Here is a 114505-nt window from a genome sequence, read left to right as displayed (position 1 = left end):
TGCCGGACATCGAGGGGGCTCCTTAGGGAAGGGGGCGTGCGGTCTCCGGGGAGAACGCCCGCCGTGCATCGGTCATTCCGCGGCCGCCCGGCGCGAGAGCGACCTCGTACGCCCGGCCGCGCAGCGATCATCCTGCGATCACACCGCACCTGTGGACAACTTTGCCCGGGTTGTCGCACCGGGCTGAGAAGATGGAACGCATGCAGGAAGACCTCTTGAGCGGCAGCCCGTTCGACAGCTACCAGGCGGGCCACCCGGCCGCGTCGGGCCCCGACGCGGTGCTCGCCGGGCTCGACCCCGAGCAGCGGGCCGTCGCCACCGCCCTGCAGGGGCCCGTCTGCGTCCTCGCCGGCGCCGGCACGGGCAAGACGCGCGCCATCACCCACCGGATCGCCTACGGCGTGCGCAGCGGCGTCTACCAGCCCGCCCAGGTCCTCGCCGTCACCTTCACCGCCCGCGCCGCCGGCGAGATGCGCGGCCGGCTGCGCGAGCTCGGTGCCGAGGGCGTCCAGGCCCGCACCTTCCACTCCGCGGCCCTGCGCCAGCTCCAGTACTTCTGGCCGCGCGCCGTCGGCGGGCCGGTGCCGCAGCTGGTGGAGCGCAAGGTCCAGCTGGTCGCCGAGTCCGCCGGCCGCTGCGGCCTGCGGGTCCAGCGCACCGAGTTGCGCGACCTCACCGCCGAGATCGAGTGGGCCAAGGTCACCCAGATCGGCCCCGACGACTACCCCGCCGCGGTTCAGAAGTCCGGCCGCGAGGCCCCGCGGGACCCTGCCGAGACCGCCCAGGTCTACCGCGTCTACGAGGAGACCAAGAGCCGCCGCGGCGTCATCGACTTCGAGGACGTCCTGCTGCTGACCGCCGCCATCCTGGAGGACCGGCCGGACATCGCCGACCAGGTCCGCGCCCAGTACCGGCACTTCACCGTGGACGAGTACCAGGACGTCTCGCCGCTCCAGCAGCGGCTGCTCGACCGGTGGACCGGCCCCGGCGGCGGCGCCAGCCTCTGTGTGGTCGGCGACGCCAGCCAGACGATCTACTCGTTCACCGGCGCCACCCCCGACTACCTGCTGAACTTCCGCAGCCGCCACCCCGAGGCGACGGTCGTCAAGCTGGTCCGTGACTACCGCTCCACCCCGCAGGTCGTCCACCTCGCCAACGGGCTGCTCGCCCAGGCCCGCGGCGAGGCCGCCCGGCACCGGCTCGAACTGATCTCCCAGCGCGAGGCCGGCCCCGAGCCGGTCTACGCCGAGTACGAGGACGAGCCGACCGAGGCCGAGACCACCGCCCGCCGGATCCAGGAGCTGCTCGCGGCCGGCGTGCGGGCCAGCGCGGTCGCCGTGCTGTTCCGCACCAACGGCCAGTCCGAGGTCTACGAGCAGGCGCTCGCCGACGTCGGCGTCTCCTACCAGCTCAAGGGCGCCGAGCGGTTCTTCGAGCGGCCCGAGGTGCGCGACGCCGGTGTGCTCCTTCGGGGCGCCGCCCGGGCCGGCTCCGACCCGCTCACCGACGGCGCCCCCGGCCTGGCCGCGCAGGTCCGCGCGGTGCTCGCCACCCGGGGCTTCACCCCCGAGCCGCCGGCCGGCTCCGGCGCGGTGCGCGAGCGCTGGGAGTCGCTGGCCGCGCTGGTCCGGCTCGCCGAGGAGTTCGAGCGCACCCGGACCGCGGCCGGGGAGAGCGCCGACCTCGCCGCGTACGTCGCCGAGCTGGACGCCCGCGCCGCCGCCCAGCACGCCCCCGCCGTCGAGGGCGTCACGCTGGCCTCGCTGCACGCGGCCAAGGGCCTGGAGTGGGACGCCGTCTTCCTGGTCGGCCTCACCGAGGGCACCATGCCGATCATCTACGCCAAGACCGACGAGCAGGTCGAGGAGGAGCGCAGGCTGCTGTACGTCGGCGTCACCCGCGCCCGCAAGCACCTCTCGCTTTCCTGGGCGCTCTCCCGCTCCCCGGGCGGTCGGGCCAGCCGCAAGCCCACCCGCTTCCTGGACGGCCTGCGGCCGGGCTCCGGCGCGCCGGGGGCACGCGCCGGGAGCCGGGGCGGGCGCGGCGGCGTCGAGCCGGGCGAGCGCTCCGCCGGGCGGCGGGTCCGCGGGCCGGTCAAGTGCCGGGTCTGCGAGCGGGTGCTCACCGAGGCGGTCGAGCGCAAGCTGCGGCGCTGCGAGAGCTGCCCGTCCTCGATGGACGAGGCGCTGTACGAGCGGTTGCGCGAGTGGCGGGCCGGGCAGGCGAAGAAACAGGGCGCGCCGGCCTACGTCGTCTTCACCGACGCGACGCTGATGGCGATCGCCGAGGACGTCCCCTCGACCCGGCAGGAGCTGGCGGTGATCTCGGGGGTCGGCGCCATGAAGCTGGACAAGTACGGGGCCGCCGTGCTGTCGTTGTGTGCGGGGGAGGAGCCCGAGGAGGATCCGGTCGACGTCGAGGACGGCGATCCGGGCGAACCGGCCTGAGCCGGTCCGGGGCGTTGGGAGCAGGCGCTTCGAGGCGCTTCGGAACTCGTCGGGGAACTCGCCGGAAAAATAGTTTGCGCGCTGTACCGGGAGCGCAATAGCCTGCCGGAGCGGTCAAGGGGACGCGATCGCACGGGGTGACGCCTGTGCCGTGTTCTCCTGCGCCCAACAGCGTGCACCGCACCAATCAGCTTCATCTGCACCACGCTTCACCTGCACCACCGAGACAGACATCCGAACAGTTCGGAGCCCGGGAGACCAGGCTCCGCGAGACGCCGAGAGGAGGCGAAGACAGTGGAAACCACCATGATCACCAAACTGACTGGCCAGACCGTTGTCGCTGCCTCCCTGCGTGCCGCCCGCCTGCGGGCCCTCGCCGAACTGGGCGGAACCGGTCTGGGTCTCGACGCCACCGGTGTCTCCGTCGTCCCCGCTTCCCTCGGCTCCGCTGTCAGTGGTCCTGGACACACTGATCTCTGCAGCACGGGCCTCAGGGGCGGTATCGACGGCACCTCTGTCGAGACCGGTCTGTCCCGTGACTGGGCGTCGGTCGGCACGTCGCGCTCCCTGCGTGATGAGCGACCGACCCAGGCACCGAAGACGGCAGTAGCCGCCGCCATTCATGGCGGCTATGCGCAGGTCATCGGTGCCGGAAACGCCCAGGAGCAGAACGAGCAGCAGATCAACAAGCAGGTCATGGCCGCCTTTACCGGCGCCACGGCCATCCGGATGCGGGCCTTCCGCGGGCCTGAACCCTGGAGAGAACGAACCTGAGTCAGCCTCAGGTCGGCACCTCCAGGGCCGCGGAACCCGTCACACCGGGATCCGCGGCCCTTCTGTTTTGTCCGGTACGCAAGACCACCCAGGCCCCCCCCGGGGGCCTCCGGCCCAGCCCCACCAGTCAGCTGAGCCGGACCCACTGAGAAGACGAGGAAGACGCCCACAGTGTCCACGGTCATCACGCCGCCCATCCCGTCCGTACCGCCGACAGACCAGACCACCAAGGCCGACCAGGCCGACCCCCCGGAGGTATCCCTGATGCAGCTCACCTCGATCGACCAGGCCGAGGCGCTCGGTCTTCCCATCCCGTGCCGCGCCTTCGACCCGGAGGTCTTCTTCGCCGAGACGCCCGCCGACGTCGAGTACGCGAAGTCCCTCTGCGGCACCTGCCCGGTCAAGGAGGCCTGCCTGACCGGCGCGCTGGAGCGGCGCGAGCCGTGGGGCGTCTGGGGTGGCGAGCTCTTCGTCCAGGGCGTCGTCGTGGCCCGCAAGCGGCCGCGTGGCCGTCCGCGCAAGACCGAGGTCGCGGCGTGAACCCCGCGCTCGGAGCCAAGGCCGTCCGCCGGGGAGAGCAGCCCCCGCTGGACAGCGTCCTTCGCCGCTCCGTGCGAACCGCCGCCGCCAAGGCTGACGCAGCCCGCACCGTCCACTTCCCCACGTCGCACCACGAGCAGGACCACCACATGACCGCCGCCGCCATCGACCCGACCGTCCGCGCTGAGCAGACCAACGAACTTCAGATCCAGAACAGGACCCTCGAAATGCAACTTCTCCACGAATCCCTGGCCCGGGCGCATATGCAAGAGCGCCTCCAGGAGGCCGAGCACGAACGGCTCGTCTCCCGGGTCGCCAAGGCCCAGCGGCTCAGGCAGAAGGCCGAGCGGGCCTCGCTGCGGGCCCGCAAGGCCATCGCCGTCGCGCTGATGTAGGCGCCGGCGCAGTACCGCTTCACCCCCGTCGTGCCGCAGGCCGCCCCCCATCCGGGGAGCGGCCTGCGGCCGTTGGGCCCCGGCTCAGCCCTTCTTCGCCGGCTCGCTCTTCCTGGTCGTGCCGCGCTTCTTCGGCGACGCGGGCTGCGCCTGCCCGGCGGGCTGCTCCGCGAACTCCGGGAGCCACCGCAGCATCTCCGCCCGGAAGGGTGCGTTGGCGCCCAGCTGGCAGAGCACCCCGATGGTGCTCAGGGTGACCCGATGGATCAGCAGGTACGCCGGGGGCAGGTTGAGCTGCTTGCCCAGGTTGTAGGCGGGCGAGCGCGGATCGGCGATCCGGGCCGCCTGGGCCCGCATCCACGTCCGGGTGAAGTGGAAGGTGTCCACCGCGGCCGGCTCGATGATCGGCACCAGGTAGTCCAGCACCGCGTCCGGGTCCAGCTCGATAGAGGGCTTGACGAAGCCCTCCTCGCGCAGCATCTCCAGCACTCCCGCCGCGTCACCGGCCAGCGCCATCCGCAGTGAGGCCCCGATCGGCGCGGGCAGCCCGCCCGGCAGCCGGTCGACGGTGCCGAAGTCCAGCACGCCGAGCCGCCAGCCGGATGCCGGTCCGTCGTCCTTCAGCAGGCGGAAGTTGCCCGGGTGCGGGTCGGCGTGGAGCAGGCCGGTCCGCGACGGGCCCGCGAAGAGGAAGCGGGCCAGCAGCTGCCCGGCCCGGTCGCGCTCCTCCTGGGTGCCGTCCGCGATCACCTCGGCCAGCGGGGTGCCGTCCATCCACTCGGTGACCAGCACCTGGTCGGCCTGCGCCACCACGCCGGGCACCGCGATGTCCGGATCGCCCGCGAACTCCTCGGCGTGCCGGCGCTGGGCCTGCGCCTCCAGCTCGTAGTCCAGCTCCTCCGAGACGCGCTCGCGCAGCTCGATGATCAGCGGCTTGATGTCCAGACCGGGGATGAGCGGGCCGAGCAGCCAGGCCACCCGGCTCAGCTGGGAGAGGTCCGCCAGCAGCGCGTCGCCCGCGCCCGGGTACTGGACCTTGACCGCCACCTCGCGGCCGTCGTGCCAGATCGCCCGGTGCACCTGGCCGATCGACGCGGCGGCGGCCGGCCGGTCGTCGAACTCCCGGAACAGCTCGCGCCAGTTCTCGCCCAGCCGCTGGGCGAGCGCCGTGTGCACCTTGGCCGCGGGCATCGGGGGAGCGGCGTCCTGCAGCTTGGTCAGCGCGGCCCGGTACGGCCCGGCGACCTCCTCCGGGAGTGCGGCCTCGAAGACGGACAGCACCTGCCCGAACTTCATCGCCCCGCCCTTGAGCTCGCCCAGGACCTTGAACAGCTGGTCCGCGGTGGCCTGCTGGAGCTCGGCCGTCACCACGTCCGCCGAGCGCCCCCCGATCCGCCTGCCCAGCCCGAGCGTGGCCCGGCCGGCGATCCCCAGCGGCAGGGCGGCGAGTCGTGCCGTGCGGGTCACTGCCTTGCGCGGAAGATCGCTCACCCGGGTCTCCAATTCACACGCCGTCGGCACCCCGCCGTCGGGGGCCGACCGTCACTACGCCATTGTGCCCGTTCGTCACGCCGGTCCCGGCCGCGTTTCCTGACCCGTTCGGCGCGGCCCGCCGGCCCGGGCGGCCCGGCGTCGGTGCCCGTCATCGGCCGGGGCCGGCCTCCTCCCGGCCGAGCCCGGTCGGGGCCGCGCCCCACGCCGCCGTGAGCGCCCCGCCGTCGAAGGCGTCGCCTACGGCCCCGGTGGCAGTCCGGTGCACCCCGTCCCGGGTGGCCGGCGCAGCCCCGACCAGGCCGTCGCGCGGGCGGTCCGCCCAACGGCCCGCCATGTGATCCAGGTCACCGGAAAGAAGTCCTGCGGGAGCGATGATTTCCGGGCGGCGCGACGGTCTTCATTGTCGTAAGTCCGAAACGAGAGAGAAGCGAGCCCCCCATGCGCATCGTGATCAGCGAGTTCATCAGCCTCGACGGCGTCGTGCAGGCGCCCGGCGGCCCGCAGGAGGACACCGACGGCGGTTTCGCCCACGGCGGTTGGACCCACCAGTTCTTCGACCCGGAGGTGATGGGCGGTGCCATCGGCGAGGCGATGGCCAGCACCGAGGCCCTGCTGTTCGGCCGCCGCACCTGGCAGACCATGGCCGGCGCCTGGCCCGAGCGGGCCGGCGACCCGTTCGCCGACCAGATGAACGCCATCCGCAAGTACGTGGTGACCGGAACGCTCGCCGACTCCGAGCTGAGCTGGAGCAACACCACCCGCATCGCCGGCGACGAGGCCGTCGAGCGGATCCGCGAGCTGCGTGCGACCGCCGGCGGTGACCTGTCGGTCATGGGCAGCCCCACCCTCGTGCGCACCCTGCTGAGCGAGGGCCTGTTCGACGAGCTGCGCCTCATGATCATGCCGGTCGTCCTCGGCGGCGGAAAGACGATCTTCCCGGCCGACGGCACGCTCCGCACCCTCGAACTGGTCTCCACCATCACCAGCAAGACCGGCGTCAACATCTGCACCTACCGGCCGGTGGCGAACTCCTAGGTTCTGGCCGGGGGCCGGGGGGCGTGGCCCCCGGCGTGCCGGAGTCGCCCGCACGGTTGACCGGGCAACACCAAGGGGCGCCCGCCCGCCGGTTGAGGGGTCGGGCCGCTCCTCCCCGTCGGGGCCCTCACCCCTGACGCGCGAGCGGGGCCGGGCGGCCGGTGGTCGTGCTCTCCGACGCCGTGTCGATCACTTCGTCCAGGACGTCGCGGGAGCGCCCAGATCGGTGATCATGCGGTTGATGCGGTCGCGCTCCGCGGTGAGCTCGTCGACCAGCTCCGGAGTGGCGATCTCGTTCGGCCGGCCGTCCGCATCCCTCATGCAGGGCAGCAGTTGGGCGATCCTCCTGCTGTTCAGGCCTGCGGCATAGAGCGTCTGGATGCGTACGACGCGGTCGACCGCCCAGTCGCCGTAGTCCCGGTGGCCGCCGGTGAACAACGCGGGCTTCCTCACCTACGGCCCGCTCGCCGAGGTGTCCGCCGCGGAACTGGACCGGGTGCTCGCCGTGGACGTCCGGTCCGTGTTCCTGGCGGCCCAGTCCGCCGCCCGGCACATGGGCGACGGCGGGCGGATCATCAGCATCGGCTCGTGCTTCAACGGGCGTGTCCCCGGCTCGAACTTCGTCCTGCAGGCGATGGCCAAATCCGCGCTCGCCGGGCTGACCAGGGGACTTGCCCGGGAGCGGGGGCCGCTCGGGATCACCGCCACCATCGTGGACCCGGGCCCGATCGACACCGACATGAACCCGGCCGACGGCGCGAGCGCCGGCTTCCAGCGCTCCCTCACCGCCCTGGGGCGGTACGGCGAGGCCGAGGACGTCGCCGCCGCGGTGGCCTACCCGGCGGGGCACGGCGGCCGCTACGTCACCGGCACCGCCCTCGCGGTGGAGGGCGGGTACACCATCTGACGGCAAGGCTCCCAGCCGATCCACGCGGTCGGCCGGTTGGCTCCGCCTCACCCCGGTGGCAGCGGCTGCCAGAGGCAGCCGCAGTCGGGGTGCCCCTTAAGCCGCAGACGGCGGCTCATCCCGTCCGCGGCCGAGACCTCGCACCAGCCGTCCACGCTCGGGGGCCGGATGCCGTCGAGGTGGAGCTGGACGTGGAGGGCGGCGAGGCCGGCGACGGTGGTGGCGAGGGCGGTGTCGCCGGCCGGGGTGCGGGCCCGGCCGGGGCCGTCGTCCGCGAGCTGGGCGAGCACCCGGGGCCAGGCGGCGTCCTCGTCCTCCCGCGCCAGCACCAGGCAGTGGCCGCAGGCCGAGGCGCCGGGGAGCACCAGCGGGCCGACCACACCGATCTCCTCCACCACCCCGACGTACAGGTGCGGGATCCCGGAGCGCAGCAGCTCCTTGGCCGCGTACGTGCCGCCGGCGAAGGCGCCGCTGCCGTCCCGGGGTGCCAGCACCACGAGGTCGGGCGGCCGCCGCTCCCGGCAGCGGCGCGCGTTCGGCACGAGCCGACGGCCGGAGGCCCGGTGGACGGCCTCACCGGCGGCGGTGGTGCGCAGCCGCCCGACGTCGGAGGGCGGGAGCCCGGCGGGGGAGCAGTCGCCGGGGCTGACCCGGCCGCTGTCCGTGACCCTGACCGTGCCCGTGCCGCCCGCCGCGAGGACGGCGGCGATCGCGGCACCGACCCGGCCGGCGCCGCGGACCTCGATCCGCCGGTCGGCCCGCCGGGCGAGGACGGCGGGCCCGGCACCGGGCCCGGAGTGGACCAGGGAGAGCGAGGCGAGGTCGGGCCCGAGCAGCTCGCGCAGTGGCTGGGGGAAGCGGGCCAGTGCGGCGCCGGTGGCGTCGGCGTCGTCGAGCAGCCCGGTCTGTTCCAGCGTGTCGAGCAGCGTCTCGGCGGGCTCGCGCCCGAGGCCGACCCGTTCGCCGGCCTCCAGCAGCGAGGGCCGGTCGTGCGTCCCGTCGAGCAGCCCGAGGAAGTCGCAGAGGGTCTTGTCGGCGTGTTCGAGCACCCCGGCGAAGCGCTGGACGGTACCGAACTGCAAGGTCTCGGAGTCCCGCCAGCTGCGGGAGAGGGCGGGCTTCAGCAGAAGGCGCACGGCAGTTTCCCTTCCGATCGTTTCCGGACGGCCGACGGCAGCATGCCCGATCGGCCGGACATCGTGCGGTGCGTTGTCCACAGGCGCAGCCCCATGATCGGATGATCTGTTCGCACCCCCTGTGGATAACTTTCCGTCCGGGCCTGAGTCGGATTCCGGACACCTTCTGTCGGCCTTTCGTTCCCGATCACTCCACGAAAGATTTCGGCCATGGCAGCGGACTTCTGTCAGTGCTACCGGGTAACGTCGTGTGCCATGGCAGCCGAACGGGACTCCCATCCCCCGGCGTCGCGTCGGCGTGCCCGTGCAGCGTCCGGGTCGCAGGTGGCGGCGCCGAGCACGCGCGGGCGCCCGGACCAGCGGCCGACGTCCTCGGAACCACCGCAGGCCCCTTCGCGGGTGGAGGGGGCTGCGGAGAGCCGTGGCGAGAAGCCGCACCTCGACCGCTCGCGGGTCGAGGTCCGCCGCAGCGCCCGCCGCAGCCGGACGGTCTCCGCGTACCGCGAGGGCGACCGCACGATCGTGCTGATCCCGGCCCGGATGTCGCATGCGGAGGAGCAGCGCTGGGTCGCCCAGATGCTGGAGAAGCTGGCCGCCCAGGAGAGCCGGCGGGTGCTGGGCGACGACGCGCTGGCGGCGCGGGCGCGCGAGCTGTCCGCCGCCTATCTCGGCAACCGGGCCAGGCCCGTCCAGGTCCGCTGGGTCACCAACCAGAACTCGCGCTGGGGCTCCTGCACCCCCAGTGAGCGGACGATCCGGCTCTCGCACCGCCTCCAGGGCATGCCCGAGTACGTCGTCGACTACGTGCTGCTGCACGAGCTGGCCCATCTGCTGGTGCCGGACCACGGCCCGTCGTTCTGGGCGCTGCTGGAGGCCTATCCGCGGACGGAGCGGGCCCGCGGCTATCTGGAGGGCGTGGTCTCGGCGGCCCGGCTGCCGCACATCCCCGGGGCCCGGCACGCGGGCGGCCCGCAGGAGCCCGACCCGGCCGGCTCCTGCGGCTGAACGCCCACAGCAACGAGAAGGGGGCGCGGACCTGACGGTCCGCGCCCCCTCGTCATGCCTTCACACCAATCTCAGGCGGTCAGCTTCCGCGCTCGCGCGACCAGGTCGCGCACCGAGTGATCGGTCAGCTCGGGCAGGCGGTCGTAGTCGAACCAGCGCAGGTCCAGCGACTCCTCGCTGATCAGCTCCTGTGCTCCCGGGGGGGCCACCGCGATGTACTGGACGTCCAGGTGGGTGTTCTCCGGGCGGTCCTTGCCGGTGCAGCGGACCTGGTGCCGGTCGAGCTTGGCCGGCACCGGCAGACCGTCGACGGTCAGCAGGACGAGGTCCGGGATGCCGGACTCCTCGGTGGCCTCGCGCAGCGCGGCCGCGGCGAGGTCCCGGTCGCCGGGCTCGCAGTGGCCGCCCATCTGCAGCCACATGCCGACCTTGGGGTGCAGGGTCAGCAGTACCCGCCCGGCGGCCGGGTCGACCACGGCCGCGCTGGCGGTGATGTGGGCGGGCAGGCAGGACCGGAACAGACCTTCGGGCTGTTCGGCCAGGTGGTTCAGGTAGTCGCGGCGCAGCTGCTCCTGGTCCGGGTCGGCGGGCTGCCAGTGGCTCAGGGTGCGGACGGCGTCCGCGTGCAGGGCGGACGCGCCCGTCTCGGTGAGCGTCATGCGGTGGGCTCGCCCTTCCCGTTCTCGTCGTCGTTCTTCTGCTCCGGGCCGGGCTTCGCGAGGTCCGGCTTCGAGCCGCCGGCGCCACCGGCGGCGCCGCCCGCGGCCGCCTCGCCGAGCAGCTTGTCGATCGCGTCGAAGTCGATGCCGCCCTCCAGGTCGCCGGCCGTGTCCCGGTGCACGAAGGCGTCCGGGTCGTCCAGGTCGGCGGCGGTGGGGAGCATGTCGGGGTGCTGCCAGAGGTCGTCGCGGCCCTCGACGCCGCGGGCGTCGGCGAGCAGCGCCCAGAGCCGGGCGGCGTCGCGCAGCCGGCGCGGGCGCAGCTCCAGGCCGACCAGGGTGGCGAAGGTCTGCTCGGCGGGCCCGCCGGCCGCGCGGCGGCGGCGGACGGTCTCGCGCAGCGCGCCGGCCTGCGGCAGGTGCGGCTCGGCGGCGGCGTGCACGACGGCGTCGACCCAGCCCTCGACCAGCGCGAGCGCCGTCTCCAGGCGGGCGAGCGCGGCCTTCTGCTCGGGAGTGTCCTCGGGCTGGAGCAGGCCGCTGGCCAGCGCCTCCTGGAGAGCCTCGGGGTTGCTCGGGTCGAGCTGGCCGGCCAGCTCCTCCATCCGGGAGGTGTCGACCTTGATGCCGCGCGCATAGGCCTCGACGGCGCCGAACAGGTGGGCGCGTAGCCACGGCACGTGGGCGAAGAGGCGCTGGTGGGCGGCCTCGCGCAGGGCCAGGTAGAGCCGGACCTCGTCGGCGGGCACGTTCAGGCCCTCGCCGAACTCGGCGATGTTCTGGGGCAGCAGCGCGGCCTTGCCGGCCGGGGCGAGCGGCAGGCCGATGTCGGTGGAGCCGACCACCTCGGCGGCGAGCGCGCCGAGCGCCTGGCCGATCTGGGTGCCGAACATGGCGCCGCCCATCGAGCGCATCATGCCCATCAGCGGGCCGGCCATGGACTGCATCTCCTCGGGCAGCACGCCGCCCATGGCGTTGCCGACCCTCTCGGCGACCGGGTCGACCAGGTCCTTCCAGACCGGGAGGGTGGCCTCGATCCACTCGGCCCGGCTCCAGGCGACGGCGGTGCCGGCGCCGGAGGGGAACTCGGTGGCGCCGTCCAGCCAGAGGTCGGCGAGCCGGACGGCCTCGGCGACGGCCGAGCGCTCGGCGGCGCCGACCGACCGGTCCTTGGACTTGCCCTCGGCGGGTTCGGCGACGACGGTCTGGCGGGCGATGTCCTTGGCGAGGTCCCAGTTCACCGGGCCGCCCTCGAAGGAGAGCATCTGCCCGAGCTGCTGGAAGGCGGCGCCGAGGTCGTTGGGGTTGAGCCCGCCGAACATCGCGGCGAACGGGTTGTCGGCGCCACCGGGCGCGCCGGGGAGACCGGGGCCGCCGGGCATTCCCATGCCGAACAGCGCGCCGAACGGGTTTCCGGCGAAGCCGAAGGACTGCGGGCCACCCTGCTCCCCGCCCTGGTCCTTCTTCGCCGGCTCCTCGCCGGGCTTGCCCTTGGCGTCCTCGGGCTTGGCCTTGCCGTCCTCGGGCTCCTCTGGCGGAACGCCGAATCCGAAGGGAAGGTCGCTCACGGGGTCCTCGATCCGGTCGGCCGTCGTGCGGGTGGTGGCGGGAAAGTCTGCACGCCCGGGGCGGTCCGCGGAGTGGGGGACTCCCGGCCGGTGGGCGGCTCCCGCGAGGCTGGTCCGCGCCGGGTGCACCGCCGGGCCTTCGCCTCGGGCAGGATGGACGTACGTGACACACGTACGTACGCACATAAGCTAACCGTGGAGGATGGCCGGTGAGTTCCCCGCCTTCGGACGTTCGCTCTGGGCTGACCGGAGGAGAGGACGCCCCGGACATCACGGCGTCGCCGCCTCCAGCCTACGGCGGCAAGCCGCTGACCGTGGCAGTGACGGGCGCCGCCGGCGTCCTGGGTGAGCGGGTCGCGGCCCGCCTGGTGGCCTCGCCGGGGGTGAAGAAGGTCCTCGCGGTCGACGACCGCCGGGGCGAGGTGCCGGGCGTGCAGTGGCGCGTCCTGGACGTCCGCGACCCGGCGGTGGCCGAGCGGCTCGCCGGGGTGGACGTGGTCGTCCACCTGGCGATGGACCTCGGCATGGAGTCCGACCCGCGCGCCCGCAGCGCCTACAACGTGCGCGGCGCGCAGACCGTGCTGACCGCGGCCGCGGCGGCCGGCGTGCACCGGGTGGTGCTCTGCACCTCGGCGATGGTCTACGGCGCGCTGGCCGACAACGAGGTGCCGCTGGCCGAGGACTCGGAGCTGCGGGCCACCGAGGAGGCCTCGCTGGTCGGGGACCTGCTGGAGATCGAGCGCCTGGCCCGGCGGGCCCCGCGCGCACACCCGGGGCTCCAGGTGACGGTGCTGCGCCCTGCCGTGGTGGTCGGGCCGGGCGTCGACACCGTGCTGACCCGGCACTTCGAGGCGCCGCGGCTGCTGGTGGTGGCCGGCTCCCGGCCGTGCTGGCAGTTCTGCCACGTGGACGACCTGGCGGCGGCGCTGGAGTACGCGGCGCTGGGCCTGGTCGAGGGCGAGGTGACGGTCGGCTGCGACGGCTGGCTGGAGCAGGAGGACGTGGAGCGGTTGTCGGGAATCCGGCGGATGGAGCTGCCGGCCTCGCTGGCGCTGGGCACCGCGGCCCGGCTGCACCGCCTCGGCCTGACCCCGGCCCCGGCGGGGGACCTCGCGTACACCATGTACCCGTGGGTGGTCTCCGGCAGCCGGTTGCACGAGGCGGGCTGGCGGCCGGCCTACACCAACGAGCAGGTGCTGGCCGAGCTGCTGGCGCAGGTCTCCGGCAAGCACGCGGTGGCCGGGCGGCGGCTGGGCGGCAAGGAGGCCGCCACCAGCCTGGGCGCGGCCGGGGCGACGGTGGCGCTGGTCGGTACGGCCGCGCTGGTCCGCCGGGCGCGCAAGCGGCGCCGCTTCTGAGAGCGCCGGGGCGGCGGGAATCCCGGGAGCGTGGCGTCCGGGCCTGCCCGCACACCTCTGGCCCCCGGAGCCAGGGGCTGACCAACGCCGCTTTCTCACGATGCGAAATTTCGCAATCGTGATACGGAAGCCCCTTGCCCGAAACCACTCGGGATGGGGAATCATGGGGTCATGTCCGAGAACCACGACCCCATCCGCCTGCTCGCCATCCGCGACACCCCGCTCTCGCTCGACGAGGTGTACGAGGCGGTCGGCGACGACGCGGCCGGCGGTACGACCGTCTTCGTCGGGACGGTCCGTGACCACGACGGCGGCAAGTCGGTCGCCGCGCTGGAGTACAGCTGCCACCCCACGGCCGAGGCGGAGATGCGCCGGATCGCCGAGAAGATCGTCGCGGACTTCCCGGTCCGGGCGCTCGCCGCGGTCCACCGGATCGGCCGGCTGGAGATCACCGACAAGGCCGTGATCGTGGCCGTCTCCTGTGCCCACCGCGGTGAGGCGTTCACCGCCGCCCGCCGGCTGATCGACGACCTCAAGCACGAGGTGCCGATCTGGAAGCACCAGGTCTTCGCCGACGGCGAGGAGGAGTGGGTCGGCGCGGGCAACTGCTGACCTGCTACAACACTGCTGACACGCAGGCGCGCCGTGCCCTCACTCGAACGGGTGTGGTCCGGTACGCCGAATACTCCCTGGCAGTGAGCCGATCGGCTGTCCCGTAACCCGGATGGCGCCGCCCGCGTTGTCCGCCGGGGTGGCTAATCTGCTCATAGGCACGACGAGCTGGGAGTACTGACATGGCTGCGCTCGCCTGGTTGATCATTCCGGTTGTCGCCGCCCTGCTCGCCACGGTGTGGGCGGGCTGGGCCCAGCGGGCCCCGAGGGCCACCGGGGACCCCGCCTCACTCGCCGAGCACCGGCGCTTCATGGCCGCGATGGAACGCAGCACCGCCGGTGCCGGCCAGGGCGAGGGCTCCGGCCGGTAGCCCGGCGGGCGCCGCGTCAGCGGCGTCCCGTACTGTCGATGCATGCCACGCCGCTCTGCGACGATGCTCGCCGCCACCCTGCTGCTCATAGCGCTGCTCTGCGCCTCGGTGCTGATGAAGGTGCCGTACACGGAGATGAGCCCGGGCCCGACGTACAACACGCTCGGCGCGCAGGAGAAGACGGGCACGCCGGTGATCACCATCACCGGCCACGAGTCGTACCCGGTCAGCGGGCACCTCAACATGACGACCGTCCAGGTCACCGGGGCCCGGTACGAGCCGAGCCTGGTCAACGCGGTGGTCGGCTGGCTCCGGGACGACGTCCTGGTGGTGCCGCACGACAACGTCTACCCCCAGGGGCAGAGCGACGCGGAGGCCAAGAAGCAGAACGCCGAGGAGTTCGCCCTCTCCGAGGACCACGCGCGGACGGCGGCGCTCACCCAGCTCGGCATCCCGATCGGCAGCGAGCTGATCGTCCAGTCGGTCTCCGCCGGCGCCCCGGCGGAGGGCAGGCTGCACGCCGGCGACCGGATCATCGCGGTCGACGGCACCCCGGTCAGCGACGCGGACGGCGTCGCCAAGGCGGTCACCAAGCACCAGCCGGGCGAGTCGGTGGTCTTCACCGTGGTGCCGATGGTCAAGGACGGCGGCAAGGCCGACCCGGCGGCGGCCCGGACCGACATCACCGTGCCGACCGTGAAGTCCCCGGACACCGGCGGCGCGATGGTCGGCATCCGCCCCGGGATCCGGCACACCTACCCGTTCCAGATCGACATCGGCCTGCAGGACGTCGGCGGGCCGAGCGCCGGGCTGATGTTCTCGCTCGGCATCATCGACAAGCTGACGCCCGAGGACCTCACCGGCGGCAAGTTCGTCGCGGGCACCGGCACCATCGACGACAGCGGCAAGGTCGGCCCGATCGGGGGGATCTCGATGAAGCTGATCGCCGCCCGCGACGCCGGCGCCGAGTACTTCTTCACCCCGGCCGCCAACTGTGCGGAGGCGGGCAAGAACACCCCGTCCGGGCTGACCCTGGTCAAGGCCGACACGCTGGACGGCGCGATGAAGTCGCTGGAGCAGATCCGCTCCGGGCAGACCTCCGCGCTGCCGTCCTGCGCCAAGTAGCGGCCGCCCCGCACCGAGCGGGGCGGCGCGCTAGGAGAAGGTCGCCAGCAGGGCCTCGGTCAGGCCCGGGACCAGGTCGGGGCCGGTCAGCACCTCGCGGGCGACGTCCTTGGACCGCAGTCGCAGCGCGATCTCCCTCTTGCCGTTGCGCAGCACGGCGGCGGTGATCCGCACCTCCTCGCGCTTCGGGTGGTTGGCCACCCACTCGGCGAGCTGGGCGTCGGAGGCGTTGCGCGGGCGGGACTGCTCGGAGCCCGGCGGCAGCATCAGCCGCTCGACCACCAGGGCGCAGCCGGCCACGGCGTCGGGCCAGGCGATGGTGCCGAGGAACTTGTCCAGCTCCATGCCGGCCGGCAGTTCGTCCTGCTCGACCGGGGTGAGACCGGGCTCCTCGCTGTCGCCGAGGCCGAGCTGTTCGGCGATCCGCGGGTCGGCCTTGCGCAGCGCGGCGCTGTCCACCAGGGCGAACAGCCGGGCCGGGAGGTCCCAGCCGAGGGTGGCGGCGTACTCGTCGATCTCCAGGGCGGCCCGGGTCAGCGGGGTCGCGGCCGGGAGCTTGGAGACGTCGTCGGGGGAATTGGTGGCATCGGACATGTCCCAATCCTCACATGCCGGGCGCCCCGGGCGGTGCCACCGGCGGCTCGGGGTGGTGGTGACGCCGTCGCGGTGGCCGCGCCGGGGACGCCCGCCTAACGCTGTCGTAACCGTCTGCTAACGGCGGGAACTCGGCTAAAGCCTGGTTAAGTTGCACTGACGACCGACCGATTCCAGACGACACAGCTGAGGTGCCCCGTGGTATTCCAGATGCCGGAACGCTCAGGGCCGGGATTCCGGCGCAGGGTAGGCCCGCCCTCCCGGCGCGCGCGGGTGCTCCTGCTGACCCTGGGCGTACTCGCGGTGCTCTTCCTGCTGTTCGTCATGTTCGCCGGATTCTGGACGGACTGGCTCTGGTTCAGGTCGGTCCACTACTCCTCGGTGTTCACCACCCAGCTGTGGACGAAGATCGGCCTGTTCGCCGTCTTCGGCCTGCTGATGGCGGTGATCGTCGGCTTCAACGTCTGGCTGGCGCACCGGCTGCGGCCGCCGCTGTCGGCGATGTCGGTGGAGCAGCAGAGCCTGGACCGTTACCGATCCGGGCTGGCGCCGTTCAAGCGCTGGGCGCTCATCGGGGTTTCGCTGGTGATCGGCCTGGTGGCGGGCGCCGCGGCGTCCGGCCAGTGGCGGACGTGGCTGCTCTGGACCAACGAGACGTCCTTCGGCGTCAAGGACGCCCAGTTCGGCATGGACGTCTCGTTCTACGCCTTCGAGCTGCCGTTCTACGAGTTCCTGCTGGGCTTCGCGTTCAGTGCGGTGATCGTCTCGCTGCTGGCCTCGGTGCTGGTGCACTACCTGTACGGGGGCCTGCGGCTGCAGGGACCGGGCCGCCGGGCCAGTGCCGGCGCGCAGGGCCACCTGGCGGTGCTGCTCGGCGTGTTCGTGCTGCTGAAGGCGGTCGCGTACTGGCTGGACCGGTACGCGCTGGCGGTGAAGACCGGCTCGTACAAGGGCGTCACCGGCTGGACCGGCCTGCGCTACGTGGACGCCAACGCGTTCCTGCCGGCCAAGACCATCCTGTTCTTCGTCGCGATCATCTGCGCGGTGCTGTTCTTCCTGACCCCGGTCCGCCGCACCTGGGCCCCGGCCCTGATCGGCCTCGGGCTGATGGTGCTCTCGGCGGTGCTGATCGGCGGCGTGTACCCGGCGATCGTGCAGCAGTTCCAGGTCAAGCCGAACGAGCAGGCCAAGGAGACGCCGTACATCCAGAAGAACATCGACGCGACGCGGAAGGCGTACGGGATCGCGGACAGCGAGGTCACCACGTACGAGCCGGGGAACGCGACCAACGCGGACGCGTTGAAGCCGGACGCCCAGACCATCGCGGACATCCGGCTGCTGGACCCGAACGTGGTCGGCCCGACCTTCCAGCAGAACCAGGCGCTGCGGAAGTACTACGCCTTCCCCAAGTCGCTGGACGTCGACCGGTACGGCGCCCAGGACACCGTGCTCGGCGTGCGTGAGCTGGACCTCAACGGAATCCAGCGGAACTGGATCAACGACCACTTCAACTACACCCACGGCTACGGCCTCATCGCCGCCAAGGGCAACCAGGTCGACGCCAACGGCAACCCGGTCTACACCGAGTCCGCGCTGCCGACCAAGGGCGCGTTCGGCCCGTACGAGCAGCGCGTCTACTACGGCGAGAAGACGTCGACGTACTCGATCGTCGGCGGCGGGTACCAGGACATCGACTACACCGCGGAGGACGGCACCCCGGTGCACTTCTCCTACGACGGTGGCAGCGGTGTCTCGCTGGCCAACCCGCTCACCCGGGCCGCGTACGCGGTGAAGTTCGCCGAGCCGCAGATCCTCTACTCGGACGCGATCAAGGGCGGCGCCAAGGTCATCTACGACCGCACCCCCAAGGAGCGGGTGGAGAAGGTCGCCCCCTGGCTGTCGATCGACGCCGACCCCTACCCGGTGGTGCAGGACAACAGGCTGGTCTGGGTGCTGGACGGCTACACCACCTCGGACGGCTACCCCTTCTCGTCCAAGACGACCCTGGGCGACGCCACCAAGGACTCGCTGACCAACCAGCGCGGTGAGCTGCTGACCGCCTCCAACAAGGTCAACTACATCCGCAACTCGGTCAAGGCCACCGTGGACGCGTACACCGGCGAGGTGACGCTCTACCAGTGGGACGAGAGCGACCCGGTGCTGAAGACCTGGATGAAGGCGTTCCCGGACACCGTCAAGGCGAAGGCCGACATCCCGGCCACGCTGATGCCGCACCTGCGGTACCCGCAGGACATGTTCAAGGTGCAGCGCGACCTGCTCGCCGAGTACCACATGACCGACGCCGGCGGCTTCTTCAACGGCACCGACATCTGGCAGGTGCCGGCGGACCCGACCACCAACACCAACGAGGTCCAGCCGCCGTACTACCTGACGGTCCGGATGCCCGCGGCGCAGGCGGCGACCTTCTCGCTCACCACCAGCTTCGCGCCGAGCGGGCGGGACAACCTGGCCGCCTTCATGTCGGTCAGCGCCGACCCCGGCCCGGACTACGGGAAGATCCGGATCGCCAAGATGCCGACCGGCTCCGGGGCGCTCGGGCCGAAGCAGGTCCAGGCGAAGTTCAACTCGGATCCGACCGTCGCCAACCAGCTCACGCTGCTGAAGACCGGCACCGACTCCGACGTCGAGTACGGCAACCTGCTGACCCTGCCGGTCGGCGGCGGCCTGCTCAACGTCGAGCCGGTGTACCTGATCGGCCGCAGCGCCAAGGTGCCGGTGCTGAAGAAGGTGCTGGCGACGTACGGGAACGAGAACGCCGTCGTGGCCGTGGAGGACAACCTGGAGAAGGCGCTGGCCAAGGTCCTCGGCGGCGCGGTGACCGGTGCGCCGGTCACGCCCACCGCCCCCGGCACCACGCCGGCCAACCCGACGACGCCCACCACGCCGACCAACCCGACGACGCCGACCACCCCGGCGCCGGGGGCCACCGTCACGCCCGAGTTGCAGAAGGCGATCGCGGACGTGGTGAAGGCGCAGAACGACGTCGACAACGCCCTCAAGGCCGGTGACCTGGTGGCCCTCGGTCAGGCGCAGAAGGCGGCGAGCGACGCGGCCAAGGCGCTGGCCGTGGCCCAGCAGAAGGCCGGACTCTCCCCGGCGGCCACGCCGTCGGCGACAGCGACCGGCTCGCCGAGTGCCACGCCGACCACCGGCCCCTGAGCCGCCCGAGCCTGTGAGCTGCGAGGGCTGATTTCTGTCCCATCCCGCGACCGTGCTACAGTTCAACTACCGACGCGGGGTGGAGCAGCTCGGTAGCTCGCTGGGCTCATAACCCAGAGGTCGCAGGTTCAAATCCTGTCCCCGCTACTCAGTAGCAGCAGAGGCCCGGAGGATCATCCTCCGGGCCTCTGGCGTTTTCCCCGGGGGTGTGTGGGTCCGCTCCGGTAGTATCGACCGTCGCCAACGACGCCGGCATCGGGGTTTGTGGGGCCGAAGTGTCGGGAAATCGACAAAGCGTCGAAGCAATTTCGTCGGCTTTGGTTCCGCCTCGCCGAAATCGGCCGGGGCAGGTGTACGCGGGTTGCGGGTGATGCGACGATGGGACACGTGGGGGACGGTGCACGGCTGCTGATCGGCCGTCGGATCCGGCGCGTCCCCTGGGGGTCCCCCCGGCCGAAGGCCGGGGGCAAATGCCGCGGCACTCTGGGGGAGCGGGAGTCGGCATGAGGCTGATCGGCAGGAACGGACCAGGAGCCAAGCCCGCTGCGGCCACCGAGGCGGACACCGACGCCTGGGCGGAGAGCCCCGAGAACCACCCTGGCGCACTGCCCGCCCAGCGCACCAGTGGCCTGACCGAGCGCCGGCCCTCCGGCGGCTACGGCCCCGACAGCCTGGTGCACGTCTCCGCCCGTCAGTTCGCCGCCGCCATCGGCCCGTACGGCGCCATGACCGAAGCCGCCGACGGGGAGGACGGCCGCGACCCGGCCGCCCCCGACGCGGCGGGATTCGACTCCGCCAGCTTCGAGACCGCGCTGGCCGCCCGCGAGCAGGCCGCCCTGGAGTCCCGGCACCGTCAGGCCGCCGACGACGGCGACCCGGACGCCGCCGGCCGCCTCGGCACCCTGCTGCTGCGCCGCGGCGACCTGGAGGACGCCGAACCGTACCTGCGCAGCGCCGCCGCCGCCGGGCTGCGCGCCGCCGCCAACAACCTCGGCGTGCTGCTGCACCAGCAGGGCCACCGGGCCGAGGCCGCCCAGTGGTGGCGGCAGGCCGCGGTCGCCGGCAGCGCGCCCGCCGCGCACGCCCTCGGCCTCCAGCTGCGCGACCAGGGCGAGGAGGAGGCCGCCGAATACTGGCTGCACTTCGCCGCCGACCACGGCCACCCGCTCGGGGCCTACGCGCTGGGCGACCTGATGGAGCACCGGCGCGACGTGCGCGCCGAGCGCTGGTTCAAGGTCTCCGCCGACGCCGGGCACCGGGAGGCCGCCTACCGGCTGGCCCGGATGCGCGAGGCCGCCGGGGACAAGGAGACCGCCGAGACCTGGTACCGCACCGCCGCCGCCCGCAGCCACGCCCGTGCCGCGCTGCGGCTCGGTGTGCTGCTGGAGGAGCGTGCCCGCACCGACCAGTCGCTGCTCGACGAGGCCGCCCGCTGGTACCGGCAGTCGGCGCAGAACGGCGAGCCGCGTGCCGCCTGCGCGCTGGGCTTCCTGCTGCGTGACTCCGGGGACGTCACCGCCGCCGCCGAGTGGTGGCAGGAGGCCGCCGAGGCCGGTGACGGCAACGCCGCCAACGCCCTCGGTGCGCTGCACGCCTCCCGCGGCGAGGCCGCCGAGGCCGAGCGCTGGTACCGCAGCGCGCTGGACGCCGGCGACCAGAACGGCGCCTTCAACCTCGGCCTGCTCTGCGCCGGTGCCGGCCGCGACCAGCAGGCCGAGCAGTGGTACCGCCGCGCCGCGTACGCCGGTCACCGGGAGGCCTGCAACGCGCTGGCCGTGGTGCTGCTCCAGCGTGGCGACGAGTCCGGCGCCGAGCCGTGGTTCTCCAAGGCCGCCGAGGCCGGCAGTGTGGACGGCGCCTTCAACCTGGGCGTCCTGCACGCCGGGCGCGGCGAGCACCGGCAGGCGCAGGAGTGGTACGCGCGCGCCGCCGCCGAGGGGCACGGCGAGGCGGCGCTCCAGCTGGCCGTGGTCCAGGAGCAGCGCGGCAACCTGGCGGGGGCGCTGGAGCGCTACCGGCAGGCGGCGGCGGGCGGTTCGGCGGAGGGCGCGTTCCGGCTGGCCTCGGTGCTGGACCGGCGCGGCGACGCCGACGAGGAGGCCGAGCACTGGTACGCGGTCGCGGCCGACGCCGGCCACCGGCGGGCGCAGGTGCGGATGGGCGTGCGGGCGGCGGAGCGCGGGGCGCTGGAGATCGCGGAGAGCTGGTACCGGCGGGCGGCCGAGGCGGGCAGCCGCAGTGCGGCGTTCAACCTGGGCCTGCTGCTGGCCCGGCAGGACAGCGAGGCCGAGGCGATGCTCTGGTACACGCGGGCCGCGGACGCGGGTCACGGCCGGGCGGCGCTGCGGCTGGCCCTGCTGGCGCTGCGCCGGGGCGAGCCGGTGCAGGCGGAGAACTGGTGCCGGCGGGCCGCGGACTACGGCCCGGCCGAGGTCGCGGAGCGCGCCGGGCGGCTGCTGGGCGCGCTCCACGCGGAGTTGAGCGCGTAACGGGCGCGCGTGACGTGCGGGGCCGGGTGTCGCGACGGACGGTGCGTGACGTGCGGGGCCGGGCGGTGCGTCAGGCCCTGTTCGCACAGTCCGGGCAGAGGCCCCGGTAGGTGATCTCGGCGCCGGAGAGCGTGAAGCCGAACCGCTCGGAGGTGGGCAGGGCGGCCAGCGGGTCGCCCAGCGGGTGGACGTCACGGATCGCGCCGCAGCCGGAGCAGACCAGGTGCTGGTGGGCGTGGTGCGCGTTGGGGTCGTAGCGCTTGGCCCGGCCGTCGGTGGCGACCTCCAGGATCTCGCCGAGGCCGACCAGCTCGCCGAGCGTGTTGTAGACCGTCGCGCGGCTGATCTCGGGCAGGCGCGTCACGGCGCGGGCGTGCACCTCGTCCGCCGTGAGGTGGACGTGCTCCCCGTCGAGGACCTCGGCCACGACCCGGCGCTGCGAGGTCAGCCGCCATCCGCGGCCGCGAAGTCGTTCCAGCAGGTCACTCATGGGGACAGGGTAAGTGACACTCCGAGTCTGGTTCCAGTGTTGACTTAGACAAAGTCCAAGTTAGGATCGAGTCCGTCACGGACCGGACCACGCGGAGGCACCCTCTTATGACGACCCAGGACGAGCTGCGCCCCACCCTCACCACGGAGGCGGGTGCCCCCGTCGCCGACAACCAGAACACCGAGACCGCCGGCATCGGCGGTCCGGCGCTGATCCAGGACCAGCAGCTGTTCGAGAAGCTCGCGCACTTCAACCGCGAGCGCATCCCGGAGCGCGTGGTGCACGCCCGTGGCGCGGCGGCGTACGGCACCTTCACGGTGACCGCCGACGTCACCGCCTACACCCGGGCGGGCTTCCTCTCCGAGGTCGGCAAGCAGACCGAGACCTTCCTGCGGTTCTCCACCGTGGCCGGCAACCTCGGCTCCGCCGACGCCGTCCGCGACCCGCGCGGTTTCGCGCTGAAGTTCTACACCGAGGAGGGCAACTACGACCTCGTCGGCAACAACACCCCGGTGTTCTTCATCAAGGACGCCGTCAAGTTCCCCGACTTCATCCACACCCAGAAGCGGGACCCGTACACCGGCTCGCAGGAGGCGGACAACGTCTGGGACTTCTGGGGCCTCTCGCCCGAGTCGACTCACCAGGTGACCTGGCTCTTTGGTGACCGCGGCATCCCCGCCACCTACCGCCACCTCAACGGCTACGGCTCGCACACCTACCAGTGGCAGAACGAGGCCGGCGAGCACTTCTGGGTCAAGTACCACTTCAAGACCGACCAGGGCATCAGGAACCTGACGGCCGAGGAGGCGGCGAAGCTCGCGGGCGAGGACCCGGACAGCCACCAGCGCGACCTGCGCGAGGCCATCGAGCGCGGCGAGTTCCCGAGCTGGACGGTGCAGGTCCAGATCATGCCGGCGGCGGACGCGGCCCAGTACCGCTTCAACCCGTTCGACCTGACCAAGGTCTGGCCGCACGCGGACTACCCGCCGATCGAGATCGGCAAGCTGGAGCTGAACCGCAACCCCGACAACATCTTCGCCGAGGTCGAGCAGTCGATCTTCTCCCCGGCACACTTCGTGCCCGGCATCGGCCCGTCCCCGGACAAGATGCTCCAGGGCCGCCTGTTCGCCTACGCCGACGCCCACCGCTACCGCGTCGGCATCAACGCCGACCACCTGCCGGTGAACCGCTCGCACGCCACCGAGGCGCGCACCAACAGCCGCGACGGCTACCTGTACGACGGCCGTCACGGCCGTCAGAAGAACTACGAGCCCAACACCTTCGGCGGCCCGGTCCAGACCGGCCGTCCGCTCTGGGCCCCGACCGCCGTCACCGGCGCCACCGGCACCCACGAGGCACCCTCGCACAGTGAGGACAACGACTTCGTGCAGGCCGGCAACCTGTACCGGCTGTTCTCCGAGGACGAGAAGCAGCGCCTGATCACCAACCTGGCCGGCTTCATCGCCAAGGTCTCGGCCGACCGCGACGACATCGTCGAGCGGGCGGTCGAGAACTTCCGCAAGGCCGACGCCGACTACGGCCTGCGGCTGGAGGCCGCGGTGCGGGAGCTGCGCAAGCAGCAGTAGCGGCACCCCGATGAGCAGCGGGCCCGTCCCGGCCGGATGACCGGTCGGAACGGGCCCGCAACCATGTCCGGGGGGCGCCGGGCCGCCCGTTCCGTCCGGGGCCGGGCGGGCGAGGCGCAGTGTCAGACGCTGAGGCGGCGCAGCGCCTCGTCGTGCAGCAGGCCGTTGGAGGCCACCGCGTCGGCGCCGCCCGGGCCCGGGACGCCGTCCAGGCCGGTGAAGCGGCCGCCGGCCTCCTCGACGATGACGCAGTTGGCGGCCATGTCCCACAGGGAGAGCTCGGGCTCGGCGGCGATGTCCACCGCGCCCTCGGCGACCATCATGTACGACCAGAAGTCGCCGTAGGCGCGGGTGCGCCAGCAGGCCCGGGTGAGGTCCAGGAACGGGTCGAGCCGGCCGCGGTCCTCCCAGCCGGAGAGCGAGGAGTAGGAGAACGAGGCGTCCTCGATCCGGGAGACCCCGGAGACGTGGATCCGGCTCGCCTTGGCCAGGCTGCGGCCGGCGAAGGCGCCGAGGTCCTTGGCCGCCCACCAGCGGCGGTTCAGCGCGGGGGCGGAGACGATGCCGACCACCGGGCGCTCGACGCCGTCCGGGCCGTCCTCCAGCAGCGCGATCAGGGTGGCCCAGACCGGCACGCCGCGGATGTAGTTCTTGGTGCCGTCGATCGGGTCGATCACCCAGCGGCGCGGGCCGGAACCCTGCAGGCCGAACTCCTCGCCGAGCACCGCGTCGCGCGGCCGGGCGCGCTGGAGCACCCCGCGCACCAGCTCCTCCGCGGCCTTGTCGGCGTCGCTGACGGGAGTGAGGTCGGGCTTGGTCTCGACCTTCAGGTCGAGGGCGCGGAAGCGCTCCAGGGTGACCGAGTCGGCCGAGTCGGCGAGGACATGGGCGAGTCGGAGATCGTCGTGGTAGTCGGCCATGTCCAAGACCCTAGCGAGCCCGCCCGGATCGGCCCAGTCGGGCTCGCGGAGCGGACGGAAACGTTCCGCCGCGAGTCGAAGGGCCGCCCCGAAGCCGCGCCCCCGAGCGCCGGAAGCCGCCCCGCCCGCTCCCCGAGCCGAAGCCGGCCCGGAGCCGGCCGAGCCCGGTCCGTCGGCGGGCGGGCGGGACTCAGTGCGCCGAGCCGCTGAGCTGCAGTCCGATCACGCCGGCGATCACCAGCGAGATCGACACGAGCTTGAGCACCGACGTGGTCTCGTCCAGGAAGACCATGCCGTAGATCGCGGTGCCGGCCGCACCGATGCCGGTCCAGACCGCGTACGCGGGGCCGACCGGCAGGCTCTTGAGGGAGAGGGTGAGCAGACCGAAGCTGCTGAGGGCGAAGACGCAGAAGCTGATGGTGGGCCAGAGCTTGGTGAAACCGTCACTGAGCTTGAGGTTGATCGCGAAGCCGGTCTCCAGGAGGCCGGCCAGGATCACCAGGGCCCATGCCATCGCTTGCTCTCCCTGTCGATCGACGGGTCGGGCGGTGATCCGGCCCGACTTTCCTATGATCACCAGGCTGGCCCGCTCCGACACCTCGAACGCGCGAAATCGGCCGGGGCCGCCCGCGGTCAGTCGCCCTCGCCCTCCTTGCTCGCGAGCAGGCGGCGCAGCGAGTAGAGCCGGGCGGGATCGGCGTGGCCGTCCGCCACCCAGGCGTCCAGCGCGCAGTCCTGCTCGTCGTGGCTGCACGCGCGGGGGCACTCGGTGGTGCCCGGCTCCAGGTCGGGGAAGGCGTGGATGACCCGGGCCGGGTCGATGTGCGAGAGGCCGAAGGAGCGGAACCCCGGGGTGTCGATCACCCAGCCCGGGTCGAGTGCCTTCTTCGAGCCCGGCTTGGCGCCAGGGGGCGGCGGCAGCCGCAGCGCCAGCGCCGAGACGGTGGTGTGCCGGCCGCGGCCGGTCACCGCGTTGACGCGCCCGGTGCTCCGCTGGTGCAGCGGCACCAGGGCGTTGACCAGCGTGGTCTTGCCCACCCCGGAGTGCCCGATGAAGACCGTCGAGCGTCCGCGCAGGTGCGCGCGGACCGCCTCGGCGCCTTCGGTGGCCAGCTCGTCCCGCCGGGTCACGACGTAGTTGATGCCGAGCGGGGCGTAGGACTCCAGCAGCGGCCCGGCCGGAGCCAGGTCGGACTTGGTGAGTACCAGCAGCGGCTCCATGCCGGCGTCGTACGCGGCCACCAGACAGCGGTCGATCAGCCGGGGCCGGGGCTCCGGGTCGGCCAGCGCGGTGACGATGGCAAGCTGCTCGGCATTGGCGACGACGATCCGCTCGTACGGGTCGTCGTCGTCCGCGGTGCGCCGCAGGACGGAGCTGCGCTCCTCGACCCGGACGATCCGGGCCAGGGTGTCGGCGTCCCCGGATAGGTCGCCGACGATGTTGACGATGTCACCCACGACGACGCCCTTGCGGCCCAGCTCACGGGCCTTCATGGCGACGATCTCGCGCTCCTGCTTCGTCCCGGCGTCCAGCAGGCAGGTCAGCCGGCCGCGGTCGACGGTGAGCACCATCGCCTCGGCCGCGTCCTCGTGCTTGGGGCGGATCCGGGTCCGCGGCCGGGATCCCCGGCGTGCGGGGCGGTTGCGGATGTCGTCCTCGTCGGCGTCCTTGCCGTAGCGGCGCATGTGCCCAGTCTCCCGCTCAGCCGCCCGCCACTGTCCCGGTGAGCAGCTCGTCCCACATCTTCGGGAAGTCCGGCAGGGTCTTGGCCGTGGTGGCCACGTTCTCCACCTGGACGCCCTCGACGGCGAGGCCGATCACCGCGGCTGCGGTGGCCAGGCGGTGGTCCTCGTAGGTGTGGAAGATGCCGCCGTGCAGCTTGCGGGGGCGGATCCGCAGGCCGTCCTCGGTCTCGGTGACGTCGCCGCCGAGGTCGTTGATCTCCTTGGCGAGCGCGGCCAGCCGGTCGGTCTCGTGCAGCCGCAGGTGGGCGATGCCGTAGAGGTGGGACTCGGTGTCGGCGAGGGCCGCGACGGCCGCGATCACCGGGGTCAGCTCGCCGACGTCGTGCAGGTCGGCCTCGATGCCGTGGATCCGGCCGGTGCCGGTGAACTGCAGGCCCTCGTCGGTGAACTCGCAGACGCCGCCCATCTGCGTGTAGATGTCGCGCAGCTGGTCGCCGGGCTGGGTGGTGTGCTTCGGCCAGTCGCGGACGGCGACCCGGCCGCCGGTGACCAGCGCGGCGGCGAAGAACGGCGCAGCGTTGGAGAGGTCCGGCTCGACCACCATGTCGCGGCCGATCAGGGCGCCGGGGGTGACCCGCCAGACGTCCTTCTCGCCGCCGTCCTCGGGGGCGTCGACCTGGGCGCCGGCCAGCCGCAGCATCTCGACCGTCATTCGGATGTGCGGCAGCGAGGGCACCGGGCCGCCGACGTGGCGGACCTCCACACCCTGGTTGTAGCGGGCGCCGGACAGCAGCAGGGCGGAGACGAACTGGGAGGAGGACGAGGCGTCCAGCTCCACCGGGCCGCCGTCCAGCGCGCCGGTGCCGTGCACGGTGAGCGGGAAGGCGCCGCGGCCGCCGTCGTCGATCCGGGCGCCGAGCGCGCGCAGGGCGTTGATCACGCCGTGCTGCGGGCGCTCGTAGCTGCGCGGGTCGCCGTCGAAGTGGACCGGGCCGTCGGCGAGGACGGCCAGCGGGGGCAGGAAGCGCATGACCGTTCCGGCGTTGCCGACGTCCACCGAGGCCGGGCCGCGCAGCGCGGGCGCGGGGATGACCCGCCAGGCCTCGCCGCCGCCGGTGCCGCCGGCGTCGTTGTTGACCTGCTCCTCGATGCCGACACCGAGGGCGCGCAGGCCGTCGGCCATCAGCTGGGAGTCGCGGCTGCGCAGCGGGCGCCGCACCCAGCCGGGCTCGTCGGCGAGCGCCGCCAGCACCAGGGCCCGGTTGGTGACCGACTTGGAGCCGGGGATGGTGACGGTGGCGTCAACAGGGGTGGTCGCGACGGGGGCGGGCCACAGGGTCTCGGTCATGGGGCAAGTTTAGGGGCCGTGCGGGAACTGTCCGCGCGGCGGCCGGATGGCGGGACGGTGACTCGCCCGCTCGCCTCCGGGCGGTCAGCCCGTGGGCAGCAGCCAGCTCGCGCCGAGGGCCAGGCAGGCCAGGGCGGTGACCAGGAAGAGGGTGATCCAGGCGAGGCCGGGGACGCCGGTGAGCCGGGCCAGCTGGTCGGCGTCGGAGTCGCGGGCCTGGCCGCGCCGGCGCTGGTGCTGCAGCTCCAGGACCGGCCGGACCGCGCCGAGCAGCAGGAACCAGGTGCCGAGGTAGGCGAAGCCGGCCTGTACCCCGGCGGTGCCGAACCAGGAGACCAGGAAGAACGCGGCGCCGGCCAGCAGGACGCTGAGGAAGCCGAAGGCGTTGCGGATCCGGACCAGCAGGGCCAGCAGCAGTGCGATGGCCAGCCAGAGCAGCAGGGTGATCCGGTCGGTGGCGAGCAGTGCGGCGCAGCCGAGGCCGAGCAGGGCCGGGGTGGTGTAGCCGGCGGCGGCGGTGAGCACCATGCCCGGGCCGGTGGGGCGGCCGTAGGAGAGGGTGAGGCCGGAGGTGTCGGAGTGCAGCCGGATGCCGGCCAGCTTGCGATTTGTGGCGAGCGCGGCCAGGCCGTGTCCGCCCTCGTGGGCGATGGTCACGGCGTTGCGGGCGATCCGCCAGAGCGGGCGGACGGTGACCAGGAGCAGGGCGGCGGCGCCGGCGGCCAGGGCGAGCCAGCCGGGCGGGCCCGGCTGGGTGCCGGTGACGCGGTCCCACACCTCGCCGATGTTCTGTACGTCCATGTCCCTCTCCGCCTCCGTCCGGCCGTGCCCGGGCCGGCCGCGTCGCGGTCGCCGGGGGTGGCAGCCTCCCATGCGGGGACGGCCGGGCGGGAGGCCGCGGTTCGCTCCGTTGGATGAGGAAGTGGTGAGAACGGGGGCATGGCAAGCTGACGGCATGTGCGGTCGCTTCGCCTCCAGCAGCAAGCCCGAGGACCTTCTGGAGCTCTTCGGCGTCCGGCAGTGGGACCCGGCCGAGACGCTGGCCCCCAGCTGGAACGTCGCTCCCACCGGGAGCGCCTTCGTGGTGCTGGACCGGGTGCCCAAGGGGGAGGCGGCGCCGGTGCGGCAGCTTCGGGTGCTGCGCTGGGGCCTGGTGCCGGCCTGGGCGAAGTCGCCGGAGACGGCGGTGAAGATGATCAACGCCCGCTCGGACACGGTGCACGAGAAGCCCTCGTACCGGCAGGCCTTCGCGTCCCGGCGGTGCATCCTGCCGGTCGACGGCTACTACGAGTGGCAGACGCTGCCCGGCGAGCGCGGCAAGCCGAAGAAGAAGCCCTTCTTCGTCTCCCGGGCGGACGGTGCTCCGCTGGCGCTGGCCGGGCTGTACGAGTTCTGGCGCAACCGGACGGTGCCCGCCGGCCACCCGGAGGCCTGGCTGGTGACCTTCACGATCGTCACCACCGAGGCCGAGGAGCTGCTCGCCCCGATCCACGAGCGGATGCCGCTCTTCCTGGAGCGGGCGTCCTTCGACGACTGGCTGGACCCGGGGCTCAGTGACCCGGACGAGCTGCGCCGGCTGCTGATACCCCCGCGGCCCGGCGCCCTGCTGGCCACCCCGGTCTCACCGGCGGTCGGCAGCATCCGCAACAACGGCCCCGAGCTGACCCGGCCGTGGGACGAGCCCGAGTACGAGACCACGCTGTTCTGAACTCCCCTGGAGCACCTGCACGATGACCACCGAACTCGTCCCGACGCCCGCCGGGGACGCCCGGATCACCTGGCACCGCGCGGCCGCCCCGAGGGCGGTGGTGGCGCTCGGGCACGGCGCCGGCGGGGGGATCGGGGCGCGCGACCTGGTGGCGCTGGCCGCCGCGCTGCCGGCCCGGGGGATCACCGTGGCGCTGGTCGAGCAGCCCTGGCGGGTGGCCGGGAAGCGCCTCGGGCCCGCGCCGAAGACGCTGGACGCGGCCTGGACCCCGGTCGCCGGACTGCTGGCCGGCCACGGGGTGCCGCTGGTGGTCGGCGGGCGCAGCGCCGGGGCCCGGGTGGCCTGCCGGACGGGCGCGGCGACCGGCGCGGCCGGGGTGGTGGCGCTGGCCTTCCCGCTGCATCCGCCGGGCAGGCCGGAGAAGAGCCGGGCGGAGGAGCTGCTGGAGTCCGGGCTGCCGACGCTGGTGGTGCAGGGAGCGGCGGATCCGTTCGGCGGCCCGGACGAGTTCCCGGAGCTGCCGGCGGGGCACACGCTGGTGCCGCTGCCGTACGGGAACCACGGCTTCGACGTGCCGAAGCGGGCGCCGGTGGGGCAGGACGAGGTGCTGGATCTGATCACCGGGGCGGTCGGCGACTGGGTGCTCGGGCTGGTCTAGCCGCACCGCCGGGCAGCGCGGACGGGCCGGTGCCGCGCCCTCACCCGTGCGGGTGAAAAGCCGCCGGAGGGCGGGAATGCGGGCGCTGTCGCCGTGGTTGACACCCCTGTCAGCTTGAGTCCGGGTGGAAGGCAGCACAGATGGGTTCGATCGCGTGCCCCGAGCGGCCGGAGGAGCGCGAGGCCGCCGCGGCCTTCGCCCCTGCGTGGTCCGACTGGATTGTCGCGGGCGAGAAGCCCGTCAGCCCGATATCCTCCATTTCGGGGCGGCCCGCGGTGGGTCGCGCCCGCCATGGCGAGGAGGTGGGTCCGGTCGTCGGGACCGAGCACGAGGCCGAGCCGGGCCGGGGCCCGGAGGAGAGCCTGCCCGCGGGGGAGGCGCTCACCGGTGAGGAGCTGGCCGAGGCGATCGGTGAGGACACCTTCCGGGTGTCGGCGGAGGAGAGCGAGGAGGCCCGGCGGGAGCGCTTCGAGCGCGACGCCCTGGGCTACCTGGATCCGATGTACTCGGCGGCGCTGCGGATGACCCGCAACCCGGCCGATGCGGAGGACCTCCTCCAGGAGGCGTTCGCGAAGGCGTACGCGTCCTTCCACCAGTTCCGTGAGGGCACCAACCTCAAGGCCTGGCTGTACCGCATCCTCACCAACACGTTCATCAACTCGTACCGCAAGAAGCAGCGGGAGCCCCAGCGCACCGCCGCCGAGGAGATCGAGGACTGGCAGCTGGCCCGGGCCGAGTCGCACATGTCGACCGGTCTGCGCTCGGCGGAGACCCAGGCGCTCGACCACCTCCCGGACAGCGACGTGAAGGACGCCCTCCAGGCCATCCCGGAGGAATTCCGCATCGCCGTCTATCTCGCGGACGTAGAGGGCTTTGCGTACAAGGAGATCGCGGACATCATGGGTACTCCCATCGGTACGGTGATGTCCCGACTGCACCGCGGCCGCCGGCAGCTGCGCGGCATGTTGGAGGACTACGCCCGTGAGCGCGGGCTGGTCCCGGCCGGCAGCGGGGCAGGGCAGGAAGCGAAGGGCTCGGGTTCATGAGTTGCGGCGATCCGCACGACACCGAGTGTGGCGAGGTCCTCGACCACCTCTATGAATTCCTCGACAACGAGATGGCCGAGGGTGACTACGCCAAGTTGCGCGTGCACTTCGAGGAGTGCTCGCCGTGCCTGGAGAAGTACGGGCTCGAGCAGGCCATCAAGGCGCTGATCAAGCGCTGCTGCGGGTGCGACGACACCCCGGCCGACCTCCGCGGCAAGGTGCTGGCCAGGATCGACTCGATCCGGGCCGGGCAGCGGTCCGGAGAGGCGGTCGTCGCCGTCGACCCCACGGTCGAGGCGCACGGCGAGGCCGGGCAGGGCCGGAAGGCCCCGGCCGAGGAGACCGCCGAGCCGGCGGCCAGGCCGGGCACCCCGGTCGAGGCGGGCGCTCCGGCGGAGTGAGCGGGCCCGCCCGTCGTACGGCGGACGGTTCACCTGGGGACCAGACGGCCCCCGGAGCACGTGCTCCGGGGGCCGCCCCCTTTCTGCTTGCGTGCGCCGTCACTCGTTCGAGTGAGTTGGCGGTGCGCCAACTGCGGCATTCCGCGATCATGCGTCGCTGCGCCGGAACGGCGGCCTATCCTCCTGACGGACACTCACCGCCGGTTGCCCCGGCGCGCTGAGCGCAGAGCGGGCCAGGACGCGGGGAGGTCGAGATCGCTACCGACAGTGGAGACGCGGACCTGCCCCCGGGCGCGGCGCGCTACCTGGCGGCCGTCCCCCTGGCGGCGGTCTGCTGCCTGTTGCCGCTGCTGGCCGCACCGCTCCCGCCGGGTGTGCCGCGCTGGCTCGGCGCACCCGTCGACTGGCCCAAGGTCGGGCTGCTGGCCTTCCTGCACGGGTGCTGGGAGTCGCTCGCCCAGGGGCTGCCCACGCCCTGCCTGAGGCTGGTCCGCACCCTGCTGCGCCGGCCGCTGCCCGACCGGGCCCCGGCCCGGTCGTGCGCCAACGCCTTCTTCCCGGTGCTGTTCGCCGGGGTGCTGATGCTGCCGCCGGCCGCCGCCGCGCTGGTCGCGGTGATGCCCTCGCTGCTCGGCCCCGTCGAACCGGACGGCCGGCGGCGGCAGTGCTGGAACGGTTCCCAGCTCGCACTCTCCGCCTTCGCCTCCTCGGTGGTCTTCCACCTGCTAGCCGGGCCGCAACTGCTGCTCGGCTCCCGGTTCCCGGCCGCGCTGCTGCCCGGATTCGCCGCGCTCGCCGTGTTCTGCCTGGTCAACGGCGTGCTGGTGGGCGGCATGCTGGTCCTGGCCGAGGGCCGGCAGCCGGCCGTGCTGCTGCGCGGCCCGGCCGCCGCGATCGGACTGCCGGTGCTGGTGCACGCGGCCGGCGGGCTGATGGTCGCGGTGCTCTGGCAGGGCCCCTACGGGGCCTTCGCGGCGCTGCTGGCACTGCTGCCGCTCTCCATCTCGGCCTGGGTGTTCGCCCAGGGCCACCGCGAGCGGGACGCCCACCAGGCCACCGTCCAGGCGCTGGTCCAGGCCGTCGAGATCAAGGACGCCTACACCCGCGGGCACAGCGAACGGGTCGGCAGGGCCGCGGTGCTGATCGCCGATCAGCTCGGCATGGAGCCCGAGCGGCTGCGCACCCTGCGGTTCGCGGGCATCCTGCACGACGTCGGCAAGCTCGGGGTCGCCACCGAACTGTTGCGCAGAAACGGTCCCCTCACCGAGGTCGAGCGGCGGGCCGTCGAGGTGCACCCGGTGCACGGGTACGAGCTGGTCCGCGGGATCGCCTTCCTCGGGGAGGCGCACGCGGGGATCCTGCACCACCACGAGCGGATGGACGGCCGGGGCTACCCGAGCGGGCTGGTGGGCGAGCAGATCCCCGAGTTCGCCCGGATCATCTCCGTCGCCGACGCCTTCGACTCGATGACCTCCACCCGCTCCTACCGCCGCGGCCGGCCGGTCGCCGAGGCGATGGCCGAGCTGGAGCGCTGTTCGGGCAGCCAGTTCGACCCGGTGATGGTCCGGGCGCTGGTCGACGCGCTCTCGGTGCACGACTGGCAGCCGGTGCTGCCGCCGCCCGGCGACTGCATCCGGGCGGTGCCGGACATCCCGCTCGGCGTCCCCGAGCCGGCCCGGGCGGCCCCGCGGCGGGTGCCCGTCCAGGGCGGCACCGTGCCGACGGCCGGTCCGTCGTGATCGCGGCGACCGGCGGCGCGCGGCCGCACCGGCGGGCTCACCGGAGAGAGCCGGGCGGGCCCCGGCTGCTGCGGCCCGGCGGGCCCCGCCCGGGGGCGGGGGCGGTGCACGGGGGCACGCTGGCGGTGTACGGCGGGGCGCTCGCGCTGCTGGCCCTGGCGTTCGCGGCGGTGGCGATGCGCGGGATCGCCGAGCCCGGGGTGGCCGTGGCCTTCACGGTGCTGATCGCGCTCGGCGAGTGCGTCCGGATCACCCTTCCGGGCGACCGCGAGCAGGCGCCGATCGGGGCGGCCGGCGCGCTCGCGTACGCGCTGCTCGGGCCGCTGCGCGGGCTGCCGACCGCGCACGGGGTGCTCCAGGTGGTCGCGGTGACCGGGGTCGGACTGCTGCTCGCGCTGCTGCCGGCCGTCGTCCTGCCGCACGGTGCCCGGCGGCACCGGCACCGGCACGCGCCGTGGCGGGACCGGGCGCGGCGCGACGGCGCCGCCCGGCGGCTGCTCGGCGCGGGCTTCGCGGCCGCGATCTTCCAGCCCCTCTACAACAGCGGACTGGTGGACCGGATCTCGGCGGACGGCCCCGCGTACGGGGTGTTCCTGACCCTGGTGGCCGCGCTGGCCGCGCTCTGGGACGCCACCCTGGCGGCGGTGCTGCGGCGGGACCGGAGTGCGCTGCGGTTCCCGGCGGCGCTGGAGGACGAGCTGCGGTCGCTGTTCGGGATCGGCACCGCGATCACCGCCACCGGGCTGCTGGTCAGCCTGGCCGCGGGCGAGGTCGGGCTCTGGGCACTGCCGCTGTTCTGCACGCCGCTGCTGCTGGCCCAGGTCTCGTTCCGGCGGGCCGCCGCCGTCCGGGCCACCACCGGGCAGACCATCGCCAGCCTGGCCCGGGCCACCGAGGTGGCCGGCTACACCCCGCCCGGCCACGCCCGGCGGGTCGCCGACACGGCGTGCGCCGTCGGGCGCGAGCTGGGGTTGGGCACCCGTGAGCTCGCCCTGCTGGAGTACGCGGCGCTGATGCACGACGTCGGCCAGCTGTCGCTGGTCGAGCCGGTGCCGGACGGGGCGACGGCGCTGTTGCCGGAGGAGGAGCAGCAGCGGATCGCCCGGCTGGGGAGCGAGGTGATCCGGCGGACGGGGGTGCCGCGGCAGGTGGCCGAGCAGGTCGCCCGGCTGGCGGATCCGTGGTGCGGGCGGCCGGAGGGCGGGTCGGACGGAGGTGCGCAGGAGGTGCCGTTGGCGGCGCGGATCATCCGGGTGGCCAACGCGCACGACGACCTGCTGACGGCGGCGCGGGGGCGCGGGCTGGGGGAGGCGGTGGGGCGGCTGGAGGTGCTGGAGGTGCTGCGGCTGGGGCGGGGGCGGGTCTACGACGCCCGGGTGGTCGACGCGTTGGTCCGGGTCCGGGGATAGGGCCCCGGGGCGCCCGCGCACGCGTTGGTCCGGCGCCTCGGGGCGGGGCCCCGGGGCGCCCGCGCGGAGCAGTGTGCGGGGAATGCGCGGGAGAGTGCGGCCCGCTGGGGTTGAGGCGGGGCGGTGGGGCGGGCAGGCTGGGTAGGGGCGGGCCGGTGGCGGGGGCAACCGCGGGCGGTGGGGAGCGCGGGCGGTGGCGGGCGTGGTTGGATGCGGTCGTAGCGTGGAACACCGACCCGGGGCACCGGGCCCGTGACGCGGGAGCGGATGCGGGACTTGAGCGGACGACGACGGCAGGGACGAACGTGAGGATCTTCCACCGGGCACGGCACCGGCCGTCCGCCACCTGGCGGCAGACGACCGACCGGGCTTTCACGCTGATCGGCGACGGCCGGTACGAGGACGCGGGTGCCCTGCTGGTGATGGCGGCCGATCTGGAGCCCTGGCTGTCCGACTCGTGGTTCAACCTGGCGCTGCTGCACAAGTTCCGGCGGGACTGGGAGCAGGCGCGGGCTGCCGGGCTGCGCGCGGTGGCGCTGCTGGACCGTGAGCACGGCGCCCCCGACTGGTGGAACCTGGGGATCACCGCGACGGCGTTGCAGGACTGGGCGCTGGCCCGGCGGGCCTGGCAGGCGTACGGGCTGCGGCTGCCGGGCGGGCCCGGGGCGCAGCCGGACGGTCCGGTGAGCCTTGACCTGGGGACGACCCCGGTGCGGCTGTCGCCGGACGGCGAGTCCGAGGTGGTCTGGGGCCGCCGGCTGGACCCGGCCCGGATCGAGGTGCTGTCGATCCCGCTGCCGTCGTCCGGACGCCGCTGGGGCGAGGTGGTGCTGCACGACGGCGCCCCGCACGGTGAGCGGGTGACCGACGGCGTGGCGTACCCGGTGTTCGACGAGATCGAGCTGTGGGCGCCGTCCCCGGTGCCGACGTACGTGGTGCTGCTGCAGGCCGCCACGGCGGCGGACCGGGACGCGCTGGAGCGGCTGGTCGCGGAGGCGGGGTACGCGGCGGAGGACTGGACGGCCTCGGTGCGGCTGCTCTGCCGGGCCTGTTCGGAGAGCCGGATGGCCTCGGACGACGGGCACACCGCCCACCACGATCCGCACGACGACGGGGACGCGGCCCACCCGGGGCACCTGAGCCATCTGAGTCAGGGCGCGGGCGGCATGTCCTGGCTGGTGGAACGGGAGTGCGGGATCGCGGCCCCGGCCGGTCTGGTGCGGACGCTGCTGGACCGCTGGGTGGCGGCCGCGCCGGGAACGCGGGCGTACCGGGATCTCGAAGAGGTCTGCTGAGCGGGCCCCGTACCCTTGATCGGTACGGCCAGACAGTCCACGGAAGCGGAAGATAAGCAGCGATGGCGGAGCAGCACGACCACGAGCACGAGCACGACCACGAGGCGGAGGCGGCCCAGCCGGTGAAGGTGGTCGGTGAGCAGCCGGACCTCTCGAAGGGCACGGCGCGCCCGATCACCGTGTACGGCAACCCGGTGCTGCACCGGGAGGTCAAGGACGTCACCGCGTTCGACGGTGAGCTCTCGGCGCTGATCGACGACATGTTCCAGTCGATGTACGCGGCCGAGGGCGTGGGCCTGGCCGCGAACCAGATCGGCGTGGACCTCAAGGTGTTCGTCTACGACTGCCCGGACGACGAGGGCGTGCGCCACATCGGCCACGTCATCAACCCGGTACTGGAGGAGCTGCCGGCCGGCAGCAAGCGCGTGCTGGACGACGGCAACGAGGGCTGCCTCTCGGTGCCGACGGCGTACGCCGAGCTGCCCCGGCCGGACTACGCCGCGGTGACCGGCCAGGACAAGGACGGCAACCCGATCCGGGTCGAGGGCACCGGCTTCTTCGCCCGCTGCCTCCAGCACGAGACGGACCACCTGTACGGGTTCCTCTACATCGACAAGCTGTCGAAGCGGGACCGCAAGGACGCGCTGCGGCAGATGGCCGAGGGCACCCCGCGCTACGCGACGGTGCCGAACGCCTGACGGCGTGACGAAAGGGCCGGTGCGCGCGCACCGGCCCTTTCGCGTGGGTGCCTACTGCTGGACGAACAGCCACTCCGGGCCGTAGGTGAAGCGGGGGTCGAGGGGCAGCTTGACGGCGTTGATCTGCTGGGCGGTGTGGCGCATGGAGCCCATCAGCCCGATGGCCGGGAAGATGTCCGCCCCGCCGGGGCCCCAGGCGTCTTCGAGGGCGTGCAGCATGGCGCTGTACTGCTGGTTGAAGGTCCGGAGGAGCTCGGCGGTGGTCGCGTCGGGCTCGTTGCCGGGGGAGTTGGCCCACCCGCCCGCGGGGACCCGGGCGACCGGGGAGGTGTCCGGCAGCGGGACGTCGGCGCCGGTGAAGTCGAACTTCTGCGTCTGCTCGTCGAGGACGAGCTTCTTGCCGACGGCGATCTCCTTGAAGGCGTAGTAGTGGGCGAGTTCGCCCGAGGCGCCGGGGAAGGGGTTGTCCGGGGAGACGTCGGTCCCCTCGCCCTGGGTCTGGATGATGTGGATGGCGTTCAGCACGTCGTCGATGGTGTTCATCGCGACGATGTCGTTGCCGGCGCCGTGGCCCGACCCGAGCGGGAAGGTCACCTGCCGCTGACCGGTCAGCAGGTGGGCGAACGTGGGGAAGACGTTGGCGATCCGCTGGTAGAAGGCGCCGATCGTGTTGCCGTCGACGGCGAAGGCGAGCGGGTGCTCGGGCTTCTCGATCTCGGAGAAGAGGCCGGCCGACTCTCGGGTCAGCCCGCTGAGGAAGACCTCCAGCCCGGGGTTGACGCCGCCGGGCAGCTGACCCGGGTACTTCGGCACGGTGGCGGGGTCGGTGAGGACGACGGTGCCGCCGATGCTGGTGAGCATGTTGCAGACGAGGCCGAAGTGCGACATCTCGTCGAAGACGATCTCGCGGATGGTGTGGCGGACCGGCTTGCTGTTGTCCGGGTCGGTGATCGACCAGAGCGCGGTGGCGTACGGCGGGATCGTGGAGAGCTCCAGCATGATGGCCCGCTGGAGGGCGTCCTTGAGCTCCTGCTCGGTCCAGTCGTCCTCCGCCATGTTCATGAGCTGGACGATGGCGTCGCTCTGGTAGTCGAGGATTCCGGTCGTCACGGTGGGCCCCTTTCGTTCGGCTGTGGCGGACCGTACTCGGGGTCGGATCGTGCACCGACGCATGTCGTCGGTGTGGCCCGGGAGTTCATTCGGACGGGCGCCGTGCGGAGTCGTGGCCGCCCCGCCCGGCGTGAGCGCCGGGCGGGGCACTTCTATGGGCGCGTGGATCGTCAGTTGGGGCCGGAGTTGTCGACCCAGAAGAGGAGGATCCCCAGCAGCGCGCCCGGGGCGCCGGCGCCGAAGCCGAACACCATGGCCTGGCCGATCGCGACATCGGTGGGATCGACGCCCTGGGACCACGTGACCCGGGCGTCCAGGCCGGGGATCGAACGGCCGGGGGAGTACGAGCGCAGGGTGCCGCGTGCGTGGGCGATGAGCACCCCGTTGCGCCGCAACTCGGCCCGACGCAGCGCGGTCGGCCTCAACTCGTAGCTGCGGTCCCCCAGCAGAGCGGTGCGGGTGCGTGACCTGCGCCGGGGATCCCAGCCGCCGCGGCTGTTCCGGTTCGTCGGCACGTGGTGCCCGTTGACGTTCATGCTGCCGTGGTCGCGGTCGGGCACCACGGTGACGGCGGGAATCCCCACCCCGTGCACGCGTGCGACGACGGACGGCCAGCGGTCGTAGTTGATCTGTATCGGCCCGAAGGGGCCGTCGGCCACACGCTGTTGCGACAGGGAAACCTTGCGGGACATGCCTGGGCTACTCCTGGACACCGGGGATCCGACAGCGGAGCTGCCGTGGGGAGGACGCCTCCCTACGGCAGCTCCGCTGCTCACTGAACGATGTTGCTCTAGAAGTCGTCGTCGAAGGCGACCGAGCCCTCGACGGCGACCTGGTACGCCGAGACCCGGCGCTCGAAGAAGTTGGTCAGCTCCTGGACGTTCTGGAGCTCCATGAAGCCGAACGGGTTGGTCGACCCGTAGCGGATCGGCAGGCCGAGGCGGGCGAGGCGCTGGTCGGCCACGGCCTGGAGGTACTCGCGCATCGAGGCCGTGTTCATGCCGGGCAGGCCCTCACCGCACAGGTCCTGGGCGAACTGGAGCTCGGCCTCGACGGCCTCCTCCAGCATCTCGGTGACCTGCTTGGCCATCTCGTCGTCGAAGAGGTCGGGCTCCTCCTCGCGGACGGTGTCCACCACGGAGAACGCGAAGTCCATGTGCATGGACTCGTCGCGGAACACCCAGTTCGTCCCCGTCGCCAGGCCGTGGAGCAGGCCGCGCGAGCGGAACCAGTACACGTACGCGAAGGCGCCGTAGAAGAACAGGCCCTCGACGCAGGCCGCGAAGCAGATCAGGTTCAGGAGGAACGCGCGGCGGTCGTCCTTGGTCTGCAGCGAGTCGATGTGGTCGACCGCGTTCATGTACTTGAAGCAGAACTGGGCCTTCTGGTGGATGGAGGGGATGTTCTCCACCGCGGCGAAGGCCGCGTTGCGGTCCTCCGGGTCCGGAAGGTAGGTGTCCAGCAGCGTCAGGTAGAACTGGACGTGCACGGCCTCCTCGAACAGCTGGCGCGACAGGTACAGCCGCGCCTCCGGGGAGTTGATGTGCTTGTAGAGGCTCAGCACCACGTTGTTCGCGACGATCGAGTCACCGGTGGCGAAGAAGGCGACCAGCCGGCCGATCATGTGCCGCTCGCCCTCGCTCAGCTTGGCGAGGTCGGCGACGTCGGAGTGCAGGTCCACCTCCTCGACGGTCCAGGTGTTCTTGATCGCGTCCCGGTACCGGTCGTAGAACGACGGGTAGCGCATCGGACGCAGGGTCAGCTCGAAGCCGGGGTCGAGCAGCATCTTCTCGCGGTCGGGGGTGCTCACTGGCAGGCCTCGCAGGACTCGGGGTTCTCCAGGGAGCAGGCCAGCGCGGCCTCCTCCTCCGGGGTGAGGGTCGGGGCGCCCACGGTGACCGGGCCGGCCGGCACCGGGGCGGCGGCGCGGGCGGCGCCGGAGGCGGCCTGGGCGATCCGGGTCGCCGGGCGCGAGCGCAGGTAGTAGGTGGTCTTCAGGCCGACCTTCCAGGCGTACGCGTACATCGAGCTGAGCTTGCCGATGGTGGGCGCGGCCATGAAGAGGTTCAGCGACTGGCTCTGGTCGAGGTACGGCATGCGGGCCGCGGCCAGGTCGATCAGCGCGCGCTGGGGCAGCTCCCAGGCCGTCCGGTAGAGCGAACGGACCTCGGCGGGCAGCCAGTTGAGCTCCTGGACGGAGCCGTTGGCGTCGCGCAGCGCGTCCCGGGTCTGCTGGTCCCAGACGCCGAGCTCCTTGAGCTCGCGCACCAGGTACGGGTTGACCTGGAGGAACTCGCCGGAGAGGGTCTCGCGCTTGAAGAGGTTGGAGACCTGCGGCTCGATGCACTCGTAGACGCCGGCGATCGAGGCGATCGTGGCGGTCGGCGCGATGGCGAGCAGCAGCGAGTTGCGCAGGCCGGTCTCGGCGATCCGCACGCGCAGCTCGGCCCAGCGGCCGGCCCACTCGGGCGCGGCGCTCGGGAAGTGGTCGATGTGCAGCTCGCCGCGGGCGGCACGGGTCTCGCCGTACGCCTCGTGGCGGCCCAGCTGCTCGGCCAGGTCGGCGGAGCGCTCGTACGCGGTGAGCATGATGCGCTCGGCGATCAGCGTGGAGAGCTGCTTGGCCTCGGCCGAGTCGAAGTCCAGACGGAGCTGGAAGAAGACGTCCTGCAGGCCCATCACGCCGAGGCCGACCGGGCGCCAGCGGGAGTTGGAGGCACCGGCCTCGGGGGTCGGGTAGAAGTTGATGTCCACCACGCGGTCGAGGAAGGTGACGGCGGTGCGGACGGTCGCGTCCAGCCGGTCCCAGTCCATCGCGTTCAGCAGGTCGGCGGCGGTGGCGCCGGCGGCGACGTGGGCGCCGAGGTTGACCGAGCCGAGGTTGCAGACGGCGGTCTCGGAGTCGTCCGTGACCTCCAGGATCTCGGTGCAGAGGTTGGAGCTGTGCACCGTGCGGCCGGGCAGCGCGGTCTGGTTGGCGGCGCGGTTGGAGGCGTCCTTGAAGGTCATCCAGCCGTTGCCGGTCTGCGCCAGGGTGCGCATCATCCGGGCGTAGAGGGTCTGCGCGGGGATGGTGCGGACGGCCTTGCCGGCCAGCTCGGCCTTGCGGTACGCCTCGTCGAAGTCGGCGCCCCAGAGGTCGACCAGCTCGGGCACGTCGGCCGGGGAGAACAGCGACCAGTCCTCGTTGGCGTTGACCCGGCGCATGAACTCGTCCGGGATCCAGTGCGCCAGGTTGAGGTTGTGGGTGCGCCGCGCCTCCTCGCCGGTGTTGTCGCGAAGCTCCAGGAACTCCTCGATGTCCGCGTGCCAGGTCTCCAGGTAGACGCAGGCCGCGCCCTTGCGGCGGCCGCCCTGGTTGACGGCGGCGACCGAGGAGTCGAGGGTGCGCAGGAACGGGACGATGCCGTTGGACTTGCCGTTGGTGCCCCGGATCAGGCTGCCGCGCGAACGGATCCGCGAGTAGGAGAGGCCGATGCCGCCGGCGTGCTTGGAGAGACGGGCGATCTGCGCGTACCGGGAGTAGATCGAGTCCAGGTTGTCCAGCGGCGAGTCGAGCAGGTAGCAGCTCGACATCTGCGGGTGCCGGGTGCCGGAGTTGAAGAGGGTCGGCGAGGAGGTCAGGTACTCCAGCCGGCTCATCAGGCCGTACAGCTCCGCGACCTCGCGCACCGACTGCTCGTTGTCGCCGACCGCCAGGCCGCAGGCGACGCGGAGCAGGAAGTGCTGCGGGGTCTCGACGACCTTGCGGGTGATCGGGTGGCGCAGCAGGTAGCGGGACTGCACGGTGCGCAGGCCGAAGTACTCGAAGCGGTCGTCGCCCCGGGCGTCGATCAGCGCGTCGAGCGCGGCGGCGTGCTTGGCGACGAAGCCGGCGGTGACGTCGCCGATCAGGCCCTCGGCGTGGCCGACGGCGATCGAGGCGGAGAAGGAGACCGAGCCCTGCGAGACCGCCTCGTCGACGATCTCCAGCGCGAGCAGGCGGGCCGCCAGCTTCGAGTACTGGGGGTCCTCGGCGATCATCGACGCTGCGGCGTCCACGGCCAGCCCGCGCAGCTCGGCGAAGTCCGAGCCGGCGTGGCGGCCGCGCAGCGCCGCGGCGGCGACATGGCCGGGGTCCACCTGGGGAAGGTCGACGCTGCGGTCGGTCAGCAGCCGGAGCAGCGCACCGCCGGGGTCGGAGACCGTCGGGTCGACGGGGGCTGAGCTGGACCCCTGGGCGGGCAGGGTGACTGAGGCAGCGGTGGTCAAGGCGCTCTCTCCTGGCGGCGATCGGCGGCTGTTGATCGGGGGCACCGGGCCGTTGGGGCAGGGGAGCACGGCGCGACGGCCGGACGGCGTCGCGCGACGGTGTCATCCCCGGCCCGCCCGCGAGGCCCGGAAGTACTTCGTGTGCTGGAGGCCTCTGCGGGGAGGCCGGGCGGCACGCCGTCGGCAGGTACTCGGACTCGCGGGCTCTGGTCGGAGCCGCCCGCACACCGCTGCGGGGCAGTCCCGGATTCGCACCGGGTTCCCCTGCGTCGACAGCAGGGATGAGCATACATCTAGTGGCGGTCGAGTATCGCGGCACCATATGTAGTAGCCGGTGTGTCGCGGGGCGTGGCCCGGTGCCCCGGGCTCTCAGTGCAGGAGGAACACTCTGTACGTGCCGGAATCACCGGTCGGGGAGCTGAACTGTGCGATCAGTCGGTAGCGTCCGGCGGCCCTGACAGCCTCGGTGATGGCCCGGTCCGTGGCATTGGGCGCGGTGCTGTCGAGGACGACCACGGTGAACCAGCCGTTGCGGACGGCGGTGACCGTGCCGTCGTCCCCGTGGTGCATCACGCCGGCCGGGTCCCGGTAGTCCGTCCCCTTGCGGGCCGAGACCCACTGCTCGGGTCTGCTGACGCTGCCCAGGTAGTACTCCGGCAGCCCGTCGACCTCGGTGAGGTAGCGGCCCTGCGGGGTGGCGTGCACGCGCAGCACGCCGAGCAGCCGGCCGGAGTCGGGCCCGTCCTGGTACCGCAGCGCCGACTGCTCCAGCCCGAGGGCGAGCAGCACCACCCAGACCAGGATGCCGAGCTGCGGGTTGCGGAAGTGCGCGCCGACCAGCCTGGTGATGCCCACGCCGGCCACTGGCGCGGCGAACAGCATGCCGAAGCCGAGGTGGCGGAACATCACGCCGGAGGTGCCCAGGTACGCGTACCCGGCCGGGATCAGCAGCGCCGACGCACACAGGGTCAGGCTCAGCGCCGTGCGGCGCAGCCGGGAGGCCGTGATGGCGCTGTCCTCGGGCGACTCGTTCAGCCGCTCGCGGAGCGAGTAGGCGATCCCGCCCGCGCAGGCGAGCAGGGTGAACAGGCCGCTCCACTGGAGCGCGGAGGAGAGGACGGAGCCGGCCCCGCGGGCCTGGTGGCCGTGCCCGGGCGACCAGGCCCAGACGTCGTCCAGCAGGCCGAAGGCCAGGAGCGCCCCGAGGGCGCCCGCCGCCAGGAGGAGTGCGCGCCCGGCGGCGGGGCCGCGGCCCCGGTAGGGCCAGGCGGTGATCAGTGCGAGGGCGGCCAGCACGGGCAGCGCGACCACCGCGGCGTACTCCACGGCGGCCGCCAGCGCCGCCACCGGTACGGCCAGCAGCACGGTGGCCACCGGGGCGCGGGCGGTCCGCACGACGATCCAGGTGGCGGCCGCCACCAGGGCCACCGCGAGGGCGTCCGGGGCGGCGTAGAAGCCGACGACCACGGTGGACTGCAGGACGGCGTACGCGGCGGCACTGCAGATGGCCACGCGCTCGTTGAAGAGCCGGCGGGTCAGCGAGTAGAGCAGCGCGGTGGTGGCCAGCGCGAGGACCAGGCTGACCACCCGGGCCCCGAACACCCCGCTCGCGTTGGCGGCGGCGCCGGCCAGCGGGGGGTAGAGCCAGGGAGAGCCGGGGATCTGGCCGATCAGGTCGGTCGTCACCGCCGTGCCGTGGAGCAGGTTGTCCAGCTGCTGGCGGCCGACGATCATGGCGACGGCCTCGTCGGGGTGGGCGGCGCCCAGCAGGCGCAGTGAGAGCGCCGCCTGGACGGCCAGCACGCCGAGGAGCAGGCCGCGGCCGATCCAGCGGCGCCGGGGGCTGGGTGCGGGGTCCCAGCCGGTCGCGGGGACGGCCGGGATCCGGTACGGCGCGAGCTGGACGGCCTGGCCGTCCTCCTCCTCGTCGGCGGGGCGGGGGCGGTCGCGACCGTCGGCCTCGGGGGCGTCGTGGGCGTCGGGGGCGTCGGGGGCGTCGTCCGGGTCATGCACGTCGTCGGGCGCGTACGCCTCGTCCGGCGCGTACGCCTCGTCGGGGGCGTACTCGTCGTTCGGGGGAAGGCCGCCGTCCGGGCCGTTCCCGCCGTGCCGCGGGGCCTCGCCGTCGCCGTCGGTGCCCCGGGGGTGTCCGGTCCGCTCGGGCCCGTCGGCCTTCCCGGCCCGGGCGTTCCCGCCGTGCCCGGTCCAACCGTGCCCGTCCTCCCGGGGGTGGGGGAGGCGGGCCCGGGACCCTTTGCCGTCCGGGGTCCGGGCCGGGGTCTGCGGGGTGAACCAGGAGTCGGTCTCTGAAGGCATCATGGGTTCCGGATGTCGAAGCCGTAGCGAGGGTCGGACGCGCGCTGCTTGTAGTCCGCGAGCGACGGCGGGCTGGCCTCGATGCGCCAGTCCGCCCGCTTGACGATGTTGAACCAGACGAAGCCGACGACGTCGTCGTGCGTCTCGAGCCCGGTGAAGAGCTGGTCGATGTCCGCGCGCTGGCGCTTGCCCTGCTGGGAGGCCGTCTCGCTGATGAAGAACGGCTTCTGGCTGAAGGTGCGGATCTCGGCCATCGTCGGCCCGTAGAGCGCGTCGAAGGTCTTCGGGCCGGTGAGGGTGAAGTAGCCGGTCATGCCGGCCCAGTCCACGTAGGTGTCGCCGGGGTAGTACGGCGCGAGCCGGGTGTTGGGCGCGGGGTCGGTGATGTTGGGGCTCCAGACCCAGATCACGTTGGTCGCGCCGGCCCGGTCGAAGATGTCGTGGACGCGGCGCCAGGCCGCGACGAAGTCGGCAGGGCTGCTGGCCTGCCGGCCCCACGGGTACCAGTCGCCGTTCATCTCGTGCGCGATGCTGATGGCGATGGGCAGGTTGAGCTTGGCGGCGGCCTTGGCCACGCCCTTCACGTAGTCGTCGGTCTCGCCGGCCGCGATCGCCGCCATCGAGGGGGAGTGCGGCTCCCACGCCATGTAGGGCAGCGCCCCGGCGTCGTGGATCCGGCGGACCCCGGCGGTGTCGAAGCCGTCGCCCCAGCCGGCGTAGTACTCCAGGACGTTCGGCTGCTTGCCGATCGCGGTGGTGTAGCCGCTCAGCGCGTCCATCTTCGTGGGGACGTCGGGCAGCGCCGCCCCCAGGTACTTGTGCCCCGGCTTGAGCAGCGGCGTGACGTCGTAGGGGAGGTCGGCGGCCGGGGCCGCGGGCTTGCGGGCCGGGGCCGCGGTGCCGGCAGCGGCGGCCCCGGTGGCGGTGCCGGCCGGCTGCGCGACGGCGGCCTCGGGCACCGCGAAGCCCGGGTCCGCCGGGCCGCAGGCGGTGGCGAGCAGCAGACCGGTGGTCACGAGCGCGAGCACGGCGAGCGGACGGCGCAGACCTGCCCGGCTGCGGTGGGCGGGCACGGCGGACACGGCGGGCACGGGGATCACACAGCTTCCGTGGGACGCGGCTGGACGAGGACTCGGCCCACGATCACGGCGTAGAAGAGGCCGGACGCGAGGACCAGCGCGAAGTTCAGCGGGCCCATCGTGAGCATGCGCCAGATGCCGGCGCCCACCCAGAGGGCGGCGGTCCCGCCACCCCAGACGATCATGCCCGTCCAGAACCGGCGGGTCTTGTTCTTCTTGGCGCCGCTGGATCCGGTCGGCTGCCAGGCCATCCGGTTCTTCCGCAGGATGTCCCAGATGGCGAAGACGTGGGCCCAGCCGTACATCATGCGGGCGGCCCAGGCCTCCAGCCGGTACGGGTTGCGGTGCCACAGCGGGAAGATGAGGGTGGCGTACACCAGGCCCGGTATCACCAGCATCGTGTTCTCCCACCGGATGAGGTCCGGCCGCACGAGCAGCAGCACGATGGGCACGAGCGGGGAGACGATGGTGAACAGTGCGGTGTGGATGTAGTAGAAGAAGCCGGACATGTAGCACATCCGGGTTATCAGCCGGAGCTTGGTGCCCCAGAACTTCCGGCTGCCCAGCAGGCTCATCGAGCCGGTGCACCACCGGTACTGCTGGTTGAAGAACCCGCCCACGTTGTCGGGGCAGACCCCGGCCGCCAGGGCTATCGGCACGTAGTGGAGGTCCCAGCCGAGCCTGCGCAGGTCGAAGCCGGTGTGCACGTCCTCGGAGTGCTCGATCAGCGTGGTGCCGCCGTTCTGCTCCAGCGCGGCCCGCCGGTAGACGGCGCAGCTGCCGACGCAGATCGCGCCGTCGTTGCGCTGCCGGGAGACCTGGACCGTCCGGTAGAAGAGCTCCTGGACGGCGCCGGCGCCGCGCTCGATCCAGTTCTGGGAGTCGAGGATGCGGAAGAACTGCGGGGATTGAACGATCCCGAGCTTCGGGTCGTTCTCCATGTAGGGAAGGAGCTCGTCGAGCAGATCGGAACGCGGGGCGAAGTCGGCGTCGAGGATGAGGATGTAGTCGCTGTCGGAGTTGCGGAACCCGAACTGGAGATTGCCGGCCTTCTTGAACCAGCCGCGGTTGTTGCGGGTGCCGTAGACGAACTCGAAGTCCACGGCCATCTGCGCGAGTTCGGGGCTGTCGCTGTCGTCCAGCACGTAGGGGGTCACTTCACCCGGGTACTGGTCGCGCAGCCTGGCGACGTGCGTCCAGGTGTTGTGCAGCACCTCGATCGGCTCGCCCGCGACGGGCAGGAAGACGTCGACGGTCGGGTACCGCTCGGGGCGCCAGGCGCGCACCAGCGCGCGGTGCCCCTTGAGGTCGAAGGTCTCGTTGAACCCGTGCACCCAACGCGAGATCAGGTAGTAGACCACGGTGAAGGCCAGGAACGGGATGAAGAGCCAGAACCACGGCGTCGCGCTGAGCAGGCCCACCTCGCTGGCCACCATGCAGCCGAAGCTGGCGAGCGAGAAGCAGGTCAGCACCCAGAGGTGACTGCGCGTGTAGGAGTACTTCTCGACGTTGTCGGGCGGCTGCGGGAGCAGGCCGCGCTGTACGCGGGAGCTGGCGTCCTGTCGGGTTTTCCGGCGTGAGGTGGCTGCTCTCCTGCCGCCCGCGAGCTGCGTACTCTCGGTGACAGTCACGTGGCTCTCTCCCCCAGAAACCGTATCGAAGTGGACCAAAGACGACTGCGGCCGCGCTGAGCCCGGCCGCAGGGACGTCAGGATCGTACGGGAAGGGCTCCGGGGAAATCCTGCCCCCCCGTCTGCCGGGCTGCCCGGAACCGGGATTGAGTTCCGATCGTGATGTGGAGGCAGGCGTATACGGTGGGCGCTCGCCGCATCCGCAGGCCGGGCCGGCAGGGCTGCCGGCGGCCGTCGGGCCGGTTCATGGGAGAGGGAGGGTCGTCGTGAAGGGCACTGCCGCACGGTTGGCGCGGGGGGTGCGGGCGCTGGTCGCCCACGGCACCGTGGCCGTGCTGCTCATCGGCTGCACGAGCGAGCCCGGCGCGGCCCCCGCGCGGCCGGACGGGACGTCGTCCGCCGGTCCGGCGGCCGGCGCCTCCGGCAGGCTCTGCTCGACGGCGGAGGTTCCCTTCCCCAAGAAGCCGGTCGACGGTGGCACCAAGATCATCGAGCCGAACCCGTGGAACACCGCCGGCACGGTCTGCCTGGACGCCCCGGGGGACACCGGCTTCACGGTGACGGAGCTGCGCGACTTCGTCGCCAAGACCCCGCTCGCCCCGGGTGCCTACCCCAACATCTCCACGGCCCCCGGCGCGAGCGGACTGCCCGTCCCGGTCAGCGCCCTGGGTGACGCGACCAGCGACTGGGACGCCTCGGCCCGGGCGACCGGCTCCTACAACCTCTCCTACGACCTCTGGTACGGGCCCAGCCCCGACAACTGCGCCCCGGGGGAGAGTGCGGAGGTGATGATCTGGCTGGACGCCACCGACAGCGTCCGGCCGGCCGGGAAGAAGGTGACGGACGCCCAGACCATGGGCGACACCACGTACGACGTCTTCCAGGCGCCCATCACCGGCCCGCACAGCGTGATCAGCTACGTGCGGAAGGCGTCGACCCACAGCGCCCACGGCCTGAACCTGCGGCTGTTCACCGCCGACGCCCTGATGCGCGGTTACGTCCCGCCGGGGTCGTACCTGTGCCGGGTGCAGGCGGGCTTCGAGATCTGGAGCGGCGGGACGGGACTGCAGAGCTGGTCGTTCGCCTTCCACAACCGGGTCGGCCTGCCGGCCGGCGAGGTGCCGGCCGGCGCCCCCGGGATCTGCCTGCGGCACGGCGGCGGCGGCCTCGCCGGGACACCGGTGACGGTCGGCTCCTGCGGCGACCAGGCTGTGTCGACGAGCTGGACGGTGGGCAATGACGGCTCGCTGCGGGGCGGCGCTGCGTGCCTGGCGCTCTCCGCGGACGGCACCACCGTGGCGCTGGCCCGCTGCACCGGAGGGGCCCCGCAGCGCTGGGCCGCCGGAGCCGGCCAGAGCCTGGTGCACCTGGAGTCCGGCCTCTGCCTCGGCACCGCCGGGGGCTCCCTCGCGGACGGCACGGCGGTGAACCTCAAGCCCTGCTCGGGCGGGGCCTCACAGCGGTGGAAGCTCCCGTACAACGGACTGCCGTAGGAGCGGCCCCGGGGGTGGATCCGTCAGCCGAAGCACCCTCCATGGGCGTTGGGCGGACCATGCCTTACCATTCCGACACATGAGCGATCGACCGGTACCGACTGGCGAGCCGGACCAGAACCCGGGGTGGTCCCCGCAGCAGCCGCCGATCGGCGCGTTCGGCCCGCCGCCCGCGGCGCCGGGCCCCGCGCAGCCGCCGGTCTCCGCGCAGCCCCCCGCCGGCCCCGTACCTCCGGGGCAGGTGCCTCCGCCCGGCCCGGTGCCCCCGGTGGCCGGTGTGCCGCAGCAGCAGCCGCCGGTCGGCGCGTTCGGCCCGCCGCCCGCCGCACCGGTTCCACCCACCATGCCCGCCATGCCGACTGCGCCGACCTCGTCCACCGCGTCCACCGTCCCCATGACGCCCGCCGCGCCCCTGGCGTCCACCGTCCCCATGACGCCCGCCCAGCAGTGGCAGCAGGGCGGCGGCTTCCCGGCGCAGGGCTCCGGCACGCCCGACTGGGAGGCGCTGGCGGCCAGGAACGAGGAGCAGGCCAAGAAGAAGCGCCGCCTGCGGCTGATCGGTGCCGCCGTGGCCGTCGTGCTCGTCGGCGCCGCCGTCGCGGGCGTCGTGGTGATGCGTCAGTCCGACAAGACGCCGGTCGCCGACGGCAGCCCGACGGCCGAGGCGCCCAAGACCCCGGGCGCGTCGTCGAGCGGGTCGCCGGCCGGGACGGCCAGTGGGACGCCGAGCGGTCCGCCGAAGGCCATCGCGGGCCCGCCGACCGTCGGCTCGCTGCCGGCGAGCAAGGGAACGGCCGCGCTGGGCCTGGGCTCCGACGCGAAGACGGGCTCGGTGGCCGGCTTCGCCGGACAGGTCCTCAAGCTGCCCAGCGGGCAGAACTCCTTCGCCCAGAGCGCCGAGCCGATCGTCGACACGAACAAGAGCTTCACCGTGTCCGTCCGGGTGTTCGTCGACGTGCCGGCGGGTGTCCGGGCCGCGGTCAGCCAGGGTGACGGCGCCTACTACTCCTACGCGCTCGGGCGGGCGACCAACAACGGCCACAACCTCTGGTACTTCAAGGTCCAGCTCCCCGGCGGCGGTTCCGTGGTGGTCTACTCCAAGGGCGACGCGACGGTCAACCAGTGGGCCCTGCTGACCGGTGTCTACGACTCGGCGAGCAAGCAGATCACGCTCTACGTCAACGGCGCGGCGCAGGCGTCGGCCCAGGCGGCCGGCGTGCAGAGCAGCGGGACCAACGCGTTCCAGCTGGGCCGGCTGAGCTCGAACTCGCAGTGGAGCGACCCCTGGCACGGGGCCGTCGCCGACATCCAGGCCTGGGACCAGGTGCTGCCGGAGGCCGACATCGTGAAGATCGTCGCCGGCCCCAGCTCGCCGCCGGCGATCCCGCCCACGACCGCCTGGCTCACCGGCTGAGCCGGTCCGTACGGGCAGGCCGCCCGTCGTAAGACACCCACGGCGCCGGGGCGCAGCACCGCCCCGGCGCCCTCTGGCGCACCGAGCCCCGGTACCTGCCGTACCGGGCGCGATGTCCCGAAGCTGAGGAGCAGTACCTGATGAGCGCGGACGGCCGTTGGATCCGGCCCGAATCCACCCGGCGGCCCGTACTCAAGCCCGCGGGTGCCGTCCCGCCCGGTGGCGTCGGCACGGCCGGTCCCGGTGAACCCCCGGCGGGCTCCCAGGACGGGCCGCCGGCGCGCGGGCGCCGGAGACGGACGGCGGAGCCGGTGGCCCGGATGCCCCGGCCCGGGCTCCGGACGGACCTGCTGCCGCTGTTCGCCGTCCTGCTGGTCCAGGGTGCGCTCTCGTTCCACCTCCTCCTGAGCAACACGGCCTTCGTGGACGAGGGCACCTACATCTACGCGGGCTACCAGGAGATCGCCAACCTGGCGCACGGCACCCCGGTCGCGACGTACGAGACCTTCTTCTCCGGCTCCCCGCTGATCTACCCGGTGGTCGTGGCGGTGGCCGACATGCTCGGCGGCCTGACCACCGCGCGGCTGCTGAGCATGGCCTTCATGCTCTCCGCCACGGTGGCCGTCCACCTGGCCACCCGGCGGCTGCACGGCTCGCTCGCGGCGTTCTGTGCGGCGGCGGCCTTCGCCGCGCTCGGGCCGACCCAGTTCCTGGGCGGGCTGGCCACCTACGACTCGATGGCGTTGGCGCTGCTCGCCTGGGCCGGCTACCTCGCGGTGCGGCTGACCACCGGCGGCGGCTACCCGAGCATGCTCCTGGCCGCCCTGCTCCTGGCGCTGGCCGGCTGCACCAAGTACGCCGCGCTGCTCTGGGTCCCGGTCGTCTGCGGCGTCGCGGTCTTCGCCGGCTCCGGCGGCGCCCCCGGCGCGTGGGTGCGGTGGAAGCGCGGGCTGCAGCTCCTCCTCGCCTTCGTGGCGGCGGTGGCCGTGGCGGCCCTGGTGGCGGGGAAGCGCTACATCGACGGCTTCAACCACACCACCCTCAAGCGCGCCCCCGGGCACGACGCCTACTCCTACGTGGCCGAGGAGGCCGCCAAGTGGGTGGGCGCCCTGCTGCTGCTGGCCCTGGTGGGCGTGGTGGTGCAGCTGGTGGCGGCGCGCAGGCGCGGCGGGAGCGCGTGGTCCGAGGCCTGCCTCGCCGCCGTGCTGCTGGTCGCCGGGATGCTCGCGCCGGCGAACCAGATTCGCATCCACACCTGGCTCTCCCTGCAGAAGCACGTCGACTTCGGTGCCTGGTTCGCCTGCATCGTGGTGGGCGCCCTGCTGGCCCGGGTCGTCGTCGCGCTGAAGGACCGGGTGCACGTCACGGCCGGGGTGGTGGTCGCCGCCCTGGTGGTCGGCCCGCTCGGCTGGGTGGGGGCGGCCCAGGGCCGGGAGATGTTCGGCGAGTGGTCCGACACCGAGGACTTCGTGGCCGCGCTGAGGCCGTACGTCGTCAAGGGCGACGACCGGTACCTGGTCGAGAACTACAACGTGCCCGCGTACTACCTGCGCGAGTCGAGCAACTGGCAGCAGTGGCACGACCTGGTGGCGGTCTACCGCCGGGACCCGGACACCGGCAAGCAGCAGGTCGGGGTGCCCGCCATCCAGGCCGGCATCGAGGCGCACGAGTGGAAGGTGGTGGTGCTGGACTTCACCCAGACCGGCGCCACCGACAAGGCGATCCAGCCGACGCTCAAGAGCGCCGGGTACCGCGTGGCCACCGTGGTCAAGAGCGGCGAGCACGGCCGGTACACCATCTACGTGGCGCCGGGCTACGACAAGAAGTGACCGGCCCCGGCGGTGATCCGCCGCCGGGGGCCCGCCGTCAGAACGTCATCGCGTAGACCAGCAGCGGGACACCGGGGCGCACCTCCCAGTCGCGCTCCGGCGTCCGCCGGAAGCCCAGCCGTTCGTAGAGCCGGTGGGCGGAGGTCATCGACGGCCGGGTGGAGAACGCCATCCCGTCCAGGCCCAGCTCCCGGCTGCGCGCGATCGAGGCCCGGACCAGCGCCTCGCCCACGCCCCGGCCCCGGGCCGCGCCGCCGACCGCGAGCATCCGGATCTCGCCCTCGTGCGGCCGCGCTATGTCGGCGAAGGCCGTGCCGCCGACCGCGAAGGTCACGCAGCCGAGCAGCTCTCCACCGGCCGGGTCGACCGCGACGAGGAGTTCGGCCTGCTCGAAACGGGGGCGGGCGTCGAGGAGTTGGGCCGCGTAGGGGCCGTCGGCGGGGCTGTGGCCGTCGCCGACGAAGGCCTCGTGGGTGACGGTTCCGACTGCGGTGAGGTCGGCCTCGACGGCCCGGCGGATGACGATGTCCATGCGGTCAGTGTGCCGCAGGCGATGTCGGCGGCCGGGGCGGGGGCCGGGGCCGGTGCGGCCGTGGCCGGGTCGGCGGACGGCCGGAGCGAGGCGGCCGGCATGGTGCCGTTTAGCCGGTCGGGCAGGGCGGGGTCGACGGGGTAGCCGCCGGGCCGGTGCCAGTTGTCGCGGCCGTTGGCGGCACCCCGGGCCACGTCGCGCCCGATCAGGGTGCCGAGCAGTCCGAAGCCGCCGACGGCCCCGGCCAGGGCGAGTGCGCTTGCGAGCGTGTCGGAGTCCATGGCTCCACTCTCGCCGCGCCGCCGGGCGGCCACGAGTGGCAGCAATGCCCGATTGCATCGAAATGCTGCCACCTCGGGCCTTCCCTCCGGGCCGCTCGCGGGGGCATCCTGGTCGGCATGCTCAAGAACGTGGTCGCGGTGGTGCTGGAGGAGGTCCATCCCTTCGAACTCGGGGTGGCATGCGAGGTGTTCGGCCTGGACCGGACCGCCGACGGCCTGCCCGGCTACGACTTCGCCCTCGCCGGTGCCCGCCCCGGCCCGCACCGCACGCACGCCGGCTTCACCGTCGACGTCCCGTACGGCCCGGAGCGCCTCGCCGAGGCCGACCTGGTGCTGGTCACGGCCGTCGGGGTGCACCAGGACTACCCGGCGCCGCTGCTGGACGCGGTGCGGGCGGCCGTGGACGGCGGCGCCCGGGCGCTCTCCATCTGCAGCGGCGCCTTCGTGCTCGGCGCCGCAGGACTGCTGGACGGCCGCCGCTCCACCACGCACTGGCGCTACACCGACGAGCTGGCCGCGCGCTTCCCGCGGACCACCGTCGAGCCGGACGTGCTCTACGTGGACGACGACCCGGTGATCACCTCGGCCGGCACGGCGGCCGGCATCGACGCCTGCCTGCACCTGGTGCGCAAGGTGCAGGGCGTGGAAGCGGCCCGGGGGATCGCCCGCCGGATGGTGGTGGCCCCGCACCGGGAGGGCGGTCAGGCGCAGTTCGTCGCCCGCCCGCTGCCGGAGGGGGACGGCGAGTCGCTCGCCCCGTTGCTGGACTGGATGCGCCACCACTTGGACCAGGAGTCCACCGTCGAGCAGTTGGCGGCCCGGGCCCACATGTCGCCGCGCACCTTCGCCCGCCGGTTCCAGCAGGAGACCGGCACAACGCCGCACCGCTGGCTGGTGGGGCAGCGGCTGCTGCTCGCCCAGCGGCTGCTGGAGTCCACCACCGAGCCGGTGGACGCGATCGCCGCCCGCTGCGGCTTCGGCAACGCGGCGACGCTGCGGCACCACTTCGGCCGCCGGCTGGGGACGACCCCGATGGCCTACCGCCGCTGCTTCGCCGAGCCGCTCGCGAGCTGACGGGCGGCGGGCGCCCGGTCGTCAGCCGGTGGTCAGGTGCCCGGTCTCGTTCCAGTGCGCCGGGCGCAGCCGCCCGCCCTCGGCGCGCCAGAGGCTGGTGGAGCAGTTGCGCACCGGCTCAAGTGCGGTCAGCTGCGCCTCGGTGAGCCGGTCCAGCGCGTACCGGAGCATCAGCACCGTGCAGTCGTGCGCGACCACCAGGACGGGCCGGCCGGCCTCGTCGGCGCAGAGGTCGCGGAGCAGGCTGCGCACCCGCAGCGCCACGTCCGCCCAGGACTCGCCGCCGGGCGGGCGGTAGTACAGCTCGCCCATCTTGCGCCGTCTGGCGGCCTCCTCCGGATGTTTGGCCTCGATTGCGGCCCGGGGCAGCATCTCCAGGACGCCCAGTTCGCGGTCGCGCAGCCGTTCGTCGTACCGGACGGCCAGCGAGACCGGTACGGCGCCGAGTCCGGCGGCCTGGGCGAGCGCGATCCGGGCGGTCTCGGCGGTGCGCACGTACGGCGAGCACCAGACACTGCGCGGCCGGTCGGCGCTGGGCAGGCCGGCCCACCAGCGGCCGAGGGCCTGGGCCTGCTGCTGGCCGTGCATCGAGAGCGGGATGTCGGCGTCCCGGCAGCTGATCGGAACGCTCAGCGCACCGGCCGCCTCGGCCAGCTGGAACTCCACGTTGGCGGTGGACTCGCCGTGCCGGGTGGCGATCAGTACGGACGGCAGCCGGGTGGCCGGCGCGGCGGCGGTGGGCGCCGCGGTCGTGGGCGGTGCGCCGAGCGCCGCGCCGGGCGCGTGGACGGACTGATGCTGGCCGTTGAGTGTGGTGCCGAGTTCTGCCATCGCGACTGCTCCCCGTGGGTCGATCCGTGGGTCGGTCGGTGCCGGCCGGCTGCCGGTCCGGTCCGGTGGTTCCCTGCACGTGCGGCCGTTCATACATATGATCGCGCCGTCTCCTCCAGTGTTCACGGAGGAGACGGCGCGATCACAGGGCGCGCGACGGGGCAATCAGTGCGCTGCCACGGGCTCCGGCGCGTTCTTCAGCTCTTCGTCGCCGGTTTCGGCGCTGTAGTCGCCGGGCCGGGTCTCGTCCGGGCTCTCCGGCGCCTTGATCGCCTTCAGTGCGAGCGTGAGCACCACCGAGACCACCAGGTTGAGCACGAAGGCGGTCAGGCCGATGTAGCCCAGCTCGCCGATGCCCGGGATCTCGGCCGAGTTGCCGCCGAAGTGCTTGGTGGCGGGGCTGGCGATGTCGTACGCCTCCCAGGTGCCGTAGATCATGCCGACCGCCCAGCCGGCGAACAGCGCCCAGTGGTGGAACCAGCGGGTGAACAGGCCGCCGACGATGGAGACGAAGGTCTGCAGGATCCAGAGGCCGCCGAGCAGCTGGAGGTTGATCGCCGCCTGCTTGTCCATGGTGAGCACGAACACCAGTGCCCCGACCTTCACCAGCAGCGAGGCGATCTTGGCGACCCTGGTCTCGTCCGCCGGGGTGGCGGACGGCTTCAGGAACTCCTTGTAGACGTTGCGGGTGAACAGGTTGGCCGCCGCGATCGACATGATGGCGGCGGGCACCAGCGCGCCGATCCCGATCGCCGCGAAGGCCACGCCGGTGAACCAGTCCGGGAACATGTTCTCGAACAGCTGCGGCACCGAGAGCTGGGCGTTGAACTTCTTGTCGCCCTTGCCGATGCCGGCCGCGATCGCCATGAAGCCGAGCAGCGCCAGCAGGCCCAGCATCAGCGAGTACGCGGGCATGATCGCCATGTTGCGGCGTACCGTGTTGCGGGACTTCGAGGCCAGCACGCCGGTCACCGAGTGCGGGTACATGAACAGCGCCATCGCCGAGCCGAGCGCCAGCGTGGCGTACGTCCACTGCTTGTTCTCCGGCACGGTCAGCGAGCCGGCCGCCTTGGGCGCACTGAACTTCTCGCCGACCGCGTCGAAGATGTGCCCGTAGCCGCCGAGCCGCATCGGGATGTAGATCACCGCGACGATGATCACGATGTAGATCAGGGTGTCCTTGACGAACGCGATCAGCGCCGGGGCCCGCAGGCCGGACGAGTACGTGTACGCGGCCAGGACCCCGAAGGCGATGAACAGCGGCAGGTCCTTGACGAACCAGTTGGCGTTCTCGCCGCCGCCGACGCCCAGGACGTCCAGCACCGCCTGGATGCCGACCAGCTGCAGAGCGATGTACGGCATGGTGGCCAGGATGCCGGTCAGAGCGACCACCAGCGCGAGCGGCTTGGAGCCGTACCGCCCGCGCACGAAGTCGGCCGGGGTGACGTACCCGTGCACCCGGGAGACCGACCAGAGCCGGGGCAGGAAGAGGAAGACCAGCGGGTACGCGATGATCGTGTACGGCACCGCGAAGAACCCGGCCGCGCCGGTCGCGTACACGGCGGCCGGGACGGCCACGAAGGTGTACGCCGTGTAGAGGTCGCCGCCGAGCAGGAACCAGGTGATCCAGGTCCCGAAGCTGCGGCCGCCGAGGCCCCACTCGTCCAGGTGCTGGGCGTCGTCGGCCCGGCGCCACCGCGAGGCGAGGAAGCCCATCACGGTGACCAGGACGAAGAAGAGCACGAACACCGCCAGGGCCGGCACGTTGACGCCGTTCATCGCGCACCACCCGCCTTCCGGACGGCCTTGCGAGCCTTCTCGTCCCGGTTGATCAGCAGGTACGCGGCCACCGTGAAGACGGCCGAGACCGGCACCCAGAGCAGCTGGTACCAGTAGAAGAACGGCACCCCGCCGGCCTCGGGGCCGGTCTTGTCGTAGGAGGACACCCAGAGCATCGCGACGATCGGCACGAGCAGGGCGAGCCCGGCCAGCACCCGCTCCGGCGTCACGGCCGGAACGGCCCCGGGATCCGGTGGCTCGGGCATGACAGGTTCGGTGGCGTCGAGGTCTGACGACATGGTTCGGCTCCGCTCCGGAGGAGGGTCACCCGGTCGGCGCCGCAGCCCCACGAGGCCGCACGATCCCCCCGAGGCCCGCCGAGCAGCACCACTGGTGATCGGCAGTCAATACGGCTGCGAAATCTAGAGCATGGCGTGATCTGTGTCACCAGGAACGACCGAACTTCCCGCTATCCGGACGCTTTGCGCGCGCCCGCGTGTACGCCGGAGCGCCGTACACGGCCTGCGCGCCGCCTTGATAGTCCGCGCGCCGGTGCACGCTGCGCCGCCCGCGGCCGCCCAACGCAACGGGCACCGGCGTACGCACGCGCGTACGCCGGTGCCCGGGTGCCGGCAGGGGAGTGGCCGCCCTACTCGGGGCGCTTGAGCCGGGTGATGAACTTGTAGCGGTCGCCGCGGTAGATGGACCGGACCCACTCGACCGGGTTGCCGTCGGCGTCGAAGGAGTGCCGGGCGAGCTGGAGCATCGGCAGCCCGAGGTCGGAGCCCAGCAGGCCGGCCTCGCGCGGGGTCGCGAGGGTGGTCTCGATGGTCTCCTCGGCCTCGGCCACCGTGACGCCGTAGACCTCGCGCAGGGCCGTGTACAGGGAGTTGTGCTTGGCCAGGTTGCGGCGCAGCGCGGGGAAGCGCTTGGCGGAGAGGTGGGCGACCTCGATGGCCATCGGGTCGCCGTTGGCCAGCCGGAGGCGCTCGATCCGCAGCACCCGGCCGCCGGGCTTGATGTCCAGCAGCGGGGCGAGCCGGTCGTCGGCGGTGATGTAGCCGATCTCGATCAGCCGGGAGGTGGGCTCCAGGCCCTGGGCGCGCATGTCCTCGGTGTAGGAGGTCAGCTGGAGCGCCTGGGCGACCTTGGGCTTGGCGACGAAGGTGCCCTTGCCCTGGATGCGCTCCAGCCGCCCCTCGACCACCAGCTCCTGGAGGGCCTGGCGGACGGTGGTGCGCGAGGTGTCGAACTGGGCGGCGAGTGCCCTCTCGGGCGGGACGGGCGTCCCGGCGGGCTGGGTCTCGGTGAGCTGCAGCAGGTGGCGCTTGAGGCCGTAGTACTTGGGCACCCGCGCGGTCGGGTCTGCGCCGGCCTGCGTCGGGAGGTTCTTCACCTGGGGGTCGTTGACCTGGGCCGTGCTGCCCCCGTCGCTGCTCATCGGACCTGTCTCCCGCTTCTCGCGCGGCCCTTGAGGGTCGCGCCACATCGTTAACAGCTCACATCGTTGCATGTATGGCTACGGAACGAATACCTCATCACGCGATGAACGATGTGCGGTGTCGGCTTGATAACGGGTGGTCCCGTTCGCCTGAACAGCCGTTGACAGGCCCATTGGTCTAGGCCAAGCTCCAGGCATCTGGTCTACACCACTAGGCCGGTCACTACGAATCCCCCCACCCGTCCGATGGGGTCCGCGGCACCATTCCTCCCGCTTTACGTGGGTCTGCCGCTGCCACCCGACGGGGGTAACCCAGGCATCCCTCAGGAGGATGGCGTGAAGCGTCAGCTCATCGCGGCGGTCGGCGTCGCAGCAATGGTCGTCGGTGTGGCGGCTTGTGGTTCGGACGCCAAGTCGAGCGACGAGGGCAAGGGCGGTTCGTCCTCGTCCGCCGCCAAGAACTACGGCGGCAAGACCCTGACCGTGTGGCTGATGGACGGCTCCGCCCCGAAGGGCTGGACGGACTCGGTCAAGGCCGACTTCGAGACCGCCTACCCGGGCTCCAAGGTCGACTTCCAGATCCAGAAGTGGAACGGCATCGGCGCGAAGGTCACCACCGCGCTGTCCGAGGGCTCGGTCGACGTCCTCGAGGTCGGCAACACCCAGACCGCGGGCTACGCGGCCACCGGTGGTCTGCTCGACATCACCAAGGACAAGGCCGCCCTGGGCGGTGCCGACTGGGCCGCCAACCAGAACGAGGCCGCGATCCTGGACGGCAAGCAGTACGCCGCCCCGTGGTGGGTCAGCAACCGCGTCGTCGCCTACAACAAGGACCTCTGGGCGAAGGCCGGCCTGAGCGCCGCGCCGAAGACCCTGGACGAGTTCTACGCCGACCTGGACAAGCTGAAGGCGACCGCGGGCGTCACCGACCCGATCTACATGCCCGGCCAGGAGTGGTACGTCTACTTCGGTCTGCTGACCAGCGAGGGCGGCAAGATCGCCAAGAAGGACGGCGACAAGTGGGCCGGCGGCCTGTCCTCCCCCGAGGCGCAGAAGGCCTTCGACACCTACAAGAAGCTGCAGGGCTACTCCGCCACCGGTCCGAAGGACAAGGACGAGGCCACCCCGCAGCAGAAGGACGTCTTCGGCAAGGGTGACGTCGGCACCATGATCGGCCTCGGCTGGGAGCTGCCGGACGAGAAGACCATGGCCAAGGACAAGATCGGCTTCTTCCCGATCCCGGGCAAGACCGCCGACAAGCCGTCCGGCGTCTTCCTCGGCGGTTCCAACCTGGCCATCGCCCAGGCCAGCAAGAACTCCGACATGGCCAAGGACTTCCTGAAGATCGCCCTCAACGACAAGAACGAGGGCCTGGTCGCCGCCGCGGGCAACATCCCGAACAAGGCCTCGCTGAACGGCCAGGTCGCCGGCGACTTCGCCAAGGCCGCCCAGCCGGCCGCCGCCGTCGGCGCGATCACCCCGAACACGCCGACCTGGGCCAACGTGGAGAACGAGCCGAACCCGATCAAGGAGTTCCTGACCGGAGCCCTGACGGGTGACTACGCGGCCGCTGCCAAGAAGGCCGACGACGAGATCGCGAAGCGTCTCAACCAGAAGCAGTAGGCAGTCGAGCGGCGTCGCTCACCGACTCCCGGCGGGGAGCCGGTGGGCGACGCCTGTCCGTCGTCGGTCAGGTTGTCAGGAAGAGAGAACGATGGCTGTGCATTCGGAGCGGGTGCAGACACAGTCCCCGGAGTCAGGGAAGGCCGCCGTGGCCATTACCGAGGAGATCACCGGCCGCGGTGCCGGGAGCGCCCCGAAGAAGAGCGGCAGACCGGCGAAGGCGCTGGACAAGGCCGCCCTCACGCCGTACCTGCTGCTGCTGCCGGCCATCGCGGCGACTCTGGTCCTGCTGGGCTGGCCGTTGCTCAAGACGGTGGTGGTGTCGTTCCAGAACCTCAACAGGCGTCAGCTGATCCAGCACCTGACCGAGTGGAACGGCTTCGAGAACTACACCGACCAGCTCACCAACTCGGAGTTCTGGTCGATCACCGGCCGCACGGTGATCTTCACCGTCGTCAACGTGGTCCTGATCATGGTGTGCGGCACCCTGGTCGGCCTGCTGCTCGACCGTCTCGGCAAGAAGATGCGGCTGGCGCTGTCGATCGCGCTCATCCTGGCCTGGGCGATGCCGGTGGTCGCCGCGACCACGGTCTACCAGTGGCTGTTCGACCAGGACTTCGGTGTCGTCAACTGGTTCCTGGACAAGCTGGGCTGGCACTCGATGGCCCACTTCAACTGGACCAGCGGCCAGTACTCGACCTTCTTCGTGATCATCCTGCTGATCGTCTGGCAGTCGGTCCCGTTCGTGGCCTTCAACATGTACGCGGGCCTGACCACGATTCCCAAGGAGCTCTACGAGGCCGCCCGGATGGACGGCGCCGCGGCCTTCAAGATCTTCGGCTCCGTGACCTTCCCGATCATGAAGCCGTTCTTCCTGGCCACGACCTTCCTCGAGGTCATCTGGGTCTTCAAGGCCTTCACCCAGGTCTACCTGATCAACAAGGGCGGCCCGGACGGACTCACCCGGACCCTCCCGGTCCACGCCTTCCTCGAAGGCTTCGGATCCCAGCGATTCGGCGTCGGCTCCGCCATCGCGGTACTCACCATCCTGATGCTGGGTGCGCTGATGGCGTACTACTTCCGCATCATTCTGAAGCAGGAGGACGAGCTGTGAGGCGCTCGCTCATCGGACGCACCTGGCCGAACGTGATCGCGGTCGTCCTCTTCGTCTTCTTCATCTTCCCCGTCTACTGGATGATCGTCACCGCCTTCAAGCAGAACAACGACATCATCAGCCGGACGCCGGTCTTCCTGCCGCTGAACGCGACCCTCGAACACTTCGACAAGGCCGTCCACGCCCCCAACTTCTGGACGTACGTCGCCAACAGCCTGATCGTGACGGTCGGCGCGGTGCTCGCCTCGCTGGTGATCGCCACCCTGGCCTCCTTCGCGATCGCGCGCATGCGCTTCCGCGGCCGCAAGAGCTTCGTGCTGGTCGTCATGGCCGCGCAGATGGCGCCGTGGGAGGTCATGATCATCTCGGCCTACCTCCTCGTCCGCGACAACGACATGCTGAACAGCCTCGTGCCGCTGACCGCGCTCTACATGATGATGGTGCTGCCCTTCACGATCTGGACGCTGCGCGGTTTCATCGCCGCCGTGCCGAAGGAGCTGGAGGAGTCCGCGATGGTGGACGGCTGCACCCGCACCCAGGCCTTCCTGAAGGTGATCTTCCCGCTGCTCGCGCCCGGCCTGATGTCGACCTCGCTGTTCGGCTTCATCACCGCGTGGAACGAGTTCCCGCTGGTGAACATCCTGAACAAGAAGGAGGAGTTCCAGACCCTCCCGCTCTGGCTCTCCTCCTTCCAGACCAACTTCGGCACCGACTGGGGCGCCACCATGGCCGCGTCCACCCTCTTCGCGGTCCCGATCCTGGTCCTGTTCGTCTTCCTCCAGCGCAAGGCCGTCGGCGGCTTGACCGACGGTGCAGTGAAGGGCTGATCCCACGTGAGCATCCTCATCCCCACTCTGCCCGCCAGTGACCAGCTGCACCGCGACGCGCTGACCGTCCTCCAGCCCGGCTTCGTCGGCACCGAGCCGCCGGAGTGGGTCCGCCGCCACCTGGCGGCCGGGCTCGGCTCGGTCGCGCTGTTCGACCGCAACGTCACCGACCTGGACCAGCTCTCCGCGCTCACCAAGGCGCTGCGCGAGGAGAACCCGGACCTCCTGATCGCGATCGACGAGGAGAGCGGCGACGTCACCCGCCTGGAGGCCGGCTCCGGCTCGTCCTGGCCGGGCAACTTCGCGCTCGGCGCGATCGACGACCCGGAGCTGACCCGCGACGTCGCCCGTGAGCTGGGCCGGGCGCTGGCCGCGGCCGGCGTCAACTACAACTGGGCGCCCACCGCGGACGTCAACTCCAACCCGCGCAACCCGGTGATCGGCGTCCGCTCGTTCGGCGCCGACCCGGAACTCTGCGCCCGGCACACCGCCGCCTGGGTGGAGGGCCTGCAGTCGGCCGGCGTGGCCGCCTGCTCCAAGCACTTCCCCGGGCACGGCGACACGGCCGTCGACTCGCACCACGGCCTGCCGGTGATCGACGTCGACCTGGACGTGCTGCGCGCCCGTGACCTCATCCCGTTCGAGGCCGCGATCGCCGCCGGGACCAAGGCCGTGATGACGGCCCACATCATGATCCCGGCACTCGACCCCAAGCTGCCGGCCACGCTCAGCCCCCGGGTGCTGCGGGACCTGCTGCGCGCCGCTCCGGCCGACGGCGGCCTCGGCTACCAGGGCCTGATCGTCAGCGACGCGATCGAGATGGGCGCCATCGCCGACACCTTCGGCATGGGCGAGGGCACCGTGCTGGCCCTGGCGGCCGGCGCGGACGCGATCTGCGTCGGCGGCGGCCTGGCCGACGAGGAGACCGTGCTGATGCTGCGCGACGCCATCGTGGCGGGCGTGCGGTCCGGCAAGCTGCCCGAGGAGCGGCTGGCCGACGCCGCCGGCCGGGTCCGCGCGCTGGGCAGCTGGGGCAGGATCGCGGCCCAGGGCGAGCGGCTGGAGCCGGACCTCGCGGTCGGCCTGCGGGCCGCCCGCCGCGCGCTGCGGGTGGTCCGCGCGCCGGGCCGCGAGGTGCTGCCGGTGACGGAGCGCCCGTACGTGGCCTCGTTCTCCGACGAGCCCAACATCGCCGTCGGCGACGTCACCCCGTGGGGCGTGGCCGGCATGCTGGCCGACCGCTTCCCCGGCACCCGCACCCGCGAGGTGGGCCCGCAGGACGCCGGCCCGGAGCAGCTGGACGCGATGGTCGCCGGGGTGCTGGCCGACGCCGAGGGCCGCCGGCTGGTGCTGGTGGTCCGGGACGCGCACCGGCACGCGTGGATGGCCGCCGCGCTGTCCCGCCTGGTGGCGGCCCGGCCGGACGCCGCGGTGGTCGAGATGGGCCTGCCGCAGTCCGAGCCGGTCGGCGCGCTGCACATCGCCACCCACGGTGCCGCCCGCGTCTGCGGTCTGGCGGCCGTGGAGGTGCTCACCGGGCAGTCGGGAGCGATCGGCTGACGTTCTGTCGGACCGTGACCCAGGGTGCCGGGAAGGCATCCCCGAGCGGGCCCGTCATGCGCATGTCGCATGACGGGCCCGCTCCGTTTTTCCCGCGTTGACCTGCGGATTCGTCAGGTGTCGGTGTTCCCTCAAATCGGCCTTAAGCCAGCCTTAAGTTCCACTGAGGGTGATGGGGCTGCGACTGATCGCCACGCGGTACAACGGGTCTGCAACGTCCTTTGCGGCCGGGCCATTTGGCGTTGACACCGCCAGTGGTCTAGGCCAGGCTCCACCCATCCGGTTCGAACTTCAACCTCACCGGATGTGGTATCGGCCCTTCCCGAAGCACATCGCCGCCCCTCTCCGGAGACCGCTCTCCGTCGGGTGCCAGCGCTGCCGGCGGGCACTCAGGCTCTAACACCCTCGGAGGATGGCGTGAAGCAGCGTCAGTTCATGGCGACGTTCGGGATCATGGCGTTGGCCGTCGGATTGACGGCCTGTTCTTCGGGCGGCTCGCCGTCGGGGGACGCCAAGAGCGGCACGGCGGACCCGAAGTCGGCGACCGGGACGGTCACGGTCTGGCTGATGGAGGACGCCCAGAAGAACTGGCCGGACCTCGTCCAGCGGGTCAACGACGAGTTCGCCGCCAAGTACCCGAACGTCACCCTGAGGCTCGCCTACCAGGGCTGGGCCGACAAGGTCACCAAGCTGGACAAGGCGATCGCCGAGGGCACCGCCCCGGACGTGGTGGAGCTCGGCAACACCGAGACCATGAAGTACGTGCTGTCCGGCGCGCTCGCCCCGGTGGAGCGGAGCAGCTTCGAGAACTCCGACGCCTGGATCAAGGCGCTCGCCAACACCTGCACCTACCAGGACAAGCTCTGGTGCGTGCCGTACTACGCGGGCGCCCGGGTCGCCATCTACAACTCGGCGGCGTTCCAGACGGCCACCGGCAGCGCGGACTTCCCCAGGACCGAGGACGAGCTGCGGGCGGCGCTGGACAAGCTGGCCGACAGGAACAAGTCCGACCGGACGTACTCGGCGCTCTACCTGCCCGGCCCGTTCTGGTACGCCGCGATGAGCTACGTCTCCGCGTACGGCGGCGCCATCGCCCGCTTCGACAGCAGCGGCAACTGGCACGGCACGCTCAGCGACCCCAAGTCCGTGCAGGGGCTCAACCACTTCGTCGACCTGGTGCGCAAGTACAACAAGGGCGACCTCGCGGTGAACGAGCTGAACCAGTACGAGGCGATGGCCCGCGGGCACGCGGGCGCCTTCTACGGCAACGGCTACGAGGCGGCCAGCGTGACCGCACCGGTCACCGGCGACCCGAACCTCAAGGACACCGTCAAGGTCGCCACCATGCCCGGCCCGGGCGGCAAGCCGCTGCCGACCTTCATCGGCGGCTCGGACCTCGCCGTCACCGCCAAGTCGCAGGTGGCTCCGCCGGCCGCCGACTGGATCCGGATGTTCACCAGCAGCAAGTCCGAGCAGGCGCTGGCCGACAAGGACATCCTGCCGAACAACCTGACCCAGCTGAACCCGCTGAAGGGCAAGCCGGCCACGGCCGCCGCGGCCAACGCGGTGCCGGACGCCTGGTTCACCCCGCTGGCGCCGGGCTGGGGCGCGATCGAGAAGCAGAAGATCCTGCCGGACATGCTCACCGCGATCCTCAAGAACAACAAGCCCGTGGACCAGGCGGCCAAGGAGGCGGACGCCGCGATCGACCAGCTGATCAACAAGCAGGGCTGATCCGGGGCCGGCCGGTCCGCCGGCCGGCGAGGGCCCCTGCCCGCAGCGGCGGGAGGGGCTCTCGAATGTGCTCCACGGGGATGGCCCCGTAGGATTGCCGCAGGAATCACCGCAGCGAGTGTGCGGACTCGCCGCCGTAGAGGTCCCCGCCGGGCATCCCCGCCCGCGTGGGGTCGAACCATCTCATCGGAGGCACATCCAGATGTCCGACACGCAGACTGTCCCCGTCCCCGGCCGGATCATGGCGGCGGAGATGGCCGAGCAGCCGGCCGTCCTCCAGCGCATCCTCGACGAGGGCGCCCCGAAGATCTTCGAGATCGCGGCCGGGATCGCCGCCCGCAACCCGCGTTTCGTCCTGCTCACCGCGCGCGGTACGTCCGACAACGCGGCGCTCTACGCCAAGTACCTGATCGAGATCCTGCTCGGCAAGCCGGCGGGCCTGACCTCGATGTCGACCACCACCGCGTACGGCGCCAGGCCGGACCTCACCGACGTGCTGGTGATCACCGTCAGCCAGTCCGGCGGCTCGCCGGACCTCGTGGCCTCCACCAAGGCCGCCCGCGAAGCCGGTGCCATCACCCTGGCGGTCACCAACAACGCCGCGTCGCCGCTGGCCGAGGTCTCCGAGTTCCACATCGACGTGCTGGCCGGCCCGGAGAAGGCGCTGCCCGCCACCAAGACCTACACCGCCGAGCTGCTGGCGCTCTACCTGCTGGTGGAGGGCCTGCGCGGGGGCGACGGCGCGGCCGCCAAGGAGCTGCCGTCGCTGGCCGCCGGCATCCTGGCCCGCCAGGCCGAGGTGAAGGCCCTGGCCGAGCGTTACCGCTTCGCCCAGCGCCTGGTCATCACCTCGCGCGGCTACGGCTACCCGACCGCCCGCGAGGCGGCGCTGAAGCTCATGGAGACCACCTACATCCCGGCCTCCCCGTTCTCCGGCGCCGACCTCCTGCACGGCCCGCTGGCCATGGTGGACAACGTCTCCCCGGTCATCGCGATCGTCCCGGAGGGCAAGGGCGGCGAGGCCCTGCAGCCGGTGCTGGACCGCCTGCGCGGCCGCGGTGCGGACCTGGTGGTCATCGGCCAGCAGGCGCAGGTGGACGCCGCCTCGGCGGGCTTCGCGCTGCCGGCCGGCGTGCCCGAGGAGGTCCAGACCATTCTGGAGATCCTGCCGCTGCAGCAGCTGGCCTACGAGGTCACCATCGCCCGCGGCCAGGACCCCGACGCCCCGCGCGCCCTGGCGAAGGTCACCGAGACCCACTGACGGCCGCGGTCGGCCCGCCGACGCCGCCCGTACGACGCCGAACCCCCCGTCCACAGGCTGTGGGCGGGGGGTTCGGCGTTGCGAGCGGCGGAGAAGGGTTCCGGTGCACCGGCTTCCGGCGGCGTCCTCTGTCCGGGGCCGGAAAGCACTACGGGCCACGACGCCGACACGGGACCCTCAACCCGCCCTCCTTGCCCGCCGGCGGGCAAGGAGGGGCCCAGGGCACCGCAGCCCGGAGCTGTCGTCGGAACGCTCGTATGGGTCGGCAGTGGAAAGCACTACGGGCCACGGCGCCGACACGGGACCCTCAACCCGCCCTCCTTGCCCGCCGGCGGGCAGGAGGGGCCCAGGGCACCGCAGCCCGGAGCTGTCGTCGGAACGCTCGTATGGGTCGGCAGTGGAAAGCACTACGGGCCACGACGCCGACACGGGACCCTCAACCCGCCCTCCTTGCCCGCCGGCGGGCAAGGAGGGGCCCAGGGCACCGCAGCCCGGAGCTGTCGTCGGAACGCTCGTATGGGTCGGCAGTGGAAAGCACTACGGGCCACGGCGCCGACACGGGACCCTCAACCCATGCGGCACCGCAGCCCGGAGCTGTCGTCGGGCGCCGTGGACGAGCGAGAACTGTGCGGGGTCCTCGCTCGGCGGCGTCCGACCGAGGAGCGGCCTCGCGCGGGTCAGGGCAGTTGCGCGGGGGGCCTCTCCTTGGTGCCCTTTCATTGTGGACTAGACCAATCTGGGTTGTCCAGGGGGCTCCGAAAATTGGTCTGGACAACTTGGGTGGGGAGGTGCGGCCGGCACGCCGGGGCGGCCCGGCCGGCCGGTGCCGGCGGGCGGCCCGGCGGGTGCGGCAGGCCCGGACACCGGGCCTGGAGCTACCCTCGCCATGTGCCCTCGCTGAACGAACTCGTCCGCCGCCACACCACCCTGACCGGTGCCGATGTGGAGTGGCTCCACATGCTGGTCTCGGAGTGGCAGCTGCTCTCCGACCTCTCCTTCGCCGACCTGGTCCTCTGGATTCCCACCTGGGACGGCATCCGGTACGTCTCGGTGGCCCAGATGCGGCCCAACACCGGCCCCACCTCCTACCAGGACGACATGGTCGGCCACCTCGTCCCGCGCGGGCGCCGCCCCCTGCTGGACGCCGCCTTCGACGAGGGCCGGATCGTGCGCGAGGGCGACCCGGAGTGGCGCGAGGAGGTGCCGGTCAGGGTCGAGTCGATCCCGGTGCGCCGCGAGGGCAAGGTGCTCGGCGTGATCGCCCGCAACACCAACCTGCTGACCGTCCGCACCCCCAGCCGGCTCGAACTCACCTACCTGCAGAGCGCCTCCGACCTGGCTCAGATGATCGCCGCCGGCACCTTCCCGTACCCCGGGGTCGAGCAGACCGACATGGACGCCGCCCCCCGGGTCGGCGACGGCCTGATCCGGGTGGACGCCGACGGCATCGTCACCTACGCCAGCCCCAACGCGCTCTCCGCCTACCACCGCCTCGGCCTCACCACCGACCTGGTCGGCAGCCACCTCGGCCGCGCCACCGCCGAGCTCGTCCCGCCCTCGCGCGCGGCCGTGCACGAGGCGCTGGTGAAGCTGGCGAGCGGCTGGGCACCCCGGCAGACCGAGGTCGAGGTGCAGGGCGGGGTGGTGACCCTGCGGGCCATCCCGCTCAAGCCCAAGGGCACGCTGACCGGCTCCCTGGTGCTCTGCCGGGACGTCACCGAGCTGCGCCGGCGCGACCGCGAGCTGATGACCAAGGACGCCACCATCCGGGAGATCCACCACCGGGTGAAGAACAACCTGCAGACGGTGGCCGCGCTGCTGCGGCTGCAGTCCCGCAGGATGGACTCGGACGCCGGCCGTGCCGCGCTGGACGAGGCGGTCCGCAGGGTCGGTTCGATCGCGATCGTGCACGAGACGCTCTCGCAGGCGCTCGACGAGAAGGTCACCTTCGACGAGATCGCCGACCGGGTGCTGGCGATGGTGATGGAGCTGTCCCAGGACGGCCGGGTGGCGACCCGCCGCAGCGGAAGCTTCGGCATCCTCTCCGCGGAGGTGGCCACCCCGCTGGCGATGGTGCTGACCGAGCTGCTGCAGAACGCCCTGGAGCACGCCTTCGGCCCGTCCGCCTCCGGCAACCTGGAGGTCTCCGCGCTGCGCGGCCGGGCGCCGGCCACCGGCATGGGCTGGTCGGACAGCTGGAACGGCGGGGCCAAGCCCGAGGAGTACCTGCTGATCACCGTGCAGGACGACGGGAAGGGCATGCCGGAGGGCTTCGACCCGCAGCAGGCGGGCAACCTCGGGCTGCAGATCGTCCGGACGCTCGCCACCGGCGAGCTGGGCGGCACCTTCGACATGGTGGCGGGACCGGACGGCGGCACCAAGGTGGTCCTGGAGATCCCGGTCCGCTGAGGTGCGTCGAGGTCCGCGGGGGGCGTGCGTCCGGTGGAAGCGCCGGTCCCGCACCCTCGCACGACCGTCATGAACGGGCCGGGAAACAGAAACGAGGCCCTGTCGACCGGGGGGGGTGGGTCGACAGGGCCTCTCAACCCGTTCCGGCCGTCGGGGGGAGTCGGCCGGAACGGGGGCTCTGGGTGGTGCGACACCTCATCGGTGCGTTGCACACGGTGAGCGCCTCAACTCCACAATATTGCTCTCAGTGAACAGTATCAAGTGCCTGGGCGGCTCGGTGTCGCGGGACCGTGTCGAGCAAGGTCCTTTGTACGGAAGGCTTCACCAGGAAGTGCAGGGAAGCCCTTGATCATGTGTTGATCGGTACTGCAGTCACTGCTGGTGTGACGGTCACTGCTGGTACTACGGCGTGTGATCAGGCGGTGCGGGCGCGGTTGCGGGCAGCACGGCGCTTCATCGCGCGACGCTCGTCCTCGCTCATACCGCCCCAGACGCCGGCGTCCTGGCCGGTCTCGAGCGCCCACTGCAGGCACTGCTCCATGACCGGACAGCGGCGGCACACGGCCTTGGCTTCCTCGATCTGCAGCAGAGCAGGACCGGTGTTCCCGATCGGGAAGAACAGCTCCGGGTCCTCTTCGCGGCAGACAGCGCGGTGGCGCCAGTCCATGGTCGTCCAACTCCTCCTGCCGCGGGGGTTGCCCGGTCGGCACAATCGATGGCTTGTGAATGTGAACGCTTTCACGAATCCCGCAACAGCAAAAGAGACCAAAGGCCCGTCGGGCCCGGGTGGTCTGTGCTGGGGAGGGATTCGGCGATTCGAGGGACACTCCGCGGTCGGCGCCCGTCAGGGTCTGAGGTTGCCGTCGCTGCGATGTGTCCCGATCGCCATGTAGAGGTTCGCAAACCTCGGGCCCGGATACAACCCCCTTCAGGGAGGAATTTTTGATTCTTCGGTGTCGCCTAGCTCACAGCCAGTACTTCTATGGAGTGAAGGGGGCTTGTGCGTTCGAGAAGAAGGGCGAACCCCACTTCCGGTCACACAATCACACGCAGTGCCCGCCGTACGCCTGTGAAACTGACGCGACTCCTGTCTCCAAGGTGGTCCCCGTCCACCTGGAATGGGGTCGGTTCCTGTGAAACCAAGGTGAAGTGCCGGGCGTCGTGGTAGGAGACGACGTGCTTTCCGGACGGGCCGACAGGCGTCGCGCCATCGTTCGAAGGGCTGTGCGACCGCAGGATCTGACGGACCGTTCGAGCCGTACCGAACGCCGTCATCCGGGTGATGCCGAAGACATCGAGGTCCGTGTCGAAGGAGGCGAGCGGCGAGGGGTAGACCGGGCGGCTGCCCAGGAACGTCCACGGGGACGTGTTGCTGACTATGGCCATCACCAGGCCCGGCACGGGCTCGTGGCCCGGCAGTTGCAGGGTGACCGGGCCCGATCGGCGCTGCTCACGCTGGGTGATGTAGTGCCGGAGCGCCTGCCCGACGTAGAGCGCGTGCGTGGACCTGCGCCCCGCTCTGCGCTGCTCCTCCACCCGGCCGACGACGCCGGCGTCGAAGCCAAGGCCGGCCGTGAAGGTGAACCAGCGGTCCGGCAGCCCCTCGGTCATCGCCTTGCCCAGGCCGATCGGCCGATCCCGGCGATGCTCCATGGCATCCAGCAGGGCCCCGGTGGCCTCCACGGGGTCGTTCGGCAGGCCCAGTGCGCGGGCGAACACATTGGTCGAGCCGCCGGGCACCACGGCGAGCCGGGGGAGCTTCTCGGCCGGGCCGTGCGCCAGCAGTCCGTTCACGACCTCGTTGACCGTGCCGTCGCCGCCCAGGGCCACCACCAGGTCGACCGTGCCGTCCTCCGCCGCCTCGCGGGCCAGGTCACGCGCATGGCCCCGGTACTCCGTCTGCGCCACCTCCAGCTTGAGGTCGCTGCGCAGGGCGTGGATCAGCACATCCCTGGTGCGGCCACTGGTGGTGGTCGCTTTCGGGTTGACGACCAGGAGAGCGCGCATGTGCTCAGCCTACGGGTCGGTACGGACCAACCGGCGGCTACCCTGCTGGAGTGACCGCAGAATCCTCCGCACCCGTACCCGCGCCCGGCTCCGACCGGCCGGCGGCCCTGACCGTGGGCGCCGTCATCACTGCCCTGGCGGGCGCCGCGCTGGCCGTCGTCGGCGTGTGGGACATGGTGGCCGCGCTGTCCGGCCAGTCCAAGCAGCTCGCCCTGAACGAGTTCGGCGGGCTGGTGATCGTGCTGCTCGGCGTGCTGCCGCTGCTGGCCGCCCGGGCGCTGCTCCGGGGCCGGCGCTGGGGCCGCAGCCCGGCGGTGCTGACCAACTCGATCTGCCTGCCGGTGGCGTACTACATGTGGCAGAGCGGCGGCGCGATGGCCCCTGTGGGGGTCGCCGTCGGCCTGTTCGGCGTGGCCGGCATCGGCGCGCTGCTGAGCCCGAAGTCGACCGCGGCCCTCTACGCTCCGCACGAGGGCTGAGCACAGAGGGCCGCGGGCCGCACCGGCCGCGCCGGGCGGCCGTCGGTTCTACTCCTCCACCAGGAGCTTCTCCCGCAGCTGGGCCAGCGTGCGGGCGAGCAGCCGGGAGACGTGCATCTGCGAGATGCCCACCTCGGCGGCGATCTGCGACTGCGTCATGTTCCGGAAGAACCGCAGCACCAGGATCTTCTGCTCCCGGGGCGGCAGTTGGGCCAGCAGCGGCTTGAGGGACTCGCGGTACTCGACGCCCTCCAGCGCCTCGTCGGTGGCGCCCAGGGTGTCCGCGACGGCCGGCGACTCGTCGTCGCTGTCCGGCACGTCCAGCGACAGCGTGGAGTACGCGTTGGCGGACTCCAGGCCCTCCAGCACGTCCTCCTCGGAGATCCCCAGGTGCTCCGCCAGCTCGTGCACCGTGGGGGAGCGGCCATGCCGCTGGGAGAGCTCGCTGGTCGCCGTGGTCAGCGACAGCCGCAGCTCCTGGAGCCGGCGCGGCACCCGGACCGCCCAGCCCTTGTCGCGGAAGTGCCGCTTGATCTCGCCGACGATGGTCGGCGTCGCGTACGTGGAGAACTCGACCCCGCGCTCGTGGTCGAACCGGTCCACCGACTTGATCAGCCCGATGGTGGCGACCTGGGTCAGGTCGTCGAGCGGCTCGCCGCGGTTGCGGAACCGCCGGGCGAGGTGCTCGACCAGCGGGATGTGCATGCGCACCAGCTGGTTGCGCAGCTCGACGCGCTCCGGGGAGCCCTCGGGCAGCGCGGACAGCCGGACGAACAGTGCCCGGGCCGCCTCCCGGTCCGGCGCACCCGAGCGGTGCGGGGCCTGCTGGGCCGGCACCGCACCGCGCAGCGCCTCGGCCGCCGCCGGGCCCTCGGCGGACGGCGGGGGCGAGGGCGTCTGCGACGGGTCGGACGTCGGCTCGGTCGGCTGGCTCATCCGGTGGGCGTCCTTCGGGTGCGCTTCGTCGTTGGAGGCGAGGCCGGGAACGCTCGCCTGGGTCGGTACGGCAGGGCCCGCCGTTGCGAGGCCGGTACGGTCCAGATCACTCACGGCCATTCCCCCGTTCCGTTCCGGGAGCACCGGGACCGTGGGGCGGTCCCGGATCCGTCATGTCGGTCGTACCGCGTGTAGGGCGGTACCGGGAGCCGCCCGCCGGCCCGGGTGGGGTGCCGGGCGGACGGCCCTTGTTCGGTTGCTGCTGTGGCGGCTCTAATGGGCGGCGGACCCGCCGCGCTTCTTGTGCAGGCTGATCGACACGGTGTTGTCCTCGCTGACGGAGGACTCCACCTCGCCGGCCAGTGCGGAGAGCACCGTCCAGGCGAAGGTGTCCCGCTCCGGGGCCCGGCCGTCCGTGGTCGGGGCGGAGACGATGACCTTCAGCGAGTCGCCCACCAGCCGGAACTCGCAGGAGAGGACCGAGCCGGGCACCGCCTGCTGGAGCAGGATGGCGCAGGCCTCGTCCACCGCGATCCGGAGGTCCTCGATCTCGTCCAGCGTGAAGTCCAGCCGGGCCGCCAGCCCCGCCGTCGCTGTTCGCAGGACCGAGAGGTAGGCCCCCGCCGCGGGCAGCCGGACCTCCACGAAGTCCTGCACTCCGGGCTCGCCGTCGATCTGGGACACCCTCACCTCCTGGGTGACGCGCTGTGCTTCCGGGCCGGTGGCCGCGGCACTGTCTGTTGCTTGGCTCAACTGCTTCGCCCCAACTGTCCAGAGGGGTGGTGCGGTACGTACCGGTCATACCCCTCCGAGGGTGGCCGGACGCCGCGCATCCGCACGAGACGTTACCGCTTTTGTCCCCGGTACGGGAGTCACTCATGGTAAGCCCTCGCGACACAGGGTGTCAGGGGTCGGACGACGCTGCTCGGAATTCGCCGAGGAACTCCCGGGCGGACCCCCGGACGTGCTCCCGGACGGTCAGCGGGCGCCGACGGCGGTGAGCGCCTCGCCGGTGAGGCGGTAGACGCTCCAGCCGTTCATCGGCACCGCGCCGAGCGACTTGTAGAAGTTGATCGAGGGCTCGTTCCAGTCCAGCACCGACCACTCCATCCGCGAGTAGCCGCGCTCGACGGCGATCCGCGCCAGCTCCAGCAGCAGCGCCTTGCCGTGGCCGCCGCCGCGGGCCTGCGGGCGGACGTAGAGGTCCTCCAGGTAGACGCCGTGAGTCCCGCGCCAGGTCGAGAAGTTGAGGAACCAGACCGCGAAGCCGACCGGCTCGCCGGTGGTGTCGTCCTCGGCGATCAGGCCGAACAGCGCTGGGTTGGCGCCGAACAGCGCGTCGCGCAGCTGCTCCTCGGTGGCCACCGCCTCGTGCGGAGCCTTCTCGTACTCCGCGAGTTCGCGGATCATGGAGTGAATGACCGGGACATCGGTGACTACGGCTGTGCGGATCATGCGACGAGCCTACTTGGACCGCTCGTTCTCGTCCCAGGCCTGGATCGAGGTCTGGTCGACGATCCGGCCGTCCCGCAGGCCGGCCACCGAGCTGACCAGCACCCGGACACCGTCGGGGTACTGGCAGGACTCCAGGAAGGCCACGCGGTCGTCCTGGAGCACCACCTGCTCCAGCCGGTGGGTCATCTCCCGGCCGTAGACGTCGTCCAGCATCGCGCCGATCTCGTCCCGGCCGTGCATCACCAGGGGGTGGCTGGGCTGCGTCTTGCGGTCGACCATGCGCAGTTCGGCGTCGTCCGCGTACAGCGCCAGCAGGGCGTCGGCGTCGGCGCGCTCGATGCCCTCGCGCAGCGCCGCGGTGTCGAAGGCGGACGACGCGGCCAAGGTGGTCATGTTCTCGCTCCTCCGGTCGGTTCCGTCGGCTCGTACCTCCGAGCGTACGCCCGCCGCGTCGCCGCCCGGCCGCCTCCTCCGGCTGCCCTCGTGGTCCGGCTCAGCCGGTCGTCACGCTGCGCAGGTACGCCGCCAGGGCGGTGACCGCGGCCGGGTTGCGCGGGCTCTCCACCAGGTCGACGTAGTCCAGGACGAAGATCCGGTCGTTGCGGACGGCGGAGACGCCCGCGAGCGGCGGGAAGGTCTTCAGGAACTTCCGCTTGGCCTCGGCGTCGGGGGAGCCGTAGTTGTTGATGACGATCACCTCGGGGTCGCACCGGACCACGCTCTCCCAGCCGACGGTGGTCCAGGAGTCGGCGACGTCGCCCATCACGTTCCGGCCGCCGGCCTTGGTGATGATCTCCTCCGGCGCCGCGAACTTCCCCGAGGTGTAGGGCTTGTCCTCGCCGCTGTCGTAGAGGAAGACCCGCGGCCGGCGCTCGGGCTGCGGCACGGCGGCGACCTGCGTCCTGAACTCGGCGATCAGCTCGTCGGCCCGGTCGCGGACGTCGAAGATCTCCCCCAGGTTGGCCGGGTCGGTGTAGAGCGCCTCCAGCGGGGACATCACGCCGCGTTCCTGGCCCTTGCCGCTGCGGCAGGACTCGGTGAGCACGTAGGAGCCGATGCCGAGGCCGGCCAGCGCCTGCGGCGTGAAGCCGTCGGCCTCGCTGAAGCCGTAGGGCCAGCCGGCGAAGACCAGGTCGGCCCTGGCCTCCAGCACGATCTCCTTGGTGATCTGCTGCTTGGAGAGCCACGTGGTCCGCTGGTAGCCGTCCTTCCAGGCCACCTTGTCGACCTGGCCCTTGTCGTCGGGCATCACGTAGCCGGCCATCCGGTCGGCGAGGCCGAGGGCCAGCAGCAGCTCGGTGATGCCGACGTCGTTGCTCACCGTCCGGGCGGGCTTCGTCCGGTAGGTGACCTCGGTGCCGCAGTTGTCGACGGTCACCGGGTAGTGGGCGGAGCCGGTGGCGGCGTCACCGGCGGGGGCGATCTCGGCGCCGCAGGCGGTCAGCCCGAGGGTGAGCAGGGCGGCGGAGGCAACGGCCTTGGTGCGCACGGGGATTCCTAGGATCGGGAGAGTCGGTCGAAGAGCAGCTGGACGGCGCCGGTGTCCGGGTGTTCCACCGGGGTCGCGCGGACGCCGAACACCTCGGCCAGCAGGGCCGGCCGCAGCACCTCGGCCGGCGGTCCGGAGGTGACGATCCGGCCGGCCGCGATGACGTAGAGCAGGTCGCAGTGGCCGGCCGCCAGGTTGAGGTCGTGCAGGGCCGTGAGCACCGTCGGCCCGGCCTCCCGGACCAGCGCCAGCACCTCCAGCTGGTGCGCGATGTCGAGGTGGTTGGTGGGCTCGTCCAGCACCAGCACGCGGGGCTCCTGGACCAGCGCGCGGGCGATCAGCACCCGCTGCTTCTCGCCACCGGACAGGCTCAGGAAGCCGCGCCCGGCCAGGTGCCCGGCGCCCACCCGGTGCAGCGCGTCACGGCACCGCTCCTCGTCGCCGTCGGCCGGGCGGGCGAAGCCGCCGCGGTGCGGCAGCCGGCCCATCCCGACCACCTCGGCCACCGTGAAGTCGAACTCGGCGGAGTGCTCCTGCGGCAGCGCCGCCACCCGCCGGGCGGCCTCCCGCGGGGCCAGCGCGTGCAGGTCCGCGCCGTCCAGCCGGACGGCGCCGGCGGCCGGCCGCAGCGCCCGGTAGACGCAGCGCAGCAGGGTGGACTTGCCGCTGCCGTTCGGCCCGACCAGGCCCACCACCTGCCCCGCGGCGGCGCGCAGCGTGATGTCGTGGACCAGCCGGGTGCCGGCCAGCTCGACCGAGACGCCGTCGAGGGCGAGGTCCATCAGCGGCCTCCGAAGGTGTAGCCGCGACGGCGCATCAGCAGCAGGAAGCAGGGCACCCCGAGCACCGCGGTGACCACCCCGACCGGCAGTTCGGCCGGGGCCAGCAGGGTGCGCGAGAGGATGTCCACCCAGACCAGCAGCAGCGCGCCGGCGAGCGGGGCGACCAGCAGCACCCGGCGGTGCCCGGCGCCGACCAGCATCCGGGTCAGGTGCGGCACCATCAGCCCGACGAAGCCGATCGCGCCGCTGACCGCGACCACGGTGCCGGTGACGGCCGCCGTCACCACGAACAGCTCACGGCGCAGCCGGTCGCCGTCCACCCCGAGCGAGGCCGCCGTCTCGTCGCCCATGGCGAGCGCGTCCAGCCGCCCGGCGGCGCAGGCCAGGTACGCCAGGCCGGCCAGCACGGTGGCGGCGGCGATCGGCACCGAGCCCCAGGTGGCCCCGCCGAGGCTGCCGAGCAGCCACATCATCGCGCTGCGGGCCGCCTCGCCGCGGGCGGCGCCGAACACCATCAGCGCCGTCACCGCCGAGAAGCCGTAGGACATCGCGGTGCCGGTGAGCACCAGCCGCAGCGGGGTGAGCCCGAAGGCCGTGCGGGCGGTGGCGTACACCAGCACCATGGCCAGCAGTGCCGAGCCGAACGCGGAGACCGAGATCGCCCAGACCCCGAGCGAGGCGAAGGCGCCGAGCAGCAGCACCGCGTTGGCGCCGACGGCCGCGCCGGAGGAGATGCCGAGGACGAACGGGTCGGCCAGCGCGTTGCGGACCATCGCCTGCACCGCGACCCCGGTGGCCGCGAGCCCGGCGCCGACCACGGCGGCCAGCACGGTGCGCGGCAGCCGGATCTCCCAGACGATCGCGTAGGCGGCGGCCTCGCCGGCCTCCAGCCGACCGCCCGTCAGCCCGGCGCCGAGCAGCCGCAGTACCTGCGACCAGCCGAGGCCGGAGGAGCCCAGGGCAACCCCGCAGACCAGCGAGAGCAGCAGTGCCGCGGCCAGGCCTGCGGCCAGCGGGGCGGCGGGTATTCGACGGGCCGGCGCGGCAGCCGGTGCGGTGCTCACGCGCCCGCCTCACGTCGCACGGCGGGGGCCTTCGCCCACGAGCACCGCTCGATGGTTCGCTGGCTCACGGAGGCACCTTCGCCTCGGGCCGCGGGCGGGCACGGGGGCGGCGCGCCCGGGCCGCAGAGAGTGCCGGGGCGCCATCCCCTCGCAGTCCGCGGCGAGTTGTCGGAAGGTCAGCGCCCCGGGGCGACCGGGCTCGCGGGCACAGGGCTCCGCCCACCGTTGCGGGTCAGCGCCGGATTCGCACCGGCTTCCCCCGCGGGACGCCCTGGCAGCATAACAGGCAGTAAGGCCAGGCAACCCTTACAGGGTGATGGCGGGCCGGCAAACGCGACCGCCCCCGTCCGGTGATCCGGACGGGGGCGGTTCGGCGGCGGCTGACCCCGGGTCAGGCCTGCTTGGTCTCCCAGAAGATCTTGTCGACCTCGGCGATCAGGTCGAGCAGGGCCTGGCCGGTGGCCGGGTCCGTCGACGCCTTGGCGGCCGAGGCGGCCTTCAGGGTGTCGTTGATCAGCTGGTGCAGCTGCGGGTACTTCTCGAAGTGCGGGGCCTTGAAGTAGTCGCTCCACAGCACCGAGATGTGGTGCTTGACGGCCTCGGCACGCTGCTCCTTGATGATCAGGGCGCGGGTGCGGAATGCCGGGTCCTCGTTGGCCTGGTACTTCTCCTGGGTGCCCTTCACCGACTCGGCCTCGATCCGGGCCTGCGCGGGGTCGTACACGCCGCAGGGCAGGTCGCAGTGGGCGTGGGCGGTGGCGCGCGGTGCAAACAGACGAGAGAACATGGGAGTCCTTCCTTAGATCGTCTTCCCGCGGCTGAGATTACCCTTCCGGCCACCGGGTTTCGCGATCGGGCGGTGGGCCTAGGGCAAAAGGTGGAGCCGGAACCGGGCCAATCCGGACATCGGCGGGTGACGGGCCGTACGGCAGACTGGGACCCGGCGGGCCGGGAGGAGGAGTCGTGGCGCGGATGGCGGAACCGGAGGGCGGCACCCCGGGGGGTGGCGCCCCGTTCGGGCTGATCGACGTGGCCGGGCCCTCGATGGTGCCGACCCTGCGCGAGGGCGACCAGCTGCTGGTCCGCTACGGCGCGCGGATCCGGCCGGGGGCGGTGGTGGTCTTCCGCCACCCCTTCCAGCAGGACCTGCTGGTGGTGAAGCGGGCCGCCGAGCGGCGCCCGAAGGGCTGGTGGCTGCTCTCCGACAACCGGCCGGTCGACAGCGACAGCCGCAGCTACGGCGCCGTCCCGGACGAGCTGGTGCTCGGCCGGGTGCTGCTGCGGCTGCGCCCCCGCCCGGCCTGGCTGGCCCCGGGCCGCCGGCTGGAGCGTCTGCTGCTCACCAGCCCGCTGGCGCGGGTGCCGGGGCTGGCACGCCGGCTCGGCGTCTGGGCCGACCCGACCCTCTAGTCCGCTAGCCCTGGCCGGCGAGGGTCGCCGCCTCCTGGGCCTCCTGCCGCTTGCGGGCCCGGTACGCGGCGACGTTGGCGCGGGTGGCGCACCGGTCGGAGCAGTACCGCCGGGAGCGGTTGGTGGAGGTGTCCAGGTAGGCGTTGCGGCAGGGCACGGCCTGGCAGATGCCGAGCCGGTCGGCGCCCAGCTCGGTCAGGTGGACCGCCAGCCCCATGCAGGCGACGGCGCTGAAGTGCGCGGTGGCGGTCGGCGAGTTGTCGGCGAGGTGCAGGTGCCAGCGCGGCCGCCCGGCGTCGTCGAGGTAGTCGTGCCCGGAGACCAGCGGGCTGACGGGGTACTCCATCAGCAGGCTGTTCAGCAGGTCGACGCCGCGGATCTCGTCCCCCTCGGCGGCGGCCTCGAACACCCCGCGCAGCCGGGTCCGGACGGCCCGCAGTCGCGGCAGGTCCGACTCGTCGGCGAGCGCGGCGGCCCGCGACGACTCCGAGAACAGCGCGCGTACCGCGTCCACCGAGGTCAGCGAGTCGGTGCCGCGCTCGGGCTCCTCGGTGTTCACCAGCCGGACGGCCAGATCGGCGTACGAGGCGAGCTCCACGGTGGTCCTTCCAAAGTCGGTAACGGGCTGACAGCTTCCAGCCTATTACCCGGGCGGGGAAAACGTCGGCGCCCGGCAGGACCGGCCTGCCGGGCGCCGCGTGAAGGTGCGCTCAGAGCACCTTGGAGAGGAAAGCGCGGGTGCGCTCGTGCTGCGGGTTGCTGAGGACGTCGCGCGGGTTGCCGGACTCGACCACCACACCGCCGTCCATGAACACCAGCGCGTCGCCGACCTCGCGGGCGAAGCCCATCTCGTGGGTGACCACGATCATCGTCATACCGTCCTCGGCGAGGCCGCGCATGACGTCCAGCACCTCGCCGACCAGCTCCGGGTCGAGCGCCGAGGTGGGCTCGTCGAAGAGCATCAGCTTGGGCTTCATGGCCAGCGCGCGGGCGATCGCCACGCGCTGCTGCTGGCCGCCGGAGAGCTGGGACGGGTAGTTCTTCGCCTTCTCGGCGAGCCCCACCCGCTCCAGCAGGGCCATGCCCCGCTCCCGGGCGGCCGACCGGCTCTCGCCCTTGACCTGCACCGGCGCCTCGATGATGTTCTCTATGGCGGTCATGTGCGGGAACAGGTTGAAGCGCTGGAAGACCATGCCGATGTCGCGGCGCTTGAGGGCGACCTCGCTGTCCTTGAGCTCGTAGAGCTTGTCGCCCTTGCGCCGGTAGCCGACCAGCTCGCCGTCGACGGACAGCAGCCCGCCGTTGATCTTCTCCAGGTGGTTGATGCACCGCAGGAAGGTCGACTTGCCGGAGCCGGAGGGCCCGACGAGGACGAACACCTCGTTCTGCTTGACCTCCAGGTCGATGCCCTTGAGCACCTCGACGAGGCCGTACGACTTGCGAACGCCCTCGGCGCGCACCATCGGGTGCCCGGAGACCGGGGGCTTGCTCAGGTCGGTCATTGGTGGCTGCCTCCCTCGATCCCCGGGACCACGTCGTTCTTGGCCTTGGGGACGGGCTTGCCCGCGAACAGCCGGCGCAGTCGCTCGATCGGAGTCGGCGGCAGCGTCCGGGTGGTACCACGAGCGTAGTGCCGCTCGACGTAGTACTGGCCGATGGTCAGTACGGAGGTCAGGAAGAGGTACCAGAGGCTGACGGTGATCAGCAGCGGGATGGTCTGGAAGGTCCGGGAGTAGATGTTCTGCCCGGCCCGGAAGAGCTCCTCCAGGGCGATGACGCTGACCAGGGAGGTGGTCTTCAGCATCGAGATGGTCTCGTTGCCGGTGGGCGGGATGATCACCCGCATGGCCTGCGGCAGGACGATCCGGCGCATGGTCGCGAAACGGCTCATGCCGAGCGCGTGGGCCGCCTCGGACTGCCCCTCGTCCACCGACTGGATGCCGCCGCGGACGATCTCCGCCATGTAGGCGGCCTCGTTGAGGCCGAGGCCGAGCAGGGCCGCGGTGAAGACGGGGATCAGCTTGTTGGTCGACTCGGACCAGAACTCGGGCCCGAACGGGATGCCGATCGACAACGTCGGCCAGAGCGCGCCCAGGAAGTTCCAGAACACCAGCTGGACCAGCACGGGAGTGCCGCGGAAGACCCAGATGTAGAACCACGCGGTGCCGGACAGCAGCGGGTTCGGCGACAGCCGCATCACCGCGAGGATGATGCCGCCGACCACACCCATCACCATCGAGAGCGCGGTGAGCTCCAGGGTGACGCCGAGGCCGTGCAGGATGCTGGAATCGAAGAGGTAGGTGTTGACGACATCCCACTGGAAGGCGGGATTGAAGATCAGAGCGTGGAGCAGCATCGCCGCGACGACCGCGACGACGACGGCTCCCGCCCACCGGCCGGGGTGGCGGACCGGGACGGCCTTGAAGGACTCGGGCCGTCCCGGTCCCGCCTTCCCCTGATCGGAATGGTTCACAGTGGCCTCAGGGGGGTGGGGAACTGGCGAGGGGTCAGCTGGTGGCGCCGTTGACGACGGACTTGTCGATCGCGCCGGCCTGGACGCCCCACTTCTCCAGGATCTTCTTGTAGGTGCCGTCGTTCATCAGCGACTGGACGGCGCCCTGGACGGCCGGGGTGAGCGTGGCGCCCTTGGCCAGCACGATGCCGTAGGGGGCCTTGCCCTCGACCGAGCCGAGCTGCTCCAGCTGGCCGTTGGTCTGCTTGATCGCGTAGTCGATGACCGGGGAGTCGGCCAGCATGACCTGGTCGCGGCCGGAGACCACGGCCTGGGTCACGTCGGTCTGCAGGTCGAACTTGTCGCCGTCGTTCGGCACCGGGGGCTTGCCGGCCGCGACGCAGGCCGGGTTGATGGTGTCCTTGATGGAGTCGGCCTGGGTGGTGCCGGTCTGGACGGCGATCTTCTTGCCGCACAGGTTATTGATGTCGATCTTGTCCGGGTTGCCCTTCTTGACCGCCGCGCTGGTGCCCGCGAGGAAGTAGGTCACCATGTCGACGGTGGCCTCGCGCTCCTTGGTGTCGGTGAAGGAGCTCATGCCCAGCTGGAACTTGTTGGCCGCGATGCCGGGGATGATCGCGGTGAACGGCGAGTTCTGGACGTCGACGGCCAGACCCAGCTTCTGGCCGATGGCGTTGGCCAGGTCCACGTCCATGCCGATGATCTTGCCCGAGGCGTCCTGGAACTCGTTGGGCGCGTACGAGGCGTCGGCGGCGACGACCAGCTTGCCTGCGGACTTGGCGTCGGCCGGCACCAGGGCGGCGAGCGACGGGTCGGCGGTGGCCGGGGGCACGGAGACGGACGCGGCGCCGCTGCCGGAGGAGCCGGACGAGGACTTGCTGCTGCCGCAGCCGGTCAGGACGAGGGAGACGGACGCGACTACCGCGCCGGCCGCGAGGAGGCGGGTGCGCTGGGTACGGGCGGTCATGAGGGGATCTCCTCCTGAGGGAGAGGTCGGGCGGAGCGCGCCGCGGGGGAGCGGCACACCGGGACAGCGGGCCGTACGGCGCTGTACGGGTGGAGTTTCGCTGTGCGTCGTACGGGCAGAGCCGGTCGTGCATGGCCTGGGCAGGGGGCGCGCAGGGTGGTGCGTGTACTGCTTCCGCCACCCTCCGCCGAGGTGGACGCCGATCGAACCGCCTCGACCAGTGGCCGGCTCGATCCGAGATGGGGGGAATCCTGCCATCTGATGACGGTCGGGTGGCCCTCATTCAGATCAAAATCGGATAACGAGGGGTCACGCTGTCCGCTATTCGGACGAATACCGTGCCCCTGTCACCCTGCGTATAAGTATGCAGATCTCCCTGCACTCTGCCCGGAGGCCCGCCCGAGGACCGGGGCGATTTGGGCCGCCCGCGCGGGCCGCCCGGATCCGACCGGCCCGCGCGGTTGGGCGGGGCTCAGATCCCGCCGTTCACCACGGCGTTCTGGGCCGCGCCCGCGCTCACGTTCCACTTGGCGAGGATCTTGTCGTAGTCGCCGCTGCGGATCAGCTGGTCCACCGCCTTGGACATCGCGTCGCGCAGCTCGGTGTCGGTCTTGCGCAGCGCGATCCCGTACGGGTTGGACTTGGACTGCGCGCCGGTGACCTCGAAGCGGTTGCCGCCGTCGGTGGTCTTCGCCGCGTAGGCCGCCACCGGGAAGTCGTTCAGGCCGGCCGCGGCCGCGCCGGAGGCCACCTCGGCCAGCGCCTTGGCGTCGCTTTCGAACTTGTGCACGGTGAGTGGCTTGCCGGCCCGGGTGCAGGCCGTCACCTGGCGGGCGACGATCTCGTCCTGGGTGGTGCCCTGCTGCACCGAGACGGTACGGCCGCAGAGGTCGTCCAGGGTGTGGATGCCCTTGGGGTTGCCCTTCGGGACGGTGATCGAGGAGCCGGCGATGAAGTAGTCCACGAAGTCGACGCCCGGGTTGGTCTGCTTGCCCCCGTCGTCGACGCCCTCGCGGCGCTGGCGGATGTCGCTGAGCGCGGACATCGCCACGTCGAACTGCTTGGCGTGCAGGTTCGGTATCAGCTTGTCGAACGGGGTGTCGACGATCTCGATCCGCAGGTCGAGGATCTTGCCGAGGGCGTTGGCGATGTCCGGGTCGATGCCGTCCGGCTTGCCGTCGGCGCCCCGGAAGTCCACCGGCGCGTAGTTGAGGTCCGAGCCGACCCGGAGCACACCGGCGGATCGCTGGGCCTTCGGGACCATGCCGCGGACCACCTGCACCGGGTCCTTCGTGGCCTGCTCGTTGTCGCCGCCGCAGCCGGTCAGCAGCAGGGCTCCGGCTGTGGCCAGGGTGAGGGCGGCGATCGCCGGTCGTCGGGGGTGGAGACGGTGGTGCATGAGCGTGCTCCTGTGGGAGGGACGAGGTGGCGCCGCAGTGTCGCGGAGGTGTACGCGAGACGGCGGGCCAGGGGATCCTCCCATCCCTCCCTGCCGGGCCCGGCGGCGGGTGTGTCAGAATCTGCTACCGGGTGACCCCCGACGATCGAACCCAGACCGCCGAGTCGAGACAGGCTCGGGGTGTGCAGGAACGGAAGTCCACGACGCGGACTCCGTATCCGAAGCACCGGCTCCCCTCTGTGTCTGCGTTCACTCCTGCGGGTGTGTGTGCGTACGCGACTGCCGCCACCGGGACCGGGTGCTTCCGACGCCGGGTGCCGTCAAGGGGCGGCACAGCGAATGAAAAAAAGCACATGACGTTGGACGAAACGGCATAGGTGCGATGCCGTCGTCCGACCTACGCTCAGCCTGGAAGCACGACGCAGACAACTGGAAAGAAAAATCCCTCATCCCGAGGGCGCGGCCCCGACGGCAGCGCCCCGACCCCGCTCTCCCCGGGTCCGCTTCGGCGTACCCGGTTTCGAGTTTCCGCCGGGTCGTCCGCCCGTCGGCCTCGTCCTCGCTGATCAATGACGAAGAGGTCATCGTGGCAGCGGAGATCATCCACAGCAGCACTCAGGACACCGACGATCCGGTCGACGCCGTTTTCGCGCTCCACCGCGGCGGCAAGATGGAGATCCGGGCGACCGTTCCGGTGCGCGACGCGGACGACCTGTCCCTCGCCTACACCCCCGGCGTCGCCCGGGTCTGCACGGCCATCGCCGAGCAGCCCGAGCTGGTGAACGACTACACCTGGAAGTCCAACACGGTGGCCGTCGTCACCGACGGCACCGCCGTGCTGGGCCTCGGGGACATCGGCCCGGAGGCCTCGCTGCCCGTGATGGAGGGCAAGGCCATCCTGTTCAAGCAGTTCGGCGGGGTCGACGCCGTCCCGATCGCGCTCGCCTGCACCGAGGTGGACGAGATCGTCGAGACCGTCGTCCGGCTGGCACCCTCCTTCGGCGGCGTCAACCTGGAGGACATCTCCGCCCCGCGCTGCTTCGAGATCGAGCGCCGGCTCCAGGACGCCCTGGACATCCCGATCTTCCACGACGACCAGCACGGCACCGCGATCGTCACCACCGCGGCGCTCTGGAACGCCGCCCGGGTGACCGGGCGCGAGATCGGCACGCTGCGTGCCGTCATCTCCGGCGCCGGCGCGGCCGGCATCGCCATCGCCAAGATGCTGGTGGCCGCCGGCATCGGCGACGTCTCGGTCTGTGACCGTCGCGGCGTGGTCCACGAGGGCCGCGGCGACCTCACCGACGTCAAGGCCGAGATCGCCGCGCAGACCAACCGGACCGGCATCAAGGGCTCGCTGGCCGACGCGCTGGCCGGCGCCGACGTCTTCATCGGCGTCTCCGGCGGCACCGTGGCGGAGGAGGTCGTGGCGACCATGGCCGAGGGCGCGTTCATCTTCGCGATGGCGAACCCGAACCCGGAGATCCACCCGGAGGTCGCGCACAAGTACGCGGCGGTCGTCGCCACCGGGCGCAGCGACTTCCCGAACCAGATCAACAACGTGCTCGCCTTCCCCGGCATCTTCGCCGGCGCCCTGCAGGTCCGGGCCACCCGGATCACCGAGGGCATGAAGCTGGCCGCCGCCAAGGCGCTGGCCGGCGTGGTCGCCGACGAGCTGACGCCGCAGAAGGTGATCCCCTCGCCGTTCGACGAGCGGGTCGCCCCGGCGGTCACCAAGGCCGTCGCCGAGGCCGCCCGCGCCGAGGGCGTGGCGCGCCGCTAGGACCCAGCGGCAGCAGTTCGGACCGCAGATCGCACAGCCGAGCCGGAGCCCGGGACGCGCGTCACACCGACGTGTGGTTCCGGGCTCCGGCTGTCGCGGCTATCGTCCGGACCATGTTTGCTGCCTACGCCGCACGAATCGACGCCGACGACCCGCTGAGCGGGCTGGAGTTGGGCGAACTCCCCGAACCGCAGGCGCGCCCCGGGTGGAGCGTGGTCACGGTCAAGGCCGCCAGCCTCAACCACCACGACCTCTGGTCGCTGCGCGGGGTCGGCCTGCCCGCCGAGAGGCTGCCGATGATCCTCGGCTGCGACGCCGCGGGCATCGACGAGGACGGCAACGAGGTGGTCGTCCACTCGGTGATCGGCCAGACCGGACACGGCGTCGGGCCGGCCGAGCCGCGTTCGATCCTGACCGAGCGTTACCAGGGCACGTTCGCCCAGCGGGTGGCCGTCCCCACCTGGAACCTGCTGCCCAAGCCGGCCGGACTCTCCTTCGAGCAGGCCGCCTGCCTGCCCACCGCCTGGCTGACGGCGTACCGGATGCTGTTCACCAACGCCGGGGTGAAGCCGGGTGACACCGTCCTGGTACAGGGCGCCGGCGGTGGTGTGGCGACGGCGCTGATCGTCCTCGGCAAGGCCGCCGGCCTGCGGGTCTGGGTCACCGGCCGGGACGAGGCCAAGCGCGCCCGGGCCCTCGGACTCGGCGCCGACGCCGCCTTCGAGAGCGGTGCCCGGCTGCCCGAGCGGGTGGACTCGGTCATGGAGACGGTCGGCGCCGCCACCTGGTCGCACTCGGTGAAGTCGCTGCGCCCCGGCGGCACCATCGTCATCTCCGGGGCCACCTCGGGCCCCAGCCCGAAGGCCGCCGAGCTGAACCGGATCTTCTTCCTGGAGCTCAAGGTGGTCGGCTCGACCATGGGCAGCAAGGAGGAGCTGGCGGGGCTGCTCTCGCTCTGCGCCACCACCGGGGTCCGTCCGGTGATCGACTCGGTGCTGCCGCTGGCCGAGGCACGGGAGGGCTTCGCCCGGCTTGCCAAGGGCGACGTCTTCGGGAAGATCGTCCTCACGCCCTGAGGCCGCGGTCCGCGGGTTCCGCGCCGTGCACGCGTAGGGCCCGGCACTCCCTCCCCCCCCGGGAGGAGTGCCGGGCCCGTGGCCACGCGGCGGGCTCAGCCCAGCAGGCGCTTCAGCCGCTCGCCGGCCGTGCCCAGCACCGAGCGGGCCTCGGCCAGCCGGCCGGCCGTCACCCCGCCGTCCCGGGCCGCGTCGCGGACCTGGTCGCGGAAGCGGTCGAGCAGCCGCTCCAGCTCCCGCGCAGGGTCGCCGGCCGCGTCGGTGGCCGTCCACGGCGGCAGGTCGGCCGGGGCTGCGCCGGCCGGCTCGTCCTTGTCCAGGTCGATCCGGGTGACGGTGACCTTCTCGGCGGGCGGCGGGGCGTCCTCCGCCGAGTGGCCCCAGCGGGCCGAGTCGGCCAGCCCGGACAGGCCCCTGGTCAGCTCGGAGAGCCCCTCGGCCAGCCCGGTGGGCCAGTCCCCGCGGGCGGCGTGCTCGCGCACCTGCTGCTCGACCCGGCGCTTGATCCGCAGCGCCTCCTGCTGGGCCGCCGTCCGCGCCGCCCGGGACTGCTCGCGCAGCCGGCGGGCCTCCTCCTCGGCGGCCTTCGCCTTGGCCTTGGCCGCCTTCTCCTGCTCCTTGGCGCGCTTGGCCTGCTCCTTGGCGTGCTTCTTGAACTGGGTGAACTCCTCCTTGGCGCGCTGCCAGGCCTCCTTGTCCCCCCACGGGCCGGCCCAGGGGTCCCCGCTCTCGGCCGTCCCGGGCCGGGGTGCCTGCTTCGCCGCGCCCCAGAGCTCCTCGCGGAGGTCCTTGGCGCTGTCCCGGACGTCCTCGCGGATCGCCCCGGCGAGCTGGGCCACCGAGTCGTGGATCTCCAGTTCCAGCTCGTCCAGCTCGCCCCGGCGGGCCTCCAGCTCGGCGCGGCCGGCGTCGGTGAGCCGGTAGACCTTGCGGCCGCCCTCGGTGCTGTGCGTGACGAGGCCCTCCTGCTCCAGCTTGGCGAGGCGCGGGTAGACGGTGCCGGCCGAGGGCGCGTACAGGCCCTGGAACCGTTCCTCCAGGAGGCGGATGACCTCGTAGCCGTGCCGCGGGGCCTCGTCGAGCAGCTTCAGCAGGTAGAGACGGAGCCGGCCGTGGCCGAAGACGGGGGTCATGTCAGGCCTCCTTGGTGAGGTCGGGGCCGTCGCCCTGGTCCGGCCGCTGTTCCGGGCCCTTGCCGAGGTCCAGGCCGGCCGGGAGCTCCTTGACGACGACCGGGCCGTCGTCCTCGGCGTCGGGGCGGCGCAGCACGGTGACGGCGCCGGAGACGGTGGTCACCGCGAGGCTGCCCTTGCCCTCGCCGAGCTGGCCGGAGAGCCGCTTGGCGCCCCAGGTGCCGCCGACCTTGAGCTGCTCGAAGGTGCTGGAGATGTCGCCGCTGTTGGTGCCGGCCTGGACCTTGGTGTCGGCCAGCGAGGGGATCCGGACGCCGACCGCGCCGCTGACCGTGGTGACCTTGATGTCGGTCGGGGTGGCCACGTCGAGGTCCAGGGTGACCGCGCCGGTGACGGCGTTGGCCTGCACCCTGTCGGCGGTGCCGGCGACCACGGTGAGCCGGCCGGAGACGGTGTTCAGCTTGAGCTGCCCGGCCACCGACTGGGCGTCCACGTCGCCGGTGACGGTGTTGGCGGACGTCCGGCCGGCGAGGCCGACCAGGGTGACGTCGCCGTTGGCCGTCTGCGCCGAGACGTGCTCGGCGAAGCCGGAGATGGTGGTGTCGGCCGAGACGGTGCCGACCTTGACCTCGGTGGCGGCCGGCACGGTCAGGGTGACCGCGGCGACCCGCTTGCGCTTGAACGAGGAGAAGAAGCCCTTCACCGAGTCGACCGACTTGAGCACGTCGCCGAAGTCGCTCCAGCTGCTGAGGTCCTGGTAGGTGACCGTCAGCACGCCGTCGACCAGGGTGACGTGGAGCGGCTCGCCCTTCAGCTCGGTGACCTCCAGGCGGGCCGGGCCCTCGGCGGCGACGACGTTCACCGTGCCGTCGATGATCCGTACCTGGAGCGTCCGGACCTCCTCGTCGATGGTGATCCTGTCGGGCCCCTCGACCGTCCACTGGCTCATCTCTGCCGCCTCCCGTAGTGACTCGCGATGTATCGCGTTCTCTCCTGAAGACGATATATCGCGTGACGGCGAAGTCAAGGGCGTCCTACCCGGAGGCGGACCCGGAGCCGCCCCTGACCCGCCCCCTACGGGGAGCACGCGAAGGGCCCGGGAGGCGGCTGCCTCCCGGGCCCTTCGGTGGTGCGCTACCGCGTCACTCGTCGTCCTCGTCGTCGAGCCGGGCCAGCCAGGTGGCCAGCCGCTCGACGGGGACCTCGAAGTCGGGGTTGAGGTCGACGAACTCGCGCAGGCGCTCGGCCAGCCACTCGAAGGTGACCTCCTCTTCGCCGCGCCGGTTCTGCAGCTCCTCGATGCCGCGGTCGGTGAAGTACACGGTTCGCTCCGGTCCGGTGGGGATTCGACCTGGTCAGGATAGTCCGGGGCGGGGCCCGGTCAGCTGGCGCGCCAGGTGCTCACGGTCAGCTTGACGGCGCCGGTGGTGCCGTCGGCGACCTCGACCACCGCGATGGCGATGTTGCGGGTGATCCGGTCGCGGATGCAGAGCAGGCGCCCGGGCGAGACCCGGTTGAAGGACAGGTCGGTGTCGGGCCGCGAGTCGATGGCGACGGCGCACTGGTCCGGAGTCACGCTCGACTCGGTGATCACCGCGAAGTCAGACTTGTCGTCCCCCGCGGTGACGAAGGAGTTGGCCTTGCTGCTGCTGCCGGTGGCGTTCAGCCCCAGGCCCCACTTGAGGTCGTTGCCGCGCGGCACGACCGTCCCGCCGTCCAGGTCGATCCGGTAGGAGTCGTAGTAGGCCTCGGTGCCGGGGATGGCCAGCGGCTTCTTGTCGAGCAGCGGGGAGTACCCGACGGGGCGGGCCGGCGCGGTCACGCCGTTGCTGGCCGAGGCGGACGGTGCGGCCGTCACCTTCCCGGTGGACTTGCTCGGCGACGGGCTGGGCGTGTCACCGGGCCCGGGGTCCGCGCTCTGGGAGGGCGCGGGCTGGGGCTGGTTGCCCGGGGTCTGCTGGGCGGCGTTGCCGGAGCCGTCCTTCTTGTCGCTCTTGTCCATCTGCTTCACCAGCACCACGCCGCCGGCGGTGCCGCCGACCGCCATCACCAGGGCGACGGTCAGCAGCACCTTCCAGGAGACGCCCTTGCGCTTCGGCTCCGGCGCGGGCGCCGGGGTGTCCGTCACCACCGGGCCGGGCGGCGGGGTGTCGTAGGACGGCGGCTCCTGGCGCAGCTGCACGGTCGGCGGCGAGGGCAGCAGCGGCCCGGTCGGGGCCTCGGTGGCGGGCTGCGGGGCGCCGTACGCGCCGAGCGGCGGCGGGGTGAACCCGGCCGGCGGGCCGGCCGGCGGCGGGGTGTTGTACGAGAGGGCGGTCGCCGGGTGGGTCGGCTGCGGGGGAGCGGTGGCCGCGGTGGGCGGGCCGGCCGGGACCGGGGGAGCGGTGGGCACGGTGGGCGGGGCCGCCGGCAGCGGGGTGGGCGGGGTCTTCGGCAGGTCCGAGCGGCGGGTGATCTCGGTGTTGACCTGCTTGGGCAGCCAGTCCTCGGTGAACCGCAGCTGTCCGCCGACCGACGGGTGGTTGCGGGCGATCTCGATGATCTCGGCGGGCTTGGGCCGGTCCTCGGGGGACTTGGCCAGGCAGCGCAGCACCAGCTCGCGCAGGTCGGCGGGGACGGCGTCCAGCTCGGGCTGCTCGTGCACCACCCGGTACAGGACCGCGGTGTCCGGGCCGTCGCCGAACGGAGCCGTGCCGCCGGCCACGTACGCCGCCAGCGCGCCGAGCGCGAAGACGTCGGTGGCCGGGGTGACCGGGCGGCCCTGCGCCTGCTCGGGGGACATGAAGGCGGGCGAGCCGATCCGGTAGCCGGTGCCGGTCAGCGCGGTGGCGTCGGCGGCCCGGGCGATGCCGAAGTCGATCACGCGCGGGCCGTCGCCGGCCACCAGCACGTTGGCCGGCTTGAGGTCGCGGTGCACCACCTCGACGCTGTGGATCGCCTGGAGCGCCTCGGCGATGCCGCCCATCAGCAGCAGCACGGTGCGGACCGGCAGCGCGCCGTTCTCCCGCACCACCTGCTGGAGGGACGGGCCCGGCACGTACGCGGTGACCAGCCAGGGGGCGTCCGAGTCCAGGCCGCCGGAGTCGATCACCTGCGCGGTGTAGAGCCCGTGGATCCGCTGGGCGTTGCTGACCTCCTGGGCGAACCGGCGGCGGAACTCGCCGTCCTCGGCGAACTCCGGGCGGACGACCTTGAGCGCCACCGGGCGGCCGCCCGGCGTGTACGAGAGGTAGACCCGGCCCATGCCGCCGGCGCCGAGCCGGGCGAACAGCCGGTAGCCGCCGACCTCCCGCGGGTCGTCCGGGTGGAGCGGCTGGAAGACCGGCGGGAGCGGTGCAGCGGTGGCGTCCCGTGGTGCGTCGGCGGTCATGTGGTGATCCCCCTGGGAGAGCGGTGAGGTCATCGGCCGGCCGCGAGTGCGATGACGGGCGCCCGGGCGGCGGTCTGGCGAGGCATAACCTATCGAGCCGTCAGCCGGACGCGCATTTCCGTGCCGGTTTGGTTGCAGAGCTGCGACCTTGGCATGGCGGCATCGTGGAGCTCGTGACGGCAGCGGAACGGCCCCGGCCCCCGCGCGGTGTGCGCGGGGGCCGGGGCCGTGATCAGGACGCGGGGCGTCAGATCGTGAAGATCTCCTCCAGCAGCGCCTGCTGCTCGGCGGCGTGCCGCTTGGCCGAGCCGACCGCCGGGGCCGAGGAGGCCGTGCGGGCGACGCGGCGCAGCCGCGAGCCGTTGGCACTGCGACCGATGACGACCTGCAGGTGGTCGACCAGGTTCATCGCGATGAACGGCCAGGCACCCTGGTTGGCCGGCTCCTCCTGCGCCCAGACGAACTGGACGTTGTCGCCGTACTTGGCCAGCTCCTCCTGGAGCTCGGCCACCGGCAGCGGGTAGAGCCGCTCGACCCGGACGATCGCGGTGTCGGTGACGCCGCGATCGGTGCGGGCCGCCTCCACGTCGTAGTAGAACTTGCCGGCGGTGATGACGACCTTGCGGACGTTCGCCGGGTCGACGGTGGTGTCACCGATGACCGGGCGGAACGAGCCGGACAGGAACTCCTCGGTCGCACTCGCCGCGGCCTTCAGACGCAGCATCGACTTCGGGGTGAAGACGATCAGCGGCTTGTGGTGCGGGTTGTGCGCCTGCCAGCGCAGCAGGTGGAAGTAGTTCGACGGCAGGGTCGGCATCGCGACCGTCATGTTGTCCTGCGCGCACATCTGCAGGAAGCGCTCCGGGCGGGCGGACGAGTGGTCCGGTCCCTGGCCCTCGTAGCCGTGCGGCAGCAGCAGGGTGACGCCGGAGTGCTGGCCCCACTTCTGCTCGGCGGAGGCGATGTACTCGTCCACCATGGTCTGCGCGCCGTTGACGAAGTCGCCGAACTGCGCCTCCCACATGACCAGCGCGTTCGGGCGGGTCAGCGAGTAGCCGTACTCGAAGCCCATCGCCGCGTACTCGGACAGCAGGCTGTCGTACACGGTGTAGCGGGCCTGGTCCTCGGTCAGGTACAGCAGCGGGGTGTAGTCCTCGCCGCTGTTGCGGTCGATCAGCACCGCGTGCCGCTGGCCGAAGGTGCCGCGGCGGCTGTCCTGGCCGGCCAGGCGGACGGGGTGGCCCTCCATCAGCAGCGAGCCGATGGCGAGGGTCTCGCCCATGGCCCAGTCGATGGTGTTGTCCTCGACCGAGGCCGCGCGGCGCTGCAGCTGCGGCAGCAGTCGCGGGTGGACGGTCAGCCAGTCCGGCAGGTTGACCTGCGAGGCGGCGATCCGCTTGACCATCTCCTGGGAGATGCCGGTCTGGATGTTGACCGGGAAGTCGGCCTGCGGCTTGCCGTTGGCGGCCGGGGCCGGGGTCTGGGCGGCGTCGCGGACCTCGGCGAAGACCTTCTCCAGCTGGCCCTGGAAGTCCTGGAGCGCCTGCTCCGCCTCTTCCATGGTGATGTCGCCGCGACCGATCAGGCCCTCGGTGTACAGCTTGCGCACCGAGCGCTTCTTATCGATCAGGTCGTACATCAGCGGCTGGGTGAACGACGGGTTGTCGGCCTCGTTGTGACCGCGGCGGCGGTAGCAGATGAGGTCGATCACGACGTCCTTGTGGAACGCCTGGCGGAACTCGAAGGCGAGCCGCGCGACGCGGACCACGGCCTCCGGGTCGTCGCCATTCACGTGGAAGATCGGGGCCTCGATCATCCGGGCGACGTCGGTGCAGTACATCGAGGAGCGCGAGGACGCCGGGGCGGCGGTGAAGCCGACCTGGTTGTTCACCACGACGTGCACGGTGCCGCCGGTGCGGTAGCCGCGCAGCTGCGACATGTTCAGGGTCTCCGCGACGACGCCCTGGCCGGCGAAGGCCGCGTCACCGTGGATCTGGATCGGCAGCACCGGGAAGGTCGTGCCGCCCTGGTCCAGGATGTCCTGCTTGGCCCGGGCGATGCCCTCGACGACCGGGTCCACGGCCTCCAGGTGGGAGGGGTTCGCGGCGAGCGAGACCTTGATGGTCTCGCCGTCCAGGCCGGTGAAGGTGCCCTCGGAGCCGAGGTGGTACTTCACGTCGCCGGAGCCGTGCATCGACTTCGGGTCGAGGTTGCCCTCGAACTCGCCGAAGATCTTGCCGTACGGCTTGCCGACGATGTTGGCCAGCACGTTGAGGCGGCCGCGGTGGGCCATGCCGATGACGGCCTCGTCCAGGCGGTGCTCGGCCGCCGAGTCGATGGTGGCGTCCAGCAGCGGGATGAGGGACTCGCCGCCCTCCAGCGAGAAGCGCTTCTGCCCGACGTACTTGGTCTGCAGGAAGGTCTCGAAGGCCTCGGCCGAGTTCAGCCGGCGCAGGATGCGCAGCTGCTCCTCGCGCTCCGGCTTGGTGTACGGCTTCTCCAGGCGCTCCTGCAGCCACTTGCGCTGCGTCGGGTCCTGGATGTGCATGTACTCGATGCCGACGGTGCGGCAGTACGTGTTGCGCAGCAGGCCGAGGATGTCGCGGAGCTTCATCATCTTCTGGCCGCCGAAGCCGCCGACCGCGAACTCGCGCTCCAGGTCCCACAGGGTGAGGCCGTGCGTGGTGACGTCCAGGTCGGGGTGCTTGCGCTGCCTGTACTCCAGCGGGTCGGTGTCGGCCATGAGGTGGCCGCGGACCCGGTAGGAGTGGATCAGCTCCATGACGCGCGCGGTCTTGTTGACCTCGTCGTCGTGGGTGGTGGCGACGTCGGTGGCCCAGCGGACCGGCTCGTACGGAATCCGCAGGGACTCGAAGATCTCGTCGTAGAAGCCGTTCTCGCCGAGCAGCAGACGGTGGATCTCGCGCAGGAACTCGCCGGAGGCCGCGCCCTGGATGACGCGGTGGTCGTAGGTCGAGGTCAGCGTCATGATCTTGGAGACGCCCAGGCGGGAGAGGGTCTCCGGGGCGGAGCCCTGGAACTCGGCCGGGTACTCCATGGCGCCGACGCCGACGATGGTGCCCTGGTTCTGCATCAGGCGCGGCACGGAGTGCACGGTGCCGATGCCGCCGGGGTTGGTCAGCGAGACCGTGACGCCGGTGAAGTCGTCCATGGTCAGCTTGTTGGCGCGGGCCCGGCGGACGATGTCCTCGTAGGCCTGCCAGAAGCCGAAGAAGTCGAGCGTCTCGGCCTTCTTGATGGCCGCGACGACGAGCTGGCGGTCGCCGTTGGGCTTCACCAGGTCGATGGCCAGGCCCAGGTTCACGTGCTCGGGCTTGACCAGGTAGGACTTGCCGTCCTTCACCTGGTAGCTGTGGTTCATGCCCGGCGCGGCCTTGATGGCCTGGACCAGGGCGTACCCGATCAGGTGCGTGAAGGAGACCTTGCCACCGCGGGCGCGCTGCAGGTGGTTGTTGATGACAATGCGGTTGTCGATCAGCAGCTTGGCGGGCACCGCGCGGACGGACGTCGCGGTCGGCACCTCCAGCGAGGCGTCCATGTTGGTGGCGACGGCCTTGGCCGGGCCGCGGAGCTGGATCAGCTCGGGGCCGGTCCCGTCGGCGGGCGCGGCAGGCGCCGCGGCGGCCTTGGGCGCCGGGGGCGCGGCGGGGGCTGCGGCGAGCGGCGCGGCTGCCGGGGCCGCGGGGGCCGCTGGCGCGGCCGGTGCGGCGGGGGCGGGCGCGGCCGGAGCGGCAGCGGCGGGCGCGGGGGCGGCAACGGTGGTCGGCGTGGGGCCGACCTGGGTCGCGGCCTGGGTCACTGGGGTCACCTCGGTACCGGGCTTGTAGTCGGCGAAAAAGTCCCACCAGGCTCGGTCGACCGAGTTCGGGTCCTGGAGGTACTGCTGGTAGATCTCGTCGACGAGCCACTCATTGGGGCCGAAGCCAGTGGAGCTTGCCGAGCTGTTGGGGGTTTCTTGGGACTGTGGCGACACGGCGGCAACCGCCCTCTTCCGCTTCCTTTTGGGATGTTTGGACAGCGGGGATTAAGGCTACGCCCCTGACCAGTGATCGCGCAGTCCCCAGGGCTCAGGCGTCGCCCAGATCACAGTCCTGACCTGCAGTTTGGCTGAAAATGTGCGTTAGAAAGCCGGTTCGGATGGGAAGCGATCACGCCCGATCGGCCCCCATTTCGGGGCAAAAGCGGACATAATCGCTTCCCAAGATCCGTATACGTCTGTGTCGCTTCTGTGACATGACGGTCCGGAGCACGCTCAGCGCGGGCCGGGCAGCCGTACCTCGATCCGGCAGCCCCGGGCGGCCTCGGCCACCTCGATCCGCCCGCCGTGCAGATCCACCGCCCAGCGGGCGATGGCCAGCCCCAGGCCGGTGCCGCCGTCGGAGCCGGGCCCCTGGGCGGTGGCGGTGCCGCTGCGGCTGAACCGCTCGAAGACCCGGTTGCGGTCGGCCGGCGGGATGCCGGGACCTTCGTCCTCGACCTCCAGCAGGAGCCCGCCGGGCCCCTCCCCGGGCCGGGCGCGGACCGTGACGGTGCCGCCGGGCGGGGAGTGCTTGCAGGCGTTGTCGACCAGGTTGGCGACCACCTGGTGGAGCCGTTCGGGGTCCGCCACGCCGGTCAGGCCGGCCGGGCTGACCTCCAGCGCCAGGCGGACGTCCCCGCGCCGGGAGAACGCCCCGCCGGCCGTCGCGCCGTCCACGGTGACCCCGCGCAGCACGCCGTCCAGGAACTCGCGCACCTCGAAGGGCCGGGCGTCCAGGTCGACCACGCCGTCGTCGATCTTGGAGAGGTCGAGCAGGTGGGTGACCAGCCGGCCGAGCCGTTCGGTCTGCTCCAGTGCGGCACCCAGGGTCGCCGGGTTCGGCTGGACCACGCCGTCGACCACGTTCTCCAGGACGGCGCGCAGCGCGGCGATGGGCGTGCGCAGCTCGTGGGAGACGTTGGCGACCAGCTCGCGGCGGTGTCGGTCGGCGGCCTCCAGATCGGCCGCCATGTGGTTGAAGGTGGCCGCCAGCTCGCCGATCTCGTCGCGCGAGTTCACCTCGACCCGGCGGCTGTAGTCGCCGGAGGCCATCGCGCGGGCGGCGGCGGTCATGTCGCGCAGCGGGGCGGTCAACCCGTGCGCGAGGAACTGCATGAAGAGCAGTGACGCGATCATCGAGAAGATCATGATGATCCGGATCTGCGTCTCGGAGCGGATCGCCACGACCACCATGCCGGTGGCCAGGAAGACCGAGACGATCACCAGGAGGGCGAGTTTGCCCTTGATCGAGCGGACCGGGTCGAGCGGCCGGATGTCGGCCCAGACCCGGTGGGCGGCGCGGGCGGCCAGTGTGGGCCGCCGGGTGCCGTCGGTGTCCCCGTTGCGTTGCTGTGGAAAGGTCATTGGTCCCCTGTGATCCCCCGCGTGCTGTGATCCCTCAGGTGGCCGCAGGGCGGTTCGGGACACGGGCCCCCCGGAGGCCCGTCGCCCGAGGCGCCGCTACGAGAGCGGAGCTTCCAGCGCGTATCCGACGCCGTGGACGGTACGGATCCAGCTGGCGCCGATCTTCCGGCGCAGCGCCTTGACGTGGCTGTCGACGGTGCGGGTGCCGGACGCGTCCGTCCAGTCCCACACCTCGGCCAGCAGCTGCTCGCGGGTGAGGACCGCGCGCGGCTGGGCGGCCAGGCAGGCGAGCAGGTCGAACTCGGTCGGCGTCAGGTGGACGTCGCCCGAGGCCAGCCGGACCCGGCGCTGCACGTGGTCGATCTCCAGCTCGCCGAAGCGCAGCGAGCCGAGCGCCGGTGTGCGGGCCGCCTGCTGGGCGCGCTCGACGCGGCGCAGCAGCACGTTGACCCGGGCCGCCAGCTCGCGCATGGAGAAGGGCTTGGTCATGTAGTCGTCGGCACCGACGCCGAGGCCGACCAGGAGGTCCGTCTCGTCGTCGCGCGCGGTCAGCATCAGGACCGGTACCGGGCGTTGGGCCTGGATCCGGCGGCACACCTCGAGGCCGTCGAATCCGGGCAGCATGATGTCGAGCACCACCAAGTCGGGCTGCCAGGTGTGGAACCCGTCGACGGCACCGGGGCCGTCGTGGGCCACGGCGACCTTGAAGCCCTCCGCGCCCAGCCGGGCCGCGATCGACTCGGCGATCGTGGGCTCGTCCTCCACCACCAGCACTCTGCGCTGGCTGCTCACCGTGCCGCCGCTGTTCTGGTTGTCCTGCTGAATTTCTGTCACGGTCACGCCACCGCCCCCAGGGCTGCGGGCCGGCCACCTGTGGGGATGGCGGGGCTCCGCTCGTAGTCTTGTTCCGTCGTGGACTGTGCCGGGTCCGCCGTCCCGTTCGTGCGTGCGGGGACCGGAGGGCAGGTGTGGACTGCCCACCGTTTCCGCACACTTCGCAGCGTACGGACCGCGGGTGGTTTCCGGCAGGTGGACCGGACATTTCCGGCCCGTGGGGCGGCTGTCGGGCCGCCCTCGGGCCCACTCGGGAGTGGGCACGGGCCGATACCTTACCCGGCGATTTTTCACTCTGTGACGGTACGTATGCACACTTGTTGACGCCAAGCCGCCGGTCAGAGCGGCTACTCGTGCGTAAACAGAGGGAAGGTCTGGACCAAAGTCCCGGGTTCCGGCCATCCGGCCGTTCACCGGTCTTCACGGGGTTTTCCCAGCGGACTCCCAGAACCGCGACGTACCGTGGTCACGACAAGATTCACGGGGGTGGGATTTCCGGCGCGCGCCGGTACGTTGGGCATCGACGGGGCCGGTTGCTGCGGGTCGGAGCGGAGGCGGCATGGCGGGGCTGCGGGAGGGTGCCGGACGGGCCGGACCGCCCTACGGGATGCTGCGGTACGGGCTGCGGGCCGGAGTTGCCGGCTGGCTGCTGGCCCGGGTGCCGACGCCCCGGCGCAACCCCTTCGCGCTCGGCTACCTCGCGGTGGTCGGAGCCACCACCACCTTCGCCAAGCTCGCCGACCCGGACCTCGTGCTGCGCCTGCAGGAAGCGTCCAGCTCGGACGGGCACAACCTGATGCACCACCCGCTGCGCGCCCTGCTGTTCAGCGGTTTCTGGGTGGCCGGGACGATCTGGATGCCGTACCTCTGGGCCTTCGCCTTCACCGTCGCGCCGCTGGAGCGGCGGGTCGGGCCGGGCCGGGCGGCGGCCGTCTTCGCCGTCGGGCACGTCGCCGCCACACTGCTCTCCCAGTCGGTGGTGATCGCCGCCGTGGCCGCGGGGCGGCTGGAGGCCGGGGCGCTGGACAACCTGGACATCGGCGTCAGCTACGGCGTGCTGGCCAGCCTCGGCGCGCTGGCCGGGCTGCTGTCGCCGCGCGGGCGGCTGCTCGCGCTCGGGGTGGCGGGTGCGCTGATCGCCGAGCAGATCGCCGGTGACCGGGACCTGGTGACCGGGGTCGGCCACCCGGCGGCGCTGCTGGCCGGGGTGGCGCTCTGGCGTCTCCTGCGACGCACTCCTGACCGCCGCTCGCGCCGCCCCGAGCCGGCCGGGCCGGCCCCGGCGTCCGCCCCGCCCTCCCGCGGGGCCGCCCTGCTCGACCGGATGTGACGTCTCCCGGGCGTTTTTGACAGGCCCGCCCGATGCCTTCCCGCTGCTCCGGGCCGGCGCCTTTGTTCGCTCATGGCGAACGACGGGCCGGGAACATCCGGCGCTCGCCAAACCTTAGTCAGGTCAACTCAACTTCGCTGACTGGGGAGAGATCATGGCATCGACGTCCACACCGCTCACCCTGCCCGTGCTGCCGCTCGACGACGAGGTCGTGCTCCCGGGCATGGTCGTCCCGTTGGACCTCAAGGACACCGAGGTGCGGGCCGCGGTCGAGGCCGCGCGGGCCGCGGCCACCGGCACCGGCAAGCCCCAGGTCCTCCTGGTCCCGCGGGTGGACGGCTCGTACGCGGCGGTCGGCACCCTCGCCACCGTCGAACAGGTCGGCCGGCTGGCCGACGGCCCCGACTCCGTCGGGGGGCCCGCGGCGCTGGTGCGCGCCGTGCGCCGGGTCCGGATCGGCGTCGGCACCACCGGGCCCGGCGCCGCCCTCTGGGTGGAGACCACGCCGTTCCGGGAGTCCTCGGTCGGCACCCCGGTGGCCGGGCGCGCCGCCGAGCTGGTCAAGGAGTACAAGTCGCTCTCCACCCAATGGCTGCGCAGGCGCGGCGCCTGGCAGATCGTCGACCGGGTGGCCCAGACCGAGGGCGTCGGCGAGCTGGCCGACAACATCGGCTACGCGTCCTTCGTCACCGCCGAGCAGAAGCTCAAGGTGCTGCTGGAGGCCGACCAGGTGGCCCGCCTGGAGTACGCGCTGACGCTGCTGCGCGACCACCTCGCCGAGGAGGAGGTCAACGACACCATCCGCAAGGACGTCGAGGAGGGCGTGGCCAAGCAGCAGAAGGAGTTCCTGCTCAGGCGGCAGCTGGAGGCCGTCCGCAAGGAGCTGGCCGAGCTGAACGGCGACCCGGCCGACGAGGAGGGCGACTACCGCGCCCGGGTCGAGGCGGCCGACCTCCCCGAGAAGGTCCGCGAGACGGCCCTCAAGGAGGTCGACAAGCTGGAGCGGGCGTCCGACCAGTCGCCCGAGGGCTCCTGGATCCGGACGTGGCTGGACACCGTCCTGGAGCTGCCCTGGAACGAGCGGACCGAGGACGCCTACGACATCGCCGGCGCCCGTGCCGTCCTGGACGCCGACCACTCCGGCCTGGCAGACGTCAAGGACCGCATCGTCGAGTACCTCGCCGTGCGCAAGCGCCGGGCCGAGCAGGGGCTCGGCCTGGTGGGAGGCCGGCGCGGAGGTGCGGTGCTGGCGCTGGTCGGCCCGCCCGGCGTCGGCAAGACCTCGCTCGGCGAGTCGGTGGCCCGCGCCATGGGCCGCAAGTTCGTCCGGGTGGCGCTCGGCGGCGTCCGGGACGAAGCGGAGATCCGCGGCCACCGGCGCACCTACGTCGGCGCGCTCCCCGGCCGGCTGGTCCGGGCCGTCAAGGAGGCCGGCTCGATGAACCCGGTCGTCCTGCTGGACGAGATCGACAAGGTCGGCTCCGACTACCGGGGCGACCCGGCGGCCGCCCTGCTGGAGGTGCTGGACCCGGCCCAGAACCACACCTTCCGCGACCACTACCTGGAGGTCGAGCTGGACCTCTCCGACGTGGTCTTCCTCGCCACCGCCAACGTGCTGGAGGCCATCCCCGAGCCGCTGCTCGACCGGATGGAGCTGGTCCGCCTGGACGGCTACACCGAGGACGAGAAGGTCGTCATCGCCCGCGACCACCTGCTCCCGCGCCAGCTGGAGAAGGCCGGCCTGAAGGGCGAGGAGGCCGCGGTCGACGAGGGGGCGCTGCGCCGGCTGGCCGGCGAGTACACCCGTGAGGCGGGCGTCCGGAACCTGGAGCGCTCGATCGCGCGGGTGCTGCGCAAGGTCGCCGCGCAGAGCGAGCTGGGCGAGCGCGAGCTGCCCGCCGCGATCGGCGCCGACGACCTGCGCGCCCTGATCGGCCGGCCGCACCACGTCCCCGAGGCGGCCCAGGAGCCGGCCGAGCGGCGCACCGCCGTCCCCGGTGTGGCGACGGGCCTCGCGGTGACGGGCGCCGGCGGCGACGTCCTCTACATCGAGGCCTCGCTCGCCGACACCGAGACCGGCGGCACCGGGCTCACCCTCACGGGGCAGCTGGGCGACGTGATGAAGGAGTCCGCGCACATCGCGCTCTCCTTCCTCCGCTCGCGCGGCGCCGAGCTGGAGCTGCCGGTCACCTCGCTGCGGGACCGCGGCGTGCACCTGCACGTCCCCGCCGGGGCCGTCCCCAAGGACGGGCCGAGCGCCGGCATCACCATGACGACCGCGCTGGCCTCGCTGCTCTCCGGCCGCAAGGTGCGCACCGACGTGGCGATGACGGGCGAGGTGTCGCTGACCGGGCGGGTGCTGCCGATCGGCGGGGTGAAGCAGAAGCTGCTCGCCGCCGACCGGGCCGGCGTCACCACGGTGATCATCCCCAAGCGGAACGAGGCCGACCTGGACGACGTCCCGGCCGAGGTGCTGGAGCGGCTCACCGTCCACCCGGTCGCGGACGTCCGGGAGGTGCTGAAGCTGGCCCTGGAGCCGGCTCAGGTGCTGGTCGCCGCCTGACGGGCGGCCGGCTGACGGGGTGTGGGAGCCTGCGGGCCCCACACCCCGTCAGGGTCTGTGCGGCCACGTCGGTGCTGGACCCCTACCCCTCCTGCCAAGCGGAGATCTCCTGCGCGGAGATCGGTCCGCGCACCGGTGCCGTGGTGCGCACCCGGTACGCCGGCGCCGGCCTTCCTCGTCGGCTCGCTCCGGACGGCCGGCTCGACCCGGGCGGCGTGGTCCACCAGGACACCACCACCGGGGTGCTGGGGATCACCGCGGACGAGTAGCGGCCCACGGCTGCCGTGGTCAGACTGCGAAGATGCCGTCCCCCACGCAGCGTGCCCTGGCCAGAGTGCCGGCCGGGCTGCGCCCGTTCCTGATCAGGCACCGCCGGCTGGTGAAGTTCCTGCTGGTCGGCAGTGCCTGCTTCGGCCTGACCACGGTGCTCAACCTTGTGCTGAAGTTCACCGTGCTGGAGCACAAGCCGGTGGTGGCGCTCACCCTCGCGACCGTGGTCGGCACCGCGGTCTCGTACGTGCTCAACCGCCAGTGGTCCTTCCGGGCCGTCGGCCGCCGCCGCGAGGTGCTGTTGTTCCTGCTGGTCAGCGCGGTGGCGATCGGCGTCAACGTCCTCCCGCTGATCGTCTCGCGCTACCTGCTGGACCTGCGCGAGCCCCGGGTGACGGCCTTCGCCGAGGGGGTGGCCGACTTCGTCAGCGGGATGGTCGTGGGCACCTTCGTCGCGATGCTGTTCCGCTACTGGGCCATGCAGCGCTGGGTCTTCACCCGCCTCGCCGAACCGCCCGCCACCCCGGTGGAGCAGCCGCAGCGCATCTCGTAGCCGGTCGCGCCCACGTGTCCGGCCGCCCGCCTCCGGCCCGCCGGGAGCGGGCGGCCGAACGCGGTTACGCTGCAAACGTCCGGCCCCGAAGCGGGTGTCCGGCAGCCGAGCGGGGTGAGGGCGATGCGCGAGACGGACGGCCTGCGGGCCGGACCCGCCAGCCAGCAGGGCATGCGCCGGGCCAACCTGGCGCTGGTGCTCGGCGTGATCGCGCGCGCCCCGCGCTCCCGGGCCGAGGTGGCCGCCGACACCGGGCTGACCAGGGCGGCCGTCTCCTCGCTCGCCGAGGAGCTGATCACCGCGGGGCTGGTGGTCGTGGAGGGCCCGGCCGCACCCAGCGGCAAGGTCGGCCGGCCCGGCACCGCGCTGGGCCTCAACCCCCGGGGGCCGGGCGGCCTCGGCGCCGAGATCGGGGTGGAACACCTCGGCGCCTGCGTGGTCGACCTGCGCGGCGAGGTCCGCGCCTGGCGCCGCCAGGAGATCCGCAACCGGGGCCGGCGGCCCGCCGCCGTCCTGGCCGACCTGGCCGAGCTGCTGCGCGCGGCCACCGTGGAGGCGGGGCTGCACCCGGCCGGGCTGGCGCTGGCCGTGCCGGGGCTGGTCGGCGACGGCGGCGGGGTGCTCCAGCGGGCCGCCAACCTGGGCTGGCAGGACGTGCCGGTCGCCGCCGAACTGCGGCACGCACTGCGCGCGGCCGGCGCCGAGCAGCTGGCCGAGCTGCCGATCGACGCCGACAACGAGGCCAACCTGGGCGGGCTCGCCGAACTCTGGCTGGGCGGCGCGCCCGACCACTTCCTGCACGTCTCCGCCGAGGCCGGGGTGGGCGGGGCGATCGTGGTCGGCGGCCGGCTGCTGCGCGGGGCCCGCGGTTACGCCGGCGAGCTGGGCCACGTGCCGGTCCGCCCGGACGGGCCGCTCTGCGCGTGCGGGTCGCACGGCTGCCTGGAGCAGTACGCGGGGGAGACGGCGGTGCTGCGGGCGGCCGGCCTGGAGGGGATCCGCGGCGACTGGGTGGCGCTGCTCGCCGAGCGGGCCCAGGCCGGCGACGAGGAGGTCCGTGCCGCGCTGGCCGGGGCCGGCTCGGCGCTGGGCATCGCCTCGGCCGGGGCGGTCAACCTGCTCGACCCGGCCGAGGTGGTGCTGGGCGGCGGCTACGCCCAGCTGGCGCCCTGGCTGATGCCGGCGATGCGGGCCGAGCTGGCGGCCCGGGTCACCGTCCGCCCCTGGTCGGACGAGCGGCTGACGGTCTCCCGGCTGGGCCGCCGCGGCCCGCTGCTCGGAGCCGCGGTCGGCGTGGTCCGGGCGATCATCGCCGACCCGGGCCGACTGGAGGGCTGACCTAGGGGCGGACCAGTTCGCGGCCGCCGCGCGGCCCGCGCATGACGGCGGCGAAGGTGACCGCGACCCCGACCAGCGCCCAGACCATCAGCACCAGCAGCGGCATGCCGAGGTTGGTGGCGCCGAAGTAGGCGATCGAGCGGGTCGCGTCCGTCCCGGCGCCGTTGGGGATCCAGGCGCCGATCGCCCGCCAGAACGGCGGCATCAGCGGTGGCGGGAAGACCCCGCCCGCACTCGGGTTGCCGAGCACCACGAAGATCAGCACCGCGAGGCCGATGCCGACGATGTCGAACAGGCACTGCAGGGCCATGGTGAAGGCGCCGACCGCGAAGACCACCAGGGCGCCGACGCCCGAAAGACCCCAGAACGAGCCGGGCAGCGCGTCCAGGGCCGGGCCGGCGACCACCGCGCCGCCGATGCCGGCCGCGACCGAGTACAGCGCCAGCGTGCCGAGCCGGATCACCGCCCGGTTGGTGTTGGCGGGCCTGGCGCCGGCGCTGACGCCGAGGATCGAGGCGACCAGGTAGCCGCCGACGCACCAGCCGATCACCAGGTAGAACGAGGTGAGGCCGTTGGGGTCGCCCTTGGCCAGCGGCACGACGTCCTCGGTCCTCACCGTCCGGCCCTGGGACTTCTCCAGCCCGGTGACGATGGTCTCGGCGGCCCTGGCGGCGGACGGGCCGCGGGCACCGCCGACCAGCAGGGTGTCCTCGGTGCCGGCCGGGTCGTAGACCAGCGCGGCGTAGATCTTCTGGTCCTTGATCCGGGCGGCGGCGGTCGCCGCGTCCGGTGCGGTGACGGCCTTCACGGCGTCGTCCGGCACCGACTCCAGCGCCCCGACCAGCTTGGGGGAGACCTGCGGCGGGGCAACCACCGCGATCGACAGCTCGTGCGGGGTCGGGTGGTGGAGGGCGCCGACGTAGGAGGTGATGAAGCCGAGCTGGAGGAGGAGGACGGCGATCACCATCAGCGCCGTGCGCGGGGTGACCGCTTCCTTCAGTTCGGCGACGAGTCCTTGGCTCGGGACCTTCCCTGGGGCGGTCATGCACATCTCCTTGGGTATCGGCCGATAGAGGACAAACGGATACTTCATACCATCAACTAGTCGGCCCGGTGTCCCTCCCGCGCCGCGTTCCGGCCCGGCGGGCTGCGGGATACTGGCGCCGTGAGTGCGGCGAGTGACGACGAGTCCGTGATGGCGGTGGAGCGCGAGGTCTCGCTGCTCTTCCGGCGCGGCCGGGCCCGGGTGGCGGAGATGTCCCGCCGGGTGCATCCCCAGCTGGAGGGCATGGCGTACAGCATGCTCGCCTACATCGAGCAGGCCGGGCGGGTGCGGGTGACCGACGTCGGCGTGCACTTCGCGGTGGGCAAGGCCACGGTGAGCCGGCAGATCCGGGCCCTGGAGGAGTTGGGCCTGGTGGACCGGGAGGCGGACCCGCTGGACCGCCGGGCGGCCCTGGTCTCGCTGACCGAGGACGGCCGCCGGCGCTTCCTGGGGGCGCGGGACGCCCGGATGGAGCGGGTGCGCGCGCTGATGGCCGACTGGCCCGAGGAGGACGTGGTCCGCTTCGCCGAGCTGCTGCACCGCTTCAACGACGTGGTCGGGGAGGGCATGGGGGTCTGAAGCGCAAGGCCCGGAGTGGGCCGGGAGCGGATTTTACTTCGGCTTGAAGAAAGTTGCCCTAGTCAACCAATCGTCCTATGGTTGCTTAAGGCAACGATCTCCTGCCCTTCGTCTGCCGTCTCCCGCTTCCGCCTCCGCACCCCGCCGAAGGACCCAGATGACCGTCACCACCCCAGCCGCGACCGGAGCCGCCACCGCCGACGACCAACCCATGACGCACCGGCAGGTGATGGAGGCGCTGTCCGGACTGCTGCTCGGCCTCTTCGTGGCCGTGCTGTCGTCGACGGTCGTCTCCAATGCGCTGCCCCGCATCCTCACCGACCTGCACGGCGGCCAGTCCGCCTACACCTGGGTGATCACCGCGACCCTGCTGACCCTCACCGCCTCCACCCCGATCTGGGGGAAGCTCTCCGACCTCGCCAGCAAGAAGCTGCTGCTGCAGATAGCCCTGGTCATCTACATCGCCTCCTCGGCGCTGGCCGGCCTCTCCCAGAACACCGGCCAGCTGATCGCCTGCCGCGCCCTCCAGGGCATCGGCGCGGGCGGTGTCACCGCGCTCGCCCAGATCTGCCTGGCCGCGATGGTCCCGCCGCGTGAGCGCGGCCGGTACAGCGGGTACTTCGGCGCCGTCTTCGCCCTGGCCACCATCGGCGGTCCGCTGATCGGCGGCGTCATCGTCGACACCTCCTGGCTCGGCTGGCGCTGGTGCTTCTACGTCGGCATCCCGTTCGCGCTGGCCGCGATCGCGGTGCTGCAGCGCACGCTCAAGCTGCCGGTGGTCAAGCGCAAGGTGAAGATCGACTACCTGGGCGCGCTGGTCATCACCGGCGCCGTCAGCCTGCTGATGATCTGGATCACCCTGGCCGGCAAGAACTACGCCTGGCTCTCCTGGCAGACCGTGGCCATGGTCGGCGGCGGGCTGCTGCTCGGCGCCCTCGCCGTCGTGGTCGAGAAGCGCGCCGCCGAGCCGATCATCCCGCCGGCGCTCTTCCGCCACCGCACCGTCACACTCGCCGCGCTCGCCAGCGTCCTGGTCGGCATCGGGATGTACGGCGCGACCACCTTCCTCAGCCAGTACTTCCAGCTGGCCCGGGAGAAGTCCCCGACCATCGCCGGCCTGATGACCCTGCCGATGATCCTCGGCCTGGCGGTCTCCTCCACCGTGGCCGGCAAGCTGATCACCAAGTACGGCAAGTGGAAGGTGTACCTGGTCTCCGGCACCCTGATGCTGGCGATCGGCTTCGGCCTGCTCGGCACCGCCCGGGCCGACACCGACTACCGGCTGCTCTGCGTCTACATGGCGATCACCGGCATCGGCCTCGGCCTGACCATGCAGAACCTCGTCCTCGCGGTGCAGAACACGGTGCCGCGGAGCGAGCTCGGCGCGGCCAGCTCGGTCGTCACCTTCTTCCGCACCATGGGCGGCGCGATGGGCGTCTCCGCGCTCGGCGCCCTCATGAGCAACAAGGTCGGCCACTACCTGGCGGAGAACCTGGCCGCCGCGCACATCCCGGCCACCGGCGCCGCGGCCGGCGGCGGCATCCCGGACCTGCACAAGCTGCCCGCCCCGGTCGTCCCGCTGGTGACGGACGCCTTCGGGCACGGCGTGGGCGTGGTCTTCCTGATGGCGGCGCCGTTTGCGCTGCTGGCCTTCATCACGGTGCTGTTCATCCGCGAGACCGCGCTGCGCACCACCCAGCAGGGCTGACGGAGCACCTCGCGGGAACGCCTCGCAGGAACACCTCGCGGGAACGCCGAAGGCCGGGGAGCATCGATGCTCCCCGGCCTTCGAGGTGTGCACAGTGCCCGGTGACCGTTCCAGCGGGGCTCGGGGCGGCACACCAGGAGGTCCCGGCCCGGCTCGCCCGGGGCATCCGCCTGCTCCGGCACTGCCTCGCGCATGGTTGGGAGAAACGGAACCGCAGCGGTGGGGCGCCCCGGAGGCTGCTCGCCCGCGGGGGCATGGCGGCCGGTCAGTTCTTCTCGGGCGACACCCACCACGTCCTCGTCCACGTCGGCTTCACCGGCTGAGGAGCCCCCGCAGCCGGACGGGCCTCCACGGTGTCACAGCCCGGGGGCGTGGCGGCCGTCCAGGTACCAGAGCGCGGCCGTGTACCAGGTCAGCGTGATCGCGCAAACGAGCAATGCGCCCGCGACCGGCAGGGCCCAGCCCGGCAGCCGGCGGTGGCGGACCACGATGACCTTCGCCGCGAAGGCGCCGTACAGGACGCAGCCCGTGACCGAGTGCACCGCGACCCGGCTGTCGGACAACTCGACGCCGTAGGCGGTGATGCAGTGGTAGGCGATGGGCAGCGAGAGCAGGAAGGCGGCCAGCCCGACGGCCCGGTGGACGGTGCGCACCGGGCGGGGGGCGGCACCCGCACCCGGCAGACGGCGGTACATCCACAGGGCGAGCGCCACCTGCACCAGCGCCAGGCCCTCCAGGGCGCTGCCCAGCTGGGCCTTCAACCGGTTGGCGCTGTCGCCGTACTGCCCGAACAGGCCACTGGTGTAGTCGGGGGAGTGGGCACGGCCGAACCAGTACAGGCCGGCCGTGACCGCGATCGGGAACAGGGCCCAGAGGGCGCGGGGCGCCCGCCGGCTGGGCCGCTCGGCGGGGTGCATCGAGGTGTCCTTCGTGTTCGGCGGGTCGGGGTCAGCTGGGCTCGACCTTTTCGCCGGCCGCGTTGAGCACGTACCAGCCCGCGCCGAACTGGTTGAGGTCCTGGCCCGTGGTGTCACCGGGCTTGGCGTCGCCTGCGTAGTAGTAGAGCGGGTGGCCGTTGTAGGTGACCTGGGTGGCGCCGTCCGCGCGCTTGGTGGTGCCCAGCAGGCCGGCCGTGGCACCGTCGACGGCGGTCGCTGCCCCGGTCGTGGTGAACGGCGGCCAGGCGGCCGCGCAGGCGCCGGAGCAGGTGGACTGCGACGAGGTGTCGGCCTCGAAGAGGTAGAGCGTCCTGCCCTGCCCGTCGACCAGGATGGAGCCCAGGTTGCCGCCGGTCGCGACGACCTTCACGGTGGCGGCGCCCGCGGTGGCGCTGGTTGAGGCGGAAGCGCTGGCGGACGCGCTGGTTGAGGCGGAAGCGCTGGCGGATGCACTCGGCGAGGCGGACGCGGTCGCCGGGGCGGAGCTGGTGCTCGTCGAGCTCGTGCTGCTCGAGCAGCCGCTGCAGACGGCGGCGAGCAGCGCGACGGTGGCCGCGGTGGCCGCCAGGGAGGGGTGCCGCATGGGTGCTCCTTCGGGTGGGGTCCCTCCACTAGTGACCGGCCGGGACGTGTTGTCCACTGTCCGCGCTCGCGGTGTCGGCGCAGCGGGGGATGCCGTTGGCCCGGACGGCCGATCGCGGCGCCCCGGGAGGACCCGCCCGGGTGTGGCGGAGTGGGCGGCGATCGGGGTGCCGGCCAGCACGGTTCGCACAGGCTCGACCTACCCCCGGTTCGGCGCGGTGGCCACGGCGGGCTGCGGCGATACGAGGACCGCATCGGGATCCTCGTCGACCCCGGCCACGAGGAACACGAACGCTTCGAGTGGCTCGGGCCTGGACACCGCCGGCCGGTTCGACCCTGCGGCCTTCGACCTGGCAGAGGTCAACACCGCACTCCGGCTTCGCTGTCGTCCTGATCAAGAACTGACGTTCCACCGTGTGGCAATGATCGCCCCGGCCATGACGGCCGGGGCGATCAGGATCCTCGCAGGATCAGCGCGGCCCGCTGAACTAGTGCCCGGCGATCAGCGACAGGCCGTAGAGGACGGCAGCGCCGCAGACCGCGAAGCAGGCGTACGCGCCGGCCAGGGCCAGCCGGCCGGCGGTCGCGGCACCGGTGCCGGCCGCCGAGCGCTGCGCGGTCAGTGCGGCCTCGCGGCGGGAGAGGGCCAGGATGCCGAGCGCGAAGACGGCGACCACGGCGACGGTGATGCCGAAGCTGAAGCCGGCGGTCTGGGCCAGGGCGGTCCACTTGATGTGCATGGTGTGTGCTCCTCAGCCGGCGGCGCTCAGGCCGCGACCGTGGTCGAGGCGGGGGTGGGGGTCACCGGGGTACCGGCCGGCCCCACCTCCACCGGGGTGACGGTCTCGGCCGGGGCGACGTCGTTGACGTTGTCCGCCCCGACCGGCTGGCGGCGGGAGATGATCCACATCGCGCCGGAGCCGGCCACCAGGGCGGCGCCGACCAGGGCCACGCCCCAGCCGCCCTGCTCGGCCAGGAAGGCCGCGGCGCCGGAGACCACGGCGGCGGCGGGCAGGGTCAGGCCCCAGGTGTAGACCATGCGGCGGACCAGGCTCCAGCGCAGCTCGCCCTTCGGGCCGCCGAGGCCGGCGCCCATGATGCCGCCGGAGCAGACCTGGGTGGTGGAGAGGCCGAAGCCCATGTGCGAGGAGGTCAGGATGACGGTGGCGGCGGCCGACTCGGAGGCGAAGCCCTGCGGCGCCTGGATGTCAGCCAGGCCCTTGCCCATCGAGCGGATGATCCGCCAGCCGCCCATGTAGGTGCCGAGCGCGATCGCCGCGCCGGCCGAGATGATCACCCAGGTGGGGGGCAGCGCGCCCTTCGGCAGGGCGCCGACCGAGACCAGGGTCAGGGTGATGATGCCCATCGTCTTCTGGGCGTCGTTGGTGCCGTGGGCCAGCGAGATCAGCGAGGAGGAGAACACCTGGCCGGTCTTGAAGCCCTTGGTGACGGTCTCGCCGTTGCCCTTGCGGGTGATCGCGTACGCCAGCTTGGTGGCGCCCCACGAGGCGAGGCCGGCGACCAGCGGGGAGGCGATCGCGGGGATCAGGATCTTGGTGACGACGGTGTCGAAGTTGACACCGTTGACGCCGACGCCGACCACGGTGGCGCCGATCAGGCCGCCGTAGAGCGCGTGCGAGGAGCTCGACGGCAGGCCTCTCAGCCAGGTGAGCAGGTTCCACAGGATCGCGCCGACCAGTGCGGCGAAGATGATCTCCGGGTGGATGCCGGTCTTCTCGTTGACGATGCCGCCGGAGATGGTGGTGGCGACCTTCACGGACAGGAACGCGCCCGCGAAGTTGAGGACGGCCGCGATGGTGACCGCGACCTTGGGCCGAAGGGCTCCCGTGGCGATGGAGGTGGCCATCGCGTTGGCGGTGTCGTGGAACCCGTTGGTGAAATCGAAGGCGAGCGCCGTGATGATCACAACGGCCACCAGGAACGAGATGTGTTCCATACCCAAACAATCGTCGTAGTTGTCGCACTGACGTTGGTGTCGCTCGCGACGGTAGGGATGTTCGGTGAACGGAAGGTGAACTGAGCCGGGATTCGTGGTTCCGCTGGTGGCGGACGGGTGTCCGGCACCTTTCCCCAAGGTGTCCACGGCCGTGCTGAGCTGGGCATTGGCGCAGATCATCCCGGTTCGTTCCGGTTTGCTGAGACCCGCCTCACAGCCGGAGCGGAGAATTCACCGACCCGTGCGGGTGCGGTCTGTTTCTGGCGAGTAACCCATGGCAGGATCGGCGTGGCTCCCGGAGACCCCGGAGCCGTCGGGTCGGGGAGGACACACCCATGGGCGGGGCTGCACAGCGGACGGAAACGGCCGGACTGCGACCGTGGGTGCGGGCCGCCCTGCGCTGCGGAGCCGTGCTCGCGGCCGCCGCGCTCGCACTGCCGCTGGCCACCCAAGCCGCGTACGCCGCGCCCGACCCCGGCCCCGGCGTCACCGCCCCGACCGCCGCCCCCGGTGCCGACCCGCTGGCCGACGCCAAGGCCACCCTCGGCCCGCTGCTCGACCAGCTGCACGAGCTGTACAAGGGTGCCGAGGCCGCCACCGAGCAGTACAACGCCGCCGTCGCCAAGGTGACGGAGCAGCAGGCCACGCTCGCCGACCTCAAGGACCGGCTGGAGCGCCAGCAGAAGCTGGTCGACGCCGGCACCGACATCGCCGCCCAGCTCGCCGCCGCCCAGTACCGCAACGGCGCCGCCTCCGCCTACGCCGAACTGCTGCTCTCCAAGGACCCGTACGAGGCGGTCACCGTCGCCGAGCTGCTCGCCGCCGCCAGCCGCTCGCAGTCCGAGTTCCTGGACCGGCTGAAGACCGACCGCGAGGCGCTCGGCGGGCTGCAGAAGCAGAACGAGGAGGCGCTGAAGGGCTCGCAGGCGCTGGTCGCCCAGCAGGACGCCGCCAAGGCCAAGGTCGCCACCGACCTGGCCTCCGTCGAGCAGACGGTCTCCTCGCTCACCGGCGCGCAGCGCACCGAGCTGGAGAAGCTGGAGAAGGTCAAGGCCGACGAGGCCCAGCTCGCCTTCCTCGCCTCCGGCGCGCTCGGCAAGGGCGAGCGCACCCCCTCGCCGGCCGGCCGCGCCGCCGTCGCGTACGCGCTGGCGCAGCTCGGCAAGCCGTACCTGTGGGGCGGCGCCGGTCCGGGCTCCTTCGACTGCTCCGGCCTCACCTCGCAGGCCTGGCTGCACGCCGGCAAGCCGATCCCGCGCACCAGCCAGGAGCAGTGGGCCCAGCTCCAGCACGTCGCGCTGAACCAGCTGCGCCCCGGCGACCTCGTCATCTACTTCGAGGGCGCCACGCACGTCGCGCTCTACATCGGCGGCGGGCTGGTCGTCCAGGCGCCCCGGCCGGGCGCCGTGATCAAGGTGTCGCCGATCGGCTCGATGCCCATCCTCGGCGCCGTCCGGCCCGACCCGGAGACCGCCTCGGACGAGGCGGGCGGCGCCTGGAAGGTGCCGGACCTCCCGGCCGGCTGGGACACCGTCACCCCGATCGCGCCGAGCCCGGCCAACCAGGTGCCGGAGACGCCGGCGCCGGGGACACCTGCGCCGGGGACGCCTGCGCCGGGGACACCGTCCACCACGCCGACGGGGACTCCCACGGGGACGCCGACCGGGACGCCCACGGGTACGCCGACGGGCACGCCGACGGGGACTCCCACGGGGACGCCGACCGGGACGCCCACGGGTACGCCGACCGGCACGCCGACGGGGACTCCCACGGGTACGCCGACGGGGACTCCGACCGGCACGCCGACCGGCACCCCCACGGGCACGCCCACCGGCACCCCCACCGGGACGCCGACGGGCACGCCGACCTCGTCCGCCTCGGCCACCGGGACCGGCTCGGCCAGTGCCTCCGCCCCGGGTACGACGTCCGCGACGCCGCTGCCGGCCGGAAAGAACTGACGCGAACGGCCGAGGGGGCCTGCGGACCGCAGCGGTCCGCAGGCCCCCTCAGCCGTTCCGGGGCTCAGCTCGCGCCGCTGTCCGGCTCGAAACGGACCACCACGGCCTTGGAGGTCGGGGTGTTGCTGATGTCGGCGGTGGAGTCCAGCGGAACCAGCACGTTGGTCTCCGGGTAGTACGCGGCCGCGCCGCCGCGCGCCACCGGGTAGTGCACCACCCGGAAGTGCGGGGCGCGGCGCTTCACGCCGTCCTTCCACTCGCTCACCAGGTCGACGTACGCCCCCTCGGCCAGGCCCAGTTCGGCGGCGTCGGCCGGGTTGACCAGGACGACCCGGCGGCCGCCGGTGATGCCGCGGTAGCGGTCGTCCAGGCCGTAGATCGTGGTGTTGTACTGGTCGTGCGAGCGGAGCGTCTGCAGCAGCAGGCGGCCGGCCGGCACCTCGGGCGCGGTGAGCGGGTTGACCGTGAAGTTGGCCTTGCCGGTCGCCGTGGGGAAGGTCCGGGAGTCGCGCGGGCCGTGCGGCAGGGTGAAGCCGCCGGGCCGGCGGACCTTCTCGTTGAAGTCCTCGAAGCCCGGCACCACCCGGGCGATCCGCTCCCGCAGGGTGTCGTAGTCGGCGGCGAACTCCTCCCACGGCACGTTGTCCTGCGGGCCGAGCGCGGCGCGGGCCAGCCGGCAGACGATCGCCACCTCGGAGAGCAGCCCCGGTGCGGGCGGGCGCAGGCCGCCGCGTGAGGAGTGCACCTGCCCCATCGAGTCCTCGACGGAGACGAACTGGGCACCCTTGGCGGTGACGTCCCGGTCGGTGCGGCCCAGGGTGGGCAGGATCAGCGCGCGGGCGCCGGTCACCACGTGCGAGCGGTTGAGCTTGGTGGAGACGTGCACGGTCAGCCGGCAGCGGCGCACGGCCGCCTCGGTGACGTCGGTGTCCGGGGTGGCCGCGACGAAGTTGCCGCCCATCGCGAAGAACACTCTGACCTTGCCGTCGCGCATCGCGCGGATGGTGTCCACCGAGTCGTAGCCGTGCGCACGCGGCGGCTCGAAGCCGAACTCGCCGCCCAGCGCGTCCAGGAAGGCGTCGGACGGGCGCTCGAAGATGCCCATCGTCCGGTCGCCCTGCACGTTGCTGTGCCCGCGCACCGGGCAGACGCCGGCGCCCGCGCGCCCCACGTTGCCGCGCAGCAGCAGGAAGTTGACCACCTCGCGGATGGTCGGCACGGCGTGCTTGTGCTGGGTGAGGCCCATCGCCCAGCAGACGATCACCTTGCGCGAGCCGAGCACCAGCCGGGCCAGCTCCTCGATCTGCTCCCAGGGCAGACCGGTGGCGGCCAGCACCTCCTCGCGGCGGGTCTGCCGGGCCTCGGCGGCGAACTCCTCGAAGCCGTGGCAGTGCTCCGCGACGAAGGCCTCGTCGACGCCGCCGTCGGCGTCCAGGACGATCTGGTTGAGCGCGCGGAACAGGGCGAGGTCGCCGCCGAGCCGGATCTGCAGGAAGAGGTCGGTCAGCTTCGTGCCGTGGCCGACCAGGCCACGCGCGTTCTGCGGGTTCTTGAACCGCTCCAGGCCGGCCTCCGGCAGCGGGTTCACGCTGACGATGGTGGCGCCGGCGCGCTTGGCCCGCTCCAGGGCGGAGAGCATCCGCGGGTGGTTGGTGCCCGGGTTCTGGCCGGCCACGATGATCAGGTCCGCCTGGTAGAGGTCCTTCAGGCTGACGCTGCCCTTGCCGACGCCCAGCGTCTCGGTGAGCGCCGAACCGGACGACTCGTGGCACATGTTGGAGCAGTCCGGCAGGTTGTTGGTGCCCAGCCGGCGGGCGAACAGCTGGTAGGCGAAGGCGGCCTCGTTGCTGGTCCGGCCGGAGGTGTAGAACGCGGCGCCGTCCGGGGTGTCCAGCGCCCGGAGCTCCTCGGCGATCAGCGCGAAGGCCTCGTCCCAGCCGATCGGCGTGTAGTGGGTGGCGCCCTCGTCCAGCAGCATCGGCTGAGTGAGGCGGCCCTGCTGGCCGAGCCAGTAGCCGGACCGTTCGGCGAGCTCGGCCACCGGGTGGGCGGCGAAGAACTCGGCGAGGATCCGGCGCTCGGTGGCCTCCTCGGCGACGGCCTTGGCGCCGTTCTCGCAGAACTCGGCGGTGTGCGTCCTGCCCGGCTCGGGCCAGGCGCAGCCGGGGCAGTCGAAGCCGTCGGGCTGGTTCACCTTGCGCAGGGTGGCCAGGGTGCGGCGGGCGCCCATTTGCTCGGTGGCCATCCGGAGGCTGTGGCCGACCGCGGGCAGCCCGGCGGCCGCGTGCTGGGGCGCCGACACCCGGGGGGCGTCCTGCGCCGGGTCGCTCTGCGGGGCCTGCTTGGCCATGACTGCGCTCCTCGGCTCTTGCTCGTCCGGCCGCCGCGTCGTTGCGGGGCCCGGGGGCGTCTCCGTCCCTGGGGCCATCCTTCCACCTGGAGCGGGGCGGGGGCAGGGCCCCCGGGCGGGCCCGGCGGCGTCGGTAGAGTGTGACGGCTTCGAGAGGTGGGGGTGGGGCGGGTGACGGTCGGGGATGTCCTCGACGGCCGGTACGAGCTGCTGGAACGGCTCGGCCAGGGCGGCTTCGGCGTGGTGTGGCGGGCCTTCGACACCCGGATGCGGCGGCAGGTGGCGGTCAAGGTCATCGGCCACCACGGAGGGGACCAGCAGAAGGCCGCGCTGCGGTTCGTCCGGGAGGCCTGCGCGGCCGGGAACCTCTCGCACCCGCACATCGTCACCGTCCACGACCTCGGGGAGGGCGAGCTCGGCGGCCGGCAGGTGACCTACCTCGTGATGGAGCTGCTCACCGGCCGCACCCTGACCGCCGTGCTCCGGGCCGGCCTGCCCGACCCGGTGCAGAGCCTGCGCTGGGGGCGGCAGATCTGCTCCGCGCTGGCCGCCGCCCACGACGCCGGCATGGTGCACCGGGACATCAAGCCCGACAACATCATGGTCACCGAGGCCGGCACGCTGAAGGTGCTGGACTTCGGGATCGCCCAACTGGACGTCGGTGCGGGCGGGCTGACCACCACCGGGACGGTCATAGGCAGCCCGGCGTACATGGCGCCGGAGCGCTGGACCGGCGGCCGGGTGGACGGCCGGGCGGACCTCTACGCGTTCGGCTGCGTGCTGGTCGAACTCTGCACCGGGGTGAGGCCGTTCAGTGGCGACTCGACGCCGGTGCTGATGTACCAGCACCTCAACGAGCCGCCGCCGGCGCTGGATCCGGCGCAGTTCGGGCTGCCGGGCGAGGTGGCCGCGCTGGTGACCGAGCTGCTGGCGAAGGACCCGGCGGACCGCCCGGCCGATGCCCGGTCGGTGGAGCGGCGGCTCGCGGCCCTGGCGCAGCGGCGCACGGCG

100 protein-coding genes, 1 tRNA gene, 1 pseudogene and 2 riboswitches (2 of these 104 only partly in view) are annotated in these 114505 nt (G+C 72.4%); of the genes and pseudogenes, 48 read left to right on the top strand and 54 right to left on the bottom strand.

What is annotated here, in order from left to right; genetic code table 11:
* Positions 1-10, bottom strand: partial view of a mycoredoxin gene (locus OG286_RS15590; protein ID WP_396320730.1) — the start only. 248 nt of this gene lie to the left of the window's left edge; the window shows 10 of its 258 coding nt (coding positions 1-10); the start codon lies at positions 8-10; its stop codon lies beyond the left edge, outside the window.
* Positions 11-278: 268 nt separating this feature from the next.
* On the opposite strand from OG286_RS15590, the gene OG286_RS15585 reads away from it, so the two are divergent.
* The 4 genes from OG286_RS15585 (at position 279) to OG286_RS15570 (ending at position 4156) form a co-directional block, all read left to right on the top strand.
* Complete coding sequence (locus OG286_RS15585) at positions 279-2447, top strand: ATP-dependent DNA helicase UvrD2 (protein WP_405363790.1); 2169 nt, start codon at positions 279-281, stop codon at positions 2445-2447.
* Between the two features lie 294 nt (positions 2448-2741).
* The gene (locus OG286_RS15580) at positions 2742-3221 is read left to right on the top strand and encodes a hypothetical protein (RefSeq protein ID WP_405361285.1); all 480 of its coding nucleotides are present in this window, start codon (positions 2742-2744) and stop codon (positions 3219-3221) included.
* Positions 3222-3392: 171 nt separating this feature from the next.
* Complete coding sequence (locus OG286_RS15575) at positions 3393-3761, top strand: WhiB family transcriptional regulator (protein ID WP_396320732.1); 369 nt, start codon at positions 3393-3395, stop codon at positions 3759-3761.
* The gene (locus tag OG286_RS15570; protein WP_396320733.1) at positions 3758-4156 is read left to right on the top strand and encodes a hypothetical protein; all 399 of its coding nucleotides are present in this window, start codon (positions 3758-3760) and stop codon (positions 4154-4156) included. Before OG286_RS15575 ends, OG286_RS15570 begins: the two co-directional genes overlap by 4 nt.
* An 84-nt stretch (positions 4157-4240) precedes the next feature.
* Here OG286_RS15570 and OG286_RS15565 read toward each other — a convergent pair whose 3' ends face one another.
* Both OG286_RS15565 and OG286_RS15560 read right to left on the bottom strand, forming a co-directional pair.
* Positions 4241-5647: an ABC1 kinase family protein gene (locus OG286_RS15565; RefSeq protein ID WP_396320734.1), complete on the bottom strand. Its 1407-nt coding sequence runs from the start codon at positions 5645-5647 to the stop codon at positions 4241-4243.
* A 151-nt stretch (positions 5648-5798) separates the two neighbouring features.
* Complete coding sequence (locus tag OG286_RS15560) at positions 5799-5984, bottom strand: hypothetical protein (protein ID WP_396320735.1); 186 nt, start codon at positions 5982-5984, stop codon at positions 5799-5801.
* 104 nt (positions 5985-6088) lie between these two features.
* On the opposite strand from OG286_RS15560, the gene OG286_RS15555 reads away from it, so the two are divergent.
* Positions 6089-6685, top strand: a complete 597-nt coding sequence (locus OG286_RS15555) for a dihydrofolate reductase family protein (RefSeq protein ID WP_396320736.1) — start codon at positions 6089-6091, stop codon at positions 6683-6685.
* Positions 6686-6812: 127 nt separating this feature from the next.
* On the opposite strand, the pseudogene OG286_RS15550 reads toward OG286_RS15555, so the two are convergent.
* A pseudogene (locus OG286_RS15550) lies at positions 6813-7114 on the bottom strand (MerR family transcriptional regulator); the annotation flags it as partial.
* Position 7115: 1 nt separating this feature from the next.
* On the opposite strand from OG286_RS15550, the gene OG286_RS15545 reads away from it, so the two are divergent.
* Positions 7116-7592, top strand: coding sequence for an SDR family oxidoreductase (locus OG286_RS15545; protein ID WP_396320737.1), 477 nt, complete (start codon positions 7116-7118; stop codon positions 7590-7592).
* Positions 7593-7639: 47 nt separating this feature from the next.
* Here the strand turns inward: OG286_RS15545 and OG286_RS15540 are convergent, their stop codons facing one another.
* On the bottom strand, positions 7640-8728 hold the full coding sequence (locus OG286_RS15540) for a ThiF family adenylyltransferase (RefSeq protein ID WP_396320738.1): 1089 nt from the start codon (positions 8726-8728) through the stop codon (positions 7640-7642).
* Between the two features lie 399 nt (positions 8729-9127).
* On the opposite strand from OG286_RS15540, the gene OG286_RS15535 reads away from it, so the two are divergent.
* Positions 9128-9733: a M48 family metallopeptidase gene (locus OG286_RS15535; protein ID WP_396320739.1), complete on the top strand. Its 606-nt coding sequence runs from the start codon at positions 9128-9130 to the stop codon at positions 9731-9733.
* Positions 9734-9804: 71 nt separating this feature from the next.
* Here the strand turns inward: OG286_RS15535 and OG286_RS15530 are convergent, their stop codons facing one another.
* Together OG286_RS15530 and OG286_RS15525 are read right to left on the bottom strand one after the other, a co-directional pair.
* On the bottom strand, positions 9805-10392 hold the full coding sequence (locus tag OG286_RS15530) for an NUDIX hydrolase (protein ID WP_396320740.1): 588 nt from the start codon (positions 10390-10392) through the stop codon (positions 9805-9807).
* Positions 10389-11960, bottom strand: a complete 1572-nt coding sequence (locus OG286_RS15525) for a zinc-dependent metalloprotease (RefSeq protein ID WP_405365370.1) — start codon at positions 11958-11960, stop codon at positions 10389-10391. Before OG286_RS15525 ends, OG286_RS15530 begins: the two co-directional genes overlap by 4 nt.
* Positions 11961-12169: 209 nt before the next feature.
* Here OG286_RS15525 and OG286_RS15520 point away from each other — a divergent pair, with 209 nt between their 5' ends.
* The 4 genes from OG286_RS15520 to OG286_RS15505 all read left to right on the top strand — a co-directional run bounded on the left by OG286_RS15520 (position 12170) and on the right by OG286_RS15505 (position 15426).
* A complete protein-coding gene (locus tag OG286_RS15520) occupies positions 12170-13318 on the top strand; it encodes an NAD-dependent epimerase/dehydratase family protein (RefSeq protein WP_396320742.1) in 1149 nt (382 codons plus the stop codon).
* 171 nt (positions 13319-13489) lie between these two features.
* Positions 13490-13930 (top strand): molybdenum cofactor biosynthesis protein MoaE, encoded by a 441-nt coding sequence (locus tag OG286_RS15515; protein ID WP_241002573.1) that lies wholly within the window; start codon positions 13490-13492, stop codon positions 13928-13930.
* Between the two features lie 182 nt (positions 13931-14112).
* On the top strand, positions 14113-14301 hold the full coding sequence (locus OG286_RS15510) for a hypothetical protein (RefSeq protein ID WP_396320743.1): 189 nt from the start codon (positions 14113-14115) through the stop codon (positions 14299-14301).
* A gap of 42 nt (positions 14302-14343) precedes the next feature.
* On the top strand, positions 14344-15426 hold the full coding sequence (locus tag OG286_RS15505; RefSeq protein ID WP_396320744.1) for a PDZ domain-containing protein: 1083 nt from the start codon (positions 14344-14346) through the stop codon (positions 15424-15426).
* A gap of 30 nt (positions 15427-15456) precedes the next feature.
* Here OG286_RS15505 and OG286_RS15500 read toward each other — a convergent pair whose 3' ends face one another.
* Positions 15457-16020, bottom strand: coding sequence for a PPA1309 family protein (locus OG286_RS15500; RefSeq protein WP_396320745.1), 564 nt, complete (start codon positions 16018-16020; stop codon positions 15457-15459).
* A 210-nt stretch (positions 16021-16230) separates the two neighbouring features.
* On the opposite strand from OG286_RS15500, the gene OG286_RS15495 reads away from it, so the two are divergent.
* The 3 genes from OG286_RS15495 (at position 16231) to OG286_RS15485 (ending at position 21689) form a co-directional block, all read left to right on the top strand.
* Positions 16231-19200, top strand: coding sequence for a UPF0182 family protein (locus OG286_RS15495; RefSeq protein ID WP_396320746.1), 2970 nt, complete (start codon positions 16231-16233; stop codon positions 19198-19200).
* Positions 19201-19273: 73 nt separating this feature from the next.
* Positions 19274-19347: transfer RNA gene (locus OG286_RS15490), tRNA-Met, on the top strand.
* A gap of 356 nt (positions 19348-19703) precedes the next feature.
* Entirely contained in the window at positions 19704-21689 is a 1986-nt protein-coding gene (locus OG286_RS15485; RefSeq protein ID WP_396320747.1) for a tetratricopeptide repeat protein, read from the top strand.
* A gap of 70 nt (positions 21690-21759) precedes the next feature.
* Here OG286_RS15485 and OG286_RS15480 read toward each other — a convergent pair whose 3' ends face one another.
* Positions 21760-22179 carry a Fur family transcriptional regulator gene (locus OG286_RS15480; protein WP_396320748.1) on the bottom strand — a complete coding sequence of 140 codons (420 nt, stop codon included), beginning with the start codon at positions 22177-22179 and terminating at the stop codon, positions 21760-21762.
* Positions 22180-22286: 107 nt separating this feature from the next.
* Here OG286_RS15480 and OG286_RS15475 point away from each other — a divergent pair, with 107 nt between their 5' ends.
* Entirely contained in the window at positions 22287-23765 is a 1479-nt protein-coding gene (locus OG286_RS15475) for a catalase (RefSeq protein ID WP_396320749.1), read from the top strand.
* Between the two features lie 122 nt (positions 23766-23887).
* Here OG286_RS15475 and hisN read toward each other — a convergent pair whose 3' ends face one another.
* From hisN to OG286_RS15450, 5 genes are all read right to left on the bottom strand, one after another.
* On the bottom strand, positions 23888-24685 hold the full coding sequence (gene hisN / locus OG286_RS15470; RefSeq protein WP_396320750.1) for a histidinol-phosphatase: 798 nt from the start codon (positions 24683-24685) through the stop codon (positions 23888-23890).
* Between the two features lie 190 nt (positions 24686-24875).
* Positions 24876-25199: a DMT family transporter gene (locus OG286_RS15465; RefSeq protein WP_396320751.1), complete on the bottom strand. Its 324-nt coding sequence runs from the start codon at positions 25197-25199 to the stop codon at positions 24876-24878.
* Positions 25200-25318: 119 nt separating this feature from the next.
* Positions 25319-26371 (bottom strand): ribosome small subunit-dependent GTPase A, encoded by a 1053-nt coding sequence (rsgA, locus tag OG286_RS15460; RefSeq protein WP_396320752.1) that lies wholly within the window; start codon positions 26369-26371, stop codon positions 25319-25321.
* A gap of 16 nt (positions 26372-26387) precedes the next feature.
* Positions 26388-27719, bottom strand: a complete 1332-nt coding sequence (aroA, locus tag OG286_RS15455; protein ID WP_396320753.1) for a 3-phosphoshikimate 1-carboxyvinyltransferase — start codon at positions 27717-27719, stop codon at positions 26388-26390.
* A gap of 84 nt (positions 27720-27803) precedes the next feature.
* Entirely contained in the window at positions 27804-28520 is a 717-nt protein-coding gene (locus OG286_RS15450) for a M50 family metallopeptidase (protein WP_396320754.1), read from the bottom strand.
* Between the two features lie 154 nt (positions 28521-28674).
* On the opposite strand from OG286_RS15450, the gene OG286_RS15445 reads away from it, so the two are divergent.
* From OG286_RS15445 to def, 8 genes are all read left to right on the top strand, one after another.
* Positions 28675-29427 (top strand): SOS response-associated peptidase, encoded by a 753-nt coding sequence (locus OG286_RS15445; protein WP_396320755.1) that lies wholly within the window; start codon positions 28675-28677, stop codon positions 29425-29427.
* Between the two features lie 22 nt (positions 29428-29449).
* Entirely contained in the window at positions 29450-30085 is a 636-nt protein-coding gene (locus OG286_RS15440) for an alpha/beta family hydrolase (protein WP_396320756.1), read from the top strand.
* Positions 30086-30387: 302 nt separating this feature from the next.
* A complete protein-coding gene (locus tag OG286_RS15435; RefSeq protein WP_374105976.1) occupies positions 30388-31131 on the top strand; it encodes a sigma-70 family RNA polymerase sigma factor in 744 nt (247 codons plus the stop codon).
* Positions 31128-31532: a mycothiol system anti-sigma-R factor gene (gene rsrA / locus OG286_RS15430; protein WP_405361299.1), complete on the top strand. Its 405-nt coding sequence runs from the start codon at positions 31128-31130 to the stop codon at positions 31530-31532. The genes OG286_RS15435 and rsrA overlap by 4 nt, the downstream gene beginning before the upstream one ends.
* 341 nt (positions 31533-31873) lie before the next feature.
* On the top strand, positions 31874-33271 hold the full coding sequence (locus OG286_RS15425) for an HD-GYP domain-containing protein (protein ID WP_396320758.1): 1398 nt from the start codon (positions 31874-31876) through the stop codon (positions 33269-33271).
* Between the two features lie 104 nt (positions 33272-33375).
* The gene (locus OG286_RS15420) at positions 33376-34680 is read left to right on the top strand and encodes an HD-GYP domain-containing protein (protein WP_405361301.1); all 1305 of its coding nucleotides are present in this window, start codon (positions 33376-33378) and stop codon (positions 34678-34680) included.
* Positions 34681-34985: 305 nt separating this feature from the next.
* On the top strand, positions 34986-35975 hold the full coding sequence (locus OG286_RS15415) for a tetratricopeptide repeat protein (protein WP_396320760.1): 990 nt from the start codon (positions 34986-34988) through the stop codon (positions 35973-35975).
* Between the two features lie 62 nt (positions 35976-36037).
* Positions 36038-36673 carry a peptide deformylase gene (gene def, locus OG286_RS15410; RefSeq protein WP_396320761.1) on the top strand — a complete coding sequence of 212 codons (636 nt, stop codon included), beginning with the start codon at positions 36038-36040 and terminating at the stop codon, positions 36671-36673.
* 51 nt (positions 36674-36724) lie between these two features.
* Here the strand turns inward: def and OG286_RS15405 are convergent, their stop codons facing one another.
* From OG286_RS15405 to OG286_RS15375, 7 genes are all read right to left on the bottom strand, one after another.
* Positions 36725-37783, bottom strand: a complete 1059-nt coding sequence (locus OG286_RS15405; RefSeq protein ID WP_396320762.1) for a ferritin-like protein — start codon at positions 37781-37783, stop codon at positions 36725-36727.
* Positions 37784-37953: 170 nt separating this feature from the next.
* Positions 37954-38475 (bottom strand): hypothetical protein, encoded by a 522-nt coding sequence (locus OG286_RS15400; RefSeq protein ID WP_396320763.1) that lies wholly within the window; start codon positions 38473-38475, stop codon positions 37954-37956.
* Positions 38476-38573: 98 nt separating this feature from the next.
* Positions 38574-39569 carry a ribonucleotide-diphosphate reductase subunit beta gene (locus OG286_RS15395; protein ID WP_396320954.1) on the bottom strand — a complete coding sequence of 332 codons (996 nt, stop codon included), beginning with the start codon at positions 39567-39569 and terminating at the stop codon, positions 38574-38576.
* 20 nt (positions 39570-39589) lie between these two features.
* Positions 39590-42010, bottom strand: a complete 2421-nt coding sequence (locus OG286_RS15390; RefSeq protein ID WP_405363793.1) for a ribonucleoside-diphosphate reductase subunit alpha — start codon at positions 42008-42010, stop codon at positions 39590-39592.
* A gap of 210 nt (positions 42011-42220) precedes the next feature.
* Positions 42221-42298, bottom strand: a riboswitch (cobalamin riboswitch).
* A gap of 105 nt (positions 42299-42403) precedes the next feature.
* The gene (locus OG286_RS15385) at positions 42404-44353 is read right to left on the bottom strand and encodes a glycosyltransferase family 39 protein (protein WP_405365368.1); all 1950 of its coding nucleotides are present in this window, start codon (positions 44351-44353) and stop codon (positions 42404-42406) included.
* Positions 44350-45450, bottom strand: coding sequence for a glycoside hydrolase family 26 protein (locus OG286_RS15380; protein ID WP_405365366.1), 1101 nt, complete (start codon positions 45448-45450; stop codon positions 44350-44352). The genes OG286_RS15385 and OG286_RS15380 overlap by 4 nt, the downstream gene beginning before the upstream one ends.
* Positions 45447-46865, bottom strand: coding sequence for a glycosyltransferase family 2 protein (locus tag OG286_RS15375; RefSeq protein ID WP_396320956.1), 1419 nt, complete (start codon positions 46863-46865; stop codon positions 45447-45449). Before OG286_RS15375 ends, OG286_RS15380 begins: the two co-directional genes overlap by 4 nt.
* Positions 46866-47326: 461 nt before the next feature.
* Here OG286_RS15375 and OG286_RS15370 point away from each other — a divergent pair, with 461 nt between their 5' ends.
* The 3 genes from OG286_RS15370 to OG286_RS15360 all read left to right on the top strand — a co-directional run bounded on the left by OG286_RS15370 (position 47327) and on the right by OG286_RS15360 (position 51796).
* Entirely contained in the window at positions 47327-48553 is a 1227-nt protein-coding gene (locus OG286_RS15370) for a ricin-type beta-trefoil lectin domain protein (RefSeq protein ID WP_396320766.1), read from the top strand.
* Positions 48554-48632: 79 nt separating this feature from the next.
* On the top strand, positions 48633-49967 hold the full coding sequence (locus OG286_RS15365) for a LamG domain-containing protein (protein WP_396320767.1): 1335 nt from the start codon (positions 48633-48635) through the stop codon (positions 49965-49967).
* Positions 49968-50107: 140 nt separating this feature from the next.
* Positions 50108-51796, top strand: coding sequence for a hypothetical protein (locus tag OG286_RS15360; RefSeq protein WP_405365363.1), 1689 nt, complete (start codon positions 50108-50110; stop codon positions 51794-51796).
* Between the two features lie 37 nt (positions 51797-51833).
* Here OG286_RS15360 and OG286_RS15355 read toward each other — a convergent pair whose 3' ends face one another.
* Positions 51834-52328 carry a GNAT family N-acetyltransferase gene (locus tag OG286_RS15355; RefSeq protein ID WP_396320769.1) on the bottom strand — a complete coding sequence of 165 codons (495 nt, stop codon included), beginning with the start codon at positions 52326-52328 and terminating at the stop codon, positions 51834-51836.
* Between the two features lie 398 nt (positions 52329-52726).
* Here OG286_RS15355 and OG286_RS15350 point away from each other — a divergent pair, with 398 nt between their 5' ends.
* The gene (locus OG286_RS15350; RefSeq protein WP_396320770.1) at positions 52727-53683 is read left to right on the top strand and encodes a helix-turn-helix domain-containing protein; all 957 of its coding nucleotides are present in this window, start codon (positions 52727-52729) and stop codon (positions 53681-53683) included.
* 21 nt (positions 53684-53704) lie between these two features.
* On the opposite strand, the gene OG286_RS15345 is transcribed toward OG286_RS15350, so the two are convergent.
* The 4 genes from OG286_RS15345 to OG286_RS15330 form a co-directional block, all read right to left on the bottom strand.
* The gene (locus tag OG286_RS15345; RefSeq protein WP_396320771.1) at positions 53705-54514 is read right to left on the bottom strand and encodes a histidine phosphatase family protein; all 810 of its coding nucleotides are present in this window, start codon (positions 54512-54514) and stop codon (positions 53705-53707) included.
* A 165-nt stretch (positions 54515-54679) separates the two neighbouring features.
* Complete coding sequence (mctP, locus tag OG286_RS15340) at positions 54680-56293, bottom strand: monocarboxylate uptake permease MctP (RefSeq protein ID WP_396320772.1); 1614 nt, start codon at positions 56291-56293, stop codon at positions 54680-54682.
* The gene (locus OG286_RS15335) at positions 56290-56592 is read right to left on the bottom strand and encodes a DUF3311 domain-containing protein (RefSeq protein WP_396320773.1); all 303 of its coding nucleotides are present in this window, start codon (positions 56590-56592) and stop codon (positions 56290-56292) included. The genes mctP and OG286_RS15335 overlap by 4 nt, the downstream gene beginning before the upstream one ends.
* A 350-nt stretch (positions 56593-56942) precedes the next feature.
* Positions 56943-57734 carry a GntR family transcriptional regulator gene (locus OG286_RS15330; RefSeq protein ID WP_396320774.1) on the bottom strand — a complete coding sequence of 264 codons (792 nt, stop codon included), beginning with the start codon at positions 57732-57734 and terminating at the stop codon, positions 56943-56945.
* Between the two features lie 336 nt (positions 57735-58070).
* On the opposite strand from OG286_RS15330, the gene OG286_RS15325 reads away from it, so the two are divergent.
* The 7 genes from OG286_RS15325 to OG286_RS15295 all read left to right on the top strand — a co-directional run bounded on the left by OG286_RS15325 (position 58071) and on the right by OG286_RS15295 (position 68262).
* Positions 58071-59357, top strand: coding sequence for an extracellular solute-binding protein (locus OG286_RS15325; protein WP_396320775.1), 1287 nt, complete (start codon positions 58071-58073; stop codon positions 59355-59357).
* Positions 59358-59448: 91 nt separating this feature from the next.
* On the top strand, positions 59449-60471 hold the full coding sequence (locus OG286_RS15320; protein ID WP_405365360.1) for a carbohydrate ABC transporter permease: 1023 nt from the start codon (positions 59449-59451) through the stop codon (positions 60469-60471).
* Positions 60468-61298, top strand: coding sequence for a carbohydrate ABC transporter permease (locus OG286_RS15315; RefSeq protein ID WP_396320777.1), 831 nt, complete (start codon positions 60468-60470; stop codon positions 61296-61298). The genes OG286_RS15320 and OG286_RS15315 overlap by 4 nt, the downstream gene beginning before the upstream one ends.
* 6 nt (positions 61299-61304) lie before the next feature.
* Complete coding sequence (locus OG286_RS15310) at positions 61305-62858, top strand: glycoside hydrolase family 3 protein (protein ID WP_396320778.1); 1554 nt, start codon at positions 61305-61307, stop codon at positions 62856-62858.
* 435 nt (positions 62859-63293) lie between these two features.
* Positions 63294-64592 carry an extracellular solute-binding protein gene (locus tag OG286_RS15305; RefSeq protein ID WP_396320957.1) on the top strand — a complete coding sequence of 433 codons (1299 nt, stop codon included), beginning with the start codon at positions 63294-63296 and terminating at the stop codon, positions 64590-64592.
* A 202-nt stretch (positions 64593-64794) separates the two neighbouring features.
* Entirely contained in the window at positions 64795-65853 is a 1059-nt protein-coding gene (locus OG286_RS15300) for an SIS domain-containing protein (protein ID WP_396320779.1), read from the top strand.
* Between the two features lie 888 nt (positions 65854-66741).
* On the top strand, positions 66742-68262 hold the full coding sequence (locus tag OG286_RS15295) for a sensor histidine kinase (RefSeq protein ID WP_396320780.1): 1521 nt from the start codon (positions 66742-66744) through the stop codon (positions 68260-68262).
* Positions 68263-68677: 415 nt separating this feature from the next.
* Here OG286_RS15295 and OG286_RS15290 read toward each other — a convergent pair whose 3' ends face one another.
* Together OG286_RS15290 and OG286_RS15285 are read right to left on the bottom strand one after the other, a co-directional pair.
* Entirely contained in the window at positions 68678-68929 is a 252-nt protein-coding gene (locus tag OG286_RS15290; RefSeq protein ID WP_014138019.1) for a WhiB family transcriptional regulator, read from the bottom strand.
* A 368-nt stretch (positions 68930-69297) separates the two neighbouring features.
* Positions 69298-70269: a diacylglycerol/lipid kinase family protein gene (locus OG286_RS15285; protein WP_396320781.1), complete on the bottom strand. Its 972-nt coding sequence runs from the start codon at positions 70267-70269 to the stop codon at positions 69298-69300.
* A gap of 50 nt (positions 70270-70319) precedes the next feature.
* Here OG286_RS15285 and OG286_RS15280 point away from each other — a divergent pair, with 50 nt between their 5' ends.
* Entirely contained in the window at positions 70320-70748 is a 429-nt protein-coding gene (locus tag OG286_RS15280) for a hypothetical protein (RefSeq protein ID WP_396320782.1), read from the top strand.
* 48 nt (positions 70749-70796) lie between these two features.
* Here the strand turns inward: OG286_RS15280 and OG286_RS15275 are convergent, their stop codons facing one another.
* From OG286_RS15275 to sodN, 8 genes are all read right to left on the bottom strand, one after another.
* Entirely contained in the window at positions 70797-71804 is a 1008-nt protein-coding gene (locus OG286_RS15275; RefSeq protein ID WP_405365358.1) for an RNA polymerase sigma factor SigF, read from the bottom strand.
* A 153-nt stretch (positions 71805-71957) separates the two neighbouring features.
* Positions 71958-72368: an anti-sigma regulatory factor gene (locus tag OG286_RS15270; RefSeq protein WP_396320784.1), complete on the bottom strand. Its 411-nt coding sequence runs from the start codon at positions 72366-72368 to the stop codon at positions 71958-71960.
* Positions 72369-72662: 294 nt separating this feature from the next.
* Positions 72663-73139 (bottom strand): GNAT family N-acetyltransferase, encoded by a 477-nt coding sequence (locus tag OG286_RS15265; protein WP_396320785.1) that lies wholly within the window; start codon positions 73137-73139, stop codon positions 72663-72665.
* 9 nt (positions 73140-73148) lie between these two features.
* On the bottom strand, positions 73149-73532 hold the full coding sequence (locus tag OG286_RS15260; RefSeq protein ID WP_396320786.1) for a nuclear transport factor 2 family protein: 384 nt from the start codon (positions 73530-73532) through the stop codon (positions 73149-73151).
* Between the two features lie 100 nt (positions 73533-73632).
* Complete coding sequence (locus OG286_RS15255) at positions 73633-74634, bottom strand: ABC transporter substrate-binding protein (RefSeq protein WP_405366058.1); 1002 nt, start codon at positions 74632-74634, stop codon at positions 73633-73635.
* 2 nt (positions 74635-74636) lie between these two features.
* Positions 74637-75410: an ABC transporter ATP-binding protein gene (locus OG286_RS15250; RefSeq protein ID WP_396320787.1), complete on the bottom strand. Its 774-nt coding sequence runs from the start codon at positions 75408-75410 to the stop codon at positions 74637-74639.
* Entirely contained in the window at positions 75410-76474 is a 1065-nt protein-coding gene (locus OG286_RS15245) for a FecCD family ABC transporter permease (protein ID WP_405365356.1), read from the bottom strand. Before OG286_RS15245 ends, OG286_RS15250 begins: the two co-directional genes overlap by 1 nt.
* Before the next feature lie 187 nt (positions 76475-76661).
* Positions 76662-76734: riboswitch (cobalamin riboswitch) on the bottom strand.
* Positions 76735-76865: 131 nt separating this feature from the next.
* Positions 76866-77261 (bottom strand): superoxide dismutase, Ni, encoded by a 396-nt coding sequence (sodN, locus tag OG286_RS15240; RefSeq protein WP_063347853.1) that lies wholly within the window; start codon positions 77259-77261, stop codon positions 76866-76868.
* A 185-nt stretch (positions 77262-77446) separates the two neighbouring features.
* Between sodN and sodX the strand changes: the two genes are divergently transcribed.
* Positions 77447-77884, top strand: coding sequence for a nickel-type superoxide dismutase maturation protease (gene sodX / locus OG286_RS15235; RefSeq protein WP_396320788.1), 438 nt, complete (start codon positions 77447-77449; stop codon positions 77882-77884).
* 4 nt (positions 77885-77888) lie between these two features.
* Here sodX and OG286_RS15230 read toward each other — a convergent pair whose 3' ends face one another.
* The 5 genes from OG286_RS15230 to OG286_RS15210 all read right to left on the bottom strand — a co-directional run bounded on the left by OG286_RS15230 (position 77889) and on the right by OG286_RS15210 (position 82723).
* Positions 77889-78482, bottom strand: a complete 594-nt coding sequence (locus tag OG286_RS15230; protein ID WP_396320789.1) for a CGNR zinc finger domain-containing protein — start codon at positions 78480-78482, stop codon at positions 77889-77891.
* 112 nt (positions 78483-78594) lie between these two features.
* Positions 78595-79386 (bottom strand): amino acid ABC transporter ATP-binding protein, encoded by a 792-nt coding sequence (locus tag OG286_RS15225; RefSeq protein WP_396320790.1) that lies wholly within the window; start codon positions 79384-79386, stop codon positions 78595-78597.
* Positions 79383-80357, bottom strand: coding sequence for an amino acid ABC transporter permease (locus OG286_RS15220; RefSeq protein WP_396320791.1), 975 nt, complete (start codon positions 80355-80357; stop codon positions 79383-79385). The genes OG286_RS15225 and OG286_RS15220 overlap by 4 nt, the downstream gene beginning before the upstream one ends.
* Before the next feature lie 34 nt (positions 80358-80391).
* Complete coding sequence (locus OG286_RS15215) at positions 80392-81324, bottom strand: ABC transporter substrate-binding protein (RefSeq protein ID WP_396320792.1); 933 nt, start codon at positions 81322-81324, stop codon at positions 80392-80394.
* A 472-nt stretch (positions 81325-81796) separates the two neighbouring features.
* Positions 81797-82723: an ABC transporter substrate-binding protein gene (locus tag OG286_RS15210; protein WP_396320793.1), complete on the bottom strand. Its 927-nt coding sequence runs from the start codon at positions 82721-82723 to the stop codon at positions 81797-81799.
* Positions 82724-83309: 586 nt separating this feature from the next.
* Here OG286_RS15210 and OG286_RS15205 point away from each other — a divergent pair.
* Positions 83310-84506 (top strand): NADP-dependent malic enzyme, encoded by a 1197-nt coding sequence (locus OG286_RS15205; RefSeq protein WP_396320794.1) that lies wholly within the window; start codon positions 83310-83312, stop codon positions 84504-84506.
* Positions 84507-84619: 113 nt separating this feature from the next.
* Positions 84620-85582: a zinc-binding dehydrogenase gene (locus OG286_RS15200; RefSeq protein ID WP_396320795.1), complete on the top strand. Its 963-nt coding sequence runs from the start codon at positions 84620-84622 to the stop codon at positions 85580-85582.
* A 95-nt stretch (positions 85583-85677) separates the two neighbouring features.
* Here the strand turns inward: OG286_RS15200 and OG286_RS15195 are convergent, their stop codons facing one another.
* The 7 genes from OG286_RS15195 to OG286_RS15165 form a co-directional block, all read right to left on the bottom strand.
* Entirely contained in the window at positions 85678-86715 is a 1038-nt protein-coding gene (locus tag OG286_RS15195) for a PadR family transcriptional regulator (protein ID WP_405361330.1), read from the bottom strand.
* Position 86716: 1 nt separating this feature from the next.
* Entirely contained in the window at positions 86717-87664 is a 948-nt protein-coding gene (locus tag OG286_RS15190) for a DUF4097 family beta strand repeat-containing protein (protein ID WP_396320797.1), read from the bottom strand.
* A gap of 193 nt (positions 87665-87857) precedes the next feature.
* Positions 87858-88037: a DUF6104 family protein gene (locus OG286_RS15185; protein WP_396320798.1), complete on the bottom strand. Its 180-nt coding sequence runs from the start codon at positions 88035-88037 to the stop codon at positions 87858-87860.
* A gap of 59 nt (positions 88038-88096) precedes the next feature.
* Positions 88097-90085, bottom strand: coding sequence for a protein kinase domain-containing protein (locus OG286_RS15180; RefSeq protein ID WP_396320799.1), 1989 nt, complete (start codon positions 90083-90085; stop codon positions 88097-88099).
* A 247-nt stretch (positions 90086-90332) separates the two neighbouring features.
* On the bottom strand, positions 90333-94079 hold the full coding sequence (locus OG286_RS15175) for a multifunctional oxoglutarate decarboxylase/oxoglutarate dehydrogenase thiamine pyrophosphate-binding subunit/dihydrolipoyllysine-residue succinyltransferase subunit (RefSeq protein WP_396320800.1): 3747 nt from the start codon (positions 94077-94079) through the stop codon (positions 90333-90335).
* A gap of 279 nt (positions 94080-94358) precedes the next feature.
* Positions 94359-95489: a sensor histidine kinase gene (locus OG286_RS15170; protein ID WP_396320801.1), complete on the bottom strand. Its 1131-nt coding sequence runs from the start codon at positions 95487-95489 to the stop codon at positions 94359-94361.
* 96 nt (positions 95490-95585) lie between these two features.
* The gene (locus tag OG286_RS15165; RefSeq protein ID WP_209411241.1) at positions 95586-96323 is read right to left on the bottom strand and encodes a response regulator transcription factor; all 738 of its coding nucleotides are present in this window, start codon (positions 96321-96323) and stop codon (positions 95586-95588) included.
* A gap of 559 nt (positions 96324-96882) precedes the next feature.
* Here OG286_RS15165 and OG286_RS15160 point away from each other — a divergent pair.
* The 5 genes from OG286_RS15160 (at position 96883) to OG286_RS15140 (ending at position 102377) form a co-directional block, all read left to right on the top strand.
* Positions 96883-97653, top strand: coding sequence for a rhomboid-like protein (locus OG286_RS15160; protein WP_396320802.1), 771 nt, complete (start codon positions 96883-96885; stop codon positions 97651-97653).
* Between the two features lie 154 nt (positions 97654-97807).
* Positions 97808-100216: an endopeptidase La gene (gene lon / locus OG286_RS15155; RefSeq protein ID WP_405365354.1), complete on the top strand. Its 2409-nt coding sequence runs from the start codon at positions 97808-97810 to the stop codon at positions 100214-100216.
* A 71-nt stretch (positions 100217-100287) separates the two neighbouring features.
* On the top strand, positions 100288-100485 hold the full coding sequence (locus tag OG286_RS15150) for a hypothetical protein (RefSeq protein ID WP_405365352.1): 198 nt from the start codon (positions 100288-100290) through the stop codon (positions 100483-100485).
* A gap of 32 nt (positions 100486-100517) precedes the next feature.
* On the top strand, positions 100518-101039 hold the full coding sequence (locus tag OG286_RS15145; protein WP_396320805.1) for a GtrA family protein: 522 nt from the start codon (positions 100518-100520) through the stop codon (positions 101037-101039).
* A gap of 123 nt (positions 101040-101162) precedes the next feature.
* Positions 101163-102377 (top strand): ROK family protein, encoded by a 1215-nt coding sequence (locus OG286_RS15140; RefSeq protein ID WP_405365350.1) that lies wholly within the window; start codon positions 101163-101165, stop codon positions 102375-102377.
* 1 nt (position 102378) lies between these two features.
* On the opposite strand, the gene OG286_RS15135 is transcribed toward OG286_RS15140, so the two are convergent.
* Entirely contained in the window at positions 102379-103422 is a 1044-nt protein-coding gene (locus OG286_RS15135) for a DUF3533 domain-containing protein (protein ID WP_405361339.1), read from the bottom strand.
* Between the two features lie 120 nt (positions 103423-103542).
* Between OG286_RS15135 and OG286_RS15130 the strand changes: the two genes are divergently transcribed.
* The 3 genes from OG286_RS15130 to OG286_RS15120 all read left to right on the top strand — a co-directional run bounded on the left by OG286_RS15130 (position 103543) and on the right by OG286_RS15120 (position 106032).
* Positions 103543-104001, top strand: a complete 459-nt coding sequence (locus tag OG286_RS15130) for a MarR family winged helix-turn-helix transcriptional regulator (RefSeq protein ID WP_396320808.1) — start codon at positions 103543-103545, stop codon at positions 103999-104001.
* A 157-nt stretch (positions 104002-104158) separates the two neighbouring features.
* Positions 104159-105709 (top strand): MDR family MFS transporter, encoded by a 1551-nt coding sequence (locus OG286_RS15125; protein ID WP_396320809.1) that lies wholly within the window; start codon positions 104159-104161, stop codon positions 105707-105709.
* A gap of 101 nt (positions 105710-105810) precedes the next feature.
* Entirely contained in the window at positions 105811-106032 is a 222-nt protein-coding gene (locus tag OG286_RS15120; protein ID WP_405361342.1) for a hypothetical protein, read from the top strand.
* Between the two features lie 33 nt (positions 106033-106065).
* On the opposite strand, the gene OG286_RS15115 is transcribed toward OG286_RS15120, so the two are convergent.
* From OG286_RS15115 to OG286_RS15100, 4 genes are all read right to left on the bottom strand, one after another.
* A complete protein-coding gene (locus tag OG286_RS15115) occupies positions 106066-106626 on the bottom strand; it encodes a DUF6529 family protein (protein WP_405365348.1) in 561 nt (186 codons plus the stop codon).
* Positions 106627-106657: 31 nt separating this feature from the next.
* A complete protein-coding gene (locus tag OG286_RS15110) occupies positions 106658-107230 on the bottom strand; it encodes a hypothetical protein (protein WP_405361346.1) in 573 nt (190 codons plus the stop codon).
* Between the two features lie 487 nt (positions 107231-107717).
* On the bottom strand, positions 107718-107969 hold the full coding sequence (locus OG286_RS15105) for a hypothetical protein (protein ID WP_405361348.1): 252 nt from the start codon (positions 107967-107969) through the stop codon (positions 107718-107720).
* Between the two features lie 26 nt (positions 107970-107995).
* Positions 107996-109186 (bottom strand): anion permease, encoded by a 1191-nt coding sequence (locus OG286_RS15100; RefSeq protein ID WP_396320811.1) that lies wholly within the window; start codon positions 109184-109186, stop codon positions 107996-107998.
* A gap of 335 nt (positions 109187-109521) precedes the next feature.
* Between OG286_RS15100 and OG286_RS15095 the strand changes: the two genes are divergently transcribed.
* On the top strand, positions 109522-111144 hold the full coding sequence (locus OG286_RS15095) for an NlpC/P60 family protein (protein WP_396320812.1): 1623 nt from the start codon (positions 109522-109524) through the stop codon (positions 111142-111144).
* A 64-nt stretch (positions 111145-111208) separates the two neighbouring features.
* On the opposite strand, the gene OG286_RS15090 is transcribed toward OG286_RS15095, so the two are convergent.
* A complete protein-coding gene (locus OG286_RS15090) occupies positions 111209-113494 on the bottom strand; it encodes an FdhF/YdeP family oxidoreductase (protein WP_396320813.1) in 2286 nt (761 codons plus the stop codon).
* Positions 113495-113665: 171 nt separating this feature from the next.
* On the opposite strand from OG286_RS15090, the gene OG286_RS15085 reads away from it, so the two are divergent.
* Positions 113666-114505, top strand: partial view of a protein kinase domain-containing protein gene (locus tag OG286_RS15085; RefSeq protein ID WP_405361354.1) — the 5' end (the start) only. 1017 nt of this gene lie beyond the right edge of the window; only the first 840 of its 1857 coding nucleotides appear in the window; it begins with the start codon at positions 113666-113668; its stop codon lies beyond the right edge, outside the window.

This window comes from Kitasatospora sp. NBC_00039 (assembly GCF_045160625.1).
GTDB lineage: Bacteria > Actinomycetota > Actinomycetes > Streptomycetales > Streptomycetaceae > Kitasatospora.
The sequence above is the reverse complement of the archived record's forward strand: the minus strand, read 5'-3'. Positions and strand labels throughout refer to the sequence as shown.

Excerpts from the sequence above, each read along its gene's own strand:
- OG286_RS15125 (WP_396320809.1), top strand. The coding sequence starts at position 104,159 with ATGACCGTCACCACCCCAGCCGCGACCGGAGCCGCCACCGCCGACGAC.
- OG286_RS15445 (WP_396320755.1), top strand. The coding sequence starts at position 28,675 with ATGTGCGGTCGCTTCGCCTCCAGCAGCAAGCCCGAGGACCTTCTGGAG.
- OG286_RS15560 (WP_396320735.1), bottom strand. The coding sequence starts at position 5,984 with ATGGCGGGCCGTTGGGCGGACCGCCCGCGCGACGGCCTGGTCGGGGCT.
- rsgA (WP_396320752.1), bottom strand. The coding sequence starts at position 26,371 with ATGCGCCGCTACGGCAAGGACGCCGACGAGGACGACATCCGCAACCGC.
- OG286_RS15160 (WP_396320802.1), top strand. The coding sequence starts at position 96,883 with ATGGCGGGGCTGCGGGAGGGTGCCGGACGGGCCGGACCGCCCTACGGG.
- OG286_RS15360 (WP_405365363.1), top strand. The coding sequence starts at position 50,108 with ATGAGCGCGGACGGCCGTTGGATCCGGCCCGAATCCACCCGGCGGCCC.
- OG286_RS15365 (WP_396320767.1), top strand. The coding sequence starts at position 48,633 with ATGAGCGATCGACCGGTACCGACTGGCGAGCCGGACCAGAACCCGGGG.
- OG286_RS15105 (WP_405361348.1), bottom strand. The coding sequence starts at position 107,969 with ATGCACATCAAGTGGACCGCCCTGGCCCAGACCGCCGGCTTCAGCTTC.
- OG286_RS15090 (WP_396320813.1), bottom strand. The coding sequence starts at position 113,494 with ATGGCCAAGCAGGCCCCGCAGAGCGACCCGGCGCAGGACGCCCCCCGG.
- OG286_RS15190 (WP_396320797.1), bottom strand. The coding sequence starts at position 87,664 with ATGAGCCAGTGGACGGTCGAGGGGCCCGACAGGATCACCATCGACGAG.
- OG286_RS15465 (WP_396320751.1), bottom strand. The coding sequence starts at position 25,199 with ATGGCATGGGCCCTGGTGATCCTGGCCGGCCTCCTGGAGACCGGCTTC.
- OG286_RS15440 (WP_396320756.1), top strand. The coding sequence starts at position 29,450 with ATGACCACCGAACTCGTCCCGACGCCCGCCGGGGACGCCCGGATCACC.
- OG286_RS15345 (WP_396320771.1), bottom strand. The coding sequence starts at position 54,514 with ATGGCAGAACTCGGCACCACACTCAACGGCCAGCATCAGTCCGTCCAC.
- OG286_RS15140 (WP_405365350.1), top strand. The coding sequence starts at position 101,163 with ATGCGCGAGACGGACGGCCTGCGGGCCGGACCCGCCAGCCAGCAGGGC.
- OG286_RS15530 (WP_396320740.1), bottom strand. The coding sequence starts at position 10,392 with ATGACGCTCACCGAGACGGGCGCGTCCGCCCTGCACGCGGACGCCGTC.
- OG286_RS15265 (WP_396320785.1), bottom strand. The coding sequence starts at position 73,139 with ATGATCCGCACAGCCGTAGTCACCGATGTCCCGGTCATTCACTCCATG.
- OG286_RS15330 (WP_396320774.1), bottom strand. The coding sequence starts at position 57,734 with ATGAGCAGCGACGGGGGCAGCACGGCCCAGGTCAACGACCCCCAGGTG.
- OG286_RS15350 (WP_396320770.1), top strand. The coding sequence starts at position 52,727 with ATGCTCAAGAACGTGGTCGCGGTGGTGCTGGAGGAGGTCCATCCCTTC.
- OG286_RS15100 (WP_396320811.1), bottom strand. The coding sequence starts at position 109,186 with ATGGAACACATCTCGTTCCTGGTGGCCGTTGTGATCATCACGGCGCTC.
- hisN (WP_396320750.1), bottom strand. The coding sequence starts at position 24,685 with ATGGCCGACTACCACGACGATCTCCGACTCGCCCATGTCCTCGCCGAC.
- OG286_RS15515 (WP_241002573.1), top strand. The coding sequence starts at position 13,490 with ATGTCCGAGAACCACGACCCCATCCGCCTGCTCGCCATCCGCGACACC.
- OG286_RS15095 (WP_396320812.1), top strand. The coding sequence starts at position 109,522 with ATGGGCGGGGCTGCACAGCGGACGGAAACGGCCGGACTGCGACCGTGG.
- OG286_RS15200 (WP_396320795.1), top strand. The coding sequence starts at position 84,620 with ATGTTTGCTGCCTACGCCGCACGAATCGACGCCGACGACCCGCTGAGC.
- rsrA (WP_405361299.1), top strand. The coding sequence starts at position 31,128 with ATGAGTTGCGGCGATCCGCACGACACCGAGTGTGGCGAGGTCCTCGAC.
- OG286_RS15115 (WP_405365348.1), bottom strand. The coding sequence starts at position 106,626 with ATGCACCCCGCCGAGCGGCCCAGCCGGCGGGCGCCCCGCGCCCTCTGG.
- OG286_RS15260 (WP_396320786.1), bottom strand. The coding sequence starts at position 73,532 with ATGACCACCTTGGCCGCGTCGTCCGCCTTCGACACCGCGGCGCTGCGC.
- OG286_RS15225 (WP_396320790.1), bottom strand. The coding sequence starts at position 79,386 with ATGACCGACCTGAGCAAGCCCCCGGTCTCCGGGCACCCGATGGTGCGC.
- OG286_RS15285 (WP_396320781.1), bottom strand. The coding sequence starts at position 70,269 with ATGCGCGCTCTCCTGGTCGTCAACCCGAAAGCGACCACCACCAGTGGC.
- OG286_RS15510 (WP_396320743.1), top strand. The coding sequence starts at position 14,113 with ATGGCTGCGCTCGCCTGGTTGATCATTCCGGTTGTCGCCGCCCTGCTC.
- lon (WP_405365354.1), top strand. The coding sequence starts at position 97,808 with ATGGCATCGACGTCCACACCGCTCACCCTGCCCGTGCTGCCGCTCGAC.
- OG286_RS15500 (WP_396320745.1), bottom strand. The coding sequence starts at position 16,020 with ATGTCCGATGCCACCAATTCCCCCGACGACGTCTCCAAGCTCCCGGCC.
- OG286_RS15300 (WP_396320779.1), top strand. The coding sequence starts at position 64,795 with ATGTCCGACACGCAGACTGTCCCCGTCCCCGGCCGGATCATGGCGGCG.
- OG286_RS15355 (WP_396320769.1), bottom strand. The coding sequence starts at position 52,328 with ATGGACATCGTCATCCGCCGGGCCGTCGAGGCCGACCTCACCGCAGTC.
- OG286_RS15195 (WP_405361330.1), bottom strand. The coding sequence starts at position 86,715 with ATGACCCCCGTCTTCGGCCACGGCCGGCTCCGTCTCTACCTGCTGAAG.
- OG286_RS15335 (WP_396320773.1), bottom strand. The coding sequence starts at position 56,592 with ATGTCGTCAGACCTCGACGCCACCGAACCTGTCATGCCCGAGCCACCG.
- OG286_RS15305 (WP_396320957.1), top strand. The coding sequence starts at position 63,294 with ATGGCGACGTTCGGGATCATGGCGTTGGCCGTCGGATTGACGGCCTGT.
- OG286_RS15320 (WP_405365360.1), top strand. The coding sequence starts at position 59,449 with ATGGCTGTGCATTCGGAGCGGGTGCAGACACAGTCCCCGGAGTCAGGG.
- OG286_RS15495 (WP_396320746.1), top strand. The coding sequence starts at position 16,231 with ATGCCGGAACGCTCAGGGCCGGGATTCCGGCGCAGGGTAGGCCCGCCC.
- OG286_RS15145 (WP_396320805.1), top strand. The coding sequence starts at position 100,518 with ATGCCGTCCCCCACGCAGCGTGCCCTGGCCAGAGTGCCGGCCGGGCTG.
- OG286_RS15555 (WP_396320736.1), top strand. The coding sequence starts at position 6,089 with ATGCGCATCGTGATCAGCGAGTTCATCAGCCTCGACGGCGTCGTGCAG.
- mctP (WP_396320772.1), bottom strand. The coding sequence starts at position 56,293 with ATGAACGGCGTCAACGTGCCGGCCCTGGCGGTGTTCGTGCTCTTCTTC.
- OG286_RS15210 (WP_396320793.1), bottom strand. The coding sequence starts at position 82,723 with ATGCACCACCGTCTCCACCCCCGACGACCGGCGATCGCCGCCCTCACC.
- OG286_RS15180 (WP_396320799.1), bottom strand. The coding sequence starts at position 90,085 with ATGACCGCCGACGCACCACGGGACGCCACCGCTGCACCGCTCCCGCCG.
- OG286_RS15135 (WP_405361339.1), bottom strand. The coding sequence starts at position 103,422 with ATGACCGCCCCAGGGAAGGTCCCGAGCCAAGGACTCGTCGCCGAACTG.
- OG286_RS15215 (WP_396320792.1), bottom strand. The coding sequence starts at position 81,324 with ATGACCGCCCGTACCCAGCGCACCCGCCTCCTCGCGGCCGGCGCGGTA.
- OG286_RS15385 (WP_405365368.1), bottom strand. The coding sequence starts at position 44,353 with ATGATGCCTTCAGAGACCGACTCCTGGTTCACCCCGCAGACCCCGGCC.
- OG286_RS15480 (WP_396320748.1), bottom strand. The coding sequence starts at position 22,179 with ATGAGTGACCTGCTGGAACGACTTCGCGGCCGCGGATGGCGGCTGACC.
- OG286_RS15400 (WP_396320763.1), bottom strand. The coding sequence starts at position 38,475 with ATGTCCCGCAAGGTTTCCCTGTCGCAACAGCGTGTGGCCGACGGCCCC.
- OG286_RS15450 (WP_396320754.1), bottom strand. The coding sequence starts at position 28,520 with ATGGACGTACAGAACATCGGCGAGGTGTGGGACCGCGTCACCGGCACC.
- OG286_RS15485 (WP_396320747.1), top strand. The coding sequence starts at position 19,704 with ATGAGGCTGATCGGCAGGAACGGACCAGGAGCCAAGCCCGCTGCGGCC.
- OG286_RS15250 (WP_396320787.1), bottom strand. The coding sequence starts at position 75,410 with ATGGACCTCGCCCTCGACGGCGTCTCGGTCGAGCTGGCCGGCACCCGG.
- aroA (WP_396320753.1), bottom strand. The coding sequence starts at position 27,719 with ATGACCGAGACCCTGTGGCCCGCCCCCGTCGCGACCACCCCTGTTGAC.
- OG286_RS15505 (WP_396320744.1), top strand. The coding sequence starts at position 14,344 with ATGCCACGCCGCTCTGCGACGATGCTCGCCGCCACCCTGCTGCTCATA.
- sodX (WP_396320788.1), top strand. The coding sequence starts at position 77,447 with ATGGCGGAACCGGAGGGCGGCACCCCGGGGGGTGGCGCCCCGTTCGGG.
- OG286_RS15170 (WP_396320801.1), bottom strand. The coding sequence starts at position 95,489 with ATGACCTTTCCACAGCAACGCAACGGGGACACCGACGGCACCCGGCGG.
- OG286_RS15375 (WP_396320956.1), bottom strand. The coding sequence starts at position 46,865 with ATGGTGGCCAGCGAGGTGGGCCTGCTCAGCGCGACGCCGTGGTTCTGG.
- def (WP_396320761.1), top strand. The coding sequence starts at position 36,038 with ATGGCGGAGCAGCACGACCACGAGCACGAGCACGACCACGAGGCGGAG.
- sodN (WP_063347853.1), bottom strand. The coding sequence starts at position 77,261 with ATGTTCTCTCGTCTGTTTGCACCGCGCGCCACCGCCCACGCCCACTGC.
- OG286_RS15275 (WP_405365358.1), bottom strand. The coding sequence starts at position 71,804 with ATGGCCGTGAGTGATCTGGACCGTACCGGCCTCGCAACGGCGGGCCCT.
- OG286_RS15395 (WP_396320954.1), bottom strand. The coding sequence starts at position 39,569 with ATGCTGCTCGACCCCGGCTTCGAGCTGACCCTGCGTCCGATGCGCTAC.
- OG286_RS15290 (WP_014138019.1), bottom strand. The coding sequence starts at position 68,929 with ATGGACTGGCGCCACCGCGCTGTCTGCCGCGAAGAGGACCCGGAGCTG.
- OG286_RS15110 (WP_405361346.1), bottom strand. The coding sequence starts at position 107,230 with ATGCGGCACCCCTCCCTGGCGGCCACCGCGGCCACCGTCGCGCTGCTC.
- OG286_RS15475 (WP_396320749.1), top strand. The coding sequence starts at position 22,287 with ATGACGACCCAGGACGAGCTGCGCCCCACCCTCACCACGGAGGCGGGT.